Source organism: Cyclobacterium sp. 10D3-21, from assembly GCF_055809755.1.
This window is the reverse complement of the sequence record NZ_CM147924.1, coordinates 3,517,955-3,633,297: the sequence shown is the minus strand read 5'-3', so window position 1 is coordinate 3,633,297 and position 115,343 is coordinate 3,517,955. Positions and strand designations below refer to the sequence as shown.

Genomic DNA, 115,343 nt, shown 5'->3' with positions numbered 1-115,343 from the left:
GTTTCATTCAACAGTTAATAATCCTTTATTCTTTTTATATTTGACCTGTTTTAGTTTCATTTTTAAACCAGCTATGCCGAGTAAACCGGAAAGTATTTTAAAAGATCTGGAAGGAAATAAATTTGCCCCTATTTATTTCCTTCAGGGTGAAGAGCCATATTTTATTGATAAAATTACGGGTTTTATTGAAAAGAATGCATTGGCTCCACAAGATCGTAGTTTTAATCAGACGATAATGTATGGAAAAGATGCTACCATGGCATCAATTCTCACCAATGCGAAGCGTTTTCCTATGATGTCGGATAGACAGGTAGTCATCGTAAAAGAAGCCCAAAACGTTTCTGAACTTGGGAAAGAAATAGGGGATCAACAATTAATTGCCTATATCAAAAACCCGCTTCCAAGTACTATTCTGGTTTTTGCGTACAAATACAAAGTGCTGGATGGACGGAAAGCACTTGCCAAGGAATTGGATAAAAAAGCCATATTGGTTAAATCGGATAAAGTGCCTGAATATAAGCTGGCACCTTATATAGAACAATACGTAAAATCGAAGGGGCATACCATTGAAACCAAGGCTTGTCAGATTTTGGCCGAATCCATAGGCAATAATATGGAGGTGCTGACCAATGAAATTGATAAGATGATTATTAATTTCAATGAACCGATGAAGATAAATGCTGGGCATATCCAGCAATACATTGGTATTAGTAAAGATTTTAACAATTTTGAATTGACCAAAGCTTTAAGCTATAAGGACATTTTAAAGGCGAATACCATCATTAATTATTTTGGACAGAACAGTAAGTCCCATCCTGTAATCCCTATTTTATCATTGCTATTTATGCATTTCTCCCGCCTTTTATTGGTCAAAGCCAATAAAAATCTCGGGGAAAGGGAACTTGCCTCAGTGATCAAAGTCAACCCTTATTTTGTGAAAGAATATACCATAGCGGCAAAAAATTATTCTTTAGGCAAGATTATTGATGTGATAGGATACCTTAGAGAAGCAGATTTACGTTCCAAAGGAGTAGTTGCTACAAATTCTGTGGAAGACAGTCAAATATTAAAAGAACTTATTTTTAAAATTCTTCATTGAGCGCTAATTGAGAATGAGAAAAACAATTCTATTTTATGGTTTATCCTTACTAATTTTCAGTCAGGTATATTCCCAGTCCAGTTTACACCAAATCAGCTTGGAAGCTAAGTTTCAAGATGCCCTTGAACTGTTTCAAAAAGACCAATTTTCCTCCTCCCGAGAAGCATTTGACAGGTTGTCTATGCATTCGGGAATAGAGGACAATAGTCGAGCAGTAGCTGTTGCCTATTACAAGGCTTTGTCCTCACTTCGTGGGGATTTTCCCGAGGGTACCTCCTTAATGGATGCGTTTATTCTTGACCATCCCAATGAATCTCTCAGGAATGAAGCCGCCTGGTTTTTAGGCAACCACTATTTTGTAAATAAAAATTACAAAAAAGCAATCAACAATTATGATTTGCTCCGCAATGTACCGCTCTCAACAGATAGACATCCGGAACTGTTTTTTAAAACAGGTTACAGCTATTTCCAGTTAAAAAACTATACGCAGGCTAAAAGTTATTTTGAAAGGGCTAAAACCTACCGAAGTCCTTATTTGGCAAGTGCTTATTTCTATTCAGGATTTAGCTCGTTTGAACAAAATGATTTCGAATCTGCTGCTAAGGATTTCAAAGAAGCGGAGAAATCCAGCGAGTACAGCTTGAAAGTACCTTATATGTTGGCTGGGATTTATTACAGACAGCAAAAACTGGATACTTTGATTGACTATGCAGCGCCGATTATCAACAAAAAGAACCTGGAGAATAGCGAACAAATTCATTTGCTGCTTGCAGAAGCTTATTATGATAAATTTAATTACAGTCAGGCAGCATTCCATTATATGGCCTTCTATACGGCGAAGAAAGGCAAACTTTCCAGGGATCAACAGTACAAAGCAGGTGTTTCTCATTATGAGAACAAGCAATTTGCTGAAGCGAGTCAGTTCTTTAAAGAAGTAGCTTTAGGAAATGATGAATTGGGACATCTGGCCAGTTACTTTTTGGGTTATGCTTATATTCAGCAGAAAAATTTACCATTTGCTGCCAACAGCTTTAATGCCGCCTATAAGATGGACTTCAGACCTGAAATTAAGGAAGAAGCCTTGTTCAACTATGCCAAAGTAAGTCTGGAATTGGGAAAATTTCAGGAAGCCATTACCGCTTTAGACAGTTACCTGAATGAATATCCACAGGGAAGCCAAAAAACAGCTGCTGAAAACTTGCTTAGTGACGCATTGGTCAATACCAATAATTATCTCCGTGCTATAAGCCACATGGAGAAAATGAATAATAAATCGGATAGGATAAAATCGGCTTATCAGAAGGTGACTTTTTATCAAGCCATGACCTATTATCGGGACAATAACCTGACAGGTACGCTGCGACTTCTGGACAAGTCTCTTCAATATCCAATTGACAAATCCCTACAATATCAAGCACAATACTGGAAAGGTGAAGCCAATGCAGCCAATAATAAGCCTGCAGCAGCAATTCAGGCTTATGAAAAACTAATCAGTATGAACCCACCTTCAATGGATCCAAGTTTGATAGGGACCCATTTTGGTTTAGGTTATGCCTACTTTAATGAAGGGCAATATGACAAAGCAGAAAGACAGTTTAAAACCTATACGGATAAATTAAAAAATAGCAGCGACAAGCAGCATTATGATGATGCGTTCATCAGACTTGGCGACACCTATTATGTACAAAAGAAGTTTACTGATGCGGCCAATGTATTTAGACGTGCGGTAGCGGAAAACAACCAATTCAGTGATTATGCTTATTTTAGAGGTGGAGTAGTGGCCAATTTCCAGGGCAATAACCGAGAAGCGATAAGGCAATTTGATCAGGTCATTAACAGGTTTCCAAATAGTTTGTACATGGAAGATGTGCTTTACCAAAAAGCGCAAATACACATGGAAGAACTGAATTATGCCCAGGGAAGAGATGTGTTTTCAATACTCATAAAGACTAAGCCAAACAGTCCTTTTATACCTTTTGCCCTAGAGGGTAGAGCAGTTGCCAATTATTCTTTAAAAGATTATAATGCTGCCATTGAGGATTATAAAATGATCCTCAATAAATACCCGAATGCTGAGAATGGAGAAACTGCCTTGGTGGGATTACAGGAAAGTTTGTCCTTACAAGGGAGGTCACAAGAATTTTCTACCTACCTGTCTGTATACCGTAAATCGAACCCAAGCAATAACAACCTTCAGAATGTAGAATTTGAAGCAGCAAAAAGCCTGGTTTTCAATCAATCTTACAGGGAGGCCATCACCGCATTGCAAAACTTCATTAGAAATTATCCTAACTCGGCTCAGGTACCAGAAGCCAGGTATTATTTAGGAGATGCTTATTTTAGGATGGGAGATAAAACCAAGGCCTTGGCCATCTATTATGAAATAGAGAACACCAGTGACAATAACCTTAAAAGCAGGGTGTTTCATAAAATAGGGCAAATTGAATATGAAAATGGCAATTTTTCCAAAGCCATTCCTTATTACCAATTTACTGCTGAAAATGCACGAAGTAAAGCCGAAGAGTATGAGGCTACTTTTGGGCTTATGCAGTCTTATTTTGAAACCAAAGACTTTAACAAAGCCATTTCAAGTGCTGATAAGATTCTCTCTCTTGGAAGTATTACCATTGATTCAGAACCAAAAGCATTACTGATTAAAGCCAAATCCCTTGAAAACACCAATGCAGTGGATCAGGCGATGGAAGTCTATAGACAGCTAATGGAAAATCATAAAACCGAGCAAGGTGCGGAAGCACTTTATAAAATTGCCCTTTTGCATCACCAAAAAGGAGCATTTGCACTTTCCAACCAGTTGATTTTCGACAACTCACAACCATTTACGCAATATGCCTATTGGTACGGAAAGCAGTTTATAGTACTTGCTCAAAATTACATTTCTATGGAGGAAAAATTTCAGGCCAAGGCTACTTTGGAGTCCATCATTGAAAATGCTTCCGATGACACAGTCAAACAGGAAGCAGAAACATTATTGAAAACCATCAACATAGCCAATTAATGAAGCGGATAAAATATTTATTTACTGGGCTGATGGTAATTACCGGAATTACCCAGGGAATTTCTCAAGAAACAACAACGCCCCAGAGAGGAGAGATCAGAGATACGGAATTTATTATTCGGAAGGATAGGGTTTTAAGTCTACCAAGGCAATCGAGGGTTTTTGAAAAGAGTCCTGCATTGCCACCGGTTTCTACCTCGATAAACTATAATTATCAGGTAAAAAACTTTGCCGCAACACTCGCTCCTGTTGACTTAAAATTTCAGCCTTACGCAAAGTCTTTTCCAAAACTGGAAAGTGACCAGACCCAGGCGATAGTTAAACTAGGCTTTGGTAATTATTCTTCCCCATTAATTCAGGCAGATTATCACAACCTTAGCAACGATGATTATACCTACGGAGCCCATTTGAAACACCAGGGATTTTATACGGGACCAGTAGATGGCGAAAATTCCGCAGAAGACCATACCGATTTTTCACTAAATGGAAGTCTCTACAGAGATGATTTTGAGGTATTTGGAAAAGTGGGGTATGAGAGAGACATGCATCATTTTTATGGCTATACCCCAGATACGGAAAATATCGTAATGCAGGATTCCATCCGCCAGGTCTTCGGTACCCTTAAAGCCATGGCAGGAATTAGAAGAGTAGATAGAACCGAGCCATTCGATTACGAAGCCAATGTAGCATTGCGCTTGTTCAATGATCGATTTGAGGCCAAAGAAAGTGAAGTTGTCATTCGAGCGAATGCGGGGTTTAGGGCCAATGACTTTCTAAAAGGAGGCATCAACACCCTTTTGGCTTTCACCTCTCCAAGTGATATCTATTATGATGATATCGAACGTAATTATTTTAAGTTACAGCCCTATGTGCAATATGCCAAAGATGCATTCAAGATAAGAGTTGGAGCAAATGTGATTCAAGAAAATGATATTGTACCTAATAAAACAAAGGAATTTCATGTTTATCCGGTTTTGAACATGTCATATTATGTGGTACCTGAATTGGGCATTTATGGTTCATATGAGGGAGATGTAATCAGAAACACTTATTATGATTTTATTCAGGAAAATCCATTTTTGGGTCCTTCTGAAAATTTGAAAAATACGATTCAGAATTTCCAGATTGATGCGGGGATTTCAGGAAAAGCCAATGATCAGGCCAATTATAAAATCGGCGTAAAGTATGGTGATTTCACAAACATGCATTTTTATGGTAACAATGAAATGGACAGTACGAGGTTCCAACTTATTTATGACAACAATACAAAGGTAATAGAATACCATGCGGCATTGGATTACGCATTTGATGACTGGTACCAATTGGATGCATCGGCTCATTTTTACCAGTACACATTGGATGAAATTGAGGCAGCATGGCACCGTCCTGAATGGGAGGCAAAACTGAACAACACCTTTACACCCGATGAAAAATGGCTGATTCATGCCAATCTTAATGCCATGGGAGGGATAGATGCATTAAATATGGCCTCTACCAACCAAAGAAAACTAGGAACCATAGTTGACCTTCATATAGGAGCAGACTATGCCATTACCAATAGAATTTCTGCTTTTGTATATGGCAATAATTTGCTCAACCAAAAATACCAACGCTTCAATAATTATCCCGTTCGAGCCATCCAATTAATTGGGGGAGTAGGTTTCAAATTTTAAGAGAAGTTAAACACCAAAGGTGCGTATGAATAACTGCTTAAAATTATAATAATTGAAATAGCGGAATTATTGGTGTCAATATTGGCGATTTGCTGGTTTTACTTTAGCTTAGTGGATTAAAATAACTATTTTTAAGATGTCTGAGAAAAATTCCAAAGATCAAAATAGCCAATCCGATAATGATGAGGACTTTGGACTGCCTCCGGTCAATGTAACACCATTGGAAGGTGCCAAAGGTTCTGAAACCGGTTCAGCAGCAATAGGTGAAAAATCTGGTCCTGAATCAAAAAATATTCCACCAGCAGAAAAGAAAAAAGACAATACCCTAGGGGTCTTTTTAATCATTCTTTTGTTTATCCTTGGTTTAGGTTTTGGACTTTATTATTTCGGTGTTTTTGATCAACTGAACCAGAATACCTCGCCACAACAGGCAGAGACTGAAGTACCAGCAGAACCAATTCCAAAAACCCCATTACCTGAAGAGGAAGCAGTAATTGAGGAAACAGTGGTAGAAGAAGAAATTTCTCCTGTACTTTCGGAGATAAATGCCCGAGAGAGCGCACCAAGATACTTTTTAGTCGTTGGAAGCTTTATTGATGATGATCTTGCAAGAGATTATTCCAATAGACTCAATAAAGAAGGAAAGAATACGTTTTTGATACATCCCTATGGAAAGATCCATTATTTTCGACTGGCGGTAGGTCAATATGAGAATGTAGACCTGGCATTAGAAGCCATGGAAGAAGTTCAGGGTAATTACAAGGAAAACTTATGGGTTTTGAAATACTAATATGATAATACTACAAACTTTGTCAACTAATGATGGCCTTCAGGCCATAGATTCCCTTGCACTTATGGATGGTGCAGGTTCCAACGATATTGGACTGTTGGACTTAATGATTAAAGGTGGCTATATGATGATCCCCCTTTATTTACTTTTTATCTTAGCCATTTTTATTTTCATTGAACGCATTATCACCCTTAAAAAGGCTTCAAAAACGCCTAAAGGGATGATCGACCAGGTGAAAATGATGGTGCAGAGTGGCAATATTGAACAAGCCAAAATGGTATGCCAAGGGGAGGAAACTCCTGTTGCACACATGATTTCCAAAGGATTGGAAAGAATTGGTAGCCCACTTAAAAACATTGAAGTGGCCATAGAAAATGTTGGAAAAATTGAAATTTATAAACTGGAGAAAAACCTCAGTTTGATGGCTACAGTTTCCGGTGCTGCTCCTATGATTGGCTTTTTAGGTACAGTGGCTGGTATGATACGTGCATTTATAGGTGTCGCCCAGGAAGAGGGTATGGTCTCTCCAAAACTTCTCTCCACGGGGATTTATGAAGCCATGATCACCACCGCTACAGGTTTGGTGGTAGGTATTGTTGCTTATTTAGGTTATAACTACCTGGTAACACGAGTATCTAAGCTTATCCACAATATGGAATACACCACGATCGAGTTTATTGATCTTTTACAGGATAAAAAATAATATGGCACTGCAGTCAAAAAATAAAATAGAAGCTAGTTTCAGCATGTCTTCCATGACTGATATTATCTTTCTATTGCTTATATTTTTTATGCTTACCTCTTCATTTATAACGCCATCTGGCCTTCCTGTGAATTTACCCTCTAGCGAGAGTTCAGATATCGTAATGCAAGAAGTAACGGTAAGTGTAACCAAAGATCTCAGATTTGCAGTCAATGACAAGCTGGTCTCCAGAGATGAAATTAAAAATGCACTTACAACGTTATTAAAGGATAATAAAGGATATGTGGTTTTACATATCGACAAAGAAGTGCCAGTGGAATATTTGGTGGAAATAGGAGGCTATGCAGCCAGCCTTGGTGCCAATGTGACCATAGCAACACAACCGTTTAAGTAAGAGATGGAAGTTTGGGAAGACGATAAGGCTACAGCGGAGAATAATCGAAAGGCATTAATCTTAACGCTTATTTTTAATGTATTGCTTTTGATTGGGCTCTATTTTGTCATGGTGTGGAAACAGCCGGTTCCTCCCATGTCTCAATTTGGGCTAGAGTTGAACCTTGGATTTTCAGATGTTGGCACGGATTCAAAGCAAACAGAAACGCCACCTTCTCCCAGTGAGGAAACAACTACTGCGGCAGCTGCACCAGGTGATCCAGCTCCGCAGGTAACTGAAAATGTAACACCTGTAACACCGCCGAAATCTAATCCTGTACCCGCTGAACCAAAAAAGACACAACCTAAAATTGAGGCTGTTGCCAAAACACCCAGCCCTGTAAAGGCGGAAAAGAAAGTGGTGGAGAAAAAAGAAAGCCCTAAGGAAACGACTACTAAAGCTGAAGTACCAGTAAAAAGTCAACCCGAAAAAGAACCACAGCCTGAAAAGGTCGAAAAACCACAACCTACGGTTGACCCCAGAGCCATATTTGGTGCTGGAGGTTCCAAAGGCACAGCCAATAAACCAACTGCTGGTAGTAGCCAGGGAAACAGTACACAAGCAGGAGATGAAGGTAAACCACAGGGAACCATAGATGGAAGATCCATTTTGCAATCAGGTAAAGGCAATACCGGTGACGGTGGGGGCTATAATCTTGACTTGGCAGGATGGGATTTCGCTTCTAAACCAAACATTCAAGACAGGGTTTCCAATAGGAATGGGAGAATTGTATTTAGGATTACCGTGAATGACAATGGTAGTATTGTACAAGCCATTCCTCTCGAATACAATGTAAGCAATGAAGTTGTAAATTATTACCGTACGGTAGTAAACGGACTGTCCTTTAAGCGACAAAGTGGTAATTCTACCGCCGAATATTCCACAGGAAGAATCACTTTTATCATTCGAGTAGATTAACTGACCCCAATGAACTATCAATCCTCCCTGGACTTCTTGCTCCAGGCCCTTCCTATGTTTCAGCGCGTGGGAGCCTCAGCCTTTAAAAAAGACCTCAGCAACACCTTAAAGCTTTGTGAGCACCTTGGAAATCCTCAAAATAAATTTAAAAGCATTCACATTGCTGGCACCAATGGAAAGGGCAGCACCGCTCATGCCCTTGCTTCGGTTTTGCAAGAAGCAGGCTATACAACTGGACTTTACACTTCCCCACACCTAAAATCTTTTAGAGAAAGAATAAAAATCAATGGCTTAGAAATACCTGAAAGCGAGGTAATAAGTTTTGTGGAAGCCAACAAGTCATTTTTGTTAGCATTGAAGCCCAGTTTTTTTGAAATGACTGTTGCCCTTTCTTTTGATTATTTTGCCAGAATAGGAGTAGATTATGCCATTGTAGAAACAGGTATGGGTGGTAGGTTTGATAGTACCAATATTATTAAGCCCATCTTAAGTATCATTACAAATATTGGATTTGATCATGAACAATTTTTAGGAGACAGTCTTGATAAAATTGCTTTTGAGAAAGCTGGTATTATCAAAGAAAATGTGCCTATTGTGATTGGTCAGACTCAGACCGAAACGACCGAAGTATTTCAAAATAAAGCAGGAGAAAATAAGGCAGCTATTACATTTGCTGACCAATCCATCGCTGCCAAATTTAATGGTTACACTACGGATTCTAATGGCAAAAGACGGGTTAATTATAACATAGAAGGTTCTACTGCCTTTATAAAGAAGGTTGAATTGGACCTATTAGGAAGTTATCAGGCCAAAAATCTCCCAGGTATATTATCAGCTCTAGGTATATTGAAAGACCAGGGCCTCCAAATAGATGAAAAACATGTATTCACAGGATTGGCCAATATTGTCCAAAATACCGGACTCAAAGGACGCTGGCAAATTCTCTCTGAAAGTCCTTTAACCATTTGTGATACAGGTCATAATGTAGATGGTATTCAAGACATTGTTGCGCAATTAATGGCGATGAAACAGGAACAACAGCTATATATGGTGTTGGGAATGGTGAAGGACAAAGACCATCATAAAGTTTTGGAAAAATTACCAAAAGAGGCAGTCTATATTTTTTGTGAGGCCGATCAACCTCGTTCAATGCCAGCGGAGGCACTCAAAAACCTGGCCGATGGTTTTGGTTTGAATGGAACAGTGGTTCCTGAAGTAAATGCTGCATTGGCAGATGCTAAAAGAAAGGCAAGGGCTGAGGATCTGATTTTTATTGGAGGAAGTACCTTTGTTGTTGCAGAAATAAATGAATTATAAAAATGGGAAGAAATAAATTAGAGCGATTCCGGCAAATCGAAGAGAACGCCAATGTGATCCAGCCCGGGAAAGAAAGCTTTGAAAAGATAAAAGGGAATTGGAAGGCTGGTCAGTTTCAAAATGAAGCACCGATGGTTGTTGAATTGGCCTGTGGCAGAGGGGAGTTTACGGTAGGCCAAGCCAGGGTTGAGCCCGATAAAAATTTTGTGGGGGTGGATATCAAAGGAGGTAGGATTTGGAAAGGAAGTACCATCGCCATTGCGGAAGGTTTGCATAATGTTGCCTTTTTAAGGGCTCAAATTGAGTTGATAGAGGCCTCTTTTGATGAAGGTGAAATAGATGAACTTTGGATTACTTTTCCTGATCCAAGACCTAAAGACAGGGAGGAGCGAAAAAGGCTTACGGCACCGAAGTTTCTGGAAATGTATAAAAAAATCATGACCCCGCAAGGCCATGTTCATTTCAAGACGGATAATACGGGATTGTATGAATATACCTTCGAATTACTTAAAAATAGAGAGGATATCATCATTTTCAAAAACACCAGGGATTTTTACCAATCAGAATGGAAAGACCTGCACCATGGCATCATGACGCGTTATGAGAAAATGTTTATGGAAAAGGGTGAGACCATCAAATACATAGAATTTGGCTTTAAATAAGCCTAGTCTTCTACTTCAATGGCTTCCAAAATATCCGCAAGTTCATCAAAATCTTTTATTCCAGGTTTAATTTCATGCCCTGCCTTCATGCTGATCCCTTTAAATGGGATTACATCCAGAAGTTGGTCAATATTTTTATCATTGAACCCGAATCCAAGCAACAAATCACATTTTGCTGCTATTTTTTTAATTTCTTCCTGAATTTCCCCTGTTATCTCCATAGCCGTATCAGATTCGAGGTTGAGCATTATATCATTTTCTTTTAAAGTGGGCGCCAGGTCCAACAGGTCCTCCAGGTCTTCGGTTTTTTCCAGGGTATATTTAAAGATTAACGAATAACTGGTGTTATTAAGCATGGGGAGATGAAGTCTTTCTTCTATTTGGATGTAAGAAAACCCATCATATTGTGCCAAATCCTCTAATATATTATCGGGATGACTGTTTGAGAATTCCGCAACATATTCCAAGCCAGATAACCAATCTGTAATTTCTTTAAAAGCTGTAGGTGTTACGTAGTATTCATTGTTCTGTTCAAGAGAAAAACCCATAAGGTTAACATACATTCCGGAACAATAGCGGGCATCGCTTAAGTTGTTGACATTGCTTATCTTTACAAAAGTTTTTAAAGCCATTTTATTTTAGTGGATTATTTGCGTAATTTTCAATTGAATTCAAAGATAGAAAATGAAAATTTTTAATAAAAGGTATTGGTTGCTACCTCTCCTTATTTTTATGGGTAGCTGTGCGGAAGAGCGAGAAGATCCTGAATTGATTGCTTCAACTTATTACCCATTGGCAATAGGAAATTTTTGGGATTACAGTGTAGACGAAACGATCTATTTTGGAGAAGAAGACTTTGAAATAAAAAGTTATTATTATAGGGATGAAATCGCTGACTTTTACCTCAATGAAGATAAGGAATTGGTTTATCTATTTCATAGAAAAATATCTTCAGACAGAAGTGATTGGACCAACGAAGTGGCATATACGGCAACCTTAAGCAATAACCGTATCATTAGGCATTACAATAACCTACAGGAAATCATTCTGGTATATCCGGTAGCATTGGATCTCAGTTGGAATGGTAATGCCTTCAATAACAATTTAGAGCAAAGTTCTTTTATTGAAAGTACTGGGTCTTATATATTGAATGAATTTGCTTTTCCTGATGCTGTAAAAGTTAGAATAAGTGAAGAGGATGATTTAATCACCATCAGAGACAACAGGTATGCCGTATTTGCCAACAATATTGGTTTGGTAGAAAGTTTCTATGAAGTATTTCAATATTGCTCCAGAAATGATTGTTTAGGTGAACAAATTATTCAGGAAGGCCGTTTTACTCATTTGAGGCTTATAAATTATGGTGAATTATAGTGCAGCGTTGGCTTTTTTTTTCTGTTTCCTTTCAAGCAATGTAATTGCTCAGGACAGGTATGCGGTGCATTATAAATTCAAACCGGGCAGTACTTATAGTCTGGAGCAACCCGAAAGTTTATTGTCCCCAAAAGCATTGCTTCGAAGGGATAGGGATATGGTTTTACTGGACAGTACAGACTTGCCGGTGGCCGAAAAATACATAGAGACCCTTTTACCCTTTGTAGACGATTTTATTTTTCATTCCAAATGGCTGAATGCTTCCATTGTTCATGCTTCCTCAGCAGAAATTAAAAATATCGCAGCATTGGATTTTGTTAGTGAAGTAATTTTGGTAGCAAGGGGTGGGCCAAGTCAATTGGAGAGTAGCACCCAAAGTTACAAAGTAAAAAAAAGGAAAAAGCGGCAAAAGAAATCCAAAGAGGCTTCAAATTTTGCTTTTCAAAACAGTGTTTTGGGCATCCCTGATATGCACAATGCTGGTTATACTGGTGAGGGCGTATTGGTTGCCATATTTGATGCTGGTTTTTTGAATGTAGATAATATTTCCGCATTTAATCATTTGTTCCAAGGGAATAAAATTGCTGCCACAAAAGATTTTGTTTTAACGGGTTCTAATTCTGTTTTTAGGGCGGATACGCATGGCACTGGAACTTTATCCCTAATGGCTGCTTATGAACCTGAAAACCTAATCTCGGGAGCCTATGGTGCCAATTATATATTGTGTATTACAGAGGATGTCGATTCTGAATATAGAATAGAGGAATACAATTGGGTCAGAGCAGCAGAATTTGCAGATAGTCTTGGGGTAGATGTGATCAATAGCTCTCTTGGCTATAATTTTTTCGATGATCCCGAGATGAATTATACCAAGGAGGACCTGGATGGAGAAACTGCAATCATCAGCAAAGGAGCGAGCATGGCTGCAGAGAAAGGGATACTTGTGGTCAGTAGTGCTGGCAATGAAGGAAACATTAGCTGGAAAACCATCACCGTTCCGGCCGATGCGAAAGGAATAATTTCCGTGGGTGCAGTCAATAGTAGTTTTAATAAAGCAGGTTTTAGTTCCATTGGCCCAAGCACTGATGAGAGGATAAAACCAGAACTTATGGCCTATGGCACGGGAGTCACCCTATGGCGGCAGGAGGGGAGCATTAGTAATGCCAGTGGGACCTCTTTTTCTGCACCGCAAGTAGCTGCATTGGCTGCAGGTTTAAGGGAGGCAAACCCTGACTGGACCAGTAAAGAGTTAATAGATCAGTTATTACTGAGTGGTTCTCAATATACCGATCCAGACAATGAACTTGGTTATGGTATTCCTGATTTCACAAGGGCTATGTTTGGCAAGTTTGGTATGGAAGAGGATCCAGAGAAGGATATCCCTTCTCGAATCTATCCCAACCCCTTGATAGAAGATCAATTGCTTATTGAATTTGGATCTGGCACCTATTGTACCATGAAACTGTATTCCAGTGATGGCAAGGTAATCAGTGAACATGATTTGGAAAGAGCAGGAAACAATTTCCCCTACAATGTGAGCATGAAATTATTGAACCCTGGAATATATATGGTTGAGTTACAAGATAATTCGACAGTTTCAAAGTTGAAGTTATGGAAGAAATAAGGAATTGACCTTAAAATTCCCTTTTTTTGTATATCAATCAACTATTATTTTAACCTAAACTCCATTCCTTATGAATCCTTTGATAGCGCCCTCAATTTTGGCAGCCGATTTTGCTAACCTTCAGAAGGAAGTAGAAATGATTAATGATTCAGTGGCAGATTACATCCATGTTGACATAATGGACGGCGTATTTGTTCCCAATATATCCTTTGGTATACCTGTAGTAGAGGCTGTTAACAGGCATGCAAAAAAACCATTGGATGTACATTTAATGATTGTAGAACCAGACAAATACCTGGAGGCTTTTCACAAAGCAGGTGCTGCTCAAATCACAGTACATATAGAAGCTTGCCCTCATTTACATCGTACGATACAAGCCATCAAAGCAATGGATTGTAAAGCAGGTGTTGCGATCAATCCACATACCCCGGTAAGGCATTTGCAAGACATTATAAGAGAGGTAGATACGGTTTTAGTTATGTCTGTAAATCCTGGTTTTGGGGGACAGGAATTTATAGAGAACACGTATAAAAAAATACATGCTTTAAGTGAATTAATTGTAGAAACGGGTTCACATGCAAAAATTGAAATCGATGGGGGAGTGAGCTTTGCCAACGCAAAAAAGCTATATGAAGCAGGAGCAAATGTGCTCGTTGCAGGGAATTTGGTGTTTTCTTCTGAGAATCCTAAAGAAACCATTAATAAGCTTAAATTTATTGTTTAAATTCAATATTTATTCCATTCCTATAATTTTTAACATATTTTTAGGTTCATTGTTTGTTAAATTGGTTGATTCTGATTTAATTCGAGGGTAGATAGCGTTTAATAAATTAAGAAAAAATTATGAAGAAATTATTTGGATTGGCCTTTTTACTCTTTGGTCTAATAGGTTTTAATGCGCAAGCACAAGATGAAGCAGTAGAAGAAATTACTGATGAAGAAATTGCTAAATTTGCTGCAATGGAGGACTCTGTAATGGCATTTTATGAGCAAAAAAATGTAGAGTTAATAGCTATGATTAAAGAAAATGAAGTCATAGATGGTGCTGGCCGATACAATGATATTAAAGCTGCTTGGGAAGATGAAGCAAAGCTTGCTGAAATTGAAATTACAGATGAAGAAAAAGTAGCTTACGAAGCAATTTTGGAATTTATGGGCTCATTAAGCACAGAAGTTAGAGAATTAAAAATCGGCTTGATAAAAAATGATGACGTTCTAGGAATTGCAACCTACAATAAGGTTAACAAGGCAATGAAAGCAAATCCTGAGGTCAAAGAAAAAGTAGATAGTGTGATGGCTGAATTAAAAGAAAAGAGAACTCCAGCGGAAGAGGAAAGTACTTCGGACGCTAGCTAATAGTAGAATTCTTAAGAGATAAGAAAAAAAACCCTCATTTATTGAGGGTTTTTTTGTTTTATTACGTTAATAAATAAAATACCATTTATAACTATGGAATTGAATAAGCGATTGGTTTCTTTGACCAGCCTCATTGGCGTTTTATTTTTTACAATTACTTTTCAAGGTAAAGCGCAGGAGGATATTTTTGGAATAGACAGGAAGGTTAAAAGTAGAAAAAGCGAAAGCGAAGTGGGCAATGCATTTAGAAATGCAGTCAGTAATTTTTCCTTTGAGCTGTCCTCAGGAGCAGGATATCAAGAACATCGACTTACTTTCAATAGTGAGATGCCTGAAAATTATCCTATCACGGATTTGTCTACAAACGAGGCTGCGGATCTTACAAGCGAGGATACCATTTCCTTTAGAAATAATAATTTTGCCTATCCCGTAAACCTTAGGGTTCGCCTCAATTTATTTGACATGCTCGTTGTGGGCGGTGGGTATGGTAGAGAATGGGGAAGTGTTGATAAATTCAACGGCTCAGGAAATACTTTTACGTTCGAAGAAGAGCAGTATACCTATGATAAATTCTATGGTACGGTAGGCTTGATTCTTTGGGATGCTAAAAAGCGAGGTGCATTTTTGAGATGGCAGTATAGGAAGTATTCCGAGGGCAATATCTCCATGCAAAACCAGCTAAAACAAAGAGCAAGACAGTATTATCCATGGCGGATAATAGCAGAAGGTGAGTTTGGATCCATGAAGCTAAAGAAATCCCTTGATCCGCGACTTACTGCCAGTACAGGATATTATGGCGTCGGCCTTAGGTTTGAGCGAGATTTATCAGAATATTCAAAAGTTTTTATTAAACCAGCTGCAGAATTCAGACCTTACAATTATAATATGTCAGATCCTATGGAAATTCAGGACATCAAACAATCCATTTATACTTTGCAGGTTGGCTTATCGATGAGTCTTCCAGGTTCAAAACGATGTAAAGTAGCAGGTTGTAAGGTAGTTATGAGGCATCTTCACAATGGTGTTGAATACCGGGGTAGTTCAATCTGGAAAAGGCAGAATAGAAAAGTAGGTCAGTGGTATGGCAACTGATTTTGGTGTTTTTGATGGTTATTTTCCAAATTAATTCTTGTAAAATGGAAAATTAACTCCATGAATATAAAAAGGATACCTAATTATTGAATTGTAAGAAATATAATATTTTTCTAAACCTTTACTTTTTGCTATCTTGCAGGTTATAAGCGAGAAAAATTAAATATGGCTCAAGGAGAAAACGAGAACATCATTCCGATTAATATTGAGGACGAAATGCGCGGTGCCTACATCGATTATTCGATGTCGGTAATTGTTTCCCGGGCTTTACCGGATGTAAGAGACGGTTTAAAGCCTGTACACCGCAGAATCCTCTACGGAATGCAGGAGTTGGGGGTTTCCCACAACAAGCCTTATAAAAAATCTGCCAGAATAGTCGGTGAAGTATTGGGTAAATACCATCCACATGGTGATTCGGCTGTTTATGAATCTTTGGTTAGAATGGCCCAACCATGGTCATTGCGGTATCCATTAGTAGATCCACAAGGAAACTTTGGGTCCATCGATGGTGATAATCCTGCGGCCATGAGGTACACAGAGGCAAGATTGAGAAGGATTGCTGAAGAACTGCTGACCGATATCAATAAGGAAACTGTAGACTTTCAATTAAATTTTGATGACACCTTAAAGGAACCAATAGTTTTGCCGGCCAAAATACCGGCTTTATTACTAAATGGTGCCTCAGGAATAGCCGTTGGTATGGCCACTAATATGGCTCCCCACAATTTAGGAGAGGTGATCGATGGGATTTTTGCCTATATAGACAATAATGACATCACTGTTTCTGAATTAATGGAACACATTATTGCTCCTGATTTCCCTACAGGTGGGATCATTTATGGGTACAATGGTGTGAAAGCAGCATTCGAAACTGGCAGAGGTAGGGTAATTCTTAGAGGCAAGGCTTCAGTAGAAACCAAAGCTTCTGGTAAGGAGATGATTATCATCCATGAAATTCCTTATCAGGTCAACAAGGCTTCAATGGTTGAGAAAACGGCCCAACTCATCAATGAGAAGAAAATTGATGGTATTTCAGCCATTAGAGATGAGTCGGATAGACAAGGTATGCGCATTGTGTATGAGCTCAAAAAAGATGCCATGCCAAGTGTTGTGCTTAACAACCTCTACAAGCATACGCAACTTCAAACATCTTTTAGTGTGAACAATGTCGCCTTGGTAAAAGGCAGACCATTTACATTAAATCTGAAAGAACTTATTCTGCATTATGTAAACCATAGGCATGAAGTAGTTGTCAGGAGAACAGAGTATGAACTAAAGGAGGCAGAAAAAAGAGCACATATCCTAGAAGGGTATTTGGTTGCTTTGGATAATATAGATGCTGTTATCCAGTTGATTAGAGACTCAAAAGATCCTGAAACGGCCAGAAATGGTTTGATGGAAAGGTTTGAGCTTTCCGAAATTCAAGCGCGCGCTATCCTGGACATGAGGCTACAACGCCTTACCGGCATGGAAAGGGCCAAAATTCAGCTTGAATATGATGAGTTGATGAAACTTATCGAGGAGTTGAAAGATATCCTTGCAAATAAGGAAAGAAGAATGCAGATCATCAAAGATGAATTGCTAGAAATAAAAACCCGTTACAACGACGAGAGAAGAACGACCATTGAACACAATGCAGAGGACTTCAACTATGAGGACATGATTCCTAATGAGGAAGTGGTTATTACTGTTTCCAATCAGGGGTATATTAAAAGAACAGTCCTCACAGAGTATAAATCTCAGAGTAGAGGGGGGGTAGGATCCAGGGGAGTAAGCACCAAGGAAGATGACTATACCGTCTATCTGTTTACTGCTTTGACCCACAATTACCTGTTGATATTCACAGATCAGGGTAAACTTTTCTGGCTCAAAACTTACGCAATTCCAGAAGGCAGTAAAACCTCCAAAGGTAGACCTATCCAGAATCTCATCAATATTGAGAGCACAGACAGAATTAGATCTATCATACAGGTTAGAGATTTGACCGATATTGATTATATCAATAACAACAATATCGTGATGATTACAAAAAAAGGTATCATCAAGAAAACGACCTTAGAACAATACTCCAGACCAAGAACAAATGGTATTATTGCCTTGAATATTAGGGAAGATGATCAATTGTTGAATGTAGAGTTGACCAATGGCGATGCCAACATCGTAATCGCATCAAGTTCTGGAAGGGCAGTTCACTTCCATGAATCCACTGTAAGGCCAATGGGTCGAACAGCTACTGGGGTTAAAGCCATTAACCTTGGGGGAGAAGAAAATCACGTAATTGGCATGGTTTGTGTTCAAAGAGAAGACGCCACCCTTCTTGTCGTAACCGACAAAGGTTATGGTAAACGTTCTTACTTGTCTGAATACAGGATCACCAATAGAGGTGGTAAAGGAGTGAAAGCGATGAATATCACTGAGAAAACTGGTGGATTAGTAGCCATAAAAGAAGTGGTAGATACAGATGACCTGATGATCATTAACAGATCAGGCATTACCATAAGAACTCCTGCCAAAGGAATCAGAGTGATGGGAAGAGCTACTCAGGGAGTTAGGTTAATCCGATTAAATGAAACGGATGAGATTTCTTCAGTTGAAAAAATCGAAAACTTAGAGGAAGATGAACCAGTAGATGTTACTGAGGATTCAGAAACTACCAACGATTCAGAAACTCCTGAAACTCCTGACGAACCTGAAAATAATCAGACCGAGGACAATGAAGATAATCCTATAAACGAATAGTAATTGAAACCAATAAAGAACCACACTAGTAACATGAAAAAGTTAATTTTATCGTTGGCTTTGGTGGGCATCGCCTCAACTGTTGCCTTTGGCCAAAAAAAGGTAGTTAAATCTGCTGAGAAAAATTTCAGCAGAGGAAACCTCGAAGAAGCCTATACCGAGATCAAATCCGCAATTACGGATGAAGAAACTGGGGCACAATCTGAAACTTATTTTATCAAAGGTAAAATAGAAACACAGATGTTTGAAGTAGATTCATCCAACACGGAAACTACAGTAGCATTAGGTCGTGAAGCGCAACAAAGTTTTATCAAGACCTTTGAAATGGAGAATATGGACTCTACTTCTAAAGTGAGTAAGGACCTTTTCAAAGAGGTTTTACCTGATATGCCAGCCAATTTTCAAGGTGAAGGTGTTTACAGGTTGAAAAATGCAGCGTTTAACAAAGCCATCGCTAAATATGAAGAAGAAGACATGGAGCTTTCTCATGATTTCTTCTCATTGGCAGCCGATCTGGATCCAAATGATACTTCCATAGTATTTAATGCTGGATATACTGCCAATATGGTGGGTAACACCGAAGCAGCAAAAAAATACTTCACAAAATTGCTAGATGTACCTGAGTACAATAAATTGAATGCTTATTATTTCCTAATTCAAATTGCAAGTGCGGAAGACAATGATCCTGAAGAGGCTTATCGTGTGGCAACTGAAGCAAGAGAAGCGTATCCAGATGACAAAGGTTTAGCTGAATTTGAAATACAGTTGTTACTTCAGTTGGATAAGATGGATGAAGCAATGGTTTCTATAGAAAAAGCTTTAGAGAATGATCCTAATAATTCTGCTATCCTTTTAAGGTACGGATACCTTAAAGAAAAATCGGGAGATTTAGACGGTGCTTTGGAAGAATATAAAAAGGCAGTTGTAGCAGATCCTGAATTCTTTGAAGGTAACTACTATGCTGGAGCCATTTATTTGGATAAAGCGAGAGACATCGAAACAGAGGTGAATAACCTTTCTGATGCAGATTGGGAAGCAAAATCTGAAGGAATGTTAGCCCAATCAAACAAATTGTACATGGAAGCATTGCCTTATTTCACAAAGGCATCAGAATTGCAACCTGATAATACTGATATCATGGAAATTCTATACCGTGTTCACAGTCGTTTGAAAAATGATGCAAAAGTAGAAGAATACAATCAGAAATTGACTGAGAAATTAGGCGAAGGCTGGTTGGATAGATAATTTCAACAAATCATATATTTTATGAAAGACCTAGGCACATGCTTAGGTCTTTTTTTGTTTGAGTAGGTAATTTTAATTTCCTCTCATTGAGGATTCGTAATGCCTGTTTCGTGTTTACGGGAAGTGTCGAAATCGCAAGAAAATCAGGCTGTTTAGAGATTTTAGCCTAATGCCAATATGGTGAAATCTCCAAACAGCAACGAAATGGCTGATTTTGAAACAATTTCAGCACGTAATAGAATTTCTATTGCATTTCGGATTTAAACTAATTTCGCTATGGATTTTTTTTCATAGGATACGTCGAAAACAAGTAACCCTAATCCAAGCTTATTTCCAACTAACTGTGATATTGGAGCCGATTATTAGTCCCTGTAGGAGCCTAGAAATAGAAAACATTTCTAGTTCTTTAAGAAATATTTCCACCTTGGTATTGCCTGATAAATGTATGGTATGAATTGTTATAACTTTAATAAGTTGACGGACAGTTAATTTATTTGACCTGTATTTAAAAAGTTGTGGTTATAACCTTCTATTTCTTCTTATCCATTCATATATAGAGTCTTATAGATTATTTTCAATTTGCGTTTTCCAGGAACTATCTCCATTCATCAGGATAATTCAACAGGCTAATGTCCCAAACAAGTGGAAGGTAAAACAAGGTTACGAACAAAATCAAAGCTATAGAAAGCAGGTTAAGGAAGAAGCCTGCCCGCATCATAACTGGAATGGTTAGGTACCCTGAACCAAAGACAACGGCATTGGGAGGCGTAGCTACAGGAAGCATAAAGGCACAGGAGGCAGCCATGGTAGCACCAATCATTAATCCAAAAGGATGAACACCCATGGCCAAAGCCACTGCAGAAAGTATGGGCAATAGCATGGATGCAGTAGCCACATTGGATGTTATTTCTGTAAGGAAGTTTACAGCAGTAATTATGATCAATAAAAAGAGCCAAAAGGGCACATTTTTTAGCAATACAAATTGTTCTCCTATCCAGATGGCAAGACCAGTTTCCTTAAAACCTTCTGCCAAAGCCAATCCACCACCGAATAAAATAAGAATTCCCCAAGGAATTTTTTCAGCCACTTTCCAATCCAGCAATTGTTCCTTTTTCTCATTCCCTGCTGGAATAACGAATAGAAGTAGTACTCCCATCAAGGCAATAATCGTGTCATTTAGAACAGGAATATAAGGTTGGAGTAAGAAACTACGGGTGATCCAGGAGAAGCTTACGCCAATAAAAATCCACATGACCTTTTTTTCCTGAAGCGTCATGTTTCCTAAGGCCTGAAGCTGTCGGCTAATTTCCTCTTTTCCACCAGCCAATTGTAAAGTCTTGGGAAAGGTAAAGGCATAATTTACCAGATAGTACCAACACATAATCAACAAGGCAGAGGCTATTGGAAGGCCAACGAGCATCCATTCTCCAAAGCTAATTTCAATTCCATAAATATTCTTTACCACTCCAATTAAAATAATATTGGTAGGCGTTCCAATAATGGTAGCCATCCCTCCAATAGACGCGCTGTAGGCTATTCCAAGCATTAATGATGGACCAAGCGTTTTCTTAATGCCTTTATTTGAGTTTGACATTTGAACAACAACGGCTATGGCAATAGGCAACATCATAAGGGAAGTAGCGGTATTTGAAATCCACATGGAAAGGAATGCGGTAGCCACCATAAAACCCAGAATTATCCGTTTGAGGTCAGTTCCCAGATAAGAAATGATCTTAAGGGCAATGCGTTTATGAAGGTTCCATTTTTCAATACTTACGGCGATCATAAAACCTCCCATATACAAGAGCACCATCGGGTCTGAATAGGGGATAGAAGTAGATTTTAGTCCCATTACTCCGGTCAATGGAAATAAAACCAAGGGGAGTAGGGCGGTGGCAGCAATAGGGATGGCTTCAGTAATCCACCAAATAGCTATCCAAAATGTGACAGCCAATAAGGCTACACCTTCCGGAGACAATCCTTCTGGGGCAATGCCTAAATACAATCCAAGAAAAACGATGGGACCTAAGAATAAACCTATTTGTTGAGTTCGCATAAACATGAATAAAAGTTAAGATTACTTAAAATTGAGTTAATTAGAAAGCATTCTTTACAGTAATGGTTGGTTCAGCCATTTTATCTTTATTTATACCTGTATTATTAATTGTCCTTCTATAAACTATGTGGATTGGTTTATAACAGTTTAGGTAGGTTTATGTAGTATTAGTAAAGAAAATTGAAAAATTTTGTTAATATTGATGTTGGCCAATGTGCAATTGACAAAATTAATCATTACTAGCATGTTAGAAATGAAAATATAACCCCATGATCCAATACAAGTCCAAATTTATGAAGCGAATAAAAACCCAATTATTAATAGGGGTGTTGGCATTTTTTGCCTTTCAATGTGGTCAGGATGGACCCAAATTAGCCTTGAATAAAGGAGACCATATCATTTTGATCGGTAATAATCTGGGATCAAGAATGATGAATTACGGATATTTCGAAACGGAAATGCAGGTTCGATATCCTGATTCCTTACTGTATATCAGAAATATGAGTGACGGTGGTGATACACCAGGATTCAGGCCCCACGCAGGTAGGGTTTCACCATGGGCTTTTCCTGGTGCTGAGGAATTTCAGGATGAATTGGCGACCAATTCAGGAAGTGAAGGACATTTTGAGACGCCTGACGAGTGGATCAAACGTCACGAAGCGGATATAATTATTGCTTTTTTTGGCTATAACGAGTCTTTTGAAGGTGAAGAAGGGCTGGAAATGTATAAAAATGAGCTTGAAGCTTTTATCAAGCATACCAAAAATACCGTTTACAACGGAGAAGCACCACCACAATTGGCTTTGGTTTCACCCATTGCATTTGAAAACCTCAGTGGAGATTTTGATTTGCCCAATGGTGAAAACGAAAATAAAAACCTGAAAATGTATACCGCTGCAATGAAAGAGATTGCAGACAGGAATCAAGTGTTATTTGTGGATGCTTTCGAACCATCTTCATCATGGTTCTCTTCTGCCGATGAATACCTTACTATTGATGGTTTTCAATTGACAGAGGATGGTTACAAGAAGTTCTCAACTTTTATAACAGACAAAATCTTTGGAGATGACAAAGCTGTAGCCGAAAGCAACAGAAATGCCATCCATGCTGCTGTTAAGGAGAAGAATTGGATGTGGCACAATGACTATAAAATCCCGAATGGGGTACACGTATTTGGTCGTAGGTACAATCCTTTTGGGCCTGATAACTATCCTTATGAATTGAAGAAAATCCGTCAAATGACGGACAATAGGGACCAGGCCATTTGGAAAGCCAATAAAGGAGAGAAATTTGACTTGGCTAAGGCAGATGAGAGTACCATTGAGTTACCTCAGGTTGAAACCAATTACAATCCGGAAAAAAATGGCAGCTTGGAATACCTTTACGGACAAGATGCTCTGGATCAGTTTGAAGTAGCAGAAGGCTATAAAGTTGAATTATTTGCTTCGGAAGAGGAATTTCCTGATTTGGCCAATCCTGTTCAGATGACCTTTGATACCAAAGGAAGACTATGGGTATCTGTAATGCCTAGTTACCCGCATTACAAACCTGGTGATCCAAAGCCAAATGATAAAATTCTTATTCTGGAAGATACCGACAATGATGGAAAAGCAGACAAACAAATTGTTTTTGCGGATAGCCTTCATCTTCCTATAGGGATGGAAATTACTCCAGAGGGAGTTTATCTTTCCCAAGGCACCAATTTCATCATTCTAAAAGATGAAGACGGTGATGATTATGCAGAAAAAAGAGAAATCTTATTGAGTGGATTTGATGACCACGATACGCACCATAATATTTCTGCATTTGTAGCCGATCCTTCAGGCGCCATGTATATGGGTGAAGGGGTTTTCTTGCACACAAATGTAGAAACGCCTTATGGACCAGTTAGGGCTACCAATGGAGGCTTTTACAGGTACAATCCAGCTAGAAAAAGACTGGAAAGAACTGCCCAACTTCCTATTCCAAATCCATGGGGAATTGCCTTTGACGATTGGGGACAAAATTTCTTCGCTGAGACTTCCGGTCCAGACGTACGTTGGATGATGCCTGGATCGGTAAAATCCAGGTATGGCGAAGGAAACCACAAAGGACCAAATCTGATTGAAGATGCTCACAGGGTTAGGCCTACTTCGGGACTTGAATTTGTGTACAGCAGACACTTTCCTGAAGAAGTACAAGGAGATTTGTTGATCAACAACACCATTGGATTTTTAGGCATGAAAATGCACCGTATGGTTGAGGATGGAACAGGTTATGACAGTGAACATAGAGTAGACCTAATCAAAAGTAAGGATGGGAATTTCCGTCCTGTAGATATGGAGTTTGCTCCTGATGGCTCCCTTTACTTTGTCGATTGGCACAATATATTGGTAGGTCACATGCAACACAATGCAAGGGATCCGCTAAGAGATCACGTACATGGCAGGATATATAGGATCACTTATCCTTCCAGACCACTCGTCACTCCTCCGACTATAGATGGTGCTTCCATAGAAACCTTATTGGACAATTTGAAATTACCTGAATTCAGGGCAAGGTATACTACCAGAACCGAGTTGAGAGGCAGAGACAAGGATGAGGTATTGTCTAAAATGAAAACCTGGATGGCCGCACTTGATAAAAACGATCCAAGGTATGAACATCATTTATTGGAAGGATTATGGGTGAGCTGGGGACTTAATGCGGTGGACCAGGACTTGCTGAAAAAACTAATGGACTCTGAGGACCATAGGGTGAGAGCCGCTGTGGCAAGAATTTTACGCTATACAGGACATCAAGTACCAGATCAGGTAGCTTTACTTAAAAAAGCGGCTGCTGATCCACATGGACGGGTAAGGTTGGAAGCCATCGTTGCTGCCTCCTGGCTCAATAAAGAAGATGGATTGGCCATATTAGAGATTGCCAATGAACATCCAATGGATGATTGGATGCAAAAACCATTTGAAACCTCTTTGGCGCACCTGAATGATATGTCTATTAAAAATATGGTCATTAACCCTGATGGGTCTGTTGTATTTCACAAGGCAGCAGAGGAAGCGAAAGCTTCAAATTCCAGGTTAAAAGGGGAAGAATTAACCCTCTTTCAAATGGGTAAAGCCATTTACAGTAGAGAAGGATTTTGTATCACTTGTCACCAGCCCGATGGCAAAGGCCTAACTGCTTCAGGATTTCCACCATTGGCAGGTACAAAATGGGTGAATGGCAATGAAGAAAGGTTTATTAAAATCGTTCTGAATGGATTGATGGGTCCGATTGAAGTATTGGGTAAAGATTATCCAGGACAGGTGCCGATGACCCCTTATGGTGGCATGCTCAATGACAAGGAAGTGGCAGCTGTGATGACCTATGTAAGGAATAGCTTTGGAAATGAGGCATCTGCAATTAGTCCTGATAAGGTAAAAGCAGTAAGAGCAGCAACCAAAGACAAAACAGGTTTCTATTCTCCAACAGAGCTGTTACAAGAGCATCCGATGGAAAAAGGAGAGTAATTTGAATATTGATTAGGGTTTAAAATGACCTAATCTCATTTCAGTAAAATAAAGTGAAAAAGCCAACTCATAGTTTATGGGTTGGCTTTTTTATTTCAAGGACTTCGCTCAACCCTTCGACAGGCTCAGGGTCCAACTGACAACATTATTTTGGGTTGCTGAACTTGTCGAAGCGCAAAAAATCGGCATAGGACAAGCTCACCGGTATAAAATGATCTTCAATTTGTACCTGATGGCGTTCTACCTTATTGATCCGGTTTTTATTGACCACAAAGGATCTGTGGGTACGCGCAAAATAGGAGGGAAGTAGCTTTTCCAATTCTTTCAAGGTCATTCTGCTGATTACTTTTTCATTTTCCAACTGTAGGGTCACGTAGTTGCCGGTGGCTTCACAATACAGGAGCTCAGTGAAATTTACACGTTGTTGGCTGTCGGTAGTTTTGATAAAAATAAATTCGGGTTCTTCTGATGGTTGCAAAGCTTTCCAATCGCGGGCTTTCTGACATGCTTTCAAAAACCGGCTCAAAGGGAAGGGTTTAAGCAGGTAATCCAGTGCATTGAGTTCAAATCCTTTAACCGCATATTCTGAATAGGCGGTAGTAAAAATTACCATGGTAGTTTCTGGAAGCATTGCCATCAGGTCAATGCCTGATATATCAGGCATATTGATGTCCAGGAAGATAAGGTCTACCGGATTGTTGCTTTGGTATTCAAGTCCTTGTATTCCATCAGAAAAAACGGCTTCTAAAGTAATAAACGGAACCTTGGAGGCGTGTGATTTGATCACCTCCAAGGCCATTCGCTCATCATCAATAGCTATTGCTTTTAACATAAAGTTAATATTTGTGATACGTAATAGAAGTTCTATTGCGTATTTCAGGTTCAATCAATCCAGTTGTAAGGAGAAATGTACGAAATATTCGCTTTCATTCGAAATAGTGGATAAACTGTACTTTCCGGGGTAATAGTGCTCCAATCTTTTCCGTACATTATCCAGTCCAATTCCAGATTCGTCTTTAGGGTCATCCGTCACTTTTTTGGGATGGATGCTATTCACCAAATCCAGGTGAACGGTTCCTTTCATGCAACGAAGGTTGATCTTTATCCAGGACTTGTTTTTGGTGCTAATGCCATGCTTAAAGGCATTTTCTACAAAGGGTATTAGCAACATGGGGGCTATTTGGCCCTCACATTCAGTAGAAGGAAGTTTAAAATCCACAGAAAGGTTCTCCTCATTTTCAAAACGTAGCATTTGAAGGTCCAGGTAGTTATTGACATACTCAATTTCTCTTTTAAGAGGAATTTTATCCTGCTGGTTTTCATGAATCATAAAGCGCATCATGTCACCGAGTTTTTGGATGCCGTCTGAAGTTCTTTCTGCTTTTTCAATCAAAGCAGTACCATAGAGCGTATTCAGGGCATTGAACAAGAAGTGGGGATTGATTTGCGATTTGAGAAAGCTTAAATTGGCCGTGCCTACATCTACCTGATGCGTGAGGTTTTTAATTTTACCCACCATACCAAAATATTTATCAAAAGAAAGGTTGGATATGGGGATGATTACCAATTGGATTAACAATCCAATACCCAGGCCAATCAAGAGGGGAGTCTCATCTCCTTCCACCAAGGCTATAAGTATAAAGAAACCAGGAAAGAGGACAATTAAAAGTACATTGAAAAAATTGGCCAACTTCGTTTTGCCAGATTGCCGCTTTTTATAGATTAGGAAGTAATTGTATACCAATACCAAAAGGATGGAAGGCAAAGCAAAAGCCAATATGAAGGCAATGCCTCTATGAACAAGTTGGTCTATTTGAAGAAGGAATAAAGTTAAAAAAAAGAAAATGCTACCCAGTCTAATTGAATTGTAGGATTGAAAATCCTTCATTTTTGGTGGGGTTAACACTTGCTTTAAAAAAATGACCCAAACCATATAGCCCATATAAATGGCCGTTATTTTGAAATAAAAGGGTGTAAAGGGAGCTTCGGTAATATTTGCTCCTGAAGAAAATAAAGTGATGATGATATAGGAGAAAATGGCAATAAATAAGCTTAATAAAATTAAGGGGGCCTTCTTTTTATTCTTTAGGTAGTTTGGTATAAGTACCATATGGAAGAGGTAAAACACCAAAAATAGAATGAGCGGGATTATAATTTTGGCAAAATAGCCAATTAAACCATCGTTAAAAGAATAATGGCCTCGATTACCTGCGCTGAGAATATTGACCAAAACGATGATCAGGAAGACCAGGGTAACGATCCACCATTCTATTTGTCGAAATGCTAATGATTTGGTTTTCATAAAGTGTTCAAGTTAAAAATTAAAGTTTAAACCGAATACCTTCCACTCGGTTTGTGTTGGATGATTGGGGTTAAATTTATCAGAAGAATGGTACACCAAATAGATATTGTACAGCAAACCTGCCAGTGCAAGGACAATATAAGTTCTTCTGTTAGCTTTGGTCATGGTCATTCATTGTTGAAAGCATCTGATAAAAGCCTTACAAAGCGGGCAGTTACCGGACTGATAAATATTTATGCAAGAATATCGCTTGCCCGGTCTTCATTCAAATTTATGTGACGAAATGGGGGAATGGAGGGATGGAAATGTTCCATAACGCTCTGTGCTTTTCTTTCGGGGGCTATTGGCTTTTATACCGGTGGCTGAGCCTGTCGAAGCCATAGGGTAACGGGCTCAGCAATATCTACTCTTTCGGCACTGCAGGAGATCCGGATGAAATTCCAGTCAAAGGGGAGTTAGGACAAACTGTGTGAGCTGTCTAAAATGATCAAACTCAGGTAATCTCTTTATTTTCAATGTTTTTCTTTTGTATTAAAGCAGGGTTGAAAGGACTGATTAACAATATTCGGCGGGTTACACTCACCCTAGCTAAACCTACTTCCATCTGGTTTACATGAGCAAATAATACCAAAATTAAATTGTTAAATGCTGTGTTCTCTTTCTTTTTGTCTTGAAACAAAAAGAAACAAAAAATTCAAGACAAAAAAATCCTTCTCCCCACAATCCCTACGCCCCCTCGGTTTTTTGTCAGCCTGCCCGCTTTTTAAAATCCAATACTTAAGAACTATGGTAACGATTCTTAATAACTAAGAGTAATAAACTGTGGACGGTAAAATACTTACATTCCTAACCATAAGGTAACTATTATCTAATCCTTAAAAGCGAGTAGTTTATGAAAAACTGATTTATTTCCGTAGAGTTCAAGCAGTAGATTATGGCATTATTTTTATAGTTTCCGGATATTCATCAATGATTTTTCCGTTTTCATTGATCATAAGGAAATGCTGGTGGGGACCATGTAGGGTAGCGATAATGGCTGAGTTTTCTTCTGCAGATTTGGATAGGTACCAAACCTCTTCAGGAGTTTTGGGTTTCTTTTTTTCTACGCCCCAGGAACCATCACCCAGGTAAACAACACCATTGGGGTGAATGGCATTGTTTTTCAAAGGATGACTTCGCTTGTAGGTATGGTCATCATTCTCAAAAGCCACACGAACCCCATATTGCTCAAAAAGAGGGATCCAATTGTCCAAAACTTCTTCAGACCAAAACTGAATGCGCTTTCCTCCCGGCTCAACCCTTCCTGAAGGGTAGCCCGGTTTATGGTAAACTGGGATTACATGTGGAATATCGGTTCGATCTGCCAATTGCTTTTCTAACCAGTCCGTTTGGGTACCACTGATGAGGTTGCTATGGGAACTGTCCAATATAAGCAGGCTTAGGTAATCCCCAAAATCCAAAACGCCATATCCAGGTTGTCCCGGAAAGGCAAATAGAGGGTAAAAGAAGGGGGCTTTTGCCAAACGCATTTCGTCCGTTGGTTCTTCCATTTCACCTTTCTTTACCTTTGAAATAAAAGCCGGCATGCCTATCCCATTGTTGATATTGGTTTCGGAAGCAGGGTAGTGGTGGTTGATCACATCATGATTGCCAATGCCAAGTACCAGTGGAATCACTCGGCCTTCAGGCGTGATCAGGTCCCTTTTGATACCATCAAACCATTGGTGCCAAAGACCTACATTTTCTTTTAAACCATTGGCATAGGCCAGGTCTCCACCCCAAACAATGAAATCAAGGTCATACCGCATGACAGCACGGTTCATTTTGCCAAACATTTCTCCATGTGAAGTGTCTCCACCAGCGGCAAAACGGATAGGGCGATCATTCTTTATAGGCATGGTGCTGAAAGAATAGGTACGGATAAATTCCCCTACCTTAAATTCATAGTTTGAATCTGGTTTCAATCCAGTGATTTCTACTCTATATAGACTGCGGTCTGAATAGGGAAAAGCATGCTCTGTGGCATAAACCTCCAGCCATATTGTTTCACCTTTTTTTCTGAAATTTAATTTATGATCAGCTTTATCTGATGGCAAGGTATGCCAGTCAATCGTCATGGTGGTAGTAGGATCCTGTTGCCAAGTGAGGAGGATTCCGGCAGGTTCTGTTTGGGCAAGAGCTGCTGAAAATAAACAGAGGACTAATACTTGTGTAAAAAATAGGCGTAGGTAAATGTTGGGTGAATAGCTGGCTGTCATACCAATTTTGTTTTAATCTGGGTTCCTATAAAATCATATTTAAAATACTGACCGAACCGTCACTGCGAACCCTTCTGGGAAGGGATAAGTGTGGCAGTGGGAATACCAATTTATCATGGATAAAAGATCCAAATCAGGTATTTGGTAAATATACCAGAAATGCTACAAAAGGTCTATTGGGAGCGTAAAAACAATTATTTTAGGGTCTTAAATGGATGGTAAAAGCCTTTAACTTGGATTCGAAGCCATTAGGAAATAGTAAAATAAATTACTTCAGGAATTACAAGGATGGGGCTATGTGTAATGTTAAATCCCAAACATCAGTTTATTGTAATATTTGAACCGGTATAAAGTGCCCCATTTCCACATTTTACCATAGTCAGATGCCTTGATTTCCCCCAAGGCCAACAAACGGCAATAATCTATAATTGGCCGGTAGACGAATGGATATATAATACATCCAAAGACAACAAATACGATTGTATTATGGTGTACAATCCAGGGGTAAATAAAAGCGATAATTGGCAAATCAGCTACTAGATGATACATCCACTCTGTATTTATTAAAAATAGGAAATTAGTAGCATATTAACTAACATAAAAACCTTAGCAATTCAGATATGCATGATAGAGGAGAGAAGAGCATGTTTTGACCAAACTTAGGAATAGATTTGAATCTATTTAACATAATATAAATTATATAACATTTATAGTTGTTCACAATTAAAGGTGAGTGTGGAATGGTTATATTTGGCTATTAAGGAAATTGTTCCAGTCTGTTTTCAAATACGTCACTCTTAATCGTTACATTTTTATTTTTTATACATGTGCTCCGTAAATAGCCTGTTTGATGGGCTCTTTCATATCCGGTAGCTTACACTCTATGATTGTCACCGGAATACCATTGATGAACAACACAATATCCGGACGGTATTGATCCTTGGTTGTACTGCGCATCGTGCTGTATTCTTCACAAACATGAAATACGTTTTGCTCCGGATGTTACCAATCAATGTATTGAAGGGTAAAACTCTTTTTGTCTCCGTCTATTCTTTGTTCGATGGATTTACCTAATGTCAATAGGTTATAGACTGATTCACTTGCTGTGATTTAACCCTCTTGCATTGGTGGGTTTTTCAATGCTTGAATACCTGCTTCTATATTGTTATCACTGAAAACTGATGTTTTCGTTGAACTAACTCGAATTGAGTTGATTTCTTTCAACTGCTCTCGCAAAACATCCTCTAAGATGACATTGGTGGTTTTATTGCCACGATAGGCCAAAGCTTCATCGGGAGTCAAATAGGTGTAGCCTAGGTTTTGCAATACCTGCAATGCTAGTATTTGACTAATATGATCTTCTTTAAATGATGGTGTTTCCATAGTCTATTGTTCTATAATAAGATCCAACCCAAATTTGTATATCTCCTATATATTCGTGATATTTGTTTAACTAAAAAATATTGGACCGGGGTGTCCCCGATCGGCAAAAAGCTGGAATTAATTTCAGCTTTTTGTTTTTTAAGGGAATATCTTAAGTCCATATAATTTACCCCCTATTCTATAAATTTTAGGTTGAATCAGGTCATAGGCCGGATTGGCCCTATTCGGATCCAAAACAAATCTGGCCACCGGGTAAGCGATCAAATCTGCAAGTTGTAATCCATTGATATTTTCTCTTTTTGATTTGAAACTGATGGCCATTCCGTAGTTTTTCAATCGTGTGGCATCTACATAACCCGTTCCCCTTGCCAACAATTTCTGAAAATGCTCAGCTAGCTGCCTGTCCTCCTTTTTACCTCGTTTCTCAATGAGGACTTCCAGTTCAATATCATCTCTATTGAGGGAATCCAAACAAAAAATACTGCGCTCAATGATAAATGAAAGTGATATTTCATAGACATCATTGGAAAGCCTTCCGTATCTCTTAATGAACTGGTCTTTTCTAATCGCCGCATTGATCACGGAATAGTCACTCTTAGCGATGCATAGGTTCAACTGCTCATAAAAGGAGCGCTTTAGCGCAGAGTCGAATAATACAACAAACTCCTTTTCGCATTTTCGGATGTCACGAGAATGAAATATTGCAGTCTTATTGTTCCAAAATTGCTTTTTAATATGATTGAAGCTTCCCTTCAACTGCTCGTAGGCCTGCTCCGACATAAGTACTCCACAGAGCAGGAATACCGGAAAATCAGGATTGACATGCGTCAAGCCATGATCTCCACTTTCGTCTATGAACAGGTAGTATTTCATCTTTTACTATTTAACTTCTTCTTCCTCATCAATAACTGCTGCATCAAACCCTTTTTCTCATCCTTGAAAGCATTTAGTTTTTGATTTAGAATATCTATTTTTTTAGTGAAAGAAAACATATGTTTTGATTATACTGACAGGAATATAATTAATTTCATTTTTCTAGTGTAGCAGAATATCATCTAAGATGACATTCGTGGTTATATTCCCAAGATAAGCCAAAGATTCGTATGGAGTCAAACAGGTATAGTCTAAAGTATGCAATACCTGCAATTCTTGCATTTGGCTGTTATGACTTTTTTTAGATGCCGGTGTTTCCATTCCGTATGTTAGTCTAAGGTCTGTTTTCGATTAAATCAATGTTCTCACAAATCCTGCTTATATAATTCTATATTATGCTAAGCTGGCATCAAGGCCAGCGAGTTTGAACGTGTAGTACTTCAAAAATAGACGTTATATTAAGTATCCAATAAGGCCAGCGCCTCAACAAACCCTGTGCCGTGCCCTGATCCTGAGCGCCTTATAATTTTTCTTTTTGGCCAACCCACAAAAGAGTTTTTCTTCAACCGCACACACAAAAGATTTCCTCATACTTTGCTCTGTACAATTCTCTAGCCTGTCAAATCGAGCTTGGGAGATTCATGAGGAGTTTGTGCGGTATGCCTGAAGCGTATGAGTAAAACACTTGTGTTTTCCCGACCCACCGGATCGTAGACCGATCAGCTCGCAAATTCGTTGATTAGTTTTCGTATGGTTTTCGCTTGATGCCGTCATGCCGGGTGGGCAAATACTTTTGGCATTGGCCCAAAAGTATTCAAAAACCCTAGCCAAAATAATCACCTATCAGCCCACTGCCACCCCACGCCCGGGTATTTTGGCGGGCCAGCACTCAATACACTCAATTTAACATAATGTATTGGATGTGATATAATTTATTTTTAAACGCAATTAGAAAAAAAATCTAATGAAGAGTATTCTTCTTTATTGAATAAGGCGTTTGTTAAATGATAAAAATAGGGCTATATTTCCTTTAAACACTGATTTTATGGAAAAAAGGTATAAGAGTCTATCAATATTTGAATTTCAGAAGCGGTTCCCTGATGACAGGTCATGTTATGAATATTTGGCAGATATGAAGTGGAAGGATGGATATGTTTGTAAAAAGTGTAACCATAACCACTATTGCAAGGGGATTAATGAGTTTGATAGGCAATGTACTAAATGTGGCCGGCTAGAGTCTCCAAAGGCTGGTACCCTTTTTCATAAATGTAAGTTCTCACTTCTTAAAGCATTCTATATCGTTTATTATGTTTCTACAGACAAGAATGGTGTCAGTAGCGGTGAATTAAGCCGTAGGCTTGAGCTTAGGCAAAAGACCTGCTGGTTCTTTAAGCAGAAAGTGATGAAGGCGATGGAAAGCAGCCAGAACTTCCCGATGATGGGGAAAGTAGAAGTAGACGAATCATACGTAGGCGGTCAGGACGACAAAGCATTGGGAAGAAACGAGGGGAAAAAGAAAATCATGGTGGTGGGCATAGAAAGGGGATTAGGCGGTGTTTCTCGTTGGTACGGAAGAGTTATAGAAACTGCCTCAAAGGTCAATCTTGGAGGATTTATGAAAGATTACATCGATAAGGACGCCGAAGTTAAGACTGACTGCTGGAGTGGCTACAAGGGTATGGAGGAACATTTCCCGAAACTTGTACGTGAAAAATCTGGAAAAAAAGGCGAAAATTTTAAACCAATAGAATAATGTTGTGATAGGCTCTTTTCCGTTTTGTCGAATGCTATTTGAAAGTGCATTATTGCCTCTTGATAGTTCCCTTGATCAAAATAATAGCAGCCCAATTCAAAACATATTGATAACGAATTATCTGTTTTCTTTAATCCGATATTGAGTACCTCCAAGTACTTTTGGTGATCGATTTTTTGTTCCAACCAAAGTCTTGCATATTTCAAAATAAGAGTAGGATCTTTTGGAAAGCGCTCTATTCCATATTCCATCGTAGAAATCTTATCTTCTACATCCGCTTTCAATTGGGAAAGACGTAAGAAAGCATCTGTGGGTACAGAATCAAGTTTAATGGCCAGTTCATAGTAGTATTGATTAGCCTTTTCAAGGTCATATATGGTGTTCTTATCAGCATAGTCTTTGTACTCGAAAACTCTAGCAGCCCAATATCGAGAAAAACCACTGACTTGATGACCATTGGATAATTTATCAGCTCTTAAAAATAACTCTAAGGCTTCCTCATAATTGGATTGTGAGTACTGAATGTGTCCTTTTAAATATGGTGGATGCCTGGAGAATCAGCATCAATCTCAACTATTTCCTGACAGATTTCTTCTGCTATTTTGAAATTCTGCTTGTCATATTCCTTCCAGGCATTTTCATATAATTGCTGAACCTTTTCTTCCGTTTTATTTATTTTCTTAGCCATAAAATTTCTCTCTACAATCTCGGGTCAACCGCTTCACTTTCCAAAGCCATTACTCCAAATACACATTCATGAACCTTTCTCAACGGTTCTTTTTTAACAAATCGATCAAGTGACTCTACACCGAGAGCGAATTCTCTGAGTGCCAGAGACCTCTTTCTACCAAGGCTTCTATTCTTCAAGACTTTCATATTCTCATCACTTGAATATTCTGGCCCATAAATAATCCTCAAGTATTCCTTCCCCCTACACTTGATAGCAGGTTGAACTAGCCCTTTTTTACCGTGAGAGATGAATTCTAATGGTTTCACAACCATGCCTTCTCCTCCTTTTTCAGTCAGTTCTGTCCACCATTCTATGGCTGATTGAATTTGAGATTCTTCATTTAAATCAATCATTTTATATGGTGTTGCGATCATCATTTTAGGATCAGCCGCGCAGATTGATTTAATCGTTTCCATATGCCATTCATGGTTCTTGCTCATGTGGGTCTCCCCTTCTGTAGCCAGAATATGAAACGGAGCTAATTTGTAATCATCCAGTCCATTAACAGGCCAACAATAGTTGCCATAGGCTTTAGTATAATCAGTGATCATTTCACTTTTTACCTTAAAGTTTTCGAGTAGTTGATCTACCCCATCAATCCCTCGTTTTTGGGTAGTTTTTAGATTGTCAATCACATCGGTCAAGGCAGCTGAAGCTGATGCTCCTACAGATGCATATTGGTCTTTCAATAGTGATTGTGCTTTTGCAGACCAAGGCATCAACTCAGCATCTAAACAAACCCAATCCGTATTGAATTGAGCCCAAAATCCAGAATTGGTTAGTGCCAATTGAACTCGATTCAAAAAGGCTTTTTCTAGTGCTGAATCATTAAAGAAGTTTCTACCCGTTCTTGTAAAACATGCTCCTATTCCTTCATTTTCAATTCCGAATCGCTCCTTTACAGCATTTTCATCTTTGCAAACCACCAAGATCGCTCTTGAACCCATGTGTTTTTCTTCACAGACTACTTTATCGACTCCCTGACTTTTGAAGTATTTCATTGCTTCCTTTGGATGCTCTAAATACTCATCAATTTCACTCGTCTCAGAAGGTGACATTGTTGGAGGCAAGTAGATTAACCATTTGGGGTTCATCGCAAATCGACTCATTACTTCAAGGGCAGCAATAGAGTTTTCTTCTCTGATAGTAATGTTGTTTCTAAGGCTTGTAGATACAATCCTTTTTCCAATGACATCATCGATATCCAAAAGATCATCCAATTCTTGCTGATGAGTCAATGCAGAATCACTTTCCACTTCCAAAGGCCTAGCTGGCTCAGCATACATCATTCTAGCAGGAACAGATACCAATTCCTCTTCAGGATATCTAAGTGCCGTTAGTTTACCACCGAATACACATCCAGTGTCGATATCGATGGTTTTGTTCAACCATTGTGCTTCGGGAACAGGCGTATGTCCATAAACTACCATTGCCTTTCCTCGGTAATCAGCAGCCCAGTTATGTCTTACAGGTAATCCAAACTCATCTGTTTCACCAGTGGTTTCTCCATACATGCAGAATGATCGAACTGCTCCGCTTCCTCTCCCCTGCATTTCTTCTTTCAATCCTGCATGAGCAATCACCAATTTTCCTTTGTCAAAAACGTAGTGACTCACCAAGCCATATAAAAACTCCTTAACTGTGTTCTTGAATTCTTCACTTTCATGAGTCAGTTGTTCTACGGTTTGTTCAAGCCCATGCTTAATTTGTACATTCCTTCCATTGAGATATTTCTGAAGCTTCATATCATGGTTTCCAGGAACGCAGTATGCGACACCTGATTTCACCATACTCATGACTAGTTTTAGTACAGCTGGCGAATTGGGGCCTCTGTCAATAAGGTCTCCAAGAAATAAGGCTGTTCTTCCTACCGGGTTAGCTACTTTATATCCAAAAGATTCATTGTCATAATCTGTTTCCTCTACACTATAGCCAAGGTTCGTGAGCAATTCGATAGTTTCATCAATACACCCATGAATGTCACCAATGATGTCAAATGGGCCACTAATCTCTTTTTTATCATTGTAAAGTTTCTCTCTTTGAACAGACTGAATTGCATCTATTTCTTCGACTGAACTCAAGACATGAACATGCCTAAATCCTTCCCTCTTTAGATTTCTTATTGACCTTTTGAGCTGAGACCTCTGTTGCCTCACTACATGTTTCCCAAAAGTCCTATCCGCCCTTTCATCGTTTCTAGCCTGACAAACTTTTTCGGGAACATCAAGTACAATGGCAACAGGAAGACAGTGGAATTCTCTCGCCAATTGAACTAAAGGTCTCCGAGCCTCGGTTTGAACATTGGTTGCATCAACTACTGTTAAATGACCATTTTTTAACCTTTTTGATGAGATGTAGTGTAACAACTCAAATGCATCATCTGTTGCCGCCTGATTGTTTTCGTCATCAGAAACAATTGCTCTGCACTTATCAGAAGATATGATCTCTGTTTCCTTGAAGACTCTTTTAGCAAAAGTTGATTTTCCAGAGCCAGAAACTCCAACAAGCACTACCAATGATAGTTCTGGTATTTTTATATCTTTTGTATTCATAATTTATCAATCCTTTCCTGAACCTCTGAGACAAAGGCTTTTTCGTTCTTATTACGAATTACCATTTCTTGAAATTCTACTTTTAATGATTCATGCGTAAGTTTCCCTTCCTCGATTTTTCCGATGATTGGAAAACCATGATTGTCATATATCGAGAGCATTCTCGCAATTTTTGTATCGATGAAGCCACTGAATTCTCTACCGTCAAAAGTGGCATGCTCTATACCTTTATTTAATTGTGGAAGAACTGTACTTTCAATGAATTTTCGTTTCCTTTTACCAGTAGTGTAAATGAAGAAATACGAGTAATCGTTATTCCTTAACCACTTCTTAAGCATTCTCTTCGATCTAAAATCGTCAACGATTGCGAAAGGAATTACAATAATGATTATTACAATAATTAATGGCAGAAGAAGCACCACCACGATTCCAATTGCGATATTTTTAATTCTATTAATCATTTAATTTGAAAATGGCCATTTGAGATGGCGCACCTACTTTTTTATCTTCTTCTCCAACAGGTTTGATTTCAACATCATACCCTTGAGAATTTGCTACTTGTCCAGCCCAATCACTGAATTCTTGCCTTGTCCATTCGAATCTATGATCGGTATGTCTGAATGAATCAGTTGCCATACTTTCGAAAAGTTCATTATACTCTCTATTCGGAGTGGTCAATACAACCATTTTTGGTTTTGAGAATTCAAAGACCACTCTTTCAAATGATCTTAGTCGGTTCAAATCCAAGTGCTCTATCACTTCAATGATGGCGGCTGCATCATATCCATCTAATCTCTTGTCTCTGTAGGTCAAAGCCCCCTGAATCAGTTTGATTCTCTCTTTTTGCTTTGGAGGCATTTCATTGTAATACAATCTTTCCATTGCTTTTTCTAATGTTCTATAGGAAACATCCACTCCAAGAATCTCTTCGAATTGCTTCTCCTTTAAAAGCATTTTTAGAAGTTTGCCTTCACCACAACCCAGATCAACTATTCTTTTAGCTCCAGAAATCTTCAGCTCTTCCAGAGCCAATTTTAATCTTTGCTGATGCAATGTTTCTTTCACTTTGACCACCTCATTTTCTTCTTCAGCTTCATTAGGTTCTTCCTCTAAATCAGTTTCAATCAGTCTGTCTAACGCATTTCTCGTTAAACCTCCAATTCCTTTGAGGTATCGTTTTGTGATTTGCTCTTTCTCAGGATGATTGCCTAACCACCCCTCTCCTTTTTGAAGTAACTTTTCTACTTCAGATTGACTCACCCAATAGTGTTTATTGGTATCAAGGACTGGAATCAAAACATACAGATGTGATAGCAACTCTTTGAGCTTGCATGATCCTTTGAGGTTCAATGTGTAATACTTACTATCACCCCATTCCAAGAAATTATCATCCAATTGGTGTCTTTGAAGTAATACTTCATATCCGAGAGGCTCAAAAAGTTTCCTTATCAATAGTTCACCACCTTTTGGGGCAGGAAGAACGGAAATCTTAACATCGAAATCCATTACCTGATCTACCAACTCAGGACGTTTGCTGCATTTACCATTTAGAGCTGTTGAAAATGCTTTCGAAATAGCCACACTCATAAATGAAGAAGCTACGTATGGTCTATCATTCACGTAATGAGCCAAGGCAAAATCACTTGTATTGTTCCTGCTATTCTTAACTAGTTCGATTGGATTGATATCCAATAACAGATTGACAGAGCAATTCTCAGTTGTTGCTTCTGAATAGAAAATATGAGCTTCTCCAGTTGATAACTCTACTGATTGTAGTTTATCTGGGTGCTTGTGCAACAGAAAGCTTAAATCTGTTGCGGGTGTATGTGTTGTTGATATATTTAGTAACATTATTTCTTATTGATAACGCTAAGTAAAATACAAGCTACGCAATCTTTTTGCGCACTAAAATTTATTTCCAAAATTCCCACCATTTACTTGAATTAATTTGTGGGTTAATAACATATTTTGGAATGTTATTGGGAATCATATCAATTTTCTTTGTCTTGGGTTCAAACCTGCTCAAATCAGTATTTGAAGAAGTGAGCAGCCATTCCTGAATTTCTAAGAGAAGTTGTTTTGCTTCTTTGCCTATCTCTAGAATCATTTTTTCTCTACTCCATCCATAATATTCACAATCCTCTAATTCATACTGATAATAACCGAGGCTTGATAGATACGGATAATCCTCATATCCCAAATCATAGAAATCTGCCAAAATTCTTTCAGGCTCCTTACAGCCTACTGAAAGTGTCTCAAGATTTACTATGATCTTCCAGTCTGTAAACTCTTTTTCATTGAAAAATGAGAGAAACAGTTTTCTAAATTCATAGTCAACTCCTCGTTGATTATAATTGAAGCTGTACAATTCAAGGATTAAATCATCATCCATTCTTTCCGCCAAACTTGTTTCAGAATAGAGCCAGTTTTCAAATTCCTTAACATCAATTTGCCTTTCTATAACCTTGAATATTCTCTCTTTTAGTGCTTCCATTTCCTTCGATTTCTAATCTTCGAAAACAAAGGTGGGTAACTAGTACGCAATATTTTTGCGTACTTCTAATATATCTGTTATTTTGTGAAAAAAAGTCATGCCTGTCAATAGAAATGCGCTTATTAGATTCAGAACAATAGATCAGTGCTTAAGAAATAGATACAGAAAATGGACGCTTGAAGACTTGATAGAGGCTTGTTCTGAGGCTTTATATGAGTATGAAGGAATAGATAAAGGTGTCAGCAAGCGTACTTTGCAACTTGATATTCAGTTGATGAGAAGCGATAAACTTGGCTACAACGCTCCAATTGTTGTCACAGAGAATAAATACTACACTTATGAAAATCCTGAATATTCAATCACTAATAACCCTCTGACAGACAATGACCTAAACAAGCTCAATGAAGTAGTAGATATTCTACGGCAATTCAAAGGATTCTCACATTTCCAGGAAATGACAGGGATGATTCAACGGTTGGAGGACAAAGTTCGGTCTGCAAAAAGTAAGCAAAAGTCAATCGTTCTGCTTGAAACCAACGAGAATCTTCGAGGCATATCATACCTTGATGATATTTATCAGGCGATTCACAAAAAGCAGGTTTTAGAACTGAGCTACCAATCTTTCAAGGCAAGAACTCCAAATACAATAAACCTACATCCCTACCTGCTTAAGGAATTTAGAAACAGGTGGTTTGTTCTAGGTAAGAAGAGTGCAAGTGAGCCACTTATTACCTTGGCACTAGATAGAATAAAGGACATTTCAATTGCTGCTAATGTAACGTATGATGAAAATGAGGAATTTGATCCTGAGAGCTATTATAAAGATGTAATTGGTGTTACTGTTGAGCGTAATAGAAGACCACAAAAAATTCATTTAAGAGTAGATCGAAAGAATGCTCCCTATGTTATCACAAAACCGTTGCATAGTTCTCAAGAGGTCATTTCAACATCTAAATCAGGGATTGAGATTACGCTAGAAGTTCAGATCAACTTTGAACTGGAAAGAGAAATATTGGGGTTTGGGGAATCCATTGAGGTAATCAAACCTGAGAAATTGAGAAATCGAATTCTCTCAAAGCTCAAAACGGCAGTTGGGGTTTATGAAACAAAAAGTGAATCATAGTACTTACAAGACCCAACCCCAAATTTCACAAACATTTGTCATCCGCTCAAAGCCTCCCACAATCCAAGGATGCCAAAAGAGTGTTCCATCCTAACCCATGAAAAAAACTCTTTTCTTCCCTCCTTTTAAAAGAAAAAATTATTCCCCACGCAGATCCCAAAGCTTACATTAACATAACGCAGGACATTATATAACAATCGTAGTGATTTGCGGTCAGACGCGCAGCGGATGATTAACATAACATCAGTTATAGAATGGAGTTCTATAACGATAGATGTTATGTTAAAGTAAATCACGGTTCGCTTATACAATGGTGCCGATTTGTACCCAATCCTACAACTGTATAAACCATCCACCAGTACAAAACATTTTCAGGTTGCTTGTGGTGAACCTATTCTTTAATTAGTGCTTCTAGTAAATAGCTGCGCAAAGGTTTCCAATAGTCAGGTCAAGCTCGCAAACCCTTGCGCAGCTATTAATAATTTTCTCACCAGTTTTCCTAATGACTTTCGTAAAGTTGCAGTCTGAATCTGGAGAATTACCAGCAGCCTACCAATGCTCTATTTCCCGTTATTTGGGGAATAGTACGGTTTAATCTAAAATTAGGGATTCTCAGCGATTAGAAATTACCCTGTGCAACTCTCACTCAATAAGCACTTTGCCATAAAAACCCCGCTAACTATTCATAGGTCTTCCCTGACATTTTCAAGACATGTTTTACCAAGCTAATTCCACCGCCCACAGCCATTCCTGTGCTGATCCAAAATGTAAGCTGGCTATTCATGTCTACTTTAAGAATCCCCAGCATGGTAATGCCTATGCTTAATCCTATGGCGATACCTATAGCGGTTCCTATGGCTACACCTATTGTTGTTCCGATTTGTATATTTCTATCAGTTCTCATGGTATTGAATTTTTATTGAATGGATTGATTGTAATTTCTTTGTAAATACTAGTAATTCAGGCTATTATCTTTCCTTATTGGCCTGCAATACTAAAATTTCATGCCTATGTAGATATTGGGTTCAAAGAGGAAATAATTTCTCCATTTGTCATCCAGTACTTTAAATTCTTCAGGCGTATTGGTGTCAAATACCCAAAACTGGGAATGAACTTGAGGTTCTATAAAGAAGCGTTTGCTTTTACCAAAACCAATATGATAACCAAGGTGAAAGGAATTGTACAGCTTAAAACCATTGTCAATTTTATTATTGTCCTCATCCAGATAGGTTTTAAACTGAGGCAAAACTTCTACCGTGGCAAACAGTCCTTTCCATAACATGCGCTGATAACTAAACCCTATGCCGGTTTCCCGCACATGTCCGGGATAAAATTCGCTTCCGGAATCCACTTTGTCCAAAAGCCCGTCCCACCATAATATGCCCATGGGCTGAAATAATCTCCAGCTGGCGAGTTTAAGGCCAATGATGTTTTTGTTGTCTAAGTTGCGTTTTACATGAAGTTCTATGTGCTGTGTATGGGTTTGATCGGTCCAGGAATCTTGCACCAACTGAGGCAAAATAATTCCGGGAAGACTTACCCGATATTTGTACTTTACAGCAGATTCAATGGCTTTTTCATTGTTTGACTGGGCAAAGCCGGTAAAAATTTGAAAGCTGAAAACGAGAATAAGTAACTTTTTCATGATTAAGATGGTTAATTTTTTGAAATAATATTTTTTTGTAGTTATCAGTGGACACTTGTACCTGTTGACAGAACAAAAATGAGCAAGAAAACAAGGCCAATCGTTCTGATATGAAATTGTGGACTTATTGGTGAGTTTTAGAACGTTTTGAGTTATGCTAATGCTACACTAGTGCTCTGACAATCATACAGTTCTGAACTCCTTCAAAGTCTATGTAGTATTAGGGATGGAAGTGGTTGATCTGATTAGCTTCCAGTATTCTCTCTTAGACCAAAAATTACAGGCAATCCTGGATTGTACGATGGCTTGTAATCCTTCTTGTTTTTTAAGTTGGAAATTGGTTATTTTAATCAAGCATTTTAAAAAGTTGGTGAATCAAAAATCCATTGCTGTACTTCCACTTGAGAATCTTAGCTCAGATCCTGAGAATGAATACTTCTCTGATGGGATGACCGAAGATATCATTTGCGCCCTGACCAAGGTTGAGGGGCTTAAGGTTACTGCCCGTACTTCTTCTTTCGCTTTTAAGGGAAAAAAGGTAGATATACGCATCATCGGTAACAAGCTGGGCGTCGCAACCGTACTGGAAGGCAGCGTCAGGAAAGCAGGTAACCGAATTCGCATTAGCACACAACTTATTCGAACGGACAATGGCTTTCATCTTTGGTCGGAGAATTTTGATCGGGAGTTAGATGATATATTTTCACTACAGGACGAAATTTCTCTGCTTATCTCAGAGAGCATTCGTGAGGAGTTTGGACACCTCTCTATTGTAGACCAATTGGTGAAAGCACCTACGGAAAATATTAAGGCTTATCAAGTCTATCTGAAAGCACGTTTTCAATTGAAAAAATGGAACCTACAGGACATTGAAAAGGGAGCCTATTATTTCCAGGAAAGCTTTGAACTTGACCCGTCCTTTGCACTCCCCTACTTCGGTGCCGGCTTGTGTCACAGCCTTCTTGGCTCTTGGGGAGGGAAACCAAAGCAAGCTTCCTTCGATCGGGCGGAACACTTCTTTAGGCTGGGTTCGGATATTAAAGCAGATTCCGTCTATGCCTATCACTGTCTGGCTACTCATGCTTTCTGGGGGCTTTGGAAAGACCATGAAGCCATCGAACTACTCCAGGCTGGAATCAAAATTGATCCCTATGACGCTGAAATCAATGAGTGCATGGCAGAGGTACTTACCGCCCGGGGAGATTTTGACATTGCCATGCAGTATATCGACCGAAGCCTGGAAAGAAACCCACTTTCCCCAAATCACCATTATACAAAAGCAAATATTTATTACCACCAAAACCAATACGACCAAGCTTTGCAAGCCTGTGAACGGTCGCTGGAAATAGATGCTTCATTTTCACTTGCACAGCACCTCTGGCTGGCCTGTTGCATCCAGTTAAAGGACAAAGATGGCCTTGCTCGGTTGGCGTATCTTCCTGAAGAATTGCGAGACGGAGTGCCCACCCTTTTGTTTAGTCTCGTCCATGAGAAAACGCAAGAAGAAACTGAGCAGGTCAAAGCATTGGCAAATACAATTGGTAACCTAAAACCACGACCACTTATGCCCTGGGACCTGTTTTTACGTGCCCAAATAGCTCCTGAACAGGCCATGGAGTCACTGCTGGAAAAGATAGACCATCGGATGGGACAAATGGTCTATTTTAAGCATGAAATCTTTCTTAAACCCCTTCGGAAATTACCAGCCTTTCAAAAACTGGACCAGGTCTATTTTGCGGAAAGGCAGCCAAAGCCTACAGAAACAATAACTGATTCCGGGAAGAAGGATATGTTGACCAAAGAGGAAACGGAACGATATCTTAGTGAGTTGGAACAGCAAATGGTGCAGCAAAAGCTTTTTCTGGATACCAATTTGACTTTGCGGAGTCTGGCGGAGGTTATTTCCCTTCATCCCAATAAACTGTCTCGTTTATTGAATGAAAAAATTGGTAAAAACTTTAATGACTACATCAATGGCTACCGCTTAAAGGCCTTTAAGAGAATAGCACTAGACCCGTCCCTCTCCCACCTCACGCTACTTGGCCTGGCATACGAAAGTGGCTTTACTTCAAAGTCTGTATTCAATGAATTTTTCCGAAAAAATACAGGACTGACACCCAAGGCCTGGGTTAAGAAGCAAAAAGGGTAAATTCAAATTTGAATACTTTAATAGGCTACCCTACTATTCCTATTCAAAGCTTTTTAAGGGCCATTAATACTTTCACCATTAGTAAGACAGCATCTTTGGAAGATTCCAGTTGATTGAGCGTTCCAGCTAAATACACATCCAAATCAGGACAGTAATACATGGAGGAACCGTTAAGTCCGGAATGACCAATAACCTCCCATTTAGGTAAGGTTGGAAAAAGCTCTTTAAAGGCAATTTTACGCAAGCCATATCCGTACGACATACCTTTTGTTTCCGGTATCCATTGCTGCATTTTTTTAAAGGTTTTGTCAGCCAAGAGCTTGCCCTGCATTAAGGCTACCTGAAAGGTGATCAGATCTTTCCCGGTGGAAACAATGGCTCCACCAGCCCAGTCTGCACTCAGACTCTTAAAGGAACTTATTTCATATTCTCCCGCATACATTTCTGCCATATCAAGCATAGGGTGTTTAGCCTTTGATCTCAGATTTAAATAGGTATGATTCATGCTAAGTGGCTCAAAGAGGTACTTTGTAAAAAACGCATGAAGCTTCATTTTACTTATTTCTTCAATGATCATTCCCAATAAAACGTATTCAGTATCCGTATACTCATATCCCGTACCAGGAGCAAAAGAGGGCTTAAAATGAGCTTTAGAAAAAGAAATCAGGTCTACTGGCTCCCAAAATTTATGGGGTTCCGCCACGATCAAATCAAAGATGCCTGGAGATCCATCTAGTGGCTCCCCAAAATAATCGGGTAACCCGGATGTATGTTGCAGAAGATGTGAAATGCGAATTGAATCCCCATAATCTACTCCGTCCATAATATGCAAACCTTTCATTGACTCAGGTGTCAAATATTTCGCGATTGGATCTTCAAAGCTAATCTTCCCCTGATCTACCAGTATCCCGATGGCAGTAGCTGTAAAGGTTTTGCCAATACTGGCCGTATAAAAAGGGTTTTGAATGCTCAATTCCCTCCCATCCTTAAATGTTCCTTTGGCCATATGCCATTCAAAATCATCTGTAGGAGAATAAAGGGACAGGAATACATTGTGTACATTTTCCTTCTTCAGTTCTTTCTCCAATAATCGATCAATCCTTTGAATTACCTTGTCCTGATTTTCTTGTGCCAGCAAGGCAATGGCACTTGTCAAGTAAATAAGTATTGTAGCTAACTTTTTCATTTTCTTTTGATTTTGTACGCTACAAAGGTCTTCTCTACTTGAGGGAATATCGTTCTGAATGTCTCTTCCGGTGAAATCCCGCACTTCTTCAGCAATATTTATTTAACCCGGATTATGTAATAGGATTCGTGATAGCCTGTCCCGTGTTTACGGGAAGTGTTGCAATCGCAAGAAAATCAGGCTGTTTGGAGATTTTAGCATACACCGCTATGGTGAAATTGAAAACAGCAACGATTGGGTATTTTGAAGCGATTTCAGCACGTAATAGATTGTCTATTGCATATTTCGGGTTTAATTCTACCCCTATAATCCTTGTTGAGGACACTCACAAACTTTTTGTCTTCAAAAAAGCCATGAAGTAGTCCTGAATTTCATAAGCCGGTCCCATTATACATTTTGAGACGATCGCAACACCCCTTCCGGCTAATTTTGAATCATCTTAAAATTTTGAAAACAAAACGAAATGACAATGCTAATGGGAAAATTAAAAGTTATGCTGGCAATGGCCTTCTTGATAAGTTTAGCTTCTTGTATTGAGGAGGATGGTAACACTCCTACCGATGCTAATTCTGAATATGATTCTGCGGAAGCCTATTTGGAAGAATTAGGATTTACGGGAAGTGTATTGATCAGCAAAGGAGATGATTATTTATTGAAAAGGGGATTTGGCATGGCTGATCAAGCCAATAATATCCCAAATGATCCCGAGCTTATCTACCGCATAGGCTCTATTACCAAATCCTTTACCGCCGCAGCGGTGGTCAAGCTCAAAAGGGATGGCTATATCAATAGTTTGGATCAAACTTTAAGTGATTTTGCAGCGGATTTCCCTTATGGAGACCAAATAACAATCAAACATCTGATGAATCACCAGTCCGGTATTCCTGATTATGTGGGGCCGGTTGAAAACTATGCTGAAGAAAACAATTACCACTTTGATACAGAGGAAATTTTTGATATTATCATTGAATCCATTGAAGAGGATGGTTTGGACTTTTCTCCCGGAGAATTCTTCGCTTACTCCAACTCCAACTATTTGATTCTGGGCCTACTTATAGAAGAACTTACAGACCTGTCTTACCAGGAGTATTTGAACCAAAATATTTATATGCCACTTAATTTAAACCATACGGGCAAAGGCCCTGATACCATAAGTGGAGAAGGAAGAGCCAAAGGCTATGACCATGGGCAGGAAGTAGGTCCTTATCAAATGGAGATTGCCTACAGTGCAGGTGAGATAGAAAGCAATATTGAGGACCTTGAAAAATGGGGAAAAGCATTGCTTTCCGATTTTTTTACCGCAGGTGAAAAGGAATTAATATTTGCTCCGCCAATGGAGCAAAACAGTATCAATGTACCCGGAGCCGGATTTTTTACCCTAAAAATCAATGAACAGGTTATCTATCATCATGGAGGAGATATCGACGGTTTTACCAGTCTTTTGGTACTGTTACCGGAATCAGAGGGTTTGATTATCCTACTCAGTAACGAACAAGATCAGGGAGAGCAACGCAATAAAATTTTAGAAACAATCATGGACAAGGAATTCTAACTCTCGAAAAAAATAACAATAATGAAATTATGGTCACTTTGCTGGCCTTATTTAGCAATCCATACAACGCTTGAAATGCCAAAGATTGTTAATGCAATGTATAAGCTTGGGTGAACTCGAAAATTTGAAAGGCAGCAAATTCACCCTAGCCTTTGGTTTTAAACTATTTTATAACAACTAAAATGGTGGGGTCATGAGAATTGGCCCTGCTCCTAAAATACAAATACGATGAAAAAAATAATTGTTGCAGGGGCTACCGGATACCTGGGTAGTCACCTTACAAAAGAACTAATGAGTCAGAAAATTCCTTTTCAGGCAATAGCCAGAAACGGCCAAAAACTTCTGGAACAAGGTCTTAAACCAGAACAAATCATTAAGGCTGAGGTCACTGATAGCTCGACCCTTCACGGAAAACTAAAGGATGCAGATGTCCTGATATCCACGGTGGGCATTACGCGACAGAAAGATGGCCTCAATTACATGGACGTGGATTTTCAAGCCAATATGAATTTGCTCAATGAGGCAAAGAAGGCAGGGATTCATAAATTTATCTATGTATCGGTAATCAATGGAGACAATATGCGGCAACTCAAAATTGTAGCGGCTAAAGAAAGATTTGTGGATTCCCTTAAAGCATCGGGGATGGAATATTCGATTGTTCGACCAAATGGATTCTTTTCTGATATGACTGATTTCCTTGACATGGCCAGAAAAGGCACAGTATATCTTTTTGGAAAAGGAAAATTTAAGCTAAATCCCATTCACGGGGCTGACCTGGCAAAGGTCATTATAGAATCAATAGATAATCATCAACCTGAATTAATCGTTGGAGGACCAGACATTCTAACGCAAAACGAAATTGCTCAAATGGCACTGACAGCATGTATGAAACCTGTTAACATTGTTCATCTACCAGACTGGATCAGGAAACTAACGATAGGCTTAATGAGAGTATTTACCACTTCCAAAACCTATGGGCCTTTTGAGTTTTTTCTCACCATGATGGGACAAGACAATATTGCTCCGAGGTATGGTGTACAAAGACTCCAATCTTTCTTAGCCCGAGAGGCAGACCAGCTTTATAAATATAAGGGCAATAAAAAACAACAGTTGGGTATTTAGAATGTAAAGCGGCAATTTATAGTTGATGATTTGTTACATTCAAAATTTGGGATAGAAGGACTATTATATGAGTCAATGCCTTAAAAATCAGCTATTTTGTACCATTATTCGTCTTTAGCTGTCGGTAGAAAAGACAACCATAGATGTGCTACGACTCAATTTCCAAACAGCCTGAATTTTTGCGATTACAATATTTCTCGATGATTCACACATTGTGATTTGTGCTCCCGATTCTCAGATTAACATAAAATAAGTTCTGTCAGCTCCAGTGTCATAACGGTGGGTTTTATGTTAAAACAAATTACACCATAATTTTAACTAGTCTCTTATTTTCCGTATCCCTTATTAGGTCATTCGGTACAACTAGGTTTGTTTTTATATAATTAATCCTTATACTAAATTGTCGTCCCTATAATTATTAAAGTCAACTTTCAATACCAATCTTTGTTTTATCAATATAAATGGGATTTTCAAGCCTATTATTAAAATAAGGCCCCTTCTTTCTGTGCTTCCTGAACCATCAGTATTGCTACATCTTTTGATAAATCAATGGTTCTAGGCTTACCTCCATTGGCTAGGAAACTATATCCATTTTCCCATATCCTATTCATGCTTTCTTCATTAAAATATAGGTCAGCTGAATGCTGCTCGTAACTCTTTTGATCCATGAAATACAACTTTATCGTGATTTTTCCCAAAGGTTCATCGTCGAGGTTATATTTTGTATCTATGTATTCTTGAATTATTTTTCCTGGAATATCCACATCATTATAACGAACATCATAAAGTAATATATTCAAAGTTCTCATTAATGACGGAAATATTTTCTTTTTTTCAAAGTTATCCAAATTAATACTGTCTGTGTTGTTTATAATAACATCAATGGTATTATCTTCTTTAAAATTTGAGTTATCTAAAATATATTTCATTCCCCTTAATAGAGGTACATTATCTCTTAATCCTGCATCTACCCAGCAATCTCCAACCTTAAAGGGTTGCTTATCCATATCTTTCCCATCATCTATATCAAATTGACTTTGAGTGGTGCAGTCTAAGCTCATGAACAATGGCTGGTTACCAGATCTCCAGATATGATGGAGCATTAATTCACGCTCCTCTTCTGAATTTTTATAATCCTCCGAATGAAAGAAATAAGAATGAGAGTTTGAGAAATTATTAACAGCGATTATAAATTGTCCTTTGTTAACGATATCAGAATACCTGCTTTTATCGTAAGTCTTATCTAAAAGCTTCATTAAATTTTTTGATTCTCCAAATGTTTCTTTACCACGTATCAGCCGCCATATTGCCTTAAAAAGATTTATTTCAGTCTCAATCTTATCCCCATTCTTTTTAATTTTAAATGGATTAACGTTGAATATGTCATATTGAGATACACCTGTATACATCGATCTTAACTTTTTAAAGTCTTTTTGTACGATCAATGGTGTCATCATACTACCAGTACTCGTTCCTATGACCATACTATATTTGAGTTTTTTGTCCACAACTAGATTTTCCACAAGGCCGCCTCCCCAAGCTCCCCTTGCGCCACCACCTGAAATAACAAGTACACGTTCTTGAGAATAGATTTTATTTGCCATGAGTATAAAAATTAGTTGCAATTCTTTTCATACCGATTTGGTTAAATGGAAATCATAAGATTCGAAAATTTGACCAATGAAAATAGACCCTTTAAAGGGGACTTCTACCGATGCTGAGCTGATTCTGAGACTATCAATTACAATATCCTGAATACTATAAAATGCCTTAATGTTCGTTTTAACCGCAAGAATCGATAGTTTAAGTTATGCTAATATTCAACATTAATCAATACCCAACCTTGGGCATTTTTCACAGATATCAATGAAGTATTGGTACTTTAATTTGTACAAAACTTTGTCAGATTTCTACCCGATACCCTGTATGAAAATATCATAAGAGTTCTTCACTTCAGCTAAGTAAAATAAAAAGTGCTTGGAAGAAATAAGGAAAATCAGTTCTCCAAGTTTCGGATAATTAAGGAGGTTACTCTAAGTAACCTCCTTAATCGCGTTGGCCTTTCAACCGTTCTAAACTCGCTCCAAAAACAAATTCTCGTTAATCTCTATAAGGTTTTCAAAGTTTAAAGTGGTAATCTTTCCAATTAAAGCATTATTAAAGTATCACTATCGCAAAAAGTGCGGAGGCCTGCCAGAGAGCGAGGCGGCGACCGGCCTTGCGGGGAGGAGATTTCTGCTGGATTGATTTTTCTTTGCTTCGTTTCTTTTTATCTAAGCCTGCCCTGAACACCTTAGTGAATCAGGGCCTGCCCTGAAGCAAAGCAACTCAGGGGAAAAAGAAATGAAGAGGCTAAAAGATCTTTTGCCGAACAATAGCAAAATTTTCACTTTCCAATTAAGTTAGCCCAATTCCATCTAACTTATTGTAATATTCAGGTTGACGGTTATTAAATTAATCCAATCAAACTTAATTGATCCGCTAAGGTGTTCAGGGAGTACTTGATGAGAAAACGAGCCAAAAAAATCAAGGCGGTCAAACCTTATTTCATATGAGGGGTTTACTAAAACCTACTCCCATCCCTTCACCTCACTACTTCTCCGATTGCCCAAACTATCAACCCAATAGATATACCAAAGTTTGGCATCTGAAGGAACGGTGACCGTACCTTTTGCCTTATCTAATGGTATCAAATCCCATTTTCTTTCAGGACTACGTTTGGTATCGGCAGTGTAAGCCAGGTAAACTTCATTGGAACCATGCGAAATAGAATACTTCGCCTTCCCCCCTTTTTGTTTTAATTTAATTGAACTAATAAATTCGGTTTTATCTTCCAACTGAGTACTGATAAAGCGGTAAATTTCCTCGGGTGCTGCTCCGTGTGGGTGACTGTGTTTCATTTCCGGTATCAGTGTATACTGTGCATTCTTGGCCAGATTGGCTGTTCTTTGCCAGTTTTCAACGAAATAAGCAAAATCATTGGTTCCATTAACAAATAGCATATCAGCTGTTGCATTTCCCACATAACTGGAAGGGTCCCAAAGTTTTACCCAACGTTGGGTTTCAACGACCCCAAGGGAATCAAACTGTTTGTCCCAGGCACTGCCTTCTTGTAAAAAGCCACATCCATACACCGGTACTGCCGCAGCAAAGCGCTGGTCCACCCCTGCTACCAAATTGGTCAAATAACCGCCCCAACTAATACCGGTAATGGCTGTTTTATCCGGATTAACGTCCGTAAAGGATCGGATAAGAGAGTGTGCCCTGACGATATTGGATACTGAATGGTATTGCCATTGTGCTGTAAAAGCCTCACCTAGCTTATAAAACTTGTAAACGTCGTTCTGTTTGGGGCCGCCAGTTTCCATGCGGCTGCGCTTCGAACCCCATGGATTGTCCTGTTGATCAGTGGGTAATGGCTGGTCTCCACCCAGATCCATAGCGATGGCCGCATAGCCTCTTTCAGCCCATTCCAGTGCCCAAATGCGAAAAGCCGTTCCTCCCCCACCGTGAACCAGTACAATTCCAGGAAAATCCCCTGTTTCGACATCCTTTCCTCCAATTGTAGCCGGACTGGCGTAGTAGGCGAATACTTCCGTCACCTGTCCTTCATATTCCTCACCAGTATAGGTCAAGGACCAAACAGAATCCGATTGGTCCAGCCATTCAAAGTCAGGCGCTTGGGATAAGACCTTTAAATCCCAAGGAATTTCTCCCTCCAGTGCCGGAGGCAGAGAAAGTCCCGTTTGAGCCATAACAAGCCCTTGTAAAAAAATAAGCGCTAAGCCAATTAAAATAGTTTTTTTCATGCCGATGGTTTTTGGAATATTTTGTTCCAAAATAAGAATAATATTGCTGAAATCATGAAGAACCTAAATTCCGCACCCTATTTCTTTAATTAATTAGTTCTTATAGTGATAAAACCTTCCAGGTTTCAATTGCCGAATTTTAACATCAGACTGATTTTTAACAAAACCTGGAAGGTTTGTGGATTTAAGGAAGAATTAAAATGGATTATTCGACTCCTACAAAGTTTAATTTTAAAATATTAACCAATGATAAAAAGAAAGATTTTTTCGTTTTCATTCAAAACGATATCTTTAGAAAAGGAACAGTACCTGAAATTTTTCTAATGGATAAAAAAAGTCTGACCGAAAGAGATATTTGCACCAAATTTATCACGCCTGCTATTAAGAAAGCTGGGTGGAATATCAAAAAGCAAGTTCGTGAAGAAGTCTTTTTCACTGATGGTCGAGTGATCGTTCAAGGTAGCGTTTATACTCGAGGAAAAAGGAAACGAGCGGACTACATCCTGTATTATAAGAATGAGATCCCAATTGCGATAATTGAAGCAAAGGACAATAATAAAGCTGTTGGCGCAGGAATGCAACAAGCACTTGAATATGCTGATATTCTGCAACTTCCTTTTATATTTACCTCAAATGGAGATTCTTTCGTTTTTCATGATAAAACTAACAACTTAAAAATAGAGGAAGAAATCTCTTTGGACTCCTTTCCTTCACCTGATGAACTCTGGTCAAAATACCTCAAATACAAAGACCTAGAAGAACCTGAGAAAAGGAAAATAGTCGAACAAGATTATCATATAGATGAAAGTGGAATGAATCCACGGTATTACCAAGTAAATGCTGTCAATCGTACCATTGAAGCAATAGCCAATGGGCAAAACCGCATACTTTTGGTCATGGCTACTGGAACAGGTAAAACTTACACTGCATTTAATATTATTTGGAGATTATGGAAAACAGGACTAAAAAAGAGAATTCTATTTCTTGCAGATAGAAATGCCCTCTTGACCCAAACTAAAAATGGGGACTTCTCCCCTTTCGGAAATGATATAATGCATATCATCAAGAATAGAAAGATTGATAAATCCTATCAGATTTATTTTGCGCTGTATCAAGGATTGACGAGCAATGAGGAAGAGAAAAATGCTTATAAAGAATTCAGCAAGGACTTTTTTGACCTTATTGTCGTGGACGAATGCCACCGGGGTTCAGCTTCGGAAGCTTCGGCATGGAGAGAAGTTTTAGACTATTTCGAAGGAGCAACTCAAATAGGAATGACTGCCACGCCAAAGGAAACCAAGGACATTTCCAATATGGATTATTACAGGGAACCAGTTTATACCTATTCCTTGAAACAAGGAATCATGGATGGTTTTCTAGCTCCCTATAAAGTAGTGAGAATCACAACAAACTTGGATGAAGGTTGGAGACCATCCGCCGGAATGCTGGATAAATACGGCAACGAAATCAAGGACAGAATCTATAACCTGAAGGATTATGACCGCAAAATGGTCATCGATCAGCGGACACAATTGATTGCCGATAAAATCACTCAATTCCTAAAAGCTACCGATCGATTTGCGAAGACGATTGTCTTTTGCATAGATATTGAACATGCACAGCGAATGCGAATGGCACTGATCAATGCCAATGCCGACCTAGTAGCCAAGCATCCACATTATGTGGTGAAGATAACTGGCGATGATGAAGTGGGTAAAAGAGAGCTTGATAATTTTACCGATGTGGAAGAGCGTTTTCCTGTGATTGCTACCACTTCGAAAATGCTTACTACCGGAATTGATACCAAGATGGTAAAGCTGATAGTATTGGAAGCCAATATTGCATCTATGACAGAATTCAAACAGATCGTGGGTAGAGGTACTCGGATTCGGGAAGCAGAAGGAAAACTGTTTTTCACTATCATGGATTTTCGAAAAGCTACGAACCTTTTTGCTGATCCAGAATTCGATGGTGATCCGGTTCAAATCTATGAACCGGGAATTGATGATTCCCCTGTTCCGCCAGAGGAAGGTATTGAAGAAAACCCTGACATGGAATCTGATAAAGTACCTCTCGAGTACGATGAAACACCCTCCAACATTGATATAATCGAAGAGGACCCCAATGTTGAGCCTAAAAAGTACTATGTGAATGATGTATCTGTTATGGTGATCAACGAAAGGGTTCAGTATTTCGGAGCAGACGGAAGATTAATCACAGAATCGCTGAAGGATTATACCAGAAAGAACATCGATAAAAATTTCTCTTCTCTCGATGCTTTTATTCTAAAGTGGTCTGAATCAGAAAAGAAAGAGGCATTGCTTAGTGAGCTTGCCGAGCAGGGAATTTTATTGGAAGCATTAAGGGAGGAAGTTGGGAAAGAAATGGATGCTTTTGACTTAATTTGCCACGTCGCTTTTGATCAACCTCCGCTTACACGAAAGGAAAGAGCCGAAAACGTTCGTAAGCGGAATTATTTTTCCAAGTACAGTAAAAAGGCACAGGAAGTGTTGACCAGTCTTTTGGATAAGTACGAGAAAGAAGGGATCACTACCATAGAGGAAGGATCAATTCTCAAAGTGCAGCCTTTGAATCTACTTGGGTCGCCTGTAGAGCTTGTTCGTGCTTTTGGTAAGCGGAAGGATTTTGATATTGCGATTAAAGAATTAGAAAACGAAATTTATCAAACGGCCTAATGAGGCCATTAATAGAATTTGAAAATGAGTACGTATTCGCAAATATATATTCAGGTGGTAATGGCAGTAAAAGGTCGGCCTAGTTTGATTTCTCAGAAATGGGAGGAAGAATTGTATAAATACATTACAGGGATAATAACCAATAAAGGACAGAAATTAATTGCCATTAATGGCATGCCGGACCATATTCACATTTTAATAGGAATGAAACCTTCTTGTTGCCTATCTGATTTGGTGCGGGAAGTTAAAAAGTCGTCCAACACATTTATCAAGGAAAAGAAATTTACAAAATCGAAATTTGAATGGCAGGAAGGTTATGGGGCTTTTTCTTATTCTCATTCTGATTTAAATCGAGTGATCAAATATATTCAAGATCAAAAGAAACATCATACGAAAAAATCATTCAAGGAAGAATACATAAAATTTTTGAAGAAATTTGAAGTTGAATACGACGAAACGTATTTATTTAATTGGATTGATGATGACGAAAGAAAGGAATCTAGGAGTTAGAAAGGTATAGAAAAACGCATATTTCGGAATAATGCGACCCCGTCAGGGTCGGACCTTTCCTTACTGTAATTCTTCTATAAACATATGATCCCTTCAGGATCAAGTATTGGATAGAAGATGGCGAAGTTTTGACCTCAAAGAGGTCAAATGTTTATAGAATTAGGGTTACAATCCGGATCTACACGACCCTGTAGGGGTCGAATTTTTCTATTCCGTAATGCATCTATAAACATGCGATCCCTTTGGCATCAATTAATGATAGCTAAGGTTTAATTCCAGATTGTTCGACCCCGTTGGGGTCGCATCTTTAATTAGCTTGTTGTTTCTATAAACATATGATCCCTTCAGGATCAAGTTTGGATAGAAGATGGCGAAGTTTTGACCTCAAAGAGGTCAAATGTTTATAGAATTAGGGTTACAATCCGGATCTACCCGACCCTGTAGGGGTCGAATCTTTCTATACCGTAATGCATCTATAAACATGCGATCCCTTTGGGATCAATTAATGGGTATAATACGGATTATGTGAGACCTCATAAAGGTCAAATGTTTATAGCTAAGGATTATGCTTCTGATTGTTCGATCCCGTTGGGGTCGCATCTATAAATTAGCTTGTTGTTTCTATAAACATATGATCCCTTCAGGATCAAAATGGGTGAAATATGACGAAAGTTAGACCTCGAAGAGGTCAAATGTTTATAGAATTAGGATTACCATACGGATCTATGCGACCCCAACGGGGTCGAACCTTTCTATAATAGGCTAAATCTATATACATATGATCCCTTCAGGATCAATTAAAAGATAGAATATGAATGAAGTTAGACCTCAAAGAGGTCAGATGTTTATAGGATTAGGGTTACAATCCGGATCTGTACGACCCTGTAGGGGTCGAATCTTTCTATACCGTAATGCATCTATAACATGTCAATCCCTTTGGGTTCAATTAATGAGTAAATATGGAGAATGAAAGACCTCAAAGAGGTCAAATGTTTATAGAAAGTACGTGATGGTCGAGATTCTACGACCCCAGCGGGGTCGCATCTTTCATTAACGTATTGTTTCCATAAATTTGCGATCTAATTTCGATAATTAAACGGTTTTTATAAACTGATAAAAATATAACGAACAACAAAAGAATTTAAAAAAAATAAATGTCCCAAATCACTACAAACATCAAAGGCATCCGCGATATCATGCGGAAAGACACAGGAGTAGACGGAGATGCACAACGTATCTCCCAAATGGTGTGGATGCTCTTTATGAAGATTTTTGCCGATAAAGAAGAAGAATGGGAAATCACCATTGACGGCTACGAAAGCCCCATTCCTGAAAACCTGAAATGGCAAACCTGGGCCGCAGATGAAGAAGGCCTCACCGGCGATGCCTTGATGGACTTCATCAACAATGAACTGTTTCCCGCCCTGAAAGAACTGGATTTTAGCATCAGCCCACAAGCCAAGATAATCCGTGCGGTGTTTGAAGATACCTACAATTACATGAAAAACGGAACCCTTTTCCGTCAGGTAATCAATCAGATCAACCGCATCGACTTCAATAGCTCTACCGAAAGGCATGTATTCAATGACCTCTACGAAACCATCCTAAAAGAACTGCAATCTGCCGGATCTTCTGGGGAATATTATACCCCACGTGCGGTTACGCAATTTATGGTGGATATTATTAATCCACAGCTCAAAGAAACCATCCTTGACCCGGCTTGTGGTACGGGTGGATTTCTAACCTGCGCCATAGATCATAAAAAAGCGCTGGTACAAACCAACAAAGACGAGCGAGATTTACAAACTACCATTCGCGGAATAGAGAAAAAGCCCCTTCCCCATTTGTTATGTACAACCAATCTGATGCTGCATGGTTTTGATGTGCCTGCTGTGAGAAGAGATAACTTGCTGAGCAAGCCTTATGCGGATTGGGGTGCTACCGATAAGGTAGATATCATCCTGACCAACCCTCCCTTTGGCGGTGTGGAAGAAGATGGTACCGAAACCAATTTTCCACAGAAGTTTCGAACCAAAGAGACGGCTGATCTTTTCTTGGCGTTAATTATACGCTTGCTAAAAGATGGTGGTAGATGTGCCGTGGTTTTGCCTGACGGAACGCTGTTTGGGGAAGGTGTGAAAACCCGTATCAAAGAAGAACTCATGGAGCGCTGCAACTTGCATACCATTGTACGACTTCCCAATGGTGTGTTTAATCCCTATACAGGCATTAAAACCAATATACTGTTCTTTGCCAAAGGAAGGCCAACCAAAGACGTCTGGTACTTTGAGCATCCTTATCCGGCTGGTGTAAAAAGCTATAATAAAGGCAAGCCAATCCATATCAAGGAATTTGACTTAGAAAAAGCCTGGTGGAACAACCGGGAAGATGAAAAATACAGTCAACATGCCTGGAAGGTTTCTGCTGAGGAGATCAAAGCCAGAGGATATAATCTGGACATAAAAAATCCACATCAGGAAGTAGACAACCTGGCCTCACCAGAAGTGATTCTAGAACAATACAATGCTACTTCTAAGAAGATCAGTAGCATACAGGATGAGATTGTAAAAGTATTAAAAGAAGCCCTAAAATAAATCGTCATTGCGAGGAGGAGGTACGACGACGAAGCAATCTAGGTAACTGATGAGATTGCTTCGGTCATTCTTCCCTCGCAATGACGGACACATATATGAAACTACTAGAACATTTCAAGGAACTGACGGTACACCCCAAAAATGCTGAAGAGCTAAAAGGCTTGATTTTGCAATTGGCTGTTGAAGGAAAATTAACAAAGATTGAAAATCAAAAATCCCAAAAGTTATCCGAGCTAATTGAATTTACAAAAAATGGTTTTTCTGGGAAACCAAATGACGACGGTGTTGGTATCTTAAGATTAGGAATAGAATGTGTAACCCAATCGGGTTCTTTTTTTATAGATGTTTCTAAGGGTCGATTTATTGAAATAGATGATTCTAAAAGGGTAAATTATAATTGTCATTTTAATGACATTTTTATTTGTCGGCAAAATGGCAACTTAAGGTTTGTGGGAAAAGCCGCTGTTTATAATGGCAATTCAAATGAGGTTATATTTTCAGATTCTCTTATTCAAATCCGACCAAAATCACAGTTGATTGATTCGTCTTTTTTGGCTCAGTATTTATCTAGTGTAAAATGCAGAGAAGAAATTGAATCCTATTGTTCTACTACAGCTGGTAATTATAGTGTAAATGGTACCAATTTGAAAAAGGTTACAGTCTTTTTTGGTACTCTCGAAGAACAAAAAGCCATTGTCAGCATTGTCAACCAATTATTTAAAGAAGTAGAAGAACTGGAGCAGCAAACCAAAGCACGTATCCAACTGAAAGAGGACTTTGTGACTTCGGCTTTGCAGCAGTTGGCCAATGGGGATACCGCTACCGAATGGGATTATTTACAAAAGCATTTTAAAACCTTTTTTACCGAGAAAAGCAGCATCAAAAAACTTCGAGAAAGCATTTTGCAATTGGCTGTGCAGGGTAAATTGACCAAGCATTGGCGGGCTCTTCGACAGGCTCAGGGACCGCCTGTTGAACCAGCCACTGCCCTATTAAAGCGCATCAAAGCAGAGAAAGAACAACTGATCAAAGAGAAAAAAATTAAAAAGGAAAAACCAAAGTGGTCTGGTTTAATTAAGGATTTAGAGAAGCACTTCGAAGTTCCGGAGGGCTGGGGATGGTTACGACTTGGTGACATATGTAATCTTAAGCATGGTTATGCATTTAGAAGTGAATTTTTTAGAGAGGGTCTCGGCCCATTTGTTTTAACTACACCCGGGAATTTTTATGAGACTGGAGGTTTTCGAGATCGAGAATTAAAAAGAAAATATTACGATGGGCCTGTAAATAAAGAGTTTATATTAAAAGCAGGTGATTTAATTATTCCAATGACAGAGCAGGCTACTGGTTTATTAGGTAGTCCAGCATTTATTCCTAATAACGGAAGAGTTTACCTGCACAATCAAAGACTTGGTAAAATGAGTTTCGATACAAATATCGTACTCCCAGAATTTGCATTTCTTTTCTTTAATAGCTCTTATTTTAGAAATGAGCTTGCTAGAACTTGCACAGGAATGAAAGTTAGACATACTTCTCCAAACCGAGTACTTTGTGTTCCTTTTCCTATATGTGATATCACTGAACAAATGGAAATAATTAACATAACTAATGCTTTATTGAAATTATGTGATAACTTAGAAAAAAAATTAGAACAAAATACCAAGCAGCTAGAGGATTTGTTGCAGACTTGTTTGAGGGAGGTGTTTACGTTAATAGTTGAACCTTAAAAATATGAGTTTAGATAATTTTTACAAACTTAGACATAATTTTATCATCCTTGGATTGACAGGAAAAATGCAATCAGGTGCTGATAAAATAGTTGATTTACTTACACAGGACAAGTTAACTGAGGACCAAAATATATTCTTGAATGAATTTAAGGATACCTATTCTTCAATTAGTGCAAGTGAATCAAGTAAAGTTAGGAGAATAGTAGATTTTTTTGATTACAGTGATAATTGGTTAAAATTTGATATTATAGATTATAGAAATGTTGTTTTACTATTTATTCTTCATCAGAATTATGATTCAGATTCTGAAAAATATATTTCCAATATTAGTAATTGGATAGTTAGATTGGGGAATTACAAAAAATTTATTACTCCCAGATTTGGTAATGAAAAAGGGATAGCAAAAGGAAGTTCTGAATTTATCACAAATGAATTTAAAAAAAAATGTTAAAAATTATCTATCAAAAATAGAAATAGATTTTGGTTATAGCAATAATTTATTACAAGCTTTAAAAAATTTGGATGAAAATGATTCCTGTAATAGGAATTTCTTCTTTAATGAAGAATTTAAACGATTATCTGAGATGTTTTTTAATAGTCTTGACAAATATAGTCCTTTTCTAAGACATAAATTAGTACATGTAGTTTCTTATTGTTTGAGAGGATTTGGAACTTTGGATATTGATGTAATTGAAAAAAATAGAAACACAGATGATTTAGAACATATTTATATTATTACTGATGTAATAAATAAATTGATTAAAATTCACAGAAGTAATACGGAAAATAAATCTGCTAGAGTAATTATTGATCGATTAAAAAATTCATACGAGATAATGTATTTTAGGGAAAAATATTCTGGCTTTTATATGATGACAGCAAGTCGAAATGAAACTGATAGAAAGAATCTAATTATTTCAAAAATTCGTAATAAGGAAATAGCAACGGATTTAAATGAAAACATTAGACTAGTTATGGATCTAGATGAAACTGAATACAAGATAGATGAGTTTAAAATTGGTGAATTCGATGGTTTTGATGTAGAAAATTGTGTTCAAAAATCCGATTATCATATTGTAATTAGAAATGATTTAAATAATAGAAAGACTATTGAGGATTATAAATTTACTGCTGAAAAAGTAATTAATAAAAAAATTGATAGAACAAATGAACATTACATCTATCAGCCTTTCATATTACAAGTGCTAAAATTAATTGCCTTAATTCAGCAGCCTGGACTAGTTACTCCCACTTATATTGAGAGGATTATGCAATCTGCATATAATTCGAAATTAAATTCAGGATGTATATCAAGACAAGTAGGTGCTGTTGTTACAGATAGTCATTTTTCGGTAAAAGGTATAGGTTGGAACGATGTTCCATATGGTCAAACCTCCTGTGCAAATCGAGATTTAAGAGATTTAGTTGAAAACCAAAAAGAGGGTTTTTCCAATTTTGAAAAAGGACAAACTGATCATAAATATAAAGATGGTAAATCTTTTAATGAAAAAATAAAATTGGATTTTAATTTGAATGATAATGAGTTAGAAAGTAATCTTAAAGGAAGGCCTTGTTCATTTTGTTTCAAATCATTCCACAATTCTTATGAAGGTAAAGAAAATCAAGTACATACTCGATCATTACATGCAGAAGAGAATGCTATGTTACAAATTTCAAAATTTGGCGGGCAACCATTAAATGGAGGTAATTTATTTACTACTGCTTCACCATGTGAGCTTTGCTCTAAAAAAGCATATCAATTGGGAATAAAAAATATTTTCTTCATTGACCAGTATCCTGGAATTTCAAAAAACCATATTCTAGAAGGGGGGAAATCCAATCCAAATATTTATCCTTTTCAAGGTGTTATTGGAAAAAGTTATCAAAAACTTTTTGAACCTTTTATGTCTATTAAAGATGAAACTACATTGCGATCAAAAATTAGACCTCGTATAACTAAAAAAGAAAAAATATTACAATTAAAGAGTATACTAAAAGATGAATTAAATAGGGATGAGAATAAGACTGTATTTCTTAAACTTGAAGAATTTAAAGATAATGAAAACATTATAGGGAAAATTATTGAAATGATTAAAAAAGGGATGTAAAATAAATTCTAGATATAAATTCAATTATCTGAAAGGAGAATAATCAAAACTTAAAATTCAAGTACTATAGAATAAGGTGTTTTTTATTTAGACAATGGAAAGATTAGCTTCAAATAAATATCGGATGAATTCTGTTGAAGAGTTTATTTCACTTTTACAACTACATCCAATGCATGTAGATGAATTTCGACTATTTCGAGGTCAAAAACATGCATCTTGGAAATTAGAATCCAGGCTCTACCGAGAAGTAATAAATGCTAATCTCAAGCAATCCTTTTATGAAATAGAGCGCAAGCTATTTGAAAACTTCAAAAAAAAACTAGATTCTTTAAAGAAAGAAACTTCGTCAGATACTGAAGTTTTGGCATATGCTCAACATTATGGCTTACCTACAAGACTTCTAGATTGGTCAGCGAATCCTTTGGTTGCTTTATGGTTTGCTTTTAGCCAAATTGCTACTGGAGATTTTGATCGAGTTGTGCAAGTTATAAAAATCCAAAAATGGGATTATAAAAATGCTGAAGATGTAAATATTTTCAATACTAGACTTGCCAGATTTATTAAGCCTGCAAATCTTCTAATGGATGACCGAATTAAGAATCAGGAGGGTTGGTTTTCAAATCAGAATTTGAAAATTATTCCAATTGTTAAGGAGCCACCAGGAGACGGTCTGCCTCATTTTGGTCGATCCGGTTTAATTGAGGAAGATGAGTACTTTAATATCAAAATCACAAAGTTTTTATTTAGTAATTCTCTTAGAGAATTAATTTTGGCAGACCTCAATAAAAAAGGAAATTCAAGGGAATTTCTATTTCCTGACTTTTCGCAAATTTGTAACCAAATAAAAGATGACGTTTATTTTGAATTCATTCAAGGAAACAACAATAACTTTAAAGGTTAAAATTTATTTATATATTGTTACTTATAAACTTTAAGTTATTAGACTTATAAAATATAAATTGCAATAAAGCTGAGACAAATGAAATTCTCAGTGGAAAAGAAGGACTTACGAAATTATTTTCTTGGTAGCCTAAAACCTAACAAACTTTACTTAATCTGAAAATAAGACCTATTACAGAGAAAAATTTATCGATCAATTAAGTCTTTATCAGAATTTGCCATGGCGCACACAACTTCTATGTCATTTGCATTTCCTATCCTATTGCTGAATAACTTATGGGGATGCCTGTTTGAAATAGGATAAATAGGTTACTCCTTAACCTTAAATTCATTGTGATTTCGATTTTAGATTTTGTCAGTATTGTTGCAGAAAAAAAGGCAACAATACCGCCAAAATCGTGTTGTTCTCATTGTTTTACCATGGCCTGACGGCCATGGCTATAAATATTTCACCCCTTTAGGGTGTTTTGGATTTAAAAGCGTCACAATTATCATCAACATAGGAAATTAAATTAAGCTATAAAGAGTTAGAAAAAGTTCTAAGTCATGCGTAATCCTATTATCCTACAATCGTTCTCCAATTAAACCTCTAATTCAACCCCGCGCTAAGGTAATTTGTAAAAGGTTGTTGTTGCAATAGCTCTGAGTACCAGAGGTAATCAATATAGGCCAGGTAGATTTCCTTTTTTATTCGGGCAGCCATACTTTTTGATTTGATCATGCTGCCTCTCAGTTTGATCATGGTAATGGGGTTACTGTCTTCTATTTTTTGAAGACTGGAGGCTAGCGCTGGAATATCTAAACTGTCCAAGCGATTTTGTAGGTTATTGTAGCGTATCGATAAGTTTTGCAAATTTTTCTTTACCAATTCCACCCCCACTTCTTGTTCAGTCTTTGCTACCAATAGATCGTTTTCTGCTTCTATGATTTCTAGTTTTCTTTTGGTCATATTGTCCTTATTGGGATTGGTAATAGGAATGGCTATCCCAATTCCTATGCTCCATGGCTTTCTTTCTTGTTCTATGCGGTAGCCCTGGTACTGGGCTTTTATATAACCTATGTTGATATTTGATTTGTCTAGTTTCCATTCCGATAAGGCCAAATCAATTTTCTTCTGTCGATAGGCCAATTCACCTACCCCGCTAAAATTTGGTATGTCTTTAACCAAATACTGAATTTGCTCAATTGGGATTATCTCACTTAATGTCCATGAAATAGTCTGATTTCGAGCCAAAGGATACAGTGCTTCGATATTGCTTCGCTGTGCATCTTCTCCAAAGGTTAATTCTTCTAACTCCACCATTTTTTCTATCTGCTCAATTTTTAGATCAGCATAATCATTGGCATCAAAATAACTCGAAAACTTTTGAGCTGCTAAAATATCAATTGAGGTTTTTATTATTTCTTGTTCTTCTTTTTTTAACTTTTTTAATTCGTCCAGGTAGGCCCAGTTGATGATCGTTTCATAATGGATCTTCATGACTTCTTTTAATTCACGCTGCCGATCCAGTTGCAACATTTGCTGGTAATTTTTAAAATATTCGTTGTTGCGTTTCACTTCCCAGGGGTTGGCAGGGTTTAACCTTACGGTATAATCCTGACGGTCATTGTCGAGTTGGTTGCTCTCGGTACGAAACTCCAGGCCACGAATTAAGGAGAGTTTATAAGGGTTTTCGTCCAAAAAATCATCCTGGGTGTCAAATACCTTCACGGCAGATGACTGTAAGGCCGATTGTAGAAAATCTTCCATGGTCAACTGAGCATAGCCCATAAAAGGAAAGAACAGGAAACAACTAATAATAAATATCCGCATGGCTTATCGTATCAAAACTTTTTCCCCATTAGAAAATGTGTTTTCAGCAGGGATCTCAATAAACACTTGTTGGCCAAAGGCTTGATTGGCCGTAGACTTTTGCAGGATTTCAGGCAATTTACTTACCGAACCATAGCCGATTATCTCCCCCTGAACGGAGTTTCTAAGCTGGTCATAAGAGGAGACGCCGACGATTTTCCCAATATTAAACTGAGTGGATTTCTTCCCTATAAGGTAGGCAACCACCGTGGTGGGGTGTAAAGGGTTTATTTCCAAAAGAGAACTAAAGGACTCCACTTGTTCTCCGGCTTTTACATAAACATTTTTCACTACCCCAGAAGCAGTAGCATATTTATTCAAGTTGCTCTTTTGGGTTTCTAACAGCTTTAATTCACTTTCCCAAAGGTTAATTTGATTTTCAAGCAACTGCAACTCGGTGGTACTTTCCTGATTTACATCCTCAATTTTAATGTTTAAAGCTTCGATATGCTTTTGCTTTTGTTGTTGCAGTGACCTTATTCTGACAGCCATGGGAGAACTGGCATCAGCCGATGCTTCAATGGAAAATTCTTTTGTGATTCCTTCATTCATCTTCATTTCACTCTGCATTTCAAGAATCTTTGCATCCAGCTCCTCAAGATCGATTCCCACCTGGGCTTTGATATAGGATATCTCAGCATTGACAAGTTTTGCTTTTTCCGCTCGTTCTGATTTACGAATGGTTATCTGGTTCCTGAGTTTAGTGATGTCGATTTCTAGTTCCTCACTGGTAAGTTCCACCAAAAGCTCTCCAGCCTTCACCTCCATCCCAGGTACAATGTGAATGGCCTTCACCAAAGCTGCTTTTTCTATTTTCACCTTGTATTCAGCCGTTTGGGCGATTCCGACGGAGGACTCCCCGCTCCCTTTAAAATAGCGGCCACTGATAAACAACATCGCAACCAGCATCATTGCTATCAATACATAAAACCAATTCATATTTTTAGCCATTAGTCTGGAAGGTTTTCGTTAGAAGACAACTTAATTTGTGATATACCTTCAATAGCTTTGATGTCATTAATGAAATCATCTTTTAATACACCATTATTTAAGGTTATTGCATATTGATACCGGGTTGCCATTTCTTTATTGACTTGTATGGTCAACATGCGAAAGCCCTGACAATGGTTTTCAAAAAGCCCGGTAATGCTTTTGAGCTTATCGCTGTCCTCTATGGTAAAATGCAATTGATTGTGGTACTTAAAACTTCGGAAGGGTGAGGCGTGAAGCAGTAAAGCCACCAGGCAAAAAAGAATGGCTCCCACAAAGGATATGGTGAAACCATAAACCCCAATGGCCAAACCGGTACTTAAAGCAGCGAACAGGAACAATACATCCCTTGGATCATCGATGCGGGTACGAAAGCGAATGATGGCCATCGCTCCAAAGACCCCTAAGCCTCGGGCAAGACTGTCTCCTATCGCCATCATTACCAAGGAGGTTACGAGTGCTCCTAAAATCAATGACTGGAAGAAGTTTTTAGGATAAACATCACCCGTAAATGTGAGTTTATGGGTGATAGCGATCAAGGAAGACAAGACAAATGCCCATATAAAAGAGTAGGTAATGTTTACCAATTGCGGGTATTCATAAACCGGTTGATCAGGAAATAATTCAAACATATTTTCAGGTGATTAATTATTGGTTTGGCCAGGTGTCGGGTTTTCCATTGCTGCCCAGGTTGTGCCACCATCTATGGTTCTTCCCCAGGATATATCTTTCTCCTGGGCCTCGAAAGTATAGGTATCTATGGTTCGTCCATCGATATAGAATAAGCCAATGTCTTCCCCATCTGCACTCAAACTGAAATTAAGATGCAGCAAACCTTCATCGATTGATCCATCGGCCCAAAGCACCAGGTATCCACCAGCGGGAATAGTGGTGGCATCCGCATCATCAGAGGAAATTTTATCCGCAAATGGATCCTCTTTATTGTCTGAAAGATACATTCCCCCTAAGTTTACAGGAGTAGAACCAGTATTGTGAATTTCTATCCAATCGTCAAACTCTTCTTCCCCACTATCGGTATCTGGACAGCAAGTGTTATTGCTGGCCATAAACTCGTTGATGACGAGTTGGGGTAAAGGATCTGTATTTAATAAATAGTCTTCCAGGTTTTCCGGTGCAGTTGCTGGCTTAAATGTGGAAAGCCCATTGGTACCCACTGCTTCCACATAATAGGCTACAGTTCCTTCAGTACCCATACCTGGGATAGTTCCGGTATAAGCTGTACCGCTTTGGTACGACATGGTAACTTCCGTAAAGGCACCATCATTGAATTGGTAAAACAAGCTTACGGAGGCAACACCAGCAGTTGAAATCAGTTCGGCAGTTACAATTACCTCCTCATTCAGTGCCGGAACGGATGGAGTACGTGATAGGGAATTAATGGCTGGAGCGCTATCGTCCCCATTGGACTCCCCTTGGGAAGTAGTACCAGTAATTTCCCAAAAATCGGAACCGTCAGGAAATCTTGCGTAGGACTGTCCATTGTCAAGGTTTGGGTAGGCAATATTGTCGATAAGTGTACCAGCTGCGCTCTCTAATGAAATGGCTTCCCCATCTCCCGACAGTTTAAAATTGGTATTAATTCCTGATCCTAAATCATTGCAAAGCAGCACGAGAAAGCCATAAGCGGGAATGGTAGTACCAGCTGGAAGGCTGTAAGCATTGCTTTCATCGGAAATGACATAGCCCCCTATATCCTGACTGCTTGCTAATGCATTGTACAGTTCGATCCAATCTCCACCGGAAGCAAATATTTCATTGATAAAAATACCTTCAGCTTGGGGGACTATTTCTTCCTCTTCCTCACATGCAGCGGTAAATAGCAGAGTGCCAATTAAGAGACATGAAAAAGGATTGAAATTCATTTTTCTAACGGGTGCAAATTTTCTAAATAGTGCCATAAAATGCTTTTTTCAATATCAGGTGATTAAGAGAACAACCTATTGTCTCAATATTAAGATTAGACGAGATACCGCTATAAATCCCTCGCTGTAGATCCAAAATAAATTCAAATATCAGAATCGAGGGTGTATTTATGGACCATTCTGGGATGCTTTTACCATGTTGTTCGAGAAATATTGTGTTGGTAATCTGGTATTTGTAGGTAAAGTTTGCCTAAATGATCCTTTTCAGTTAAAAATTCTAATAGGCTATGCTTATGTCGTTAAAAAATGGGGGGATTGGTTTTGTTTCTATTATTATTCCATGATTTGCTAATTTGCCAAAACACCCTTCCATTGTATAGAAAATCTAGTTGAATAGGCCATTAATTTGGTATCAATATGAAATAATTTTAATAAATTGAAGAGATTACATTTTATCAGAATGGAAAGACCTTTGAAAAACTGAAAGAATAAATGATTTAGAAAATTTGTGGATTAGGAACCAACATTGAAATTCGATTTAAGTAACTTTTAAATATGTTATAAAAAAGATTTTTATTTATTTAAACTTTAAGGGTTAAAATTTTTCTATATTTTGTATTTTATAAACTTTAAGGTGTTAAATTTGCATGACCATAAATCCAAGATAAAAGAATTTCTCAATAGTTTTCAGGAGAAAAAAAGAACCTATGAAATTCTCTTTTTCGATAGGCCTAAAAACAAGCAAACCATGCTTGATCTTGAAATTAGACCTATTGACAGAGAAAAATTCATTGAACAATTAGGTATCCATGATTTTTCTGAAGGACCATTGCCGGAAGATTGGTATGGAAGTAAGGAAATGTGGGTAATTGGTAAGTCAATCAAAGGGAAAGAAGTGTAAATCAAAATTTGCCTTGGTGCACCAAACGCCAATGTCATTTGCATATCCTTTCATATTGCTGAGTACCCTATGAGTTACCCGTTTAGATCCAATAAAAATGAATAGTCCAATAACAGGAAAGCCTATGGCCATTCATACAAAAGTTCAAACACTGAACTTTCGTAAGGAAGAATTTACAGTCAAACAACGATTTTATCTCTGTGAAGATTCCGGTGAGCAATTTACAAGGACTCACCTTGATGAATTAAATCTTTCTTTGGTGTACAATGCTTACCGGGCAATACATCACATCCCTTCCCCTGATGAGATTAAGGAGATGCGTGGGAAATACGGTTTGTCTGCTGTGAAAATGAGTGAAATTCTTGGATTAGGGCCCAATAGCTATGGCCTATATGAAAGAGGAGAAATACCTAGCTTGGCTAATTCCAAATTGCTAAAGTTGGCTTCAGACCCCAAAAGTTTCTATAGACTTGTTGGGGATTGGGATATAGACAAGCCTAATATTAAAGAAAAGCTTTTAGATAGGGTTAAGGCAAAGATTGTTAAGGATTCAGCAATTGATTTTATCGAAAATTACCTTATAGGAGGTGCACAATTTAGTGAATTGACAGGATATCGAAAACCTAGCTTTGCAAGATTGAAAGAAATGATTGTATTCTTTGCTCATAAAGTGCCCTCGTATAAAACAAAGATGAATAAGCTCTTATTTTATGCTGATTTTCTGTGTTTTAGAGAGATTGGGGTAAGTATGAGTGGATTCCGATACAAAGCCATTCCCTATGGACCTGTACCCGATAAGTTTCAGACTTTATTTGAGAATTTATCAGAAACCAATACAATAGACATCTTTTACACCCCATTAGAAAATGGTAGCAGAAAAGAAGAATTAGTAGGAAGAGCCGACCGCCCATTTAACCCAATGGTTTTCAAGGAAGATGAAATTGGGTTTTTAGAAAAAGTTGCCAGCACCTTTAAGGATACATCTCCGAGTGAAATTGTAGCAATTAGCCATAATGAAGTCGGTTGGATAGATAATGAATCTGAAAAGAATTTTATTCCCTATGATTATGCAATGGATCTAAACGCTTTATGATTTCGTTTACCACTTCGATAGCATTAGGTATTAGACTTTTACAGGCCTTCCAAGGTTATGGTTTTAGTTGCAAGATGTAAGGCGTTAAAAAAATGTGTTAGCAACGATGAGGAGATCTACTCATTTTTAGCCTGGAATACTGCTACAAAAGTCAATCTCCTGGCTGCAAAATCCCAATTGCAGCCCTCTCCTTTTTCTTTCTCCTTTGATGTCGTCTACCACTCTTTATAAGAATGTAAATCTCTCATGTGGTAGCGATTTGAACTCAAATTTCCTGATTAGTAGATCATTTTAAATTTTCCGATTGAATTTAATATTCAAATCGATTCTAAATCTTTTTCCATTTTCGGTTGTGGTATGCGGCGTGACCAAGCCATTAACCAAATAGGTTCTGGCCATTAGGTTAAACGTTTCGGAAAAAGCGTAACCAAACCTTATTTCATGTCCTTGGTAGTTGGTGTTTCTATTTCTGTTGATGTTTCCAAGGCGGATCCAATCGTCTTCTGTATAATAGCTAACCACAGCGTATTCTTCTTTGTAGGCATAGTAATAGCCAATAAGCCAATCTCCTTTTGATTCCATTTGACCAATTGTCGCACTTAGGACAAGTCCCTGATTTTGATCTTGAAACACCGGATTGATTAGACTGTCTGGGTAATTAGAATAATCCTCGATATTCAGGAAGTGATCCAGGCCAATTGTAAGTGGCATCTTTGTCGGTATCTTAACCTGAATACTTGATACAATAATGGCGTAATCTAACTTAAAACGTGTACCCGAATAGTAGAAATCTGTTGTAGGGACATTGTTTATATTCTTCAAACTGAAAAAACCTGATGCCACCGTAATATTTGTTTTTTTCGCCTCAATCCCTAATTCTATCTGACCCGCAAGCATATGTCCATCAATGGATCCATTGGTTGGATCATTGGGGTCAAAATCACCATTGCCAGTATTTGTAATGAAATAACCCAACTTTGGTTTTATAGATAAACCGTTTTGTTTAAGTTTGGCCCCTGTTGCTAGCCCTTCAGGTGTTACATCTTCATCCCAGAAAAGCTCGTTTTGGGTCCAAAATGGTAACTTATCTTTTCCTATCAACCACCAAAACTTTTCGTAATCCCCTTTCAAATAAACCAAATCAAAGTTTATGGGAACGCCTGTAAACTCGCGGTGACCAAAATTATTGTGTGGTGATTGTAAACTTTCATTTACACCAGTTCTAATGCGGGCCCCAAAACTGATGTGCTCATTATAATCATATTTAAATCCGAATCTCAAACGGTAGCGCAATCTGAATCTATCTTCCCTGAACGAGCCATCAAAATTCCGGGAATCCCAATCCTGTTCTGGCCTGAATCTAAAGTCTCCAAACAAAGAAAGACTGCCCTTATTTTCGTCCTGAGCCAAGGTATCAACACTGTATATTAATAGGATTGGTAAGAGGATATAATACCGTAGTGCTCTAAGAATAACGCCTATATTTTTAAACATACCTGATACTCTTTCAATTCTTTATGCAGTAAGCTTCTGATATTTACCTTTCTTTGTAAGGTAAATTAATAATGTAAAAATTGCTAAAACAACTTCCTGATATTGGTGAATAATGGAATTAATTTATAAAATAATCCCAACAGTTTTTAGAGATGCATTTTTTATCTTCAGTGACCAAAATCAAGGTCCAACTCTCGGTTCCACTCCAAAACCATTTCCCTAATTCTTGCATCTGAGGCATAAACCACTCCTTGCTGATTCATAAAGGTGGTTTCTGGAAAATTTAAATGTAGATTTTCTCCTTTTATATTGGTTACAGGCAAAGCCAATTCTTCAAAAATCAACCGTGTGGCTGCAAAATCCCAAATGCTACCCCCCCCTTTTTCCTTTCTGGTGAATTTAAAATAGCAAGAATTACTATGGGACAATACCGACAATGCATTCCGAACTGCACCGAAACCAACATGGTAAAACACATTGGTAAGATTCTGACCTTCCGCCCATTGCTTTATCTTGTCTTTAAGGTCTTGAAAATAATTTGCTCCCTGCATGCTTCTGTCCATGTACACATGTAATGAATCATCATTGGCAGTATTGCCAAGACTAAAAGATTGGCCATTTAGGTCAATGCCTTGTCCTTTGATGGCACTGTAACACAAGTCCTCATCCGGAATATAGACTACGCCGATTACAGGGTCTCCTGATCTGGAGACAAGTGCAATGGAAACCGCATAACCCGGACGCTGCTCGGTAAAAGGCAAAGTGCCATCCAAGGGATCAATGCACCAGAAATAATCTTTAATTAAACGGGATTCATCATCTGCAGCTTCCTCTGTGAGTAAGCCCAGACCTTGTTGGGCTATACTGGTTGCCAAATGTTTTAAAATTATGGCCTGCGCCTTAAAATCAACTTCGGTCACTACCTGAGAAGCCTTGGAATACCCTCCCTGCTTTTTTTGTTGACTGTAAGCTTGATCCACTTGCGATTGAATCAATTTCCCGGCTTCTATGCTTGCGTTTATGGCGCTTTGGCAAAGTGTGGTTAGGCTGTTTTTGTTGAGCATTTATACGTAATTTAATTCTGTCAATACGGACTGAGTAAGTCTCTTGCTGTACCCATGCATCTTCCAGTGACCATCACTCCAGCCATCGAGGAAGCGGTAAAGGTCCGCCCATGCATATTTATAAAGTGCCGACCATTCTTGTTTAACCAATTGAAAATCAAATTGGTTAGCCATCGCTGATTCAAGTGAATTAAAATAATGGCTTAACAGTTCCTCCTCATAGTGTTCGCAGTCTTCTTCAGCAAAACAACTGCTAATAAAGTAAGCCACATCCTTTATTCCAGTCCCTCTGCCCACATATTGAAAATCCACAGCTGCCACCTGATTTTCGGGTCCGAAACAGAAATTCGCCACCTTGGCATCTCCATGTACCAGGGTCTGAAACCTGGCTTCATTAAGCCTTTTATCGATTGCTGGAGCCATCTTCTTTAGGGATTTATTTTTCATTTTCGCCAATTCATCTGGTCGTGTTTCCAGGTACCAATAGGTACCAATTTCCCAAAGTCCTTTGGGCTGAACATGCATGAATTTTCCATGGAAATGTGCCAGCCAGGTCAAGCAATTTTTGGCAGCCGAAAATGAAACGGTATCAGGCGTTAGTCGGATAGGAAAACCTGAAGCATTGAGGTCTTCCATAATAAGCAGCCGCATGCTTCCTTCGTCTTCCGCATGTAACAGTTGTGGTACTTGACAATTCGTATCGGTTAAAGGGGCATAATGTTGGTACCAGTAACTTTCCACGGCATAGGATTTGACTTTTCGCTGATGGGACAAATCCGTATTCCACCCTCTGGGATGTTTGCCGTACTCTGGAAGTAAAATATGCTTTACAATAACCGACTTGTGCTTCCCTCCTTCTAATGTATAGCGTTTAATAGTACCATAGCCACTCCATAAGGTTTGCACATGTGCAGTGTTAAGAATGGCAGTCGCCCCTGTACATTGGAGAATTTGGGATTCGATTGAGGGCATGGATTGTATAGGATTTTAAATTAATGGTGTTGTTGTATGCTTTGAAAAATAAGTTACCCGTTTTTTGTTTCCTAATCGACGCTAACTGAAACCAAAGTACCGAAATTTTCTTCTTATAGCCGAATTCTGCATGGAATTTGACAAATCTGGCAAATCACTCATCAAACGGACACAAATCCCCCTTTTAATGGGGACAAAGGGGGATTTTCGTAAATGGCTATCTTATGCTTATTTCCTATAATTCATCGGGCTGATAAAGTTAGCAGGTAGACCGCATCCGCTAAATATAACATGCACAAATCCCCCTTTTAAGGGGGAAAAAGGGGGATTTTTTTCGTATACCATAAACCTATACCAGTATATTAAACAATAATCTGTAAACTTTTTTTAGGACGAGTTACTTGGTATAATAGGATATTCCCAAAGTAATCCCCCTTGCCCCCTTGTCAAGGGGGATTAGCGAAAATTGGGATTTATGGCTGAATTGGTAATTATAAACGGGCTGATGACTCAATTTAAAGTTAGTAACGTACTTAGCAGTCCTGAAAAATCAAAATCCCCCTTTTAAGGGGGGAAAAGGGGGATTTTTTGGTATTAAATTGTAAATCTATACCAGTATTTAAAAAATAATCTGTAAACTTTTTAAGGAAGAATCACATTATTTCAATTGCATAAAACTTATGGTTCCCCCAGTAATCCCCCTTGCCCCCTTGTCAAGGGGGATTTTCGGAAATGGGTATTTATAGCTGACTTGTGTCATTGATAAGGTCTGACCAATTCTAAGGTTATTAACGTACTTAACAGTCCTGAAAAAACAAAATCTCCCTTAATGGGACAGAGGGGGATTTTTTCGTAAACGTCCCAAATATAAATTCCTAATAGCTTTGTTGAATATACAGCTGATTATCCATCAAATTCAAGTTGACAACCCGTTTTAACCATGTAAAATCAACTGCAGGAACGACTATAATCCCCATATATCAAAAAGATCGTATCATCCAGTATAAAATATTAAGCCGGATGCCGATAAATAGATCCAGGAAGCTTAAATTACCGGTTCAAAATGCTGACACCCCATTAAATTCACCACAGATCATGCCTCACTATCGTAGATTAACCAAATTAGTTTATTCGACTTTTGGCACTTGCCATAGTTATTGGAATTACAGCCTTCTCATTGTTCTGCTTTTAAGCTTTTCTTGCGAAAATAAACAAGAGCAATTGCCTCATGGCGACATAGACAATGGTGGATTAATCATCCCCGGGGGATTTGAGGCCCTGGTGGTCATTGACAGCGCCGGCCCAACCCGCCATATCACAGTCAATGACAATGGGGACATTTATGCCAAACTCCGCTTTTCAAGGGACAAGCAGGGAGGCACCATTGGTATGCGAGATCTCAATGGAGATGGAAAAGCAGACTCCGTCGTCCGCTTTGGAGACTATGAAAGTGTAGGTGGTTCTGCTGTGGGCGTAACCATCCACAATGGTTACCTTTATACCAGTACGGTAACGCAGGTATTGAGAAATAAACTAAGCCCTGGGGAATTAGTGCCAAGCAGCAGAACAGAAGTTATTCTCACCGATACGCATCCCAATGTAGCCAGAAACTGGCACACCACTAAGCCCGCTGCTTTTGATGGGAAGGGAAATATGTATATCCCATTCGGATCCCCTTCTGATGCAGGTCAGGATATCGAAATCTATGGTCCAACGGGTACCCCAGAAGGAAAGGGCTTGGATCCCAGTCCGGAACGCGAGATGAATGCAGGCGTCTGGAAGTTTGACGCCAACAAGGAGGGGCAATTCCAAACAGACGGTGTTAAATATGCCACCGGACTTCGTAGCATTGTCGGCATGACTTGGAGTCCACTGGATGACGAGCTCTATGCGGTGGTTAACGGAATAGATAATTTTCACACGCTTTATCCAAAGCTATATTCATCCTGGCAGGCAGCTGTTCTACCCTCTGAAAAATTGGTGAAAATAACAGAAGAAGCTGATTTTGGCTGGCCGTACGCCTATTATGATCAGTTACAGGGAAAAAATATTTTGTCACCCGGATATGGAGGTGATGGCAAGATCATTGGCAGAGCAGCAGATTTTGATAATCCTGTAGTTGGGTTTCCGGGTCATTGGGCCCCTATGGATTTGCATTTTTACCAAGGAAACCAATTTCCAGAAAGGTACAAACAAGGTGTGTTTGTTGCTTTTCACGGTTCCACAGATCGATCTCCCTATCCGCAAGCTGGATTCATCGTCTGCTTTGTTCCTTTAGACAATGGGATAGCTGGTGATTGGGAAGTCTTTGCAGATGGGTTTGCGGGAGTAGATACAGTAGAAAACACTGGAGATGCCAAGTACAGGCCTATGGGATTGGCTGAAGGCCCAGATGGGTCCCTTTATATATCCGATTCCAACAAAGGAAAAATTTGGCGGGTCATGTACAAGGGGAACAAAAAGGAATTTGGGGAAAAGCAATTGGATGAAATAAACCAATTGACTGCGAACAAAACCTATATCAAAACTCCGGTAGAGGGAGTTGACAATTTGGATAAAGGCTCATTGCTTGAAGGTGGAATTCTTTACAACACTTACTGTGCTACCTGTCATCAACGCAACGGACAAGGGGACAATAACCGTTTCCCACCTCTAGCCAAATCTGAACGGGTGCAAGGGGATGTTGAAACCCTAGTCGAGTCTATCTTAAATGGCATACAGGGAGAGATTACTGTTCGGGGAAAAACATTCAACGGGTATATGCCACCTCATGCCAATATCCTGGATGATCTTGCGGTAGCTTCTATAACCACTTATATTCGAAGCAGGTGGGGAAACAAAGCCAGTGCCATCACGCCAAGTGAAGTCACCAAAATCAGGGCAAAAGTGGTAAAGTAAACCGGTACCTAATTATTAGCCAAACCTTTAATAATTTACAGGCTGTTAATGCTATATAACTGTAAAATGAAAGCTATCATCTCAAGAAAAGCCAAAAAATCAAGATACCCGATATGCTATGGCTTGATGCTCTTTATTCCCCTTCTATTAGGGAGTGGAAGCTGTACACAAAAACAGGATATCTATTCCAATTGGGGCATTTATAAAGGCGATGGGGAAAGTACCAGTTACTCCAACCTTGATCAGATCAACAAGGATAACATCTCCAAGCTTGCCCTGGCATGGGTTTTTGAACCCAATGACAGCATTGCTGATGCCAGGCCACAAAATAGTGAAAGCAATCCTATCATCATTGATAAAGTCCTATACACCACCTCTGCCCGCGGACGGTTATTCGCAGTAGATGCAGTCACCGGTGGATTAAAGTGGAGTTTTGACCCTTTTAACGGGGAACGAGGAGGTGGAATCAAACGGGGCGTAACGTACTGGGAGGACGGTCCGGACAAACGCATTCTGTTTACCGGGGGCGATAAACTTTTTGCCATTGATGCATCCACCGGAATGCCAATATCTTCATTTGGTAAGGCAGGTAAGGTGGACTTAAACGAAGGCATGCGTGGGGATCCGGATAAAATCTCTGTGATACCCACTTCACCAGGAATTATTTTCGAAGATTTGTTGATTTTGGGCACAGAGGTTTCTGAACTTTATGGTGCAGAACCTGGTCATGTAAGGGCGTACAATGTGCGTTCCGGGGAATTGACCTGGACTTTCCATACCATTCCATTACCGGGAGAAGTGGGCTATGAATCATGGCCAAAAGATGCATGGAAATATGCCGGAGGTGCCAACAGCTGGGGAGGATTTAGTCTAGATGACTCTCGAGAAGTGGTCTATTTTTCTACGGGGTCCCCTGCCTACGATTATTATGGTGCAGACCGCAAAGGAATGAACCTGTTTGGCAACTCCGTAGTAGCGGTAAATGCCCGAACTGGCGCTTACATCTGGCACTTTCAAACTGTACATCACGACCTGTGGGATTATGATTTGCCTGCACCACCTAACCTGGTTGCTGTAGAACACGAAGGCCGAAAAATTGATGCTGTAGCCCAAACTTCCAAAGTTGGGTTTATCTATTTATTGGACAGAGAAACGGGGGAACCATTGTTTCCCATAGAAGAAAGACCCGTTCCCTCCTCGGATATTCCTGGCGAAGAGGCTTGGCCGACCCAGCCTTTTCCACTAAAACCCGCTCCCTATGCCAGACAATATTTAGACGAAACAGACCTTGCCAATTACTCCCCTTCCTCACGAGATTCGCTGGTACAGTTATTTCGCTCTCTTCGCTATGAAGGGATTTTTACTCCCCCGTCCGTGAAGGGAACCTTGCAGTTTCCCGGTTCACGCGGAGGATCAAGTTGGGGTGGTGCCGCCTTTGATGCCTCTACTGGCCTCCTTTATGTCAGGTCAAATGATTCACCGGAAATCATGCGCATGAAAAAGGTGGAGCCTGAAAATGCCATCACCAACCTATCCGTTTTCAAACAAGGAGAATCGATCTATTCCACTTATTGTGTTAGCTGTCATGGCCGGGACAAAAATGGAGACGAACAGGGTAACCCTTCCCTGGTTGGATTAAAAGGCAGAATTAGTGAAGGAGATGTGCTAACCAAAATAAAACAAGGAGGAGGTAAAATGCCAAGCTTTTCCAGTGTCATTACTGACAAAGCAAGGGAAGAAGCTATCCTGGCCTACCTCTTCGAGAACGAAAGTAAAGGAAGCCCACAGCAGGAAAAATCTTTGTTGGATGAAATCAACAACAATCAAAGTGCCTCTATAGCATCCCAATCCGTAGGTGGCCTAAATCGATACCTGAACCTTACAGCTTATGGATATTTCAGGGATTCGAAAGGAAGACCAGGAATTAAACCTCCCTGGAGTTTGCTTCATGCTATCAATTTAAATACAGGGGAATATGCCTGGAGCGTGCCATTAGGGAATAAGCCCGAGTTGCAGGAAGGGATTCAGGAGACTGGCGATACGGGTTCCGCCGGACCCACGGTTACCGCAGGCGGACTGGTTTTTATAGCAGGGACCCGAGACAATAAATTTAGGGCCTTTGACAAGGATACGGGTGAAAAGCGCTGGGAAATTGATTTACCGGGCTTTGCCAATGCCAACCCAAGTAGCTATATGGTGGATGGCAAGCAATACATAGTACTTTCTGTCGGAGGTAATTCGAAAAATACGGCCGGATCCGTAATGGCGTTTTCATTGCCGGATTGATAAATTTCAAAAAACCTTTGCAAGCCTATCCGTTTAATTTGATTCAAGCTTTTGCAATATTTATTTCGTAAATTCAAATTCTAAAAACCGCAATTATGAAAAAGAATATTTTAATTGGAGTCGGAGTTATATTTATACTCTTTGTTGTCTGGGTTGTTTATGGCTTATTTATTGCAACTCCTGTTAGTCCACCAAGCACTACGGCATACAGCGAAGGTGGTTTGGAAATCACCATTGATTATAGTCAACCTTCAAAAAAAGGCAGACTTATATTTGGTGAAGAAGCGGATGATGCCCTTCAACCTTATGGTGAATATTGGAGATTGGGTGCCAATGCTGCTACTGAAATCACTTTTAACAAGGACGTTACCTTTGGAGGTAAGCCTGTAAAAGCAGGGACATACAGCATGTATGCCGTTCCCGGAGCAAATGCTTTCAAGGTTACTTTAAACAGCGAAACAAATATTTTCTTTGGTGTGGCAGAGCCTGATCATGAATTGGATGTGGTGACGGTCGATGCACCAGTGCAAAAAACTCCTTCAGTAGTGGAGACATTTACCATAGACGTTGTTACCACTGAAAGCGGTGCTACCATTAATTATAGCTGGGATCAAACGCTATTTACCGTACCTGTAGCGCTACAATAACCAATGGCATTCTCCAAAAAGAAATGGGTGTTGTTACCCCTATCCATTTTGCTATTCTTGGGTATTGCCTATTGGTTGATAGGTAAAATCCAATACCGGAATAACGTAATGGATGTGGAAGAATATGCACCCATTTCTACGCTTAAAGTCCAGGAACATCTGTTAACCAAGGCCAAATTCCCTTTTATTGATGTTCACAATCATCAAATTACCATGCCCATTCAAAACCTGGACGATTTGGTAGAGGAAATGGATGAACTGAATATGGCAGTAATGGTCAATTTGAGTGGATTTAGGGGGAAATACCTGGAATGGTCGCTGGACAATGTCAATGAAAAGTACAGCGATCGATTCACTCTTTTTATGAACATCGATTTTGAAAAGGTGGATGATGAAGCATGGCCCAATGAAACCCTAGAGATGATGGAAAAGTCTGTGGAGTTGGGTGTAAAAGGCTTGAAGGTATATAAAAGTTTAGGCCTCACCGATAAGGACAAGGCAGGGAATAGAATTAAAGTTGACGATCCACGCTTGGACCCTATCTGGGCCAAATGTGGGGAGTTGGGCATCCCCGTTTTAATACATACCGGTGAGCCTGCAGCTTTTTGGTTGCCCAAAGACAAAAACAATGAACGCTGGCTGGAACTCAAACAATATCCCAGTAGGTACAAAGACCCGGAAAAGAACCCTTCTTTTGAAGAAGTCATGGCCGAGCAACACAATGTCTTTAAGAAGCACCCTAATACCAAGTTTATTTCTGCCCATCTGGGTTGGTTTGGCAATGACCTTGAGCGATTGGGGAATTTGCTTGATGAAATGCCAAATATGTACACGGAATTAGGAGCTGTTTTAGCCGAATTGGGCAGGCAGCCCGTTACCGCAAGAGCCTGGTTGATTGATTACCAAGACAGGGTGTTAATGGGAAAAGACAGTTACAAAAAAGAAGAGTACTACACGTATTTCAGGGTGTTGGAGACAAGCGATGAGTATTTCGATTATTACAGAAAACGACATGCCCATTGGAAGATGTACGGCCTGGCCCTCCCCGATTCCGTCCTGCAGAAAATCTACTATAAAAACGCCTTACAATTGATACCGGGAATTGACGAATCTTTGTTTGGGGTTGTCGATTAATATACCGTCGGAATCACGGATTTAATTTGATTACACAGATTTCACGGATTAAAAAAATCCGTGAAATCCTTTAATCCGTTTAATCCGTGATTCATCCGTTTATTCCGTGATTCATCCGTTTATTCCGTGATTCAACGATCAATTACAACACCAGGCGTTTAAATGTGAGGCTTTTACTGCCGAAGTTAATAAGTAGCCCAACTTTCAATTTGTAGGCTTTTAAATAGTTCAGCACTTGAGCTAAATGAACGTCTTCTAGTACTATTTTGGCTTTGAGCTCAACCAATACTTTTCCTTCCACTACAAAGTCGGCTCTTCGAGTACCAATTGGCCTTGGTAGGTCTTTGTAAAAGATGTCCTGCTCTATTTCCCGGGCAAATTCAAGATTCAGCTGTCTCATCTCCCATGCCAATGCCCGCTGATAAATAACTTCCTGGAAGCCATTTCCCAAAAACTTATGCACTTCAAATGAAGCGCCAATAATCTTTTCTGTGATGTCTTTATGTTTTAACTCCATATAAAAATCGGGAAATCTTTAAATCATCAAATATTAATATAATAAAAAAATAGAAATACCTGAAAATAAATCCCTCTCAATCAAGAGCTATAATGTTTACTAAACCAATCTCAATGAAATGAATTCCCATTTACAAATTCCAGGAATTTTGGTTTGTATTGGTCGGAAACGGTGATGCGTTGGTCGTTGATTAGGATTTGACTGCGTTCTATGACGTCGATGTTTTTTAAAGAGACAATGAAGGAACGGTGTACCCGCATAAATTGGGTTTCTGACAATTCTTCCTCAAGGGATTTTAAACTCATCAGGGTTAAAATGGGTCTGGGATTGTCTTTTAGCCATATTTTGATATAATCCTTCAGCCCTTCAAAATACAGTACATCGGCCAATTTTATGCGAACTTGTTTGTATTCTGATTTTACAAAGAGGAACTCTTTTTCGGCTGTTAGCGGTGCAGCTTGTTTTCCTTTGACCAGATTAAACCAGGTGCTGGCTTTGTTGGCTGCCGCTAAAAATTCAGCATAATCAAAGGGTTTCAACAAGTAATCCAGGGCTTCTACTTTAAAACCTTCCAAGGCATATTGGTCAAAAGCGGTAGTGAAAATCACCCGTGTATCTTTAGGTAGCATTTTAGAAAATTCAATCCCTGTCAGGTCGGGCATTTGTATGTCCAAAAACAACAAATCGACAGGCCAGGATTTTATAAATTCCATGGCTTCAATGGCACTGCTGCATTTCTTTTTCAATTCCAAAAATGGTGTTTTTACCACATAGCTTTCTACCAAGTTCAGCGCCATGGGCTCATCATCTACTATCACACAGGAAATTTTCAAGTTGTTCATGGGCTTAGGCTGTTTCTATAGCTAAAGTTACTAAAAACCTGTTGTCTTCCACCTTACTTGTGAACGAGTATTTATTTGGATAAAGTAATTGAAGCTGCTTTTCAAGGTTTTTAAGGCCTATTCCCGAACCACTTTTATCTTCGGTTTTTTTAGGGAAATTATCATTTTCTATATTGAATGTTACGGTTTTCCCTTCACTGCTCATTTTAATATTGATTTGGCTTTCCTTACTGGCAGAAACCCCATGTTTAAACGCGTTTTCTATCAGGGAAATAAACAGTAAAGGAGCAATCTGGATGCCTGTATTTTCTGATGGGAAATTATAATTCACCTTTGTTTTATCGGATACCCTTAACTTCATTAAATCGATGTATTTCTTCATAAAATCGATTTCTTTGGCCAAAGTAACCTTTTCCATATTGGTCTCATAAAGCATATAGCGCATAAGCTTGCTTAGGCTATGAATAGAGGTTTTGGCTTGCTCTGGAGAAATATCCACTAAGGAATAAATATTGTTTAGCGAGTTAAAGAAGAAATGTGGCTGCAATTGATAATGTAAATGCTGAAGTTCAGATTTCAACTTATAGTTATCAGCCTCTTTGTGTTCAGCTTCTGTTTGTGCCCATCGCTGAGTAGTTTTTATGGCAATGGCGAAAAGCAAAGGGGCCATATAAGACAGCATTTGAACATAGAGAAGCATTTTAAACGGAGGACCACTTCCTTCGCTATCTTTTGGGATTTTTCTTAATAACTCTTGGAAGAAAGTACTTTCCAACTCCTCTCTTAGCAATAAAAAGAAGGAAACGAGAAGAACATTAATACCAATAAATACAAGTGTTTTATTTCTGAACAAAAAACGATCTATCAGAATTGTATAATTTAGATAAAATACAATGGCATAAAAAAACAATGGAATCCAAAAATGGGCAAACACCCTCATTATCTCCTGGTCCTGCCCATAGGACAAAACATAGGGCATACTGAATAATACGAACCAGACGAGTAAGTGTGAAAAGACCGTTATTTTTTTATTGTGGTACATACTATTATTCGTAACGTAAAGCTGTTATTGGATCCAATGATGATGCTTTTCTAGCAGGATACCATCCGAAAAAGATACCTGTTACCGCACAAACTGCAAAAGAGATTACAATTGAATAAAGCGCCACACTCGTTGGCCAATTTAAGAACTTTTCGATGAAAACAGTAGCTCCCAGACCTAAGGTTACGCCTAAAAGTCCACCAGTAATGCTAATTAATATGGCCTCTATTAGAAATTGCATCAATATATCGGAGCCTTTCCCTCCCACTGCCATACGCAACCCTATTTCTCGAGTACGTTCTTTTACAGAAACATACATAATGTTCATAATCCCAATACCACCAATTAGTAAGGAAATACTTGCTACAGCTACCAATAATATGGTTAACATTTCAGTGGTAGAACTAAAGGTAGAAATAAGTTCTTCCATAGAGCGAACACTAAAATTGTCCTCAGCACTGTCACTAAGTTTGTGTTGGCTGCGTAAAATTTCTGTCACCTGGGTAACTGCCTCTGGCGCATCTTCTTCACTTACAGCAGATGCCATTACCTGATTTAAATAGTCTATGGCAAGGATCCTTTTTTGTACCGTCGTATAAGGCGCAATGACCACATCATCCTGGTCTTGTCCAAAGGTGTTTTCACCTTTCTCTTCCAAAACACCAATAACTTTAAACGGAATGTTATTGAAGCGAATCATTTGACCCACTGGATCTTTACCATCTGGAAATACATTGTCCACAACTGTTTGACCAATTAAAGCTACTTTTGCAGCCGATTGAACTTCAGCATCTGTAAACATGCTTCCACTTTGTAAATCCACCACTTTTATTTTCAAGTAATCTGGATTAACCCCGTAAATAGTAGATGGCCAGTTACTAGAACCATTGATCACCTGCCCGCCACCATTGACCATAGGCGATATATAGCTCAATAAGGTGGATTGTTCTTTTATGGCCTCGTAATCTTTAAATGTTAGGGTTTGCATCTCGCTAGCACTGCCCCTTACACCACCCCGCACATCTGCTCCAGGTCGGATGGTGATGATATTCGATCCCATGCTGGAGATACTACTACGAATACTCTCTTTGGAACCTTCCCCAATAGCGAGCATGGTAATAACGGATGCCACACCAATTATAATACCTAACATGGTCAGCAAGGTTCTCATTTTGTTAAGAACAATGGCTTTAAAAGCTATTTTCAATAGATTTAATAGTCTCATGATTAGTCCTCTTCTATAGGTAATTTCGCCAATTCTCTATCAGCGGATAAAATATTCTCATTCATATAATCCTTGATAATATTGCCATCCTTCAATACGATCGTTCTATTGCTGAATGCTGCTATATCAGGTTCATGGGTTACAAAGGTTATCGTGATACCCTTTGTATTTAATTCTTGAAAGAGAGACATGATTTCATAGGAGGTACGGGTATCCAGGTTCCCAGTGGCTTCATCAGCCAAAATCATTACAGGATTATTTACCAATGACCTGGCAATAGCCACGCGTTGTTGTTGCCCCCCTGAAAGCTGCGAAGGCGTATGGTGAAACCTGTCACCCAAACCAACCATTTCCAAGGCTTTAATGGCACGTGCCTTACGTTCTTCGGTAGAAACCTTACTGTTGTATAATAGTGGTAACTCCACATTTTCGATTGCAGTTGTCCTTGGCAACAAATTGTAGGATTGAAATATAAATCCAATCTTTTCATTTCTAATGGTGGCCAATTGATTTTTGCTAAGATCCTTCACCCGTAACCCATCAATCTCATACGTTCCAGCCGTAGGTTGATCCAAACAACCCAAAATATTCAATAAGGTACTCTTTCCAGACCCACTTGAACCCATGATTGTGACAAATTCACCTTTCTTTATAGAAAAGGTAATGCCTTTTAAAGCATGAACCGTTTCGGTTCCCATGGTAAACGAACGCTTTAAGTCCTCAATTTTTATAATTTCCTTGCTCATAACTGTTTACTATTTTCTGTCGCCTCCAGGACGTTGAGGCATAAATGGGCTTTCGTTGCTTGCTCCTTTAGGGAGTTCAGATTTGCTTACACCCTTTAAGCTGTACACCAAATTCTCTCCTTCATTGACACCACTCAATAGTTGCACATTGACGCCATCACTCGCTCCCATGGTTATGGACTTAGGCACAAGGGCACCTTGACTATTTAAGATCCAAATAGTGGTAGCGGAATTGCTGGATGGATTGTCCTGCTTTGGGAAATTTTGCTGTAAATTATAGCTTGAAAGTGTTTCGGGATCTGGCTTGAAGTTTATGGCTTTGGCCTCTGCTGTCAGTACATTCTTCAGTTCCAAGGTGAAAATTGAAATGGTAGCAGTTAAACCTGGCTTCAGTTTTAAATCTGGATTGTCTGCTCGGATGACCACAGTATAGGTCACTACATTGGAGGTAACTGTGGGGTCTAACCTTACCTGAGTTACAATCCCTTCAAAGGTCTCTCCGATATAGGCATCCACCGTAAATTCTACCCTTTGCCCCTCTTTTACATGCCCAATATCCGCTTCATCAACATCCGCTTCCACCTGCATTTCTTTTAAATCCTGTGCAATCGTAAATAAGGTAGGTGTGCTGTAACTTGCCGCAACGGTTTGCCCTTCATCGATGTCTCGGGACAATACCACACCATCAATAGGTGAATAAATATTGGCATAACCCAAATTGGTTCTGGCCGATTGAAGATCAGATAATCGCTGCGTTACCGTTCCTTTGGCCGTTTGGTAATTGTAATTCGCTTCATCATAATCTGACTTACTGATGACCTGATTGTCGTACAAGGTTTTTTGTCTGTCGTAAATGGTTTTCAGATAATCCCTTTGACTTACGGCATTGTCATAAGCCGCCTGGGTTTGTGTAAGTGATGCTTTTAGGTTGGTTTTGTCCAACTCTGCAATGAGCTGCCCTTCCTTAACCTCGCTGTTATAATCCACATATATTTTTTCGACCACACCTGACACCTGGGTACCGACTTCAACCTGAGTTATGGGTTCTATGGTACCCGTTGCCGTAACCATGGTGGTAACATCTGCTTTTTTGGCAGGCACCGTTTTAACTTCTATTACCACGGCATCATCACCTTTTATATATTTGTAAGCAGCAAAGGCTAGAATTACCAATAGGATGCTGCCTATGATGACATTCTTTTTAGTTTTCATGTTAAAATTAATTATAGTTTGATGTCGTTTCCTTGATAAAATTGTAACAATTGATGGTATAAAATATTTAAATACTTGGCCTGCAAATAGTTTTGTTGGGCATTGGTATAAGTGTTTTGGCTAATCACCAGGTCTGTGGTACTTAAGTCTTCCAGCTCGTATTTCTTTTGGGCAAGTCTATACGATTGTTCGGCAGCTTCCTGAGAGGCTTTTGCAGCAAACAATTGTTCCTGAGCCGATACCGCATTTTGGTAGGCTGTTTCTACCTTTTTATACACTACTTTCTCTGTTCCTTGTTTCTGTATTTGGGCTTTTTCAATATTTATTGAAGCCGTTTTTACCGCTGATTTGGTTTGGTTTCTATTGAAAATGGGAATGGATAAGGTAAGGCCAAGCCTTTGGTTAAAATTGTTATTGTACTGTTCAGAAAATGAATTGTAATTGATACTTGTATACCCTGAACCAAGGCTTCCAGTCAAGGCCAATGTTGGCAAATAAGCGCCTTTGGCTATTTCCAGTTCTTTCTCGTTCACCGCTATATTTAAGTTGCTGACTTCAATCTCTGGCATAAACTGTAGCGCCTTATAATAAATGGCTGTCTTGTTGATTTCAAGGTTAATTAAATCCATGTTTTCATCAATGGTTTCAATGTCCATGTCCTCTATTGGAGACAGCTCCAACAATTGCTTAAGGTCAATAATGTATTGTTCGTAGGTATTCTTAGCGGAAATCAAATTGTACTTGTTGGTAGCCGCTTGGCTTTGAGCTTCTGTGTAGTCGCTTAAAGCTATGGTTCCTGCATCCAAGCGGGCCTTTGCGCGCAAAACTTCCTTCTCTGAAGCATCCAAATTATTTTCAGCTATTGTGATGCTCTCCTTGCTGTATAATGCCTGTAGATAGGTTTCTAAAATGCTTAAAGCAATGTTGTTCTTTTCTATTTCACCCTGAAAGAAACTTTGTTCCATTAACAACTTATTTTGGGCAATCTGATTGTTAAGTTGATTGCCTTGAAACAAGGTGATGGAGCTATTTATCCCCACATTATTACTATTGATTTGTTCAGTAACAAAATCACTAGTAATAGGGTCAATGGTATTTCCGCTAGTAAAGCTTTGAGAAACATTGCCAAATAAATTGGGCAATTTGGATGATTTGGCCCTGTCATAAACTACTGCTGCGATGTCCAAATTAAGGATGGCCTCTTTAACGGTAATGTTATTTTCAAGGGCGTAGTTAATACAATCTTCTAAGGACCATACTTCCGGTGTTGGGGTTTTGGCGACTTCCTGTGCAAAAGAGAATTGCACTAAAAATAAGCTTGCTAGGATGAGATACAGTTTCATTTTATAAAGTGTTTTAGATTAACACTTCAAATGTGAGACTATAGGATATTTTATGAAAGAGCAATAGACGTTTGGCCGGATTGCCTATACAAAAGCCCTTATTTTACCGATGGTGAAATTTTGTAAAATGCACTAGCGTACATCCTGATTCATTAGACCGCTTGTCTTCTTTGCCAAAAGAGCTCCTCCGGCCAACGTTTTACCTTGGCGTAAAATTGATTTCGAACCAGTAGGTATTCTGTATATTCTTCCTGGACAAATCGCTGGTACTTTTCAAAAGACCTAGAATCTCCGTTTAAAAAATCCGAAATGGCATAGCCGCCAAACATTCCGGATCGAATGGACTTGTAGATGCCTTGGGAGGACAGCGGATCAAAAGTGGAGCAGGAATCACCAACCGCCAGCCAATGCGGTCCGCAAATGGTTTCATGCTGCAATGAAGCAGCACTTAGTACATGCATTTGTGTTGGACTGAAGGTCTCAGGCAGGTTTTCTTTGATGTACTTGGTATTTTTTATTCTTTGACAGAAGTTTGATGAATCCTTCCATTTTTCCTTTTTTAAAATGTCAGCATCTGTCATATAGGCTAGCACTAGCTGCTGATCGGGGAGAACACAAGAATACCACCAGCCTGAGTTGGAAGCTTCTACCAAAGTATATTTGTCAGTCTGGGTTTGCTTTTTATCTGTATTAAAAAGACCAATACAGGCCGAAAGCCGATCAAATCTCCGGATTTTGTCGTTTTTTTCTTTTGTAAATACAGCTGATCTTCCAGAGGCATCAACTACAAATCCAGCTTTTAACTTAAGTTCTCCATCCTTGGTCTTAAAATTGAGCAGATGGTAGGATTCATGTGTTTTCTCGGAACGAACATACCTTGTTTGGGTTAGCCATTTGACTCCCTTATTGGCGGCTTCCTGCGCCAGCCATCGGTCAAATTCCACCCGATTGATGTGCCAACCTATTCCTTCCGGATGAAAGGAATAGTTATTTTCATGAAGCCTTTCATTCTCCCATGCGGCATGCGTGCCATGGGCCTTATCCGCATTTAAATGTTGAAAAGCGTCCCATATCCCTAATTCCCTAAAGGCTTTGCCAGCATCAGGAGAGAGGGACTCTCCCACTCTCCATTGCTCGTAATTACTGGCCTCAATCAATGCAATGCTTAAATTTGGATGTCGCTTTTTCAAGGTGAGTGCTACCGCAGCTCCTGCAGGTCCTCCTCCGATAATCACAACATCCAAATATTCAATCATACTGAACCTTATTTAGCTATGGCGAATAAGTATTTCTTGATGTTTGTTTTTTCACTTGGAAGGATGGAATTAATAGTAGCCGGATTCGCTACAGGTTTACCCGCTCCATGATCCAATAAGAAACTGAAATCTGTACCTTCTGTAGTTTGTGCCACTCCATGGCAACCCATACATCCACCTGCATCCAGAAACTTATTCTCTTTAACAACTAAAATATTGTAACTATTATTAACATAAAATGGTATAGCAGAAAATCCGGAGCCATGAAAATTGGCCAATCCTGGATTGGTAGTACCAGCAGTCACTGTATCTGATTCTATCACATAATTGGCCATAAAATAATTGGGATCACTTGCCCTATTGGCGTAATCTACTGGTTTTCCCTGAACACCTATCAAGCGATAGTTCTGCCATATACCTAATCCATTACTGTATGTTGCAGCAATTTGTTGATGTACCATTTTATTGACAGAATCTAAATAGGCCGGAACCGGGCTATACCTGGTATATGGGCTGGGTTGGCCAACCACATCTCCATTTCCATTCAGCAGTTGTAATTCGTAGTCCTGGTCTTCCACACCCTTATGCTCCCATGAGGCAAAAATAAACTCAGGGTTATCTTTGGTCTTATGGATAACATGCATGCCTATCAGCTTAAAAAGTGCGTTGTCATAAACAATATTCTTTGCACTATCTTTAAAGTAATAAATATTGTTTCGGGTAAAAAAGCTATCGGTATTTTCTCCTGATTTCACCTTTTGCCAGGCCAATTTTACTTCCAGCGCCCCTACGTATACCTCACCGGTAGCAGGATTGGTATCTCCCCCACAGGGTAAACAGATCACCCCTTCCTCCTCAGGGCAATTGCAATTTGAAGTAGCTCCAGCATAATAGGCACTGTCACTCAAAATATTGGCTTGGTTTTTGTCTGCTGCGACTTGCAATTTTGTAGAGTCTGGATAGTAATTTAATACATAATCGTATTCGTCACGATTTGCTTTTGCCTCATACAATACCAATTCGGATGGGTTTCCATTAACCACAGTACCTGGAGGATAAATATTACATGAACCTATCTCACTGTCCTCATCCAGGTTATTGAACAAAAGGGAATCCAAGCCATCTCTTGCGGCAGCATCTTTAAATTTAAAATCAATATAAGAATAATGAGGTGGCTCATCAAAGGGCAGCATATTGTCATCACCAGGACGCAATTCAGTAACATGTGCATAGGTTTCCCATACCACCTGGAATTGATTACCATAACTATCCGTACTGGGATCCCAGGCGCTGTTGGCTATACCGCGTTTGTTGGCATCAGCTCCGGCATTCGATTGCTGCCATGAGGATTGCCAGTTTAGGGCTAAAAATTCTTCCCAGGCAAACTTGGCCAGGCCTTCGGGGCTTTGGTCCTGGGGATTATTGGGTATTGTGGCACTGATAGTAATATAATTAGTGTCAACCTCGATTAATTCATCGTTTTCAGGGCTCTGTCTGCTACATGAGGCAATGAAAAATGCCATGGTAAACACCATGATCATTTTCAATTTACCATCTGATTTTAAAATTGAAAATTTCATATTTATTGTGGTTAAGGGTTAATTATTAAAGTTTATTTCTTCTTCGGGGTTTTCACTTTGGGAGGTAAAGGAGATCCTAAGGCATCATCATTGCGTTCCTGTTGAAAATAACCAATCTCCCCATTTACAATCGCTGATTTGATAAAGCCCAGGTCGTTCCAGTTTTGAACCATCTTGAAGTCTCCATCATAATACGTATTATTGGACTGAGGAATGCCGGAGGCCCAATTGACCAGTTCCCCTGTTTTGAGACTCACTTCCATGGGTCTGTGTGAGGGCCACCACAAACCCAAATAGGTTTTTTGATTTGAATGGGGAGAGACCTTATCTGGCTCATCATACAATTTGTTCCATTCTTCGTAGGTGATGTCTACCCTTTGATTGCTGCATTCATTAAAATCAGCCTGCCATGGTACTGCTGAATATTTGGTTAAATCTCCGGGTTCTAAACCTTCACTTATTGGACTATTTAGAGTCAATCCAGGCCTTTCGTATACAGTAATTCCTGGAGTGGTGCTTACAGCACTGGTTTCCATACTTGGTAAAAGTGAAGATTTCGCATTAATTCTATAGGCCTTTTTGTAGATGTTAGGATTCCGGATAATCCAGGCAACTTCCGCACCAGGGTTAAATGCTCCACCAAGGCCATTGCTCAATACTCCTTGAGTCATTTGCAGTCCTGAATCTGCGTTCTCTTCCAGGTGGCTGGTATCTATGCCAGACAATTTTTCATTGATGAATTTTCCTTCCATCCATTGCTTTACCATAAATAACATGGTATCTGTCAATCGCAGAAACTTGGAGGGAATGGTATTGGTCAAAGGATTGTCCCCCATCAACAAGGGCATTAGTGGTTTGAATTGTTGAAATGCATCAGGTTCCTGCTTTGGCGCAAAAACATTCTCTTGTCCTGCCTTTCTCAAGGTGAGATAAATTTTTTGACGCATAGAAGCATAAGGATCCTCACCCCCTTGAGGGGGTAAAGCCAATAGGTCTTCCTGAAAATTACCTTGAAAGCCTGTATTATGAGGCATATTGGATTGGGCGAGTACAGTGGTCACCCAACGCATTTTAAACGGCCGCGATAATATGGGCCAGATATCTCGGTAGAAATAAGGATAATAATCCGGATTGTATCGTTTCGCAGCATTTTGCCATTCTGGCAATTCGTCTGCTGATACAGGCTTGGCTTTGTCAAAATCTCCTGTCCCGTATAAATAGGTATCCAAAGCAAAATCTTTTATCCCCACATTGTAAATGACCTCATCCATGGAAACCATGTCTTCGATTTCTGGGGCGTAAGCCGGATAACCAACCACCACCCAGGAAGGATCCTCTACAGGAAGGTACCTGACCTGATCATCTAATGCATCCCAATAAACCAAATGTGCAGTTACAGGGCCATCCGAAATGTCATCAAACCAACCTGGGCTATTGGAATAGGAAGAGATTCTGGGCTCGCCAAAGGTGGTTTTGTATGTGCCAGATCTCCCTAAACCTCCCAAAACGATTAGTTCGTGTTGGTCATTTGTTCTGATTTCACCCAAAGTATCGATGCTGAAGGGTTGTAAAGGAGGAGGGAAAATTTGTGCGTAGGAAGGATTTTTTCCTCTGGAAAATGCTGCTTTGCCTCTTTTACCAACAATCGTTTGAGGTCCCGGATCGATAATCAATTTTTGGCGTTCTTCTGGATCAGTAATGTCAGCATTCCTCAAAGGATGGTCTTTGCTGTATCCATGTTCTCCCTCCAATTGCTTGAATTGATACCAGCAAGCTTTCTTGTTGGCCAAATATGCTGTCCATTGAATGTCTATCAGTTTTCCCTGACTTCCGATTCCCTGAATTTGGTCGCCAATTTTTAATAGCCTGCCATTCGGATGCTCCTCGTCATAAACAAACAATTTGAAGCGGGCTGCTTGCTTCTTTACTTCGCTATTGTCATTTTTAAAATTTTCTACTTTCAGTGGGTCTTTGCCCCCTTTATCGAGCCGCTCATTTCCCCATTCGTCACATTGTGTGGGTAGCTGGCCGGGTTTTTCCGGAGCCAGATAAAAGTCATTTTCGCTATTTCCAAGCCTGGCGATTCCAATGGCTGGATGTATTTTATATGTAGCACTCATTTTTATGATGTCGATTTGGTGAGTTGATTGTCATTAACCGGTTTTGAATTAATCCATAAAATTGATGGAAACGCCATCCATTAATATCCGACTGGCACCTGTTGCCAATTGTCCATCAGCAGCCAAAGCCACTAAGTTGATGTGAATGTCTTTGGCCCCTTTGCTCAGTAATTTTTTGACGTTTTCGGTAGCATCCAGCTGATGGTAGGTCGGCGTATTGTGATGTCTGGGTCTAAGGTCAAATTTCCGTTTGTTGTCCAAAGGAATATCACAATGACCAGGTCCCCCCACACAATCACCATGACCAAACCGTGAAATGTAGCCTACAAAGTGATCATTTTCTCTCGTAGGTGTAGATGCATCTGCATCCGGACTGTTGAGAAATACCCTTATGTGGTTGGACTCCACAGAACGCTGTACCTTATGCAATCTGATCTCAGCTTTGCTGTGTGCATTTAATACATCAGGATGCAAACCAGTTTCCTGTGATCTAAACTTTGTAATTGGCATGCCATTGTTTGTTGGAAATAGGATTGATCCTTTGACATATTCATAGCCAAGTTTGGTAATGTTGAGCAATTGCTGGATGGAATATTGCCAGGGTATCATTATATCCGTAAGGTCATCAGGATTGATGCCAGGGTGATTTTGTTGCCATTTCGCCCAAAGTCTGTCAATATTGGAGTGATGACCATACCCAATAGGGTCATAGAAAGCCACCAAATCATTGTACATGTCGCCATATCGAATGTTGTTGGGACCATTGGGCTGGGTTGGGTCAGCTACTGGATTTTCCCCTCCAGACCAAATGTGGATGGTATTGTGAGGGTTTTGACTGAGCATACCAAACGACTGGTTGGCAAAGTGCCCTCCTCCAAATTGCGTCCAATTGTTAATTTCTATTATAGCGGACACTTCATCCTGTGTTGGATAATGGTGGTGGTAAGGGTTTTGTAGTGGATTGTCTCCTGCAATTTCGATAGGTCTACCTTTCCTGTCTTTTTTATAACTACCATCCGAATTTTTTTGGTAATACATGCCCGGAAACCTGTAGCGGTGAAACAAGGGGTTGGTAAGCTTAAGTTGTGCATAGAGGGCTTCATTAAGTGGCGTACTCCAGTTTTTAAGCCCCACAGCATCTTGTGCCAACCAAATAAGTTCGGCGCCACTATTGAACTTTTTATTGAGGAGCTTTTTTAAACTTTGAATGGTTTTGGCTTCAATGCCCTGAGCTTTTAAGTTCTCCAAAGCCTGTTCGCTGATCCAACAGCGATAAATTTCAGGAATAATACCACTTTTACCTCCTGTGGGAAACAAACCATTGTTATAGGCTGGCATTGTCCAATCCCAATAAGGCAATGAAACTCCCGGTATATAATCCTGTAGCAAGGATTCATATTCGTACAAATAAGCCCTATGCCAGGGAAGAAATTGTTCCCAGCCATGCTGACAGGAATCTCCATGGATTTTTGCATAGGCATTAAAACTCCTTTTATCGAGGGGGAATTTATTCAGGTCAATGGTTTCTTGTAAGGCGGCTCTTAATTTACTTAGCTCCTCCTCTGGGAGATAAGCTGCATTCTTACGTTGAATCAGTTCCCCAGCTTCATATTTAAATGTATTGGCGTTGTTGACAGGCGGATGAGGAATTTTCCCAATGGACAATGCCTCTAATTCCGGATCAGTTGGGGTACCCAATGGTAGTTCCTCTTCCGGACAACCATAATCAATCCATTTTTGGATAAAAGAGATGTCGGATGGACTTACGGGCTCTCCACCTATTGGAAACCGGGGCAAGTGTGAATCAAATGGAGATTCACCTTTTAAGGCGCTGATCAAACCTGATGCTGCTCCTCTTCCCGAAGTGAAACCGAGATTTTCTGTGCTGCTTGATTCTGAATGATCAGAAGTAGAAGGGTCATGACAGCAAGATGCTTCTTTTGGTTTTTGAGGCTGCTCTCTTGGATGGCAACAATCGGAGATTGGAGTGCCTATAGGGGGCATGGAAGCGCTAGTTTCTTCAGGTGCAATCATTCGGACGCCGAATATCACAACTTCCTTTAGCTGTTCCAGAGACAAGGTGTTCCAAAACCTTCCATATCCCTGGTAATCTGCATTGGAATTCCCTGCCGCCTTGTCCATGATGACCTTGAAGGCATCATAGGGGGATTGCTTTTTATTGCGTGGTTGCTTACCCATGTGCATTGGTGTTTAGTTGGGGTTTTTGGTTGAAAAAGATTAAGAGACATTTTATGTCAGCGTTTCGCAGACAATGGGGACTAATTTATTCCTCATCTGTGGCAATTTTAACAGCATACCAGGAAGCAACTACCCCTGCGGGATGAATGACAGGTTGACCATTGCTATCTATTTCTCCACTTGGGTGTGGAATGACCCTCACTATAGAACCAACAATGGCTGTATTTTCATTAATGCCATTTTGCCAGGGCGGAATAAGGTAGCCTATATAGTTGTAAATCCATTCATTTCCAGAAATCACACCCTTTCCCTGGAAACGAAGGGTCGTTGGATTTGCCAGATTTGTGGAACCTTTCAAAGGTAGCTGCCAACCAAAAGGTGTATCATATGGATTTGGGTTTTGCCCATTGTGGGGGCCATATATCAATCCCTGAAATTTGTCAAAAGGGGAAGGATCAATTCTTATATAGCCATTTCCAAAAACAAGGGAGTCCGAAGACGCAGCTAAATTGGGGTCGTTGTACCAGCTTCTGTAAGTCCAGATACCGGATATTGGGTTAAGTTCCATTGGGTTTATTATTAAAAGTTTACTTTTTATTAAACGCTATACACCTATAAGACAATACCATTGGACATTTGATCCATTCAAATTATACAATGGGTGCTATAAGTGTTTCAATATAGTTTACCATTGGCTCTAGTATAATTTACAGACATCACTCATTTACTTTTTCCTGTGTTTACAATCAAATGAATTTTGATAGCTCAGTACGACCCATCCCAACGAAATGGTGATCACTCCGAAGTAATAGAAAGTGGATGAGGTATCGGTAAATAAAAAAATGGCTATCATTGATAGTCCAGTTATTAACAAGGTTATTGGGATTGTCTTCCATTTACCTTTCATATCATAAGCCATGCTGGCCGCGGGTATAATTGAAACCATGCCGATCAAAGCATATTCCCAGTGTGGAATGGTTTCAGGATTTATTCCACAGACAGCAATGGTAGTACCTACTGCGAAAAGGCAGAGGGAACATTTTGGTACAAGTAATAGCAAACCAACACTGATAAAACGAAGCGGTTTCGGTCTCATACTAACTGGATTTAAGCTAAAAAACGATGAATTCAACGAAAGGCCGAATTAGGCTTACCTTACATGAACTCATTTTTATTATTCGCTTGGAAAAGCTGTTGGCGAGTTAATTCCTAAAAAAAGGTAGTTGGCATAAAGTACTTGTATAAAAATAGTAAATTATAATTTATTATTATAATTAAATATCTATTAATTCAATTTAACTTAATTTTTATATTGTATTTCCATAAAAAATCAAAACAAAATTAATTCCATAGTTTTAATATGAAACTACTTAATCGGTACAAATAAATAAAGAAAACATGTTTTTCGGTCTATACAGAAAAATTAGCAGGCTAAAGAAAATGCTGTTACCTGATCATTGACTATTGCCCCTATTTCGGGGGATTTTTTTACCCAGAATCTTGCTATTTTCTACCAATAGCTTTTTCCAGCGTTGAAGTCAAATAGGAAACATTGCTAACATTTGAAAAATCAGTATTAAGATTCGCATAGGAATTGTTCCTGATAAAAGACTTTGTGCTTTTGTAAGCACAAATATTAGATTTTCCATACTAGTCGGAATCCTGAAGGATGGATTGCCAGCTTATCTACCAAAGAAAATAGCTTTTCACCGTGATTTTTCTGAACCAGATAATAACCTAGGTCAAAGACAAACAAGAAACCTCCTTGAAGTACCAAAGATTCTCCATACCCCTGAAGCCGATCAGCATTTCCACTGGTATTATTGGCTCGTTCCTTCAGGTAAAAACCAGTAGCAATATAGGCAAGATCCAGCCCAGCATTGAAAACAAGGGTTTTCTCAAGTTTATGCTGCGCTTCGATACTTTGACTTATGGTCATGTCATTTGAATTCCTTTTAATGGCGCTATAGTAACCTAAACCTGCTATTGCGAGATTGACTCCGTTCCAATAGCCATTCATCTGGTGGAAATAATGATCAGTTCCAGAAGTGGAATTGGCCAAAATGGGGCTCAATGCGATATTGGCAATCGCCCAAGAACCAAGAACCAACATCCCTTTTTTATTTAATTGCACCCGTTCCTTGTTAAATCCATCAAGATTTTGGGCGCTGAGGATATTTAGGCTTGTAAACATCAGAAAAATAAGGACACTATTTTTTATCATATCAGTAAAACCATCCAGCTTGATTAATGGTTTTATTGGTGTAAATAAATTATTTCAACGTGTTTTCAAATGCTTCTTATTGAAGGTTTCCAAAAAATTTTACTCAAAATTCTTTTATAGGCACGCTGTCTGATTGTAGGAAATGAACGCATTTTTTAGAGTGGCATATAAATACAACTAACAACCAAAAACAGCCGTTTTTCGATATTACCTTTCATCATAAACTTCTCCCGAAAAGTTGTCTGTATCAAACACAAAGGTGCTTTCCGGAAGCCCTTGATCTATTTTTATGTTCGTAAATTCATAAGTAGTAATGTTTTGCATTCTGTTGATCAGGATGGTTTTCTCCAGGAATTTTGATGTCTCATTGATCCATAGCCTGGCCTGATGATACTCCAGTTCCGGATTGGAGAATTCAAGGAAGATTTGGTCATAATTTATTCCGCCTACCGTCTCTTTGCCTTTATAAAGGGATTTAGTAGCCTCTTCATAAAATGGGGATAACATCAGGTCAAATCCAGAGCTTTCTTCTGGATCGTAATCTATGATATTCACTTCAGCATCCTGATTCCCATCCCCCGGGATATGTACCCACATGGAATTACCATCACAGAAAATCTCCTGGTCCTCCATAATAAGGGCATATTTTCCTCTGGCAAATTGGAGTTTTCCCTTTTTAGAGATAAGGACTGGTTTACTTTTGTTTTCAATGCTGTAGGTAAAATCAGCAGAAAAATCACTTAATCGTTCCAAACTGGCTTTTGATTCTTTAAGAATTTCAGATACAGAAACCTCTTGTGGTAATCCTGGCAGCCAGGAAATAAAGAGAAGCAAAAGGCTAAAGACATTTCTTTTCATGGTTTTATCGATTGCATTGTTGCTTCAAGTTACAAAATCTCAGATTAATTTATCCCGAAATAGGCAATAGACCTTCTTAAAGACTATAAATCATAGGGCATTGACCTGCTTTTTTCAGCCCTGACAAGGCGTAATAACACAGCTACGGATGTAGCCCCTGGTAAAGTGAATGCAGGTTAATTGATTTTGGCGGTATTGTTGCCTTTTTTTCTGCAACAATAGGGACAAAATCTTTCAATTTAGCGTCATCACGTTACATTTTCCCATGTCTTAGAACCAAGGTGTAAACAAAATATACTCCATTGATCGATCACGATAACCCATTATTAGGAAAAACCGGATTTGGAGTTTAAAATTAATGTATGAATATTGCATTTGTCCTTCCATTTAGCCTGGCTAATTAGGATTGAGATTTGATGAATTCCTCAATTTCTTTTAAACACTTTACGCCTATTTCCTAAAGAATACCATGAGCATCTTCAATATTATCACCATCCTGATTATCCTTTCGGCCATTTTTTCCTTTATCAATACCAAATTCCTCAAGCTTCCATTTACCATTGGTCTGATGATCATTGCGATTGTTTTTACGGTTGGGATCACCATTCTGGGTAGTTATAATCATTACATCATGGATGAAGCCAAGCTGCTGATCCAATCGGTAGATTTTGAAACGGCCTTATTGGATATAATGCTGAGTTTCCTGCTGTTTGCCGGGGCATTGCATACTAAACTTGATGCTCTCAAAAGGCAGAAAGGTCCAATTGCTATGTTTGCGACCATGGGTATTGTACTATCCACCTTCCTGATAGGAAGCATGATGTATTATTTATTCCTTGCTTTTAGCTATCCGATCGATTATGTCTACTGCTTGCTTTTCGGGGCACTTATCTCCCCTACCGACCCAATTGCTGTATTAGGCATTTTGAAAGATGCCAACGCTCCCAAAAAGCTTGAAACCAAAATTGTGGGTGAGTCTCTATTCAATGATGGTGTAGGTGTGGTGGTATTTATTGTCCTTTTCAAAATCGCCCAGCAAGGAATAGATGCCATGAGTTTTGCTGATGTATCCATGCTGTTCCTTACAGAAGTTGCGGGAGGCCTTGTTCTCGGTTTATTAGGTGGTTGGGGGGCATTTCGATTGATGAAGGTCATTGACAATTATGAAACCGAGGTGATCATTACCCTGGCCCTGGTCATGGGAACATCTGCTTTGGCCCATTACCTACACGTCTCCGGACCGCTTGCAGTAGTGGTGGCGGGGATTTTTCTGGGCAACAAAGCCCCAAAAATCGCCTGGTCCATCAATACGCATACCTATGTGGAAAAATTTTGGGAGTTAATAGATGTTCTGCTCAATGCTGTACTCTTTGTATTGATAGGCCTTGAATTACTGGTGGTATCCATGAATGTACAATACCTCGTATTCGGATTGATTGCCATACCAATAGCGCTTTTGGCCAGATACATTGCCCTTTCTGGCCCCATAGCCATCTTTAAAAACAAACTGGACTTTATCCCCAAAACAAACCTGATCATGACCTGGGGAGGAATAAGAGGAGGCATTTCCATTGCTTTGGCATTGTCCTTGGCTCCACAGATGAACCGTGAGCTTTTCCTTACCATCACCTACGTGATCGTCGTCTTCTCCATTATTGTACAAGGATTAAGCATAGGGCCTTTGGTTAAGAAAGTATTGAAGGATTCGAAAGGGGGATGATGGGGTTTTGGGTTGGGCTGATGTTTGCTAACAGCTTATCCTAAAACCAACTTCCATTTATTGGATTCAGCAAATTCCCTGACCGTTTCATTTCTTTTAATCAAAAAGTTTTTCATGTATTTCTTCAAAAAAATTGCATTGGCCCATCTGCCAATAATTCCCAATGGTGCTATAAATTCAAACCGATCGGTCATAATAGTACCATCTTCGGCATTTGCAAAATAATGGCAATGTTTAAAGCTTTTAAAAGAACCTCGAACCATCTCATCCACGAAATAGAATGGGCTTTCGAATTCTGTGATTTTGGTGGTAAGTTTTTGGCTTATACCAAAATGAACAGCTTTCCAGGTTACCTATTCGCCCAGATTAATTAAGCCTGTGGTAACGCCATCAATCGCCTGTTCTCTGGTATGCGCTGTAGATTCTTTATGGAGGTCAATGCTCCTTGACAGATTAAAGCACCTTTCAATGGGAGCTTTGATTTTTGTTTGTAAAACAATGACGGGCATTAATTTCTGTTGGTGTTTGAATGGTGAATTAATAAGAATTAGACCTACTTTCATTTGCCCTTAATTAAGATGAAACAAAGATAATTATTCTCCACATTCTACAAGCTGGAAAACATGAGATAGTAAACCAAATTAAATTTTTAGGCTAAGAGGAATATAAAACACCAGCACTTGAAGAAGCTTTTCCATAAGAAAATCATTCTCCCAGCACTGGTGCAAACAAACAACTCAAACTTAATTTTTTTGGCAGCTTTCAAAAAAAAACCATTCCAAATTTTCTTATAAATATTCTCTAGTTGCTAAGGTAACTGCTAACAGCATTGGCTCTTGAAGTCGCATGAGACATCAAGGTATTGACAGCACTTTGGAAGTCTCCCCCACTATTTAAAAAGGTATAGCCATTTAATTCAGTTGTCGCATAAGGCTCTACCAAGGTTGAATAAGCACTGTATTTTGCCTGGACGATGCTTGTGCTGAAAGGACCTGAGATCACTTCGGCAACATAAGCGTCGTATTTTGCCTTGTACACCTCATCTGCGTACAAATACCCAATCAATGGCCAGCTGGATGCGCTTAATCCTGAGAAATTCAATGGAAGACTACCCTGCTGATTACCTGTTTGTAGGGCTTCATTATGGTCCCATGGAATCCAGGTCAATTTATCTGTGTCTGGATTGTTGTACAAGAAGTAATTGTGCGTCATTCTACCATAGGTATCCCAGTTTTGAATGATGGTATTTACTGCCAGGTATTTCAAAAATACATCCGTATCCAAGATTTCTTCAAGGTTTGCTCTCCAGCTGGCTGGATCACTTGTTCTTGATCCATCATGCAATATGGCCAGGAGGCTTTCTACATCAGAGAAATCCGCTTCATCCTCATTGTTTTTCTTCACATATTCATCCTCATCATAAGTCCCTGCAGCAAAACTTGCCGCATCACCATCAGGTTTGTACAGGTTCCCATCATCATCAGAAAATTGGGTATCCAATACGGTATCGTCAACTTCTTCAACTAAGGTGTACAGTCCAAAATAGAATGGTCCATCTCCATGATCTACATACACCGTATAAAAAGCAGTATGTGAAGCAGCCAAGCCAGCATCTCTGAATATCTCAGTAGCCACTTTTTCTCGCAGCATGGACTTGTCATTGTAATTGTTTTTTAGGCTTAGTTTTTTAAAGCCAAAAAATCTTTGGTTTTTAATCTGTGGGTAATCGTCCTCAAATTCATCAAAATCAAGTTTAAAGGACAACTTTAAAATACCTGATTGCCAGCTGCTTTGTAAGCTTGAATTTCCTTTAAAGCGAACCCCTACTCTATACCATTCTTTGTCCTCGTAAAATACTTCGGCAGGCACAAATATGGGATCTTCTTCGGCAAAGGTACTACCTCCGCCACCCATTCCTCCACCGGGACCACCTCCGCCGCCACCAGCACGAGAACCGAAGGTGCCATACAAGTCAGTCATATCGTCAAGCATTGCCTGCCAACGGTCTTCGGTGATGACAATATCAAATCTTTTTACCGCCAGATCTTCAAAAACTTCATTGATATCAGGATCTGCATCCTTGCTGTGAGTAGCCTCTGTCCAATCTAAAGCTTCAAAATCTGTGTCATCAATAATTATTTCTTCCTCTTCATTGTCTTCTTCTTCTATTATATCTTCTACCTCCTCCATACAAGAGGCCATTGTGAAGATAAAAAACAATAAGTACAGGTATTTTGAATACCTTATTAATGAATTTTTTTTCGATTTAATCATAATAGTCTTATTAATGTTTTGGTATTAGGTGATGGCTAAAAAATTGGCAATTCCTTTATTGTCTAGGTCCTCTTTGGGGTCTATTGCCGCGTTTTTTTCTAATTTCAATGTATTTTTCCAACTGATTTTCAGTTAATGTAGCTTCCAATTCTGCTTCCAATTTCTTTCGGGTAGTTTGTGCCGTAGAGCGATCTTTCATCTCATCAGCATACTTTTCATGGATGGCTTCCCATTCTGTAACCTGCTCTTTGGTTAAACTCAATTCTTTGGTGGCCATTTTAATCATTTCCTTAACGGAAGGGGGCTCTGGCCTTTGGCCTCTTTGTTCTTGGGCATAAGTCAATGAGGTAATGGCTACCATGGCGATCATTAAAAGTATCTTTTTCATAAAAATGTTGTTTTCTTTTTCTCTTTAGACGCAGGTATTGCGGCGATCCCTCTTAGTGGGAGTATTTTTTTTTAATTTGACTCCAATTTTATAGTAGAAGGGGGTAAAAAAGAGGTAAATTATCTGGTATAACTAATTGAATATATTGATGTTATGATTTTTGGGAACCAGATTAAAAAGATTTTGCAAAAGACCGAAAAAAAATTGAGGGGCCTATATGATGGGGATTTACACTGGTATATTATTCTGTTTCAATAATATGTATTTTTTAAAAGGTTATCCGGATTACCGGATCCTGAGCGGAACCGAAGGAGTAGGTATGATGGATATGTAATCCGCTGGGCTTATGGGTTTGGCTATAAAAATGATTATAGGCTTATAGTTTACGTTAAAATCCCCCTATTTCCCCCTTAAAAGGGGGATTTCGTATTTTCAGGGCTGATGAGTTCGTTCCTGATTTTGAATTTTCTCAGCCGGTAATAGTGTGATCAATAGCCTTTAACTCTAAGGTTAATTGGGATTTTTAGGGGTATATTATGCTGTTTCAATAATATGTATTTTTTAAAAGGGTATCTGGGTTACCGGATCCTGAGCGGAAGGAGTAGGTATGATGGATACGTAATCTGCTGGGCTTATGGGTTTAGCTAAAAAAATGATTATAGGCTTATAGTTTACGTTAAATTCCCCCTATTTCCCCCTTAAAAGGGGGATTTTGTATTTTCAGGGCTGATGAGTTCATACCTGATTTTGAATTTTCTCAGCCGGTAATAGTCTAACCCGAATTATGTAATAGGATTCGTGATAGCCTGTCCCGTGTTTACGGGAAGTGTTGCAATCGCAAGAAAATCAGGCTGTTTGGAGATTTTAGCATAGCACCGCTATGGTGAACCTGTCTACCGTCAGGTAGAATTGAAAACAGCAACGATTGGGTATTTTGAAGCGATTTCAGCACGTAATAGATTGTCTATTGCATATTTCGGGTTTAATCAATAGCCTTTAAATCTAAGGTTAATTGGGATTTTTAGGGGTATATTATGCTATTTCAATAATATGTATTTTTTAAAAGGGTATTTGGGTTACCGGATCCTGAGCGGAAGGAGTAGGTATGATGGATACGTAATCCGCTGGGCTTATGGGTTTAGCTAAAAAAATGATAATAGGCTTATTGTTTACGTTAAAATCCCCCTATTTCCCTCTTAAAAGGGGAATTTCGTATTTTCAGGGCTGGTGAGTTCTGAACGCAATACTGAACTTTTGCTATTAGTTACCTGCTTTGATATAGGCCCAACCTTGTTCTTGCTTGAGTATGATTTCTGCCAGTCCAGAAGGAACGGTAATGGTTCCGTCTACCAAGTCTTCTTTGCTTGCCTTGGCCCTGCGCATGGTGTTTTCACAAGCGGCAAAAACTACTCCCCTGCTTTGTAGTTTAGCAATGCCCTCTAAAACCTGGCTCTTTTCTTTCAAAACCATTGGCAGCGCACCACTGTGGCAAACCACCTCTATTTCAGCTTTAGGCAAAGCTTTTAGAATATTGTTTAGCTGAGCTATGGCTTTATTTTGGTCAGCAACTTCCCCTTTGGTGACTTGAAAAACCACGTGATGAACTTCATGATCAACTACTTGGGCAGAAAGTAATAATGGGCTGCTTATCAAAAGTATTAACAGTAATAAACGAATAATTTGTTTCATGATTTTTCTTATTTGCTCGAATATAAGGTATTTGATTATTATTAAGCAGATGCTTTTTCATTTTCTTTAGGCTCTCCGGCTCCTACTAAATCTTCGAAAATCATGTAAAGGCAAGGTACAATTACCAAAATAATGGCGGTAGCGAAAATGATTCCAAAGCCCAGAGAAATGGCCATGGGGATCAATTGGAAAGCTTGACTGGATGTTTCCATAATAATGGGTGTCAATCCCCCAAAGGTAGTTAACGTAGTCAATACAATTGGACGAAAGCGCCTTACTCCTGCTTCGTGTATGGCTTCATAAGCAGATAAACTTCCCCTGTTTTTATTGGCATAGTCGATCATGATCAGGGAGTCATTTACCACCACTCCCGATAAAGCAATAACCCCCATCAAACTTACCAGTGACAAGTCATAACCCAATAATATATGCCCGATTACGGCGCCTACAATTCCAAAAGGGATGGCCAGCATGATGATTATAGGTTGAGAATAACTTCCCAATGAAATGGTCAATAGACAAAAAATCAGCAGCATGGCAATAATAAAACCCGACCACAGGGCATCAGTTGATTCCCGCATTTCTGCTTGACTTCCTTCATACGTCCAGGCAATTCCCGGAAAATCAGCACGCAACTGGGGTAAAACCCGCTCATTCAAAGCCTTTAGCACTCTGGTTTGTGCAGCTGCAGGCTCCACATCCATGCCCACATTGACGACCCTTTTGCCATCTCTACGGTTGATATTCGTAAAGGTCTCCCCTTCTTTAATGCGCACCACATCCAATAAGGGGACGGCGGTGCCATCAGGTGCCTGAATAATAAAATCCTCCAGGTAATTGATGTCTTTTCGCTCCTCAAGGGGCAATTTTACCCGTACCTCAAATTCATTTATACCCCGAAGTTGTCGCATTGCCAGGGCACCAAAAAAGGCATCCCGGATTTGTTGGCCTACCAAATTTGGCGTAAGGCCTAGGTTTCGGCCCTCGGGAAGCAATTCAAAGCCCAACTGTAATTTGCCCTTATTGTAATTGTCACTAACATCCCTTGTTTCAGTAAAGGTCTCTACCCGTTCCAGAAATGCCTGACTGGCCCGCTCCAAAACATTGATATCAGGATGGCTCAAATCTACACTGATATCCTGTCGGGCACCTCCTGGTCCACGTTCCGCCTCAAAATTGATTTGGTCAACCCCCTTGATATCACCAATGTTTTCGCGCCAAAGTGCGATCAGTTCTTTGGGACTCATGTCCCGCTGATCTGGTGGTTTCATAACGATTTCCACATCTATAAAATCCTTTCCCCGTACATTGGTTTTGACCCCATAGGCCACCTCATATAGGTTATAGGTTTCAAACATCTTGTGCGTATTGTTTGTGATTTCAACGGCCACCTTTGCTGCCTGGTCATTCGTAGTCCCTACAGGAAGTCGAACGGCTGCTTCAATCTCATCTGCAGCCACTTCAGGCATCAGGACCATGCCCATGTGATCACTGTAACCATAGCCTCCTACCAGTATCAATATTGAGATGGCTGCTGAAAAAGTGAGGTAGCGATTGCGCAGACAAAGATCAAGAAAGGGCTTGTAATGTCTATTGATAAAGCGATTAAAGCCTGATGCAATCGCTCCCTGCCAGGTTTCCAGTTTACGGACCCATAGATATTTCTTTTCTTTGGGTGGCTTGGTCACATGGGAAGGCAAAATAAACAGGGCTTCGAACAAGGAAACAAAAAGCACGACAATCACCACAACAGGCAGTGGCCACCAATATTTTCCCGTTTCTCCGGGAATAAAGAGTAAGGGCACAAATGCCATAACTGTGGTCAATACGCTGACAATAACTGGTTTGGATACATCTTTGGCCCCTAAAATAGCTGCATCCATATGGGAATAACCCTTTTGCCGGTATTCATAAATATTTTCTCCCACCACAATGGCATCATCTACCACAATTCCCAATACGATCAAAAAGCCAAACATTGAAATCATGTTGACACTGATACCCACTACAGGAAGAAAAATCATGGCCCCTACAAAAGAGATGGTCATGCCCATCATTACCCAGAATGCCAGGCGGTACTCCAAAAACAAACCTAGAATAACGAGTACAATTATTATGGCCATAAGCCCATTTTCAGTTAGCAAAGAGAGCCTTTCGCGAAAATCTTCTGCACGATTACTTTCTATGCGCACTTTAACTCCCGGAGGCAAACTGGGTTCAAACTCGGATAAAATATTTTTGACCGTTTCTTCTATTTTAAGCGGAGATTGATTGCCTATCCGGAAAACTTCCAGATCCACCGTATTTTGTTGCTCAAATTGTCCATTAAAACCTACCTCTTCAAAGCCATCCCGAATACTGGCAATGTCTCCTAAGGTAACCGTAGAGCCTGATTCAGATGAAATAATGTCTATGGTTGCAAATTCCTCTGCCAGCAGTTTACGTTCCTCCATCCTAAGGAGGATTTCTCCTGATAGGGTTTCAATGGATCCAGCGGGAATATCCCGGCTTGAATTTTCAATTAGATCAGCCACCTGACCCAAGGTAAGGTTGTACTTCAATAAGGTATTGCGGGGGATTTCCACATGGGTCACAAAATCCGGTACATTTCCGATTTCTACCTGAGTGATTTGATCGTCGCTGAGTAGTCTTGTGCGCAACCTTTCGGCCAAAATTCTAAGGGTCCAGACATCCACATTGCCATAAATCCCCACCTGCATTACATCCATCTGTTGATTTTGCAAGATGATCTGAGGTCTTTCAATGTCATCGGGAAAAGTTTGTATCCGACTTACCGCCTGGTTAATATCCTGAAGGGCCTTCATTCGGTCTGTACCAGGAATTAGCCAAATTTCTACTGTTCCTGATCCTTCATCAGCCTGAGAGATAATTTCCTTGATGCCTTGTACTTCCCGGACTTTCTCCTCTACGGGCAAAACAATACCTTGCTCTACCTCTTCCGGGGCGGCTCCAGGGTATTCCACAGATACTTCTACAATGTCCAGTTGAAACTGTGGGAAAACTTCTTTTTGAATGGTATACATGGTGTACACTCCTCCCACCAGTAAGATCACCATCAACAGGTTGGTGATGATTGGTCTTCTGGCCATAAAGGCTATGGCACCTTTTTCAGTCTCTGGGTTTGTTGGTTCCTGCATGGTTTTAACTATTTATCTGCATCCAAACGAAGCGGTGAACCGTCTACTACAGTGGCAAGATCGGTTGCCACTACTTGTTCCTTGGCGGACAAGCCCTCATTGATATAGGCAAAATCCTGGTCCTCAAAGAGGATGTTGACTTTACGTATGTTCAATTTTCCCTCTTGAATGACCCACACGGTATTGCCTGGACGGATGTATTGCCGTTCTAAGCGGGTGACATCTTCCAATTCCCGGGCTTCAATTTGTACTTCTACAAAGGTGCCGATGATCAAAGGTGGTTTATCAGGATTGGGGGTTCTACGCAATAAGGGATCAGCAATGCGAATGATAACCCTAGCCAATCTGGTTTGGTTGTCCAAAGCACCAACGAGTCGTGAAACACGTCCTTCTCGGAACTGACCAGGCTCCCAGGCTGCTGGATGGACGATTTTCACAGGGGAACCTGTTCCATCAGTATCTTCGCCAATAGACAGCCAATTGACTTTGGAAAGGGGAACATTGGCCATTACCCAATATTCGTCAATTCCGACCAAACGTCCCAGGTCTGATCCAGGAGTGATTTGGGAACCCTGGTTAACATTACGTGACAAAATATGGGCATCAAAAGGGGCCCGAATAGCAGCCCGTTCCAGGTTTAATGCCGCCTGATTTACTGCAGCTTCTGCCGCGGCCACATTGGCCTTTGCAGCTTCTAACTGGGGTTTTCTTAGCACCAAATTCTGGTTTTTGGAAGTCAACTCATCTCCAATTAATTCATAATCCTTTAGCGCTACATCTTGTCGGCCCAATTCTACTTCGTAGTCAGATTGCGCCAGGGACAAATCACTTTTCCTTAACATTAAGGTATTTTCATAATCTGCAGGATTGATCTGTAATAGCAGGTCCCCCTTTTTTACATAGGCACCTGGAAGAAACTGGGAAGCAATGCGTATCACTTCTCCACCGACCTGATTGCTAAGGGAAATATCAGTAGCTGGCTGGACAATACCTGTCGCTACTATTGTTGGCGTGAAATCACCCTGCTCTGCCTGTACCACATCCACTAGCATGGCAGTGGTTTTAGAGGCACCTTCCATTTCGGCTTCAGGTGCCGTCCAAAAAAGAGCATGGCGATTAGGATACTGCCAATCAATAATCCCAAGCTTATAAATATGGTTTTCTTTTTAGTCATTGTATCGGGATTGTATTTTGATTCATACTAAATTCGCCTTCATTTTCTATGGGTGTTTCAAAGCCACCTGCCAGGGCTCGGTAAAGGGAAACCCTGTACAACAGCAAATTCAATTCTTCTGTAACCAATTCTCTTTTCAATTGCTGCATCTGATCCAGGGTGACCAGGACATCCAGATAAGCGATGGAGCCGTTGAGGTACTCCACACGCAATTGTTGAAATGCACGCTCTGCCAGCTGTAATTGATTTTCAATGTTGCTGATAATTTCTTTTTGAAGACTTTCACGAACCATTGCATCTTCCACTTCCTGAAGTGCTTGTAAAATGGTTTGCCCATATTCTTGAACCTGTTGCTCCCTAAAGGATTCCGCCTGTTTCTTTTCGGCTTTTAGTCTTCCTCCATAAAAGAGCGGCATCAGCAAACTCCCTGTTAAAGAAGCTGCCTGTGATTCAACCAAATTGGTAAGGGTATTGGACCTCAGGGCTCCGGTTAGGTTAAAGGCCAGTCTTGGGTAGGTATTGCTAATGGCTACTGCCACCTCCCGGTCGGCAGCTTCCAATTGGTTAAAACTGCTTTGGATATCAGGGCGCCGGTTGATCAACTCCATGGGTAGACCTGCATCAGGTAAGGGACTGAGTGCGGGCAATTGGCCTTCCATGGCTACTTGCAGCATTCCCGGTGCTACACCCAGTAATACTGCAAGTCTATTCCTCAATGTTTTCACCTCCATTTGTAAAGCCAATGCCCCTTCTCTGGTGTTTTCAATCAATTGCTCCTGCCGGAGAATGTCGACGCCTCTCACCTGCCCACTGGCAAATCGAGCACGGATCAATGCCAGAACTTGTTGGTTGTATTCTATTTGCTCTTGGATCAATCCCAGTTGCGCCTGAGAAGCCTTGATGGAGAACCATGTCAAAGATACCTCTCCGGCGATACTAATGGCCAGGGTTTGGTAATCCAGGTAGGTCGCAATTAATCGGTTTTCTGCAGCCAACTTACTTTGCTTTACTCTTCCCCAGAGATCTACCTCATAACTGGTACGCAAGGACAGTTGGGTGTTTTCTCCTCCAACGAAGTCAGGAGCAGGACGACTGGCCCCTCCCTGGAGCTCTAAAAATACCTGAGGAACCCTTTCTGAGGCAATAATGGCCACATTGCTGGCCTCTTGTGCCACCTGAAACCAGGAACTTTTCAATTCCAGGTTGTGCATAATGGCAGTGTCTATCAATGCATTCAGTTGTGTGTCCTGAAAGGATGTCCACCAGTTGGCCTCCAAAGCTGTGGCTCCCGTTGGAAGGGAATAGTTATCAGGTATATTTACAGGAACATCTCTGGTGGTCACTTTATACCCACAACCTGAAACAGTCAATATTGCGAACAGACACCATAAAACGAGCAAAGAAGTTCGTCCCATGACATGGGAAATACTGGTAAAAGGAAAGCGCTGGTGTTGGTTATTGTACAAAAGTCATTGGGTTTTTTTTGAAGATAGCAAAAATCAGTTGGTATGCAAAGGCAACTATTTCTTTTAACTATCTAACAAATATCAGAAGATTAGGTTTTATGGTCAAATGATAACCTTATTGTCCTATTCTGGAACTATCAAATATTATATGATCCTATAGATTTCCTAATATCGACAGCCTATTTCTTTAATCAATTGGTTCTTCTAGAGATAAAACCTTCCAGGTTTCACTCCATAATTTTAACATAAGATTGATTATCAACAAAACCTGAAAGGTTGAAGGATTTAAGGGATTCAATAAAAATTCCGCATGACGGGTTTAATGCACAAGCCAAATCTCACCATGGAAGTATATTGGTTATAGTCAAAAAGGTTTTCTCCATAACCACTGTACCACTGAATAAAGATATATTGGTTGGAGGATGGAACTGGTTTGAAATTCAATTCAATAATAGTGTTGACAGCACTAAATTTTTTGGTTGGGTTGAGCACCAGGCTTGCCCAAAAATTATCATTGTAACTGCGGTAATTCAGGGCCAATAATCCGTAGCCCCTGTACCGAAAAAGATCTTTGTTTTCCTCTCCCAAAACCCCAGCCCACATCTTACCCTGAAGGGAAAAATTGGCATTGTAAAAATACACCCCAGAAAGCGTTATGAAATTCCAACTTCTGGAATTTATGGAATCCAATCCATTTGATTCATGTTCAAAAGAAAGCGCTACCCCTCCTTTCAGCTGCTGATTGTTTAATACTGGTCTTATCAGAGTTATACCAGGATTATAATTGTTATCAGCAAAGGGAGAAGAATTTTCGTAAATGTCCCAAAATGATTTCTGGGTATATGTGAGCAATAAGGAAGTTCGGAAGGGCAATCTGGACTTGGTCAGTCGCTGACTAATACTAATCTGGTATTTGACATCCGCTGTTTGCTTGTTGATTTCCTTATTTGTTGGTACTCCGGTAATAAAATAATTGTCCCTGAACATCCCAAAGCTAGGTTGCGCATCATAAAGATCCAAAAATTCCTTTTCAGTTATTTGAAGGTAGTTTTGAGTACTAAAACTAAAATTACTTGTATCAATTTGTTCTTCCCACATGGATTGTAGTTCCCTAATTTGGGCGTTTGTATTTTTGGAAGAAAAAATACAGCCTAACAATAACAGGAAAGCAATGCCCCCTTTTTTCAATGCCATACAGCTAATCGCATTATTCACTATTTAAGATCTATTGTAGTTTAAAACTGTAATTTAACTGGAAAGTCAAGTGATAGGTTGGCGACAATTCTTCAAAATTAAGGAAAACTTGGGGTATAAATAGGAAGGATAAGGATTTTAATAAAATTCTAGTCTCACACAATCACAAAAAGGACAAGATTTAATTCTAGTTATTGCTTAACGCTGTGTGAATAAAAAATTTTCTTCAAAAAAAAGCCTTGCCGGTTTTACGGGCAAGGCTTCAATGCAAAGTATAAACTCTGGTCTTAATTTTTCCAAGGCTTGGCATTTTTAGCTTTCGGCCCTGTCACCTTTGGTCTGTTTGAAACCAGTGTTACTTCTTGGTAATTTATGGATTCCGATTTCCAGACTTTTTTGTTTTTTGCGGATGGACCTTGAACTTTAGATGAGGTTTCTAAGGTATAAACCTTTTTGCTTTTTTCAGTATTCTTCCAAGGCTTGTAATTTTTTGCAGCAGGTCCCTTTAGGTCATTTTTATCCTGAGCAAAACTAAACGTAGCAATTGTCATAAAAGCGAAGGCTAACAGTAAACTTTTCATTTGGATTTCGTTTTTTGTTAATTTCTATTGTCTAGTAAAATTAACGCCAAACGAGGCTATGAGATACTCTAAGAAAATTGGTAAATTGTAGTAAGGCTAATTACTGAAACAAAAGATCCGTATTTATACGGATCTTTTACAATAACTTAAGTTGGGAAGCCTTATTGATCAATTCAGGGGTGTTTTTTACCTCAAGCTTCTTCATCATATTGTTTCGGTGGGTTTCTACAGTACGGGTACTAATGAAAAGGCTTTGTGCGATTTCTTTGGTGGTGTGTCCCTCGGCTATCAATTTTAAGATCTCCATTTCTTTCGGCGACAACTTTTTAGGGCTGACCCCTTCCAAAGACATAATATTGATCATTTTCTGTGAAATCTCCTGATTAAAGTATTTGTTTCCATTAAGCACTGTTTCTATTGCTTTTAGCAATTCCTCTTCATCAGCATTTTTTAGCAGGTACCCATAAGCGCCAGCCCTAATGGACTGCATAATGTAATTTCCATCATCATGCATGGAAATAGCAATGGCCTTGATATTGGGATATTTTTTCTTTAGTTTAATAAGCACCTCAAAGCCGTTCATTTCAGGCATGGTAAGGTCAAGAAGAACAATTTCTGGGAGGTTTCCGGATTTTAATTTTTCAAAGAAATCCTTCCCATTTTCCGAACTGATTAAAATTTCAAAATCATCATTCTTTGACAAAAGAGAGTGGATTCCATCTCTGAATAACTGATGATCGTCAACAATGGCAATTTTGATTTTATTCATCCTTTAAAGGTATTTCTACTTCCACTTCTGTACCGGTCTCATCAGATTTGATATTTAGGTACCCATTAAAAATTTCTATTCGTTCTCTGATATTTCTTAATCCAGATCCATATTTGACGCTGTCTTGGTCAAATCCTTTACCATTGTCAAGATAATAAAAGGATAGTTTGTCACTAAATTCTGTTAAAGATACCGTGATTTTTTTTGCCTCGGAATGTTTGAGAGAATTATTGATCAATTCCTGACAGACCCTAAAAATACAAATGTCAAGGTCAATGGTCCATTTTCCGGTATTCCCCTTGGTCGCATCATCATACACTATTTCTATTCCACTCGACTTTTTAATTAGATCAATAAAACTTGTCAATGCCTTGCCAACTCCAAAATCAACCAATACAGAGGGCATTAAATTGTAGGTCATTCTCCGGATCTCATCTATAGTGCCATCCACTACCGAATTAATTTTCTTTTTGTCCTGTACGGATAAATCTGAAGTTTGCACCATCAGTTTCAAACTGGTAAGTAAAGGCCCTAGTCCATCATGCAAATCCTTGGACAATCGTTTGCGTTCATTTTCCTGGCCTTCAATCAAGGATTTTTTTGCCAGCAAACGATTTAGATTTTCAGCATTTTCATATTCCTTCAATTTTTCCTGCATCAGCATCAATGATTTCCCCAGCAAGTCGCCTTCTCCAGACAACTCATACTTTGCCTTCATGTTCATATTGCCTATTTCTGAGGAAAAATGGATGGCTTCGCGGATGGATTTCTGAAGCTTTTCTAAGGCCACGAACATTTCATTGATTTCTTTTGTGGGATAGGTATTGACAATTTTAAAATCATAATTCCCTCTTGTCATATTGTTAAGGAAAAACCTCATTTTCAGAAGTGGTTTTGTCAATACTACTGTGATAAAAAAGGAAAATGTAAGTGCAAAAAGTAGCACCAAGGTTGATATTAAAATAAGCTTGTTTCTCATCTTTAGAAGAGGTGTAGTCACTTCTTCAACGTCCATTTCAGATAATATGGCCCAATCAAGATAGGGAATATCCAATTTATGATAGGAGCTATAAACGGGTACACCACGATAATCATTAAAAATCCCAAATCCGTCTACACCCAAAAGGGCTTGCTCGGCTCCTATTGTTTTGGCCAAAATTTGGCCTGGAGCCTGGTCTGGGAAAAACCTTGATACAGATCTCAATCGGTAATCAGTACCTACCAGATAGGTCTCGCCACTTTCACCCATTCCAGTACGTTCCATTAATATTTCCTGAATGGCATCAGTCTCAACCAACTTGATTTGTCGGAATTCATTCTCCACTTTCTTCACCAACCCTATGAGTACTTCTCCACCAGAAGAACAAGTAGATAGGTCTATTAAAATTTGCTCCTTGGGCAGTGTTTGCAGCTTATTTTTCAAACATACAATGTCAACCTTATCCTCAAATTTAAGATAGGGATCTATAATGCTATCGGCTTCCGCTGTACTGTTTTCGCTAAGAAAAGTTCCCACCTCGGTATTTAAAAAGGCTTCCAGCTGTATTCTCTTTAACCTTTTAATGGAGGTAAGTTGTAAGAGTACCCTTTCATCCAGCGCATTCTTAAATTCTTTGTAAGAAAAAATAGAAAGGATCACTACTACCAGGATTACCAGGGAATTGATCAATAAGATTATCCATGACCTTATACTTTTCATTGAATCTATTTGTTTCTTTTACACTCTATTGCCTTCAGTAATTGGTATTGAAAACTTTAAAACTTAAAATCTGGGGTTGATCGACTGAGGCATTGATGTTAAGTTTGAATGCTGTAAATTTCTGGTCATCGAACTGATGTATAAACTTGTGTCCGATAACACTACCCTGAAAAATCATTTTCCATTTACCTGCAGTTTTTCCCTCTACTGTAAATTCCCTAACTCGTTCCCCAAAGGTAATGTCTTCCATCAAAACAAGTTGGTTAACGGTTTGTTTTGATGGTAAAGTTAATTTAAAAGCTTTACCCGATCCGGATGTTTCTGCGATAGGATTAGAAAACCTATGCTTGATTTCCCCTCCCCATTCCTTTAACCTTTTCACATCAGGCTCAGGGAGTAACCCTTCAGGATTTGGTGTCAAGCCTATAATCAAAGTGGAATTTCTTCCAACAGATTTATTATACATGTTCATAAGGTCAGCCAAAGGGTAAATATGGGCTTCATCACCTGGTTCCCAAAACCATTCATGCCTTCCATTGTAGCCCCTAAGTGGTGCATCACTCATTGCCGGGATATAATATTTCCCATCAGGATAACCATGCTTCAATGGTTTGAAATTATCCTTATCCCCCCTATTGTTAAACCAGGATGGAGTGACATAAGTACCCCAGCAGGGATAAGGCACTGTTCCTGTTTCACTTCCTCCCCAGCGGATATCAGCTCTTTGCAGGTTATGGTAAAAGAGCCCTTTGGGTTGGTGTTTTTCAAAAATCGATAGTACATCCGGACCACCTTGTTCAGGTCCATGTGCTCCACCATCAAACCATACTATGGCCAGTTCGCCATACCGGGACATCAATTCTTCGACCATACCTTCACAAATCCGGTTGTAATGGGCTTGCCTTTCTTTGGCAAATGCATTGTCTCCATTTACCTTAAAATCATGAACCCCATAAAAGGAATTCCAACGAATACCTATATAAATACCAGGTGAAACACCATATTTTCTACATGATGCCACAAAGTCCCTGACAATGTCTCCCTTTCCATCTTGCCATTTAACAGCTTTGAGAGAATAAGGGTTAACATCACTTTGATAAAGGGCAAAACCTGTTTCATGGGTAGCTGTAAGAATGGCAATTTTACAGCCCGCATCTTTTGCCGCTTTTATCCACTGGTCAGTATCAAGCTTTTCTGGATTGAATATATTATAATCTGCAATAGGTGTAATTCTATTTTTTGCCTGGTTGTATTTAAGCCCATCAAAAACATGTAGGTCATAGTGAAAAACAGCGACCTGTTCCGCATTTTGCCAAGCCAATTGTGCTACTGTGGGCAATGGAATTTGCGCAAAAAGGGCATTTGATAGTAAAATTGAAAATAATGTAATTAATCGAAATGGATTTGATTTGAGCATCTGTTGTTTTGACAGTAAACTTAATTTTAGTCCGCATTTTGGATACAGGTCATTGTAATTTTCCTTTTAAAGCCTCTACTGGATCCATATTAACAATTTTATGAGCAGGAATAAAGCTAACCAATGTTGCAGAAAATATCACTATCAAAGCGGAGTAAATCAAGAGCTGTGGGCTAAAAGAAGGATAAATTCTATCTCCCAAGCCTATCCCCATGTCTGCAGTGACATCACCAAAAGAAATCCCGGCATCCGCCACATACCAGAACAAAGGCACCCCGATAAAAGCACCTACCAGCATAGAGAAAAGGCTGTACATGCTGCCTTCCAAGGTAAATAGCCCCGTGACCTGTGTTCTTGTCATTCCCAAGGCGATATAAGT

At 39.2% G+C, this 115,343-nt stretch carries 92 protein-coding genes (1 of these 92 cut by a window edge); 36 read left to right on the top strand and 56 right to left on the bottom strand.

What is annotated here, in order from left to right:
• Positions 1-73: 73 nt before the first annotated feature.
• The 9 genes from holA (at position 74) to trmB (ending at position 10,611) form a co-directional block, all read left to right on the top strand.
• Positions 74-1,099, top strand: a complete 1,026-nt coding sequence (holA, locus tag AC0L7T_RS14505; protein WP_473336022.1) for a DNA polymerase III subunit delta — start codon at positions 74-76, stop codon at positions 1,097-1,099.
• A 13-nt stretch (positions 1,100-1,112) separates the two neighbouring features.
• Positions 1,113-4,115: a tetratricopeptide repeat protein gene (locus AC0L7T_RS14500; protein ID WP_473336021.1), complete on the top strand. Its 3,003-nt coding sequence runs from the start codon at positions 1,113-1,115 to the stop codon at positions 4,113-4,115.
• Positions 4,115-5,788 (top strand): TonB-dependent receptor, encoded by a 1,674-nt coding sequence (locus AC0L7T_RS14495; protein ID WP_473336020.1) that lies wholly within the window; start codon positions 4,115-4,117, stop codon positions 5,786-5,788. The genes AC0L7T_RS14500 and AC0L7T_RS14495 overlap by 1 nt, the downstream gene beginning before the upstream one ends.
• A gap of 136 nt (positions 5,789-5,924) precedes the next feature.
• Positions 5,925-6,578: an SPOR domain-containing protein gene (locus AC0L7T_RS14490; RefSeq protein ID WP_473336018.1), complete on the top strand. Its 654-nt coding sequence runs from the start codon at positions 5,925-5,927 to the stop codon at positions 6,576-6,578.
• Position 6,579: 1 nt separating this feature from the next.
• On the top strand, positions 6,580-7,281 hold the full coding sequence (locus AC0L7T_RS14485) for a MotA/TolQ/ExbB proton channel family protein (protein WP_473336016.1): 702 nt from the start codon (positions 6,580-6,582) through the stop codon (positions 7,279-7,281).
• Position 7,282: 1 nt separating this feature from the next.
• Complete coding sequence (locus AC0L7T_RS14480; protein ID WP_473336014.1) at positions 7,283-7,675, top strand: ExbD/TolR family protein; 393 nt, start codon at positions 7,283-7,285, stop codon at positions 7,673-7,675.
• A gap of 3 nt (positions 7,676-7,678) precedes the next feature.
• Positions 7,679-8,632 carry an energy transducer TonB gene (locus tag AC0L7T_RS14475; protein WP_473336013.1) on the top strand — a complete coding sequence of 318 codons (954 nt, stop codon included), beginning with the start codon at positions 7,679-7,681 and terminating at the stop codon, positions 8,630-8,632.
• 9 nt (positions 8,633-8,641) lie between these two features.
• Positions 8,642-9,949 (top strand): bifunctional folylpolyglutamate synthase/dihydrofolate synthase, encoded by a 1,308-nt coding sequence (locus tag AC0L7T_RS14470; RefSeq protein ID WP_473336011.1) that lies wholly within the window; start codon positions 8,642-8,644, stop codon positions 9,947-9,949.
• Between the two features lie 2 nt (positions 9,950-9,951).
• Positions 9,952-10,611, top strand: coding sequence for a tRNA (guanosine(46)-N7)-methyltransferase TrmB (trmB, locus tag AC0L7T_RS14465; RefSeq protein ID WP_473336010.1), 660 nt, complete (start codon positions 9,952-9,954; stop codon positions 10,609-10,611).
• Positions 10,612-10,613: 2 nt separating this feature from the next.
• Here trmB and AC0L7T_RS14460 read toward each other — a convergent pair whose 3' ends face one another.
• Positions 10,614-11,243 (bottom strand): beta/alpha barrel domain-containing protein, encoded by a 630-nt coding sequence (locus AC0L7T_RS14460; RefSeq protein ID WP_473336008.1) that lies wholly within the window; start codon positions 11,241-11,243, stop codon positions 10,614-10,616.
• A 52-nt stretch (positions 11,244-11,295) separates the two neighbouring features.
• On the opposite strand from AC0L7T_RS14460, the gene AC0L7T_RS14455 reads away from it, so the two are divergent.
• The 7 genes from AC0L7T_RS14455 (at position 11,296) to AC0L7T_RS14425 (ending at position 20,041) form a co-directional block, all read left to right on the top strand.
• Positions 11,296-11,985, top strand: coding sequence for a hypothetical protein (locus AC0L7T_RS14455; protein ID WP_473336007.1), 690 nt, complete (start codon positions 11,296-11,298; stop codon positions 11,983-11,985).
• The gene (locus tag AC0L7T_RS14450; protein WP_473336005.1) at positions 11,972-13,609 is read left to right on the top strand and encodes a S8 family serine peptidase; all 1,638 of its coding nucleotides are present in this window, start codon (positions 11,972-11,974) and stop codon (positions 13,607-13,609) included. The genes AC0L7T_RS14455 and AC0L7T_RS14450 overlap by 14 nt, the downstream gene beginning before the upstream one ends.
• Positions 13,610-13,679: 70 nt before the next feature.
• Entirely contained in the window at positions 13,680-14,333 is a 654-nt protein-coding gene (gene rpe, locus AC0L7T_RS14445; RefSeq protein ID WP_473336003.1) for a ribulose-phosphate 3-epimerase, read from the top strand.
• A 119-nt stretch (positions 14,334-14,452) separates the two neighbouring features.
• Entirely contained in the window at positions 14,453-14,965 is a 513-nt protein-coding gene (locus AC0L7T_RS14440) for a hypothetical protein (protein WP_473336001.1), read from the top strand.
• A gap of 93 nt (positions 14,966-15,058) precedes the next feature.
• The gene (locus AC0L7T_RS14435; protein ID WP_473335999.1) at positions 15,059-16,057 is read left to right on the top strand and encodes a hypothetical protein; all 999 of its coding nucleotides are present in this window, start codon (positions 15,059-15,061) and stop codon (positions 16,055-16,057) included.
• 165 nt (positions 16,058-16,222) lie between these two features.
• Positions 16,223-18,796 (top strand): DNA gyrase subunit A, encoded by a 2,574-nt coding sequence (gene gyrA / locus AC0L7T_RS14430; protein ID WP_473335997.1) that lies wholly within the window; start codon positions 16,223-16,225, stop codon positions 18,794-18,796.
• 33 nt (positions 18,797-18,829) lie between these two features.
• On the top strand, positions 18,830-20,041 hold the full coding sequence (locus AC0L7T_RS14425; RefSeq protein WP_473335995.1) for a tetratricopeptide repeat protein: 1,212 nt from the start codon (positions 18,830-18,832) through the stop codon (positions 20,039-20,041).
• Between the two features lie 595 nt (positions 20,042-20,636).
• On the opposite strand, the gene AC0L7T_RS14420 is transcribed toward AC0L7T_RS14425, so the two are convergent.
• Complete coding sequence (locus AC0L7T_RS14420) at positions 20,637-22,097, bottom strand: SLC13 family permease (protein ID WP_473335994.1); 1,461 nt, start codon at positions 22,095-22,097, stop codon at positions 20,637-20,639.
• A 293-nt stretch (positions 22,098-22,390) separates the two neighbouring features.
• Here AC0L7T_RS14420 and AC0L7T_RS14415 point away from each other — a divergent pair, with 293 nt between their 5' ends.
• Positions 22,391-25,588 carry a PVC-type heme-binding CxxCH protein gene (locus AC0L7T_RS14415; protein WP_473335993.1) on the top strand — a complete coding sequence of 1,066 codons (3,198 nt, stop codon included), beginning with the start codon at positions 22,391-22,393 and terminating at the stop codon, positions 25,586-25,588.
• 145 nt (positions 25,589-25,733) lie between these two features.
• Here the strand turns inward: AC0L7T_RS14415 and AC0L7T_RS14410 are convergent, their stop codons facing one another.
• The 7 genes from AC0L7T_RS14410 to AC0L7T_RS14380 form a co-directional block, all read right to left on the bottom strand.
• Positions 25,734-26,420 carry a LytR/AlgR family response regulator transcription factor gene (locus AC0L7T_RS14410; protein WP_473335991.1) on the bottom strand — a complete coding sequence of 229 codons (687 nt, stop codon included), beginning with the start codon at positions 26,418-26,420 and terminating at the stop codon, positions 25,734-25,736.
• Between the two features lie 54 nt (positions 26,421-26,474).
• Positions 26,475-27,890 (bottom strand): sensor histidine kinase, encoded by a 1,416-nt coding sequence (locus AC0L7T_RS14405; protein ID WP_473335990.1) that lies wholly within the window; start codon positions 27,888-27,890, stop codon positions 26,475-26,477.
• A 12-nt stretch (positions 27,891-27,902) separates the two neighbouring features.
• The gene (locus tag AC0L7T_RS14400; protein WP_473335988.1) at positions 27,903-28,055 is read right to left on the bottom strand and encodes a hypothetical protein; all 153 of its coding nucleotides are present in this window, start codon (positions 28,053-28,055) and stop codon (positions 27,903-27,905) included.
• Between the two features lie 767 nt (positions 28,056-28,822).
• Positions 28,823-30,148 (bottom strand): fibronectin type III domain-containing protein, encoded by a 1,326-nt coding sequence (locus AC0L7T_RS14395; RefSeq protein ID WP_473335986.1) that lies wholly within the window; start codon positions 30,146-30,148, stop codon positions 28,823-28,825.
• A gap of 819 nt (positions 30,149-30,967) precedes the next feature.
• Positions 30,968-31,105: a type I restriction endonuclease gene (locus tag AC0L7T_RS14390; RefSeq protein ID WP_473335984.1), complete on the bottom strand. Its 138-nt coding sequence runs from the start codon at positions 31,103-31,105 to the stop codon at positions 30,968-30,970.
• Positions 31,106-31,258: 153 nt separating this feature from the next.
• Positions 31,259-31,531, bottom strand: coding sequence for a type I restriction endonuclease (locus AC0L7T_RS14385; RefSeq protein WP_473335983.1), 273 nt, complete (start codon positions 31,529-31,531; stop codon positions 31,259-31,261).
• Between the two features lie 138 nt (positions 31,532-31,669).
• On the bottom strand, positions 31,670-32,404 hold the full coding sequence (locus tag AC0L7T_RS14380; RefSeq protein WP_473335982.1) for a DUF3800 domain-containing protein: 735 nt from the start codon (positions 32,402-32,404) through the stop codon (positions 31,670-31,672).
• A 1,045-nt stretch (positions 32,405-33,449) separates the two neighbouring features.
• On the opposite strand from AC0L7T_RS14380, the gene AC0L7T_RS14375 reads away from it, so the two are divergent.
• Positions 33,450-34,157: an IS1595 family transposase gene (locus AC0L7T_RS14375; RefSeq protein WP_473335981.1), complete on the top strand. Its 708-nt coding sequence runs from the start codon at positions 33,450-33,452 to the stop codon at positions 34,155-34,157.
• A gap of 532 nt (positions 34,158-34,689) precedes the next feature.
• On the opposite strand, the gene AC0L7T_RS14370 is transcribed toward AC0L7T_RS14375, so the two are convergent.
• The 5 genes from AC0L7T_RS14370 to AC0L7T_RS14350 form a co-directional block, all read right to left on the bottom strand.
• The gene (locus AC0L7T_RS14370) at positions 34,690-34,845 is read right to left on the bottom strand and encodes a hypothetical protein (protein ID WP_473335980.1); all 156 of its coding nucleotides are present in this window, start codon (positions 34,843-34,845) and stop codon (positions 34,690-34,692) included.
• A gap of 11 nt (positions 34,846-34,856) precedes the next feature.
• Entirely contained in the window at positions 34,857-37,439 is a 2,583-nt protein-coding gene (locus AC0L7T_RS14365; RefSeq protein WP_473335979.1) for a polynucleotide kinase-phosphatase, read from the bottom strand.
• A complete protein-coding gene (locus AC0L7T_RS14360) occupies positions 37,436-37,900 on the bottom strand; it encodes a hypothetical protein (protein WP_473335978.1) in 465 nt (154 codons plus the stop codon). Before AC0L7T_RS14360 ends, AC0L7T_RS14365 begins: the two co-directional genes overlap by 4 nt.
• On the bottom strand, positions 37,893-39,290 hold the full coding sequence (locus tag AC0L7T_RS14355) for a 3' terminal RNA ribose 2'-O-methyltransferase Hen1 (protein ID WP_473335977.1): 1,398 nt from the start codon (positions 39,288-39,290) through the stop codon (positions 37,893-37,895). Before AC0L7T_RS14355 ends, AC0L7T_RS14360 begins: the two co-directional genes overlap by 8 nt.
• Before the next feature lie 61 nt (positions 39,291-39,351).
• Positions 39,352-39,933, bottom strand: coding sequence for a hypothetical protein (locus AC0L7T_RS14350; RefSeq protein ID WP_473335976.1), 582 nt, complete (start codon positions 39,931-39,933; stop codon positions 39,352-39,354).
• A 97-nt stretch (positions 39,934-40,030) separates the two neighbouring features.
• On the opposite strand from AC0L7T_RS14350, the gene AC0L7T_RS14345 reads away from it, so the two are divergent.
• A complete protein-coding gene (locus AC0L7T_RS14345; RefSeq protein ID WP_473335975.1) occupies positions 40,031-41,056 on the top strand; it encodes a helix-turn-helix transcriptional regulator in 1,026 nt (341 codons plus the stop codon).
• 679 nt (positions 41,057-41,735) lie between these two features.
• On the opposite strand, the gene AC0L7T_RS14340 is transcribed toward AC0L7T_RS14345, so the two are convergent.
• Both AC0L7T_RS14340 and AC0L7T_RS14335 read right to left on the bottom strand, forming a co-directional pair.
• Positions 41,736-41,960, bottom strand: coding sequence for a hypothetical protein (locus AC0L7T_RS14340; RefSeq protein WP_473335974.1), 225 nt, complete (start codon positions 41,958-41,960; stop codon positions 41,736-41,738).
• 90 nt (positions 41,961-42,050) lie between these two features.
• Positions 42,051-42,701: a hypothetical protein gene (locus AC0L7T_RS14335; protein WP_473335973.1), complete on the bottom strand. Its 651-nt coding sequence runs from the start codon at positions 42,699-42,701 to the stop codon at positions 42,051-42,053.
• 370 nt (positions 42,702-43,071) lie between these two features.
• Here AC0L7T_RS14335 and AC0L7T_RS14330 point away from each other — a divergent pair, with 370 nt between their 5' ends.
• The gene (locus AC0L7T_RS14330) at positions 43,072-44,850 is read left to right on the top strand and encodes a helix-turn-helix domain-containing protein (RefSeq protein WP_473343373.1); all 1,779 of its coding nucleotides are present in this window, start codon (positions 43,072-43,074) and stop codon (positions 44,848-44,850) included.
• A gap of 43 nt (positions 44,851-44,893) precedes the next feature.
• On the opposite strand, the gene AC0L7T_RS14325 is transcribed toward AC0L7T_RS14330, so the two are convergent.
• Together AC0L7T_RS14325 and AC0L7T_RS14320 are read right to left on the bottom strand one after the other, a co-directional pair.
• Entirely contained in the window at positions 44,894-46,036 is a 1,143-nt protein-coding gene (locus AC0L7T_RS14325) for a serine hydrolase domain-containing protein (RefSeq protein WP_473335972.1), read from the bottom strand.
• A 112-nt stretch (positions 46,037-46,148) separates the two neighbouring features.
• The gene (locus tag AC0L7T_RS14320) at positions 46,149-46,361 is read right to left on the bottom strand and encodes a hypothetical protein (RefSeq protein WP_473335970.1); all 213 of its coding nucleotides are present in this window, start codon (positions 46,359-46,361) and stop codon (positions 46,149-46,151) included.
• A 150-nt stretch (positions 46,362-46,511) separates the two neighbouring features.
• Here AC0L7T_RS14320 and AC0L7T_RS14315 point away from each other — a divergent pair, with 150 nt between their 5' ends.
• Together AC0L7T_RS14315 and AC0L7T_RS14310 are read left to right on the top strand one after the other, a co-directional pair.
• Entirely contained in the window at positions 46,512-47,588 is a 1,077-nt protein-coding gene (locus AC0L7T_RS14315) for a serine hydrolase domain-containing protein (RefSeq protein WP_473335968.1), read from the top strand.
• A gap of 228 nt (positions 47,589-47,816) precedes the next feature.
• Entirely contained in the window at positions 47,817-48,710 is an 894-nt protein-coding gene (locus tag AC0L7T_RS14310; protein ID WP_473335967.1) for an SDR family oxidoreductase, read from the top strand.
• Between the two features lie 482 nt (positions 48,711-49,192).
• Here the strand turns inward: AC0L7T_RS14310 and AC0L7T_RS14305 are convergent, their stop codons facing one another.
• Together AC0L7T_RS14305 and AC0L7T_RS14300 are read right to left on the bottom strand one after the other, a co-directional pair.
• Positions 49,193-50,314 carry a patatin-like phospholipase family protein gene (locus AC0L7T_RS14305; protein WP_473335966.1) on the bottom strand — a complete coding sequence of 374 codons (1,122 nt, stop codon included), beginning with the start codon at positions 50,312-50,314 and terminating at the stop codon, positions 49,193-49,195.
• A 966-nt stretch (positions 50,315-51,280) separates the two neighbouring features.
• A complete protein-coding gene (locus AC0L7T_RS14300) occupies positions 51,281-52,519 on the bottom strand; it encodes an alpha/beta hydrolase family protein (RefSeq protein WP_473343339.1) in 1,239 nt (412 codons plus the stop codon).
• Positions 52,520-52,842: 323 nt separating this feature from the next.
• Here AC0L7T_RS14300 and hsdR point away from each other — a divergent pair, with 323 nt between their 5' ends.
• The 7 genes from hsdR to AC0L7T_RS14265 all read left to right on the top strand — a co-directional run bounded on the left by hsdR (position 52,843) and on the right by AC0L7T_RS14265 (position 63,058).
• A complete protein-coding gene (hsdR, locus tag AC0L7T_RS14295; protein ID WP_473343372.1) occupies positions 52,843-55,215 on the top strand; it encodes an EcoAI/FtnUII family type I restriction enzme subunit R in 2,373 nt (790 codons plus the stop codon).
• Between the two features lie 24 nt (positions 55,216-55,239).
• A complete protein-coding gene (tnpA, locus tag AC0L7T_RS14290) occupies positions 55,240-55,725 on the top strand; it encodes an IS200/IS605 family transposase (RefSeq protein WP_473343338.1) in 486 nt (161 codons plus the stop codon).
• A gap of 1,154 nt (positions 55,726-56,879) precedes the next feature.
• Positions 56,880-58,319: a class I SAM-dependent DNA methyltransferase gene (locus tag AC0L7T_RS14285; protein WP_473343337.1), complete on the top strand. Its 1,440-nt coding sequence runs from the start codon at positions 56,880-56,882 to the stop codon at positions 58,317-58,319.
• 95 nt (positions 58,320-58,414) lie between these two features.
• Complete coding sequence (locus AC0L7T_RS14280; protein WP_473343336.1) at positions 58,415-60,046, top strand: restriction endonuclease subunit S; 1,632 nt, start codon at positions 58,415-58,417, stop codon at positions 60,044-60,046.
• Positions 60,047-60,050: 4 nt separating this feature from the next.
• Entirely contained in the window at positions 60,051-60,500 is a 450-nt protein-coding gene (locus AC0L7T_RS14275) for a hypothetical protein (RefSeq protein ID WP_473343335.1), read from the top strand.
• Positions 60,478-62,157, top strand: a complete 1,680-nt coding sequence (locus AC0L7T_RS14270) for a hypothetical protein (RefSeq protein ID WP_473343334.1) — start codon at positions 60,478-60,480, stop codon at positions 62,155-62,157. Before AC0L7T_RS14275 ends, AC0L7T_RS14270 begins: the two co-directional genes overlap by 23 nt.
• Before the next feature lie 94 nt (positions 62,158-62,251).
• Positions 62,252-63,058 (top strand): FRG domain-containing protein, encoded by an 807-nt coding sequence (locus AC0L7T_RS14265; protein WP_473343333.1) that lies wholly within the window; start codon positions 62,252-62,254, stop codon positions 63,056-63,058.
• Between the two features lie 588 nt (positions 63,059-63,646).
• Here the strand turns inward: AC0L7T_RS14265 and AC0L7T_RS14260 are convergent.
• Genes AC0L7T_RS14260 through AC0L7T_RS14245 form a run of 4 tightly spaced genes read right to left on the bottom strand, consistent with a single transcriptional unit; the run spans position 63,647 to position 67,818 of the window.
• Positions 63,647-64,870, bottom strand: coding sequence for a TolC family protein (locus tag AC0L7T_RS14260; RefSeq protein ID WP_473343332.1), 1,224 nt, complete (start codon positions 64,868-64,870; stop codon positions 63,647-63,649).
• A gap of 3 nt (positions 64,871-64,873) precedes the next feature.
• Positions 64,874-65,848, bottom strand: coding sequence for an HlyD family secretion protein (locus AC0L7T_RS14255; RefSeq protein WP_473343331.1), 975 nt, complete (start codon positions 65,846-65,848; stop codon positions 64,874-64,876).
• An 11-nt stretch (positions 65,849-65,859) separates the two neighbouring features.
• Entirely contained in the window at positions 65,860-66,531 is a 672-nt protein-coding gene (locus AC0L7T_RS14250) for a DUF4956 domain-containing protein (RefSeq protein ID WP_473343330.1), read from the bottom strand.
• A 12-nt stretch (positions 66,532-66,543) separates the two neighbouring features.
• Positions 66,544-67,818, bottom strand: a complete 1,275-nt coding sequence (locus AC0L7T_RS14245) for a lamin tail domain-containing protein (RefSeq protein ID WP_473343329.1) — start codon at positions 67,816-67,818, stop codon at positions 66,544-66,546.
• Between the two features lie 577 nt (positions 67,819-68,395).
• On the opposite strand from AC0L7T_RS14245, the gene AC0L7T_RS14240 reads away from it, so the two are divergent.
• A complete protein-coding gene (locus AC0L7T_RS14240; RefSeq protein ID WP_473343328.1) occupies positions 68,396-68,683 on the top strand; it encodes a hypothetical protein in 288 nt (95 codons plus the stop codon).
• A 97-nt stretch (positions 68,684-68,780) separates the two neighbouring features.
• On the top strand, positions 68,781-69,776 hold the full coding sequence (locus AC0L7T_RS14235; RefSeq protein ID WP_473343327.1) for a type II TA system antitoxin MqsA family protein: 996 nt from the start codon (positions 68,781-68,783) through the stop codon (positions 69,774-69,776).
• A 291-nt stretch (positions 69,777-70,067) separates the two neighbouring features.
• Here AC0L7T_RS14235 and AC0L7T_RS14230 read toward each other — a convergent pair whose 3' ends face one another.
• The 3 genes from AC0L7T_RS14230 to AC0L7T_RS14220 form a co-directional block, all read right to left on the bottom strand.
• A complete protein-coding gene (locus tag AC0L7T_RS14230) occupies positions 70,068-71,270 on the bottom strand; it encodes a putative porin (protein ID WP_473343326.1) in 1,203 nt (400 codons plus the stop codon).
• Between the two features lie 167 nt (positions 71,271-71,437).
• On the bottom strand, positions 71,438-72,334 hold the full coding sequence (locus tag AC0L7T_RS14225) for a 3'(2'),5'-bisphosphate nucleotidase CysQ family protein (RefSeq protein ID WP_473343325.1): 897 nt from the start codon (positions 72,332-72,334) through the stop codon (positions 71,438-71,440).
• Positions 72,335-73,306, bottom strand: a complete 972-nt coding sequence (locus tag AC0L7T_RS14220; protein WP_473343324.1) for a phosphotransferase — start codon at positions 73,304-73,306, stop codon at positions 72,335-72,337.
• A gap of 1,020 nt (positions 73,307-74,326) precedes the next feature.
• On the opposite strand from AC0L7T_RS14220, the gene AC0L7T_RS14215 reads away from it, so the two are divergent.
• The 4 genes from AC0L7T_RS14215 to AC0L7T_RS14200 all read left to right on the top strand — a co-directional run bounded on the left by AC0L7T_RS14215 (position 74,327) and on the right by AC0L7T_RS14200 (position 80,271).
• Entirely contained in the window at positions 74,327-76,204 is a 1,878-nt protein-coding gene (locus AC0L7T_RS14215; RefSeq protein WP_473343323.1) for a PQQ-dependent sugar dehydrogenase, read from the top strand.
• A 66-nt stretch (positions 76,205-76,270) separates the two neighbouring features.
• Positions 76,271-78,490: an outer membrane protein assembly factor BamB family protein gene (locus AC0L7T_RS14210; protein ID WP_473343322.1), complete on the top strand. Its 2,220-nt coding sequence runs from the start codon at positions 76,271-76,273 to the stop codon at positions 78,488-78,490.
• Positions 78,491-78,585: 95 nt separating this feature from the next.
• Complete coding sequence (locus AC0L7T_RS14205; RefSeq protein ID WP_473343321.1) at positions 78,586-79,137, top strand: DUF2911 domain-containing protein; 552 nt, start codon at positions 78,586-78,588, stop codon at positions 79,135-79,137.
• 3 nt (positions 79,138-79,140) lie between these two features.
• Positions 79,141-80,271, top strand: coding sequence for an amidohydrolase family protein (locus AC0L7T_RS14200; RefSeq protein WP_473343320.1), 1,131 nt, complete (start codon positions 79,141-79,143; stop codon positions 80,269-80,271).
• Positions 80,272-80,413: 142 nt separating this feature from the next.
• Here AC0L7T_RS14200 and AC0L7T_RS14195 read toward each other — a convergent pair whose 3' ends face one another.
• The 15 genes from AC0L7T_RS14195 to AC0L7T_RS14125 all read right to left on the bottom strand — a co-directional run bounded on the left by AC0L7T_RS14195 (position 80,414) and on the right by AC0L7T_RS14125 (position 97,435).
• Positions 80,414-80,788: a GxxExxY protein gene (locus AC0L7T_RS14195; protein ID WP_048643626.1), complete on the bottom strand. Its 375-nt coding sequence runs from the start codon at positions 80,786-80,788 to the stop codon at positions 80,414-80,416.
• A 110-nt stretch (positions 80,789-80,898) separates the two neighbouring features.
• On the bottom strand, positions 80,899-81,630 hold the full coding sequence (locus AC0L7T_RS14190) for a LytR/AlgR family response regulator transcription factor (protein ID WP_473343319.1): 732 nt from the start codon (positions 81,628-81,630) through the stop codon (positions 80,899-80,901).
• Positions 81,631-81,634: 4 nt separating this feature from the next.
• The gene (locus AC0L7T_RS14185; RefSeq protein ID WP_473343318.1) at positions 81,635-82,672 is read right to left on the bottom strand and encodes a sensor histidine kinase; all 1,038 of its coding nucleotides are present in this window, start codon (positions 82,670-82,672) and stop codon (positions 81,635-81,637) included.
• 4 nt (positions 82,673-82,676) lie between these two features.
• Entirely contained in the window at positions 82,677-83,897 is a 1,221-nt protein-coding gene (locus AC0L7T_RS14180; protein WP_473343317.1) for an ABC transporter permease, read from the bottom strand.
• A 2-nt stretch (positions 83,898-83,899) separates the two neighbouring features.
• The gene (locus AC0L7T_RS14175; RefSeq protein ID WP_473343316.1) at positions 83,900-84,643 is read right to left on the bottom strand and encodes an ABC transporter ATP-binding protein; all 744 of its coding nucleotides are present in this window, start codon (positions 84,641-84,643) and stop codon (positions 83,900-83,902) included.
• A gap of 9 nt (positions 84,644-84,652) precedes the next feature.
• Positions 84,653-85,855: an efflux RND transporter periplasmic adaptor subunit gene (locus tag AC0L7T_RS14170; protein ID WP_473343315.1), complete on the bottom strand. Its 1,203-nt coding sequence runs from the start codon at positions 85,853-85,855 to the stop codon at positions 84,653-84,655.
• An 11-nt stretch (positions 85,856-85,866) separates the two neighbouring features.
• Positions 85,867-87,198: a TolC family protein gene (locus AC0L7T_RS14165; RefSeq protein ID WP_473343314.1), complete on the bottom strand. Its 1,332-nt coding sequence runs from the start codon at positions 87,196-87,198 to the stop codon at positions 85,867-85,869.
• 152 nt (positions 87,199-87,350) lie between these two features.
• Complete coding sequence (locus AC0L7T_RS14160; protein ID WP_473343313.1) at positions 87,351-88,454, bottom strand: tryptophan 7-halogenase; 1,104 nt, start codon at positions 88,452-88,454, stop codon at positions 87,351-87,353.
• 8 nt (positions 88,455-88,462) lie between these two features.
• Positions 88,463-90,034 carry a hypothetical protein gene (locus AC0L7T_RS14155; RefSeq protein WP_473343312.1) on the bottom strand — a complete coding sequence of 524 codons (1,572 nt, stop codon included), beginning with the start codon at positions 90,032-90,034 and terminating at the stop codon, positions 88,463-88,465.
• A 32-nt stretch (positions 90,035-90,066) separates the two neighbouring features.
• Complete coding sequence (locus AC0L7T_RS14150) at positions 90,067-92,154, bottom strand: LodA/GoxA family CTQ-dependent oxidase (RefSeq protein WP_473343311.1); 2,088 nt, start codon at positions 92,152-92,154, stop codon at positions 90,067-90,069.
• A 48-nt stretch (positions 92,155-92,202) separates the two neighbouring features.
• Positions 92,203-94,353, bottom strand: coding sequence for a tyrosinase family protein (locus AC0L7T_RS14145; RefSeq protein ID WP_473343310.1), 2,151 nt, complete (start codon positions 94,351-94,353; stop codon positions 92,203-92,205).
• An 85-nt stretch (positions 94,354-94,438) separates the two neighbouring features.
• A complete protein-coding gene (locus AC0L7T_RS14140) occupies positions 94,439-94,921 on the bottom strand; it encodes a hypothetical protein (RefSeq protein WP_473343309.1) in 483 nt (160 codons plus the stop codon).
• Between the two features lie 156 nt (positions 94,922-95,077).
• A complete protein-coding gene (locus AC0L7T_RS14135; protein ID WP_473343308.1) occupies positions 95,078-95,449 on the bottom strand; it encodes a hypothetical protein in 372 nt (123 codons plus the stop codon).
• A 540-nt stretch (positions 95,450-95,989) separates the two neighbouring features.
• The gene (locus AC0L7T_RS14130) at positions 95,990-96,577 is read right to left on the bottom strand and encodes a DUF6992 family protein (RefSeq protein ID WP_473343307.1); all 588 of its coding nucleotides are present in this window, start codon (positions 96,575-96,577) and stop codon (positions 95,990-95,992) included.
• Positions 96,578-96,784: 207 nt separating this feature from the next.
• Entirely contained in the window at positions 96,785-97,435 is a 651-nt protein-coding gene (locus AC0L7T_RS14125; RefSeq protein ID WP_473343306.1) for a LolA family protein, read from the bottom strand.
• Between the two features lie 469 nt (positions 97,436-97,904).
• Here AC0L7T_RS14125 and AC0L7T_RS14120 point away from each other — a divergent pair, with 469 nt between their 5' ends.
• Positions 97,905-99,155 carry a cation:proton antiporter gene (locus tag AC0L7T_RS14120; RefSeq protein ID WP_473343305.1) on the top strand — a complete coding sequence of 417 codons (1,251 nt, stop codon included), beginning with the start codon at positions 97,905-97,907 and terminating at the stop codon, positions 99,153-99,155.
• A 35-nt stretch (positions 99,156-99,190) separates the two neighbouring features.
• On the opposite strand, the gene AC0L7T_RS14115 is transcribed toward AC0L7T_RS14120, so the two are convergent.
• The 14 genes from AC0L7T_RS14115 to AC0L7T_RS14050 all read right to left on the bottom strand — a co-directional run.
• Complete coding sequence (locus AC0L7T_RS14115) at positions 99,191-99,427, bottom strand: SRPBCC family protein (protein ID WP_473343304.1); 237 nt, start codon at positions 99,425-99,427, stop codon at positions 99,191-99,193.
• Between the two features lie 81 nt (positions 99,428-99,508).
• The gene (locus AC0L7T_RS14110; protein ID WP_473343303.1) at positions 99,509-99,718 is read right to left on the bottom strand and encodes a hypothetical protein; all 210 of its coding nucleotides are present in this window, start codon (positions 99,716-99,718) and stop codon (positions 99,509-99,511) included.
• Between the two features lie 238 nt (positions 99,719-99,956).
• Positions 99,957-101,429, bottom strand: coding sequence for a CotH kinase family protein (locus tag AC0L7T_RS14105; protein ID WP_473343302.1), 1,473 nt, complete (start codon positions 101,427-101,429; stop codon positions 99,957-99,959).
• 55 nt (positions 101,430-101,484) lie between these two features.
• Positions 101,485-101,817: a Spy/CpxP family protein refolding chaperone gene (locus AC0L7T_RS14100; RefSeq protein ID WP_473343301.1), complete on the bottom strand. Its 333-nt coding sequence runs from the start codon at positions 101,815-101,817 to the stop codon at positions 101,485-101,487.
• A 1,260-nt stretch (positions 101,818-103,077) separates the two neighbouring features.
• Entirely contained in the window at positions 103,078-103,506 is a 429-nt protein-coding gene (locus tag AC0L7T_RS14095) for a DsrE family protein (protein ID WP_473343300.1), read from the bottom strand.
• A gap of 41 nt (positions 103,507-103,547) precedes the next feature.
• On the bottom strand, positions 103,548-106,664 hold the full coding sequence (locus tag AC0L7T_RS14090; RefSeq protein ID WP_473343299.1) for an efflux RND transporter permease subunit: 3,117 nt from the start codon (positions 106,662-106,664) through the stop codon (positions 103,548-103,550).
• Between the two features lie 8 nt (positions 106,665-106,672).
• On the bottom strand, positions 106,673-107,743 hold the full coding sequence (locus tag AC0L7T_RS14085; RefSeq protein ID WP_473343298.1) for an efflux RND transporter periplasmic adaptor subunit: 1,071 nt from the start codon (positions 107,741-107,743) through the stop codon (positions 106,673-106,675).
• Between the two features lie 91 nt (positions 107,744-107,834).
• Positions 107,835-109,304: an efflux transporter outer membrane subunit gene (locus tag AC0L7T_RS14080; RefSeq protein WP_473343297.1), complete on the bottom strand. Its 1,470-nt coding sequence runs from the start codon at positions 109,302-109,304 to the stop codon at positions 107,835-107,837.
• A gap of 294 nt (positions 109,305-109,598) precedes the next feature.
• Positions 109,599-110,498, bottom strand: a complete 900-nt coding sequence (locus AC0L7T_RS14075) for a phospholipase A (RefSeq protein WP_473343296.1) — start codon at positions 110,496-110,498, stop codon at positions 109,599-109,601.
• 287 nt (positions 110,499-110,785) lie between these two features.
• The gene (locus tag AC0L7T_RS14070) at positions 110,786-111,079 is read right to left on the bottom strand and encodes a hypothetical protein (RefSeq protein ID WP_473343295.1); all 294 of its coding nucleotides are present in this window, start codon (positions 111,077-111,079) and stop codon (positions 110,786-110,788) included.
• A 136-nt stretch (positions 111,080-111,215) separates the two neighbouring features.
• Positions 111,216-111,848 carry a response regulator gene (locus AC0L7T_RS14065; protein ID WP_473343294.1) on the bottom strand — a complete coding sequence of 211 codons (633 nt, stop codon included), beginning with the start codon at positions 111,846-111,848 and terminating at the stop codon, positions 111,216-111,218.
• Complete coding sequence (locus AC0L7T_RS14060; RefSeq protein ID WP_473343293.1) at positions 111,841-113,547, bottom strand: sensor histidine kinase; 1,707 nt, start codon at positions 113,545-113,547, stop codon at positions 111,841-111,843. Before AC0L7T_RS14060 ends, AC0L7T_RS14065 begins: the two co-directional genes overlap by 8 nt.
• 34 nt (positions 113,548-113,581) lie before the next feature.
• The gene (locus tag AC0L7T_RS14055; protein WP_473343292.1) at positions 113,582-114,964 is read right to left on the bottom strand and encodes an alpha-L-fucosidase; all 1,383 of its coding nucleotides are present in this window, start codon (positions 114,962-114,964) and stop codon (positions 113,582-113,584) included.
• A 49-nt stretch (positions 114,965-115,013) separates the two neighbouring features.
• Positions 115,014-115,343, bottom strand: partial view of an ABC transporter permease gene (locus AC0L7T_RS14050; RefSeq protein ID WP_473343291.1) — the 3' portion only. 828 nt of this gene lie beyond the right edge of the window; 330 of the gene's 1,158 nt are visible here — the last part of the coding sequence; the start codon falls outside the window, past its right edge; the stop codon is at positions 115,014-115,016.

Coding starts and splice junctions, on each gene's coding strand:
- AC0L7T_RS14410 (WP_473335991.1), bottom strand. CDS start 26,420: ATGTTAAAAGCAATAGCTATTGATGATGAGCGAATGGCCTTGGAGGTG.
- AC0L7T_RS14270 (WP_473343334.1), top strand. CDS start 60,478: ATGAATTTAAAAAAAAATGTTAAAAATTATCTATCAAAAATAGAAATA.
- AC0L7T_RS14480 (WP_473336014.1), top strand. CDS start 7,283: ATGGCACTGCAGTCAAAAAATAAAATAGAAGCTAGTTTCAGCATGTCT.
- AC0L7T_RS14335 (WP_473335973.1), bottom strand. CDS start 42,701: ATGAAAAAGTTACTTATTCTCGTTTTCAGCTTTCAAATTTTTACCGGC.
- AC0L7T_RS14395 (WP_473335986.1), bottom strand. CDS start 30,148: ATGACAGCCAGCTATTCACCCAACATTTACCTACGCCTATTTTTTACA.
- AC0L7T_RS14485 (WP_473336016.1), top strand. CDS start 6,580: ATGATAATACTACAAACTTTGTCAACTAATGATGGCCTTCAGGCCATA.
- AC0L7T_RS14220 (WP_473343324.1), bottom strand. CDS start 73,306: ATGCCCTCAATCGAATCCCAAATTCTCCAATGTACAGGGGCGACTGCC.
- AC0L7T_RS14265 (WP_473343333.1), top strand. CDS start 62,252: ATGGAAAGATTAGCTTCAAATAAATATCGGATGAATTCTGTTGAAGAG.
- AC0L7T_RS14350 (WP_473335976.1), bottom strand. CDS start 39,933: ATGGAAGCACTAAAAGAGAGAATATTCAAGGTTATAGAAAGGCAAATT.
- AC0L7T_RS14440 (WP_473336001.1), top strand. CDS start 14,453: ATGAAGAAATTATTTGGATTGGCCTTTTTACTCTTTGGTCTAATAGGT.
- AC0L7T_RS14170 (WP_473343315.1), bottom strand. CDS start 85,855: ATGAAAACTAAAAAGAATGTCATCATAGGCAGCATCCTATTGGTAATT.
- AC0L7T_RS14260 (WP_473343332.1), bottom strand. CDS start 64,870: ATGCGGATATTTATTATTAGTTGTTTCCTGTTCTTTCCTTTTATGGGC.
- AC0L7T_RS14490 (WP_473336018.1), top strand. CDS start 5,925: ATGTCTGAGAAAAATTCCAAAGATCAAAATAGCCAATCCGATAATGAT.
- AC0L7T_RS14300 (WP_473343339.1), bottom strand. CDS start 52,519: ATGAAAAAAACTATTTTAATTGGCTTAGCGCTTATTTTTTTACAAGGG.
- AC0L7T_RS14500 (WP_473336021.1), top strand. CDS start 1,113: ATGAGAAAAACAATTCTATTTTATGGTTTATCCTTACTAATTTTCAGT.
- holA (WP_473336022.1), top strand. CDS start 74: ATGCCGAGTAAACCGGAAAGTATTTTAAAAGATCTGGAAGGAAATAAA.
- AC0L7T_RS14470 (WP_473336011.1), top strand. CDS start 8,642: ATGAACTATCAATCCTCCCTGGACTTCTTGCTCCAGGCCCTTCCTATG.
- AC0L7T_RS14235 (WP_473343327.1), top strand. CDS start 68,781: ATGAATAGTCCAATAACAGGAAAGCCTATGGCCATTCATACAAAAGTT.
- AC0L7T_RS14055 (WP_473343292.1), bottom strand. CDS start 114,964: ATGCTCAAATCAAATCCATTTCGATTAATTACATTATTTTCAATTTTA.
- AC0L7T_RS14150 (WP_473343311.1), bottom strand. CDS start 92,154: ATGAGTGCTACATATAAAATACATCCAGCCATTGGAATCGCCAGGCTT.
- AC0L7T_RS14175 (WP_473343316.1), bottom strand. CDS start 84,643: ATGAGCAAGGAAATTATAAAAATTGAGGACTTAAAGCGTTCGTTTACC.
- AC0L7T_RS14425 (WP_473335995.1), top strand. CDS start 18,830: ATGAAAAAGTTAATTTTATCGTTGGCTTTGGTGGGCATCGCCTCAACT.
- AC0L7T_RS14405 (WP_473335990.1), bottom strand. CDS start 27,890: ATGAAAACCAAATCATTAGCATTTCGACAAATAGAATGGTGGATCGTT.
- AC0L7T_RS14120 (WP_473343305.1), top strand. CDS start 97,905: ATGAGCATCTTCAATATTATCACCATCCTGATTATCCTTTCGGCCATT.
- AC0L7T_RS14375 (WP_473335981.1), top strand. CDS start 33,450: ATGGAAAAAAGGTATAAGAGTCTATCAATATTTGAATTTCAGAAGCGG.
- AC0L7T_RS14450 (WP_473336005.1), top strand. CDS start 11,972: ATGGTGAATTATAGTGCAGCGTTGGCTTTTTTTTTCTGTTTCCTTTCA.
- AC0L7T_RS14460 (WP_473336008.1), bottom strand. CDS start 11,243: ATGGCTTTAAAAACTTTTGTAAAGATAAGCAATGTCAACAACTTAAGC.
- AC0L7T_RS14085 (WP_473343298.1), bottom strand. CDS start 107,743: ATGGAAGGTGCCTCTAAAACCACTGCCATGCTAGTGGATGTGGTACAG.
- AC0L7T_RS14155 (WP_473343312.1), bottom strand. CDS start 90,034: ATGAAATTTTCAATTTTAAAATCAGATGGTAAATTGAAAATGATCATG.
- AC0L7T_RS14065 (WP_473343294.1), bottom strand. CDS start 111,848: ATGAATAAAATCAAAATTGCCATTGTTGACGATCATCAGTTATTCAGA.
- AC0L7T_RS14135 (WP_473343308.1), bottom strand. CDS start 95,449: ATGAGACCGAAACCGCTTCGTTTTATCAGTGTTGGTTTGCTATTACTT.
- AC0L7T_RS14340 (WP_473335974.1), bottom strand. CDS start 41,960: ATGAGAACTGATAGAAATATACAAATCGGAACAACAATAGGTGTAGCC.
- AC0L7T_RS14090 (WP_473343299.1), bottom strand. CDS start 106,664: ATGCAGGAACCAACAAACCCAGAGACTGAAAAAGGTGCCATAGCCTTT.
- trmB (WP_473336010.1), top strand. CDS start 9,952: ATGGGAAGAAATAAATTAGAGCGATTCCGGCAAATCGAAGAGAACGCC.
- AC0L7T_RS14455 (WP_473336007.1), top strand. CDS start 11,296: ATGAAAATTTTTAATAAAAGGTATTGGTTGCTACCTCTCCTTATTTTT.
- tnpA (WP_473343338.1), top strand. CDS start 55,240: ATGAGTACGTATTCGCAAATATATATTCAGGTGGTAATGGCAGTAAAA.
- AC0L7T_RS14185 (WP_473343318.1), bottom strand. CDS start 82,672: ATGTACCACAATAAAAAAATAACGGTCTTTTCACACTTACTCGTCTGG.
- AC0L7T_RS14280 (WP_473343336.1), top strand. CDS start 58,415: ATGAAACTACTAGAACATTTCAAGGAACTGACGGTACACCCCAAAAAT.
- hsdR (WP_473343372.1), top strand. CDS start 52,843: ATGGATAAAAAAAGTCTGACCGAAAGAGATATTTGCACCAAATTTATC.
- AC0L7T_RS14165 (WP_473343314.1), bottom strand. CDS start 87,198: ATGAAACTGTATCTCATCCTAGCAAGCTTATTTTTAGTGCAATTCTCT.
- AC0L7T_RS14205 (WP_473343321.1), top strand. CDS start 78,586: ATGAAAAAGAATATTTTAATTGGAGTCGGAGTTATATTTATACTCTTT.
- AC0L7T_RS14345 (WP_473335975.1), top strand. CDS start 40,031: ATGCCTGTCAATAGAAATGCGCTTATTAGATTCAGAACAATAGATCAG.
- AC0L7T_RS14125 (WP_473343306.1), bottom strand. CDS start 97,435: ATGAAAAGAAATGTCTTTAGCCTTTTGCTTCTCTTTATTTCCTGGCTG.
- AC0L7T_RS14075 (WP_473343296.1), bottom strand. CDS start 110,498: ATGGCATTGAAAAAAGGGGGCATTGCTTTCCTGTTATTGTTAGGCTGT.
- AC0L7T_RS14380 (WP_473335982.1), bottom strand. CDS start 32,404: ATGAAATACTACCTGTTCATAGACGAAAGTGGAGATCATGGCTTGACG.
- AC0L7T_RS14095 (WP_473343300.1), bottom strand. CDS start 103,506: ATGAAACAAATTATTCGTTTATTACTGTTAATACTTTTGATAAGCAGC.
- AC0L7T_RS14210 (WP_473343322.1), top strand. CDS start 76,271: ATGAAAGCTATCATCTCAAGAAAAGCCAAAAAATCAAGATACCCGATA.
- AC0L7T_RS14275 (WP_473343335.1), top strand. CDS start 60,051: ATGAGTTTAGATAATTTTTACAAACTTAGACATAATTTTATCATCCTT.
- AC0L7T_RS14355 (WP_473335977.1), bottom strand. CDS start 39,290: ATGTTACTAAATATATCAACAACACATACACCCGCAACAGATTTAAGC.
- AC0L7T_RS14310 (WP_473335967.1), top strand. CDS start 47,817: ATGAAAAAAATAATTGTTGCAGGGGCTACCGGATACCTGGGTAGTCAC.
- AC0L7T_RS14360 (WP_473335978.1), bottom strand. CDS start 37,900: ATGATTAATAGAATTAAAAATATCGCAATTGGAATCGTGGTGGTGCTT.
- AC0L7T_RS14230 (WP_473343326.1), bottom strand. CDS start 71,270: ATGTTTAAAAATATAGGCGTTATTCTTAGAGCACTACGGTATTATATC.
- AC0L7T_RS14305 (WP_473335966.1), bottom strand. CDS start 50,314: ATGGCAAATAAAATCTATTCTCAAGAACGTGTACTTGTTATTTCAGGT.
- AC0L7T_RS14365 (WP_473335979.1), bottom strand. CDS start 37,439: ATGAATACAAAAGATATAAAAATACCAGAACTATCATTGGTAGTGCTT.
- AC0L7T_RS14250 (WP_473343330.1), bottom strand. CDS start 66,531: ATGTTTGAATTATTTCCTGATCAACCGGTTTATGAATACCCGCAATTG.
- AC0L7T_RS14225 (WP_473343325.1), bottom strand. CDS start 72,334: ATGCTCAACAAAAACAGCCTAACCACACTTTGCCAAAGCGCCATAAAC.
- AC0L7T_RS14315 (WP_473335968.1), top strand. CDS start 46,512: ATGGGAAAATTAAAAGTTATGCTGGCAATGGCCTTCTTGATAAGTTTA.
- AC0L7T_RS14200 (WP_473343320.1), top strand. CDS start 79,141: ATGGCATTCTCCAAAAAGAAATGGGTGTTGTTACCCCTATCCATTTTG.
- AC0L7T_RS14110 (WP_473343303.1), bottom strand. CDS start 99,718: ATGAAAGTAGGTCTAATTCTTATTAATTCACCATTCAAACACCAACAG.
- AC0L7T_RS14255 (WP_473343331.1), bottom strand. CDS start 65,848: ATGAATTGGTTTTATGTATTGATAGCAATGATGCTGGTTGCGATGTTG.
- AC0L7T_RS14245 (WP_473343329.1), bottom strand. CDS start 67,818: ATGGCACTATTTAGAAAATTTGCACCCGTTAGAAAAATGAATTTCAAT.
- AC0L7T_RS14215 (WP_473343323.1), top strand. CDS start 74,327: ATGCCGATAAATAGATCCAGGAAGCTTAAATTACCGGTTCAAAATGCT.
- AC0L7T_RS14415 (WP_473335993.1), top strand. CDS start 22,391: ATGAAGCGAATAAAAACCCAATTATTAATAGGGGTGTTGGCATTTTTT.
- AC0L7T_RS14105 (WP_473343302.1), bottom strand. CDS start 101,429: ATGATTAAATCGAAAAAAAATTCATTAATAAGGTATTCAAAATACCTG.
- AC0L7T_RS14325 (WP_473335972.1), bottom strand. CDS start 46,036: ATGAAAAAGTTAGCTACAATACTTATTTACTTGACAAGTGCCATTGCC.
- AC0L7T_RS14190 (WP_473343319.1), bottom strand. CDS start 81,630: ATGAACAACTTGAAAATTTCCTGTGTGATAGTAGATGATGAGCCCATG.
- AC0L7T_RS14285 (WP_473343337.1), top strand. CDS start 56,880: ATGTCCCAAATCACTACAAACATCAAAGGCATCCGCGATATCATGCGG.
- rpe (WP_473336003.1), top strand. CDS start 13,680: ATGAATCCTTTGATAGCGCCCTCAATTTTGGCAGCCGATTTTGCTAAC.
- AC0L7T_RS14180 (WP_473343317.1), bottom strand. CDS start 83,897: ATGAGACTATTAAATCTATTGAAAATAGCTTTTAAAGCCATTGTTCTT.
- gyrA (WP_473335997.1), top strand. CDS start 16,223: ATGGCTCAAGGAGAAAACGAGAACATCATTCCGATTAATATTGAGGAC.
- AC0L7T_RS14370 (WP_473335980.1), bottom strand. CDS start 34,845: ATGGCTAAGAAAATAAATAAAACGGAAGAAAAGGTTCAGCAATTATAT.
- AC0L7T_RS14100 (WP_473343301.1), bottom strand. CDS start 101,817: ATGAAAAAGATACTTTTAATGATCGCCATGGTAGCCATTACCTCATTG.
- AC0L7T_RS14070 (WP_473343295.1), bottom strand. CDS start 111,079: ATGAAAAGTTTACTGTTAGCCTTCGCTTTTATGACAATTGCTACGTTT.
- AC0L7T_RS14160 (WP_473343313.1), bottom strand. CDS start 88,454: ATGATTGAATATTTGGATGTTGTGATTATCGGAGGAGGACCTGCAGGA.
- AC0L7T_RS14475 (WP_473336013.1), top strand. CDS start 7,679: ATGGAAGTTTGGGAAGACGATAAGGCTACAGCGGAGAATAATCGAAAG.
- AC0L7T_RS14420 (WP_473335994.1), bottom strand. CDS start 22,097: ATGCGAACTCAACAAATAGGTTTATTCTTAGGTCCCATCGTTTTTCTT.
- AC0L7T_RS14130 (WP_473343307.1), bottom strand. CDS start 96,577: ATGATAAAAAATAGTGTCCTTATTTTTCTGATGTTTACAAGCCTAAAT.
- AC0L7T_RS14145 (WP_473343310.1), bottom strand. CDS start 94,353: ATGGGTAAGCAACCACGCAATAAAAAGCAATCCCCCTATGATGCCTTC.
- AC0L7T_RS14060 (WP_473343293.1), bottom strand. CDS start 113,547: ATGAAAAGTATAAGGTCATGGATAATCTTATTGATCAATTCCCTGGTA.
- AC0L7T_RS14400 (WP_473335988.1), bottom strand. CDS start 28,055: ATGACCAAAGCTAACAGAAGAACTTATATTGTCCTTGCACTGGCAGGT.
- AC0L7T_RS14195 (WP_048643626.1), bottom strand. CDS start 80,788: ATGGAGTTAAAACATAAAGACATCACAGAAAAGATTATTGGCGCTTCA.
- AC0L7T_RS14140 (WP_473343309.1), bottom strand. CDS start 94,921: ATGGAACTTAACCCAATATCCGGTATCTGGACTTACAGAAGCTGGTAC.
- AC0L7T_RS14435 (WP_473335999.1), top strand. CDS start 15,059: ATGGAATTGAATAAGCGATTGGTTTCTTTGACCAGCCTCATTGGCGTT.
- AC0L7T_RS14495 (WP_473336020.1), top strand. CDS start 4,115: ATGAAGCGGATAAAATATTTATTTACTGGGCTGATGGTAATTACCGGA.
- AC0L7T_RS14390 (WP_473335984.1), bottom strand. CDS start 31,105: ATGCGCAGTACAACCAAGGATCAATACCGTCCGGATATTGTGTTGTTC.
- AC0L7T_RS14385 (WP_473335983.1), bottom strand. CDS start 31,531: ATGGAAACACCATCATTTAAAGAAGATCATATTAGTCAAATACTAGCA.